The sequence below is a fragment of the Marisediminicola sp. LYQ134 genome, from assembly GCF_046599635.1.
GTDB lineage: Bacteria > Actinomycetota > Actinomycetes > Actinomycetales > Microbacteriaceae > Marisediminicola.
This window is the reverse complement of the sequence record NZ_JBKIWP010000002.1, coordinates 392,055-501,816: the sequence shown is the minus strand read 5'-3', so window position 1 is coordinate 501,816 and position 109,762 is coordinate 392,055. Positions and strand designations below refer to the sequence as shown.

123 protein-coding genes (2 of these 123 only partly in view) are annotated in these 109,762 nt (G+C 65.9%); 58 read left to right on the top strand and 65 right to left on the bottom strand.

Annotated features, from left to right (window positions below; translation table 11 throughout):
- Positions 1-433, bottom strand: the 5' portion of a protein-coding gene (locus ACLHIH_RS10990) for a TetR/AcrR family transcriptional regulator (protein ID WP_411316855.1). 134 nt of this gene lie to the left of the window's left edge; the window shows 433 of its 567 coding nt (coding positions 1-433); the start codon lies at positions 431-433; the stop codon falls past the left edge of the window.
- Between the two features lie 63 nt (positions 434-496).
- Here ACLHIH_RS10990 and ACLHIH_RS10985 point away from each other — a divergent pair, with 63 nt between their 5' ends.
- Positions 497-1,096: a dihydrofolate reductase family protein gene (locus ACLHIH_RS10985; RefSeq protein ID WP_411316854.1), complete on the top strand. Its 600-nt coding sequence runs from the start codon at positions 497-499 to the stop codon at positions 1,094-1,096.
- Between the two features lie 184 nt (positions 1,097-1,280).
- Here the strand turns inward: ACLHIH_RS10985 and ACLHIH_RS10980 are convergent, their stop codons facing one another.
- Complete coding sequence (locus ACLHIH_RS10980; protein WP_411316853.1) at positions 1,281-1,643, bottom strand: GNAT family N-acetyltransferase; 363 nt, start codon at positions 1,641-1,643, stop codon at positions 1,281-1,283.
- Between the two features lie 130 nt (positions 1,644-1,773).
- Here ACLHIH_RS10980 and ACLHIH_RS10975 point away from each other — a divergent pair, with 130 nt between their 5' ends.
- Together ACLHIH_RS10975 and ACLHIH_RS10970 are read left to right on the top strand one after the other, a co-directional pair.
- Positions 1,774-2,448: a hypothetical protein gene (locus ACLHIH_RS10975; protein ID WP_411316852.1), complete on the top strand. Its 675-nt coding sequence runs from the start codon at positions 1,774-1,776 to the stop codon at positions 2,446-2,448.
- Positions 2,449-2,868: 420 nt separating this feature from the next.
- On the top strand, positions 2,869-3,555 hold the full coding sequence (locus ACLHIH_RS10970; RefSeq protein WP_411316851.1) for a hypothetical protein: 687 nt from the start codon (positions 2,869-2,871) through the stop codon (positions 3,553-3,555).
- Between the two features lie 1,155 nt (positions 3,556-4,710).
- On the opposite strand, the gene ACLHIH_RS10965 is transcribed toward ACLHIH_RS10970, so the two are convergent.
- The 3 genes from ACLHIH_RS10965 to ACLHIH_RS10955 all read right to left on the bottom strand — a co-directional run bounded on the left by ACLHIH_RS10965 (position 4,711) and on the right by ACLHIH_RS10955 (position 7,113).
- Entirely contained in the window at positions 4,711-5,712 is a 1,002-nt protein-coding gene (locus ACLHIH_RS10965; RefSeq protein ID WP_411316850.1) for a hypothetical protein, read from the bottom strand.
- Positions 5,713-6,107: 395 nt separating this feature from the next.
- The gene (locus tag ACLHIH_RS10960; RefSeq protein ID WP_411316849.1) at positions 6,108-6,524 is read right to left on the bottom strand and encodes a hypothetical protein; all 417 of its coding nucleotides are present in this window, start codon (positions 6,522-6,524) and stop codon (positions 6,108-6,110) included.
- 13 nt (positions 6,525-6,537) lie between these two features.
- Positions 6,538-7,113 carry an RNA polymerase sigma factor gene (locus ACLHIH_RS10955; protein WP_411316848.1) on the bottom strand — a complete coding sequence of 192 codons (576 nt, stop codon included), beginning with the start codon at positions 7,111-7,113 and terminating at the stop codon, positions 6,538-6,540.
- Positions 7,114-7,451: 338 nt separating this feature from the next.
- Here ACLHIH_RS10955 and ACLHIH_RS10950 point away from each other — a divergent pair, with 338 nt between their 5' ends.
- Positions 7,452-7,772: a hypothetical protein gene (locus tag ACLHIH_RS10950; RefSeq protein WP_411316847.1), complete on the top strand. Its 321-nt coding sequence runs from the start codon at positions 7,452-7,454 to the stop codon at positions 7,770-7,772.
- A 2-nt stretch (positions 7,773-7,774) separates the two neighbouring features.
- On the opposite strand, the gene ACLHIH_RS10945 is transcribed toward ACLHIH_RS10950, so the two are convergent.
- Positions 7,775-8,215 carry a hypothetical protein gene (locus tag ACLHIH_RS10945; protein WP_411316846.1) on the bottom strand — a complete coding sequence of 147 codons (441 nt, stop codon included), beginning with the start codon at positions 8,213-8,215 and terminating at the stop codon, positions 7,775-7,777.
- 97 nt (positions 8,216-8,312) lie between these two features.
- Here ACLHIH_RS10945 and ACLHIH_RS10940 point away from each other — a divergent pair, with 97 nt between their 5' ends.
- Genes ACLHIH_RS10940 through ACLHIH_RS10925 form a run of 4 tightly spaced genes read left to right on the top strand, consistent with a single transcriptional unit; the run spans position 8,313 to position 14,061 of the window.
- A complete protein-coding gene (locus tag ACLHIH_RS10940) occupies positions 8,313-9,047 on the top strand; it encodes a TnsA-like heteromeric transposase endonuclease subunit (protein ID WP_411316845.1) in 735 nt (244 codons plus the stop codon).
- Positions 9,047-11,032: a Mu transposase C-terminal domain-containing protein gene (locus tag ACLHIH_RS10935; RefSeq protein ID WP_411316844.1), complete on the top strand. Its 1,986-nt coding sequence runs from the start codon at positions 9,047-9,049 to the stop codon at positions 11,030-11,032. Before ACLHIH_RS10940 ends, ACLHIH_RS10935 begins: the two co-directional genes overlap by 1 nt.
- A gap of 3 nt (positions 11,033-11,035) precedes the next feature.
- Positions 11,036-12,130 carry a TniB family NTP-binding protein gene (locus ACLHIH_RS10930; RefSeq protein WP_411316843.1) on the top strand — a complete coding sequence of 365 codons (1,095 nt, stop codon included), beginning with the start codon at positions 11,036-11,038 and terminating at the stop codon, positions 12,128-12,130.
- Positions 12,127-14,061: a zinc-ribbon domain-containing protein gene (locus ACLHIH_RS10925; protein WP_411316842.1), complete on the top strand. Its 1,935-nt coding sequence runs from the start codon at positions 12,127-12,129 to the stop codon at positions 14,059-14,061. The genes ACLHIH_RS10930 and ACLHIH_RS10925 overlap by 4 nt, the downstream gene beginning before the upstream one ends.
- Before the next feature lie 482 nt (positions 14,062-14,543).
- On the opposite strand, the gene lepB is transcribed toward ACLHIH_RS10925, so the two are convergent.
- Entirely contained in the window at positions 14,544-15,278 is a 735-nt protein-coding gene (lepB, locus tag ACLHIH_RS10920; protein ID WP_411316841.1) for a signal peptidase I, read from the bottom strand.
- Positions 15,279-15,795: 517 nt separating this feature from the next.
- Between lepB and ACLHIH_RS10915 the strand changes: the two genes are divergently transcribed.
- From ACLHIH_RS10915 to ACLHIH_RS10900, 4 genes are all read left to right on the top strand, one after another.
- Positions 15,796-16,137 carry a hypothetical protein gene (locus tag ACLHIH_RS10915; protein WP_411316840.1) on the top strand — a complete coding sequence of 114 codons (342 nt, stop codon included), beginning with the start codon at positions 15,796-15,798 and terminating at the stop codon, positions 16,135-16,137.
- Between the two features lie 38 nt (positions 16,138-16,175).
- Positions 16,176-16,712 carry an RNA polymerase sigma factor gene (locus tag ACLHIH_RS10910; protein ID WP_411316839.1) on the top strand — a complete coding sequence of 179 codons (537 nt, stop codon included), beginning with the start codon at positions 16,176-16,178 and terminating at the stop codon, positions 16,710-16,712.
- Between the two features lie 74 nt (positions 16,713-16,786).
- On the top strand, positions 16,787-17,173 hold the full coding sequence (locus ACLHIH_RS10905; protein ID WP_411316838.1) for a hypothetical protein: 387 nt from the start codon (positions 16,787-16,789) through the stop codon (positions 17,171-17,173).
- An 84-nt stretch (positions 17,174-17,257) separates the two neighbouring features.
- Positions 17,258-18,202 (top strand): hypothetical protein, encoded by a 945-nt coding sequence (locus ACLHIH_RS10900; RefSeq protein ID WP_411316837.1) that lies wholly within the window; start codon positions 17,258-17,260, stop codon positions 18,200-18,202.
- Between the two features lie 147 nt (positions 18,203-18,349).
- Here ACLHIH_RS10900 and ACLHIH_RS10895 read toward each other — a convergent pair whose 3' ends face one another.
- Positions 18,350-18,586, bottom strand: coding sequence for a hypothetical protein (locus ACLHIH_RS10895; RefSeq protein WP_411316836.1), 237 nt, complete (start codon positions 18,584-18,586; stop codon positions 18,350-18,352).
- A 544-nt stretch (positions 18,587-19,130) separates the two neighbouring features.
- Positions 19,131-19,442, bottom strand: a complete 312-nt coding sequence (locus tag ACLHIH_RS10890) for a hypothetical protein (protein ID WP_411316835.1) — start codon at positions 19,440-19,442, stop codon at positions 19,131-19,133.
- 136 nt (positions 19,443-19,578) lie between these two features.
- Here ACLHIH_RS10890 and ACLHIH_RS10885 point away from each other — a divergent pair, with 136 nt between their 5' ends.
- A complete protein-coding gene (locus ACLHIH_RS10885) occupies positions 19,579-20,034 on the top strand; it encodes a bleomycin resistance protein (protein ID WP_411316834.1) in 456 nt (151 codons plus the stop codon).
- A gap of 8 nt (positions 20,035-20,042) precedes the next feature.
- Here the strand turns inward: ACLHIH_RS10885 and ACLHIH_RS10880 are convergent, their stop codons facing one another.
- Positions 20,043-20,450, bottom strand: coding sequence for an ASCH domain-containing protein (locus ACLHIH_RS10880; protein ID WP_411316833.1), 408 nt, complete (start codon positions 20,448-20,450; stop codon positions 20,043-20,045).
- A 201-nt stretch (positions 20,451-20,651) separates the two neighbouring features.
- Here ACLHIH_RS10880 and ACLHIH_RS10875 point away from each other — a divergent pair, with 201 nt between their 5' ends.
- The 5 genes from ACLHIH_RS10875 to ACLHIH_RS10855 all read left to right on the top strand — a co-directional run bounded on the left by ACLHIH_RS10875 (position 20,652) and on the right by ACLHIH_RS10855 (position 23,753).
- A complete protein-coding gene (locus ACLHIH_RS10875; RefSeq protein ID WP_411316832.1) occupies positions 20,652-21,125 on the top strand; it encodes a MerR family transcriptional regulator in 474 nt (157 codons plus the stop codon).
- Between the two features lie 120 nt (positions 21,126-21,245).
- Positions 21,246-21,722: an ester cyclase gene (locus tag ACLHIH_RS10870; protein WP_411316831.1), complete on the top strand. Its 477-nt coding sequence runs from the start codon at positions 21,246-21,248 to the stop codon at positions 21,720-21,722.
- A gap of 271 nt (positions 21,723-21,993) precedes the next feature.
- Complete coding sequence (locus ACLHIH_RS10865; RefSeq protein WP_411316830.1) at positions 21,994-22,218, top strand: hypothetical protein; 225 nt, start codon at positions 21,994-21,996, stop codon at positions 22,216-22,218.
- A gap of 693 nt (positions 22,219-22,911) precedes the next feature.
- On the top strand, positions 22,912-23,160 hold the full coding sequence (locus ACLHIH_RS10860; RefSeq protein ID WP_411316829.1) for a hypothetical protein: 249 nt from the start codon (positions 22,912-22,914) through the stop codon (positions 23,158-23,160).
- 269 nt (positions 23,161-23,429) lie between these two features.
- Positions 23,430-23,753, top strand: a complete 324-nt coding sequence (locus ACLHIH_RS10855) for a hypothetical protein (RefSeq protein ID WP_411316828.1) — start codon at positions 23,430-23,432, stop codon at positions 23,751-23,753.
- Positions 23,754-24,142: 389 nt separating this feature from the next.
- Here ACLHIH_RS10855 and ACLHIH_RS10850 read toward each other — a convergent pair whose 3' ends face one another.
- A complete protein-coding gene (locus tag ACLHIH_RS10850) occupies positions 24,143-24,466 on the bottom strand; it encodes a hypothetical protein (RefSeq protein ID WP_411316827.1) in 324 nt (107 codons plus the stop codon).
- Between the two features lie 257 nt (positions 24,467-24,723).
- Positions 24,724-25,932, bottom strand: coding sequence for a glycosyltransferase (locus ACLHIH_RS10845; protein ID WP_411316826.1), 1,209 nt, complete (start codon positions 25,930-25,932; stop codon positions 24,724-24,726).
- On the opposite strand from ACLHIH_RS10845, the gene ACLHIH_RS10840 reads away from it, so the two are divergent.
- Genes ACLHIH_RS10840 through ACLHIH_RS10830 form a run of 3 tightly spaced genes read left to right on the top strand, consistent with a single transcriptional unit; the run spans position 25,834 to position 28,743 of the window.
- A complete protein-coding gene (locus ACLHIH_RS10840; protein WP_411316825.1) occupies positions 25,834-26,982 on the top strand; it encodes an NAD-dependent epimerase/dehydratase family protein in 1,149 nt (382 codons plus the stop codon). The genes ACLHIH_RS10845 and ACLHIH_RS10840 overlap by 99 nt on opposite strands.
- The gene (locus tag ACLHIH_RS10835) at positions 26,975-27,736 is read left to right on the top strand and encodes an MBL fold metallo-hydrolase (protein WP_411316824.1); all 762 of its coding nucleotides are present in this window, start codon (positions 26,975-26,977) and stop codon (positions 27,734-27,736) included. The genes ACLHIH_RS10840 and ACLHIH_RS10835 overlap by 8 nt, the downstream gene beginning before the upstream one ends.
- Before the next feature lie 23 nt (positions 27,737-27,759).
- Entirely contained in the window at positions 27,760-28,743 is a 984-nt protein-coding gene (locus tag ACLHIH_RS10830; protein ID WP_411316823.1) for a 3-oxoacyl-[acyl-carrier-protein] synthase III C-terminal domain-containing protein, read from the top strand.
- A 58-nt stretch (positions 28,744-28,801) separates the two neighbouring features.
- Here ACLHIH_RS10830 and ACLHIH_RS10825 read toward each other — a convergent pair whose 3' ends face one another.
- On the bottom strand, positions 28,802-29,170 hold the full coding sequence (locus tag ACLHIH_RS10825; protein ID WP_411316822.1) for a hypothetical protein: 369 nt from the start codon (positions 29,168-29,170) through the stop codon (positions 28,802-28,804).
- 140 nt (positions 29,171-29,310) lie between these two features.
- Between ACLHIH_RS10825 and ACLHIH_RS10820 the strand changes: the two genes are divergently transcribed.
- Both ACLHIH_RS10820 and ACLHIH_RS10815 read left to right on the top strand, forming a co-directional pair.
- Positions 29,311-29,721: a hypothetical protein gene (locus ACLHIH_RS10820; protein WP_411316821.1), complete on the top strand. Its 411-nt coding sequence runs from the start codon at positions 29,311-29,313 to the stop codon at positions 29,719-29,721.
- 172 nt (positions 29,722-29,893) lie between these two features.
- A complete protein-coding gene (locus ACLHIH_RS10815; RefSeq protein WP_411316820.1) occupies positions 29,894-30,232 on the top strand; it encodes an ASCH domain-containing protein in 339 nt (112 codons plus the stop codon).
- Between the two features lie 117 nt (positions 30,233-30,349).
- Here ACLHIH_RS10815 and ACLHIH_RS10810 read toward each other — a convergent pair whose 3' ends face one another.
- Complete coding sequence (locus ACLHIH_RS10810) at positions 30,350-31,234, bottom strand: alpha/beta fold hydrolase (protein WP_411316819.1); 885 nt, start codon at positions 31,232-31,234, stop codon at positions 30,350-30,352.
- Positions 31,235-31,325: 91 nt separating this feature from the next.
- On the opposite strand from ACLHIH_RS10810, the gene ACLHIH_RS10805 reads away from it, so the two are divergent.
- Positions 31,326-31,784 (top strand): MarR family winged helix-turn-helix transcriptional regulator, encoded by a 459-nt coding sequence (locus ACLHIH_RS10805; RefSeq protein WP_411316818.1) that lies wholly within the window; start codon positions 31,326-31,328, stop codon positions 31,782-31,784.
- Positions 31,785-31,831: 47 nt separating this feature from the next.
- Positions 31,832-32,065, top strand: coding sequence for a putative quinol monooxygenase (locus tag ACLHIH_RS10800; RefSeq protein ID WP_411316817.1), 234 nt, complete (start codon positions 31,832-31,834; stop codon positions 32,063-32,065).
- Between the two features lie 23 nt (positions 32,066-32,088).
- On the opposite strand, the gene ACLHIH_RS10795 is transcribed toward ACLHIH_RS10800, so the two are convergent.
- The gene (locus ACLHIH_RS10795; RefSeq protein WP_411316816.1) at positions 32,089-32,631 is read right to left on the bottom strand and encodes a GNAT family N-acetyltransferase; all 543 of its coding nucleotides are present in this window, start codon (positions 32,629-32,631) and stop codon (positions 32,089-32,091) included.
- 566 nt (positions 32,632-33,197) lie between these two features.
- Between ACLHIH_RS10795 and ACLHIH_RS10790 the strand changes: the two genes are divergently transcribed.
- A complete protein-coding gene (locus ACLHIH_RS10790; protein ID WP_411316815.1) occupies positions 33,198-33,512 on the top strand; it encodes a hypothetical protein in 315 nt (104 codons plus the stop codon).
- A gap of 70 nt (positions 33,513-33,582) precedes the next feature.
- Here the strand turns inward: ACLHIH_RS10790 and ACLHIH_RS10785 are convergent, their stop codons facing one another.
- From ACLHIH_RS10785 to ACLHIH_RS10765, 5 genes are all read right to left on the bottom strand, one after another.
- Positions 33,583-34,050, bottom strand: a complete 468-nt coding sequence (locus ACLHIH_RS10785) for a hypothetical protein (protein WP_411316814.1) — start codon at positions 34,048-34,050, stop codon at positions 33,583-33,585.
- Between the two features lie 161 nt (positions 34,051-34,211).
- Positions 34,212-34,574 carry a hypothetical protein gene (locus ACLHIH_RS10780; RefSeq protein ID WP_411316813.1) on the bottom strand — a complete coding sequence of 121 codons (363 nt, stop codon included), beginning with the start codon at positions 34,572-34,574 and terminating at the stop codon, positions 34,212-34,214.
- Positions 34,575-34,633: 59 nt separating this feature from the next.
- Positions 34,634-35,719 (bottom strand): zinc-binding dehydrogenase, encoded by a 1,086-nt coding sequence (locus ACLHIH_RS10775; protein ID WP_411316812.1) that lies wholly within the window; start codon positions 35,717-35,719, stop codon positions 34,634-34,636.
- Between the two features lie 84 nt (positions 35,720-35,803).
- Positions 35,804-36,160, bottom strand: coding sequence for a DMT family transporter (locus tag ACLHIH_RS10770; RefSeq protein WP_411316811.1), 357 nt, complete (start codon positions 36,158-36,160; stop codon positions 35,804-35,806).
- Positions 36,160-36,474, bottom strand: a complete 315-nt coding sequence (locus ACLHIH_RS10765; protein ID WP_411316810.1) for a DMT family transporter — start codon at positions 36,472-36,474, stop codon at positions 36,160-36,162. Before ACLHIH_RS10765 ends, ACLHIH_RS10770 begins: the two co-directional genes overlap by 1 nt.
- Before the next feature lie 91 nt (positions 36,475-36,565).
- Here ACLHIH_RS10765 and ACLHIH_RS10760 point away from each other — a divergent pair, with 91 nt between their 5' ends.
- Complete coding sequence (locus ACLHIH_RS10760) at positions 36,566-37,156, top strand: TetR/AcrR family transcriptional regulator (protein WP_411316809.1); 591 nt, start codon at positions 36,566-36,568, stop codon at positions 37,154-37,156.
- 37 nt (positions 37,157-37,193) lie between these two features.
- On the opposite strand, the gene ACLHIH_RS10755 is transcribed toward ACLHIH_RS10760, so the two are convergent.
- The 5 genes from ACLHIH_RS10755 to ACLHIH_RS10735 all read right to left on the bottom strand — a co-directional run bounded on the left by ACLHIH_RS10755 (position 37,194) and on the right by ACLHIH_RS10735 (position 40,044).
- The gene (locus ACLHIH_RS10755) at positions 37,194-37,655 is read right to left on the bottom strand and encodes an RNA polymerase sigma factor (protein WP_411317287.1); all 462 of its coding nucleotides are present in this window, start codon (positions 37,653-37,655) and stop codon (positions 37,194-37,196) included.
- Between the two features lie 32 nt (positions 37,656-37,687).
- On the bottom strand, positions 37,688-38,236 hold the full coding sequence (locus ACLHIH_RS10750) for a hypothetical protein (RefSeq protein ID WP_411316807.1): 549 nt from the start codon (positions 38,234-38,236) through the stop codon (positions 37,688-37,690).
- 93 nt (positions 38,237-38,329) lie between these two features.
- On the bottom strand, positions 38,330-38,737 hold the full coding sequence (locus ACLHIH_RS10745) for a hypothetical protein (protein WP_411316806.1): 408 nt from the start codon (positions 38,735-38,737) through the stop codon (positions 38,330-38,332).
- A gap of 421 nt (positions 38,738-39,158) precedes the next feature.
- Complete coding sequence (locus ACLHIH_RS10740; RefSeq protein ID WP_411316805.1) at positions 39,159-39,458, bottom strand: hypothetical protein; 300 nt, start codon at positions 39,456-39,458, stop codon at positions 39,159-39,161.
- 112 nt (positions 39,459-39,570) lie between these two features.
- Complete coding sequence (locus tag ACLHIH_RS10735; protein WP_411316803.1) at positions 39,571-40,044, bottom strand: hypothetical protein; 474 nt, start codon at positions 40,042-40,044, stop codon at positions 39,571-39,573.
- A gap of 57 nt (positions 40,045-40,101) precedes the next feature.
- Between ACLHIH_RS10735 and ACLHIH_RS10730 the strand changes: the two genes are divergently transcribed.
- Positions 40,102-40,416: a hypothetical protein gene (locus ACLHIH_RS10730; RefSeq protein ID WP_411316802.1), complete on the top strand. Its 315-nt coding sequence runs from the start codon at positions 40,102-40,104 to the stop codon at positions 40,414-40,416.
- A gap of 35 nt (positions 40,417-40,451) precedes the next feature.
- Here the strand turns inward: ACLHIH_RS10730 and ACLHIH_RS10725 are convergent, their stop codons facing one another.
- The 3 genes from ACLHIH_RS10725 to ACLHIH_RS10715 all read right to left on the bottom strand — a co-directional run bounded on the left by ACLHIH_RS10725 (position 40,452) and on the right by ACLHIH_RS10715 (position 42,898).
- A complete protein-coding gene (locus tag ACLHIH_RS10725) occupies positions 40,452-40,997 on the bottom strand; it encodes a M15 family metallopeptidase (protein WP_411316800.1) in 546 nt (181 codons plus the stop codon).
- A 123-nt stretch (positions 40,998-41,120) separates the two neighbouring features.
- A complete protein-coding gene (locus tag ACLHIH_RS10720) occupies positions 41,121-42,218 on the bottom strand; it encodes a sensor histidine kinase (RefSeq protein ID WP_411316799.1) in 1,098 nt (365 codons plus the stop codon).
- The gene (locus ACLHIH_RS10715; protein ID WP_411316797.1) at positions 42,215-42,898 is read right to left on the bottom strand and encodes a response regulator transcription factor; all 684 of its coding nucleotides are present in this window, start codon (positions 42,896-42,898) and stop codon (positions 42,215-42,217) included. The genes ACLHIH_RS10720 and ACLHIH_RS10715 overlap by 4 nt, the downstream gene beginning before the upstream one ends.
- A gap of 134 nt (positions 42,899-43,032) precedes the next feature.
- Here ACLHIH_RS10715 and ACLHIH_RS10710 point away from each other — a divergent pair, with 134 nt between their 5' ends.
- From ACLHIH_RS10710 to ACLHIH_RS10695, 4 genes are all read left to right on the top strand, one after another.
- A complete protein-coding gene (locus ACLHIH_RS10710) occupies positions 43,033-43,536 on the top strand; it encodes a hypothetical protein (protein WP_411316795.1) in 504 nt (167 codons plus the stop codon).
- Positions 43,537-43,568: 32 nt separating this feature from the next.
- Positions 43,569-44,717, top strand: a complete 1,149-nt coding sequence (locus tag ACLHIH_RS10705; protein ID WP_411316794.1) for a peptidoglycan-binding protein — start codon at positions 43,569-43,571, stop codon at positions 44,715-44,717.
- Positions 44,714-45,460, top strand: a complete 747-nt coding sequence (locus tag ACLHIH_RS10700; protein ID WP_411316793.1) for an ABC transporter ATP-binding protein — start codon at positions 44,714-44,716, stop codon at positions 45,458-45,460. The genes ACLHIH_RS10705 and ACLHIH_RS10700 overlap by 4 nt, the downstream gene beginning before the upstream one ends.
- Positions 45,461-45,615: 155 nt before the next feature.
- Positions 45,616-46,707, top strand: a complete 1,092-nt coding sequence (locus ACLHIH_RS10695; protein WP_411316792.1) for an ABC transporter permease — start codon at positions 45,616-45,618, stop codon at positions 46,705-46,707.
- 72 nt (positions 46,708-46,779) lie between these two features.
- Here the strand turns inward: ACLHIH_RS10695 and ACLHIH_RS10690 are convergent, their stop codons facing one another.
- Positions 46,780-47,826 carry an NAD(P)-dependent alcohol dehydrogenase gene (locus tag ACLHIH_RS10690; RefSeq protein WP_411316791.1) on the bottom strand — a complete coding sequence of 349 codons (1,047 nt, stop codon included), beginning with the start codon at positions 47,824-47,826 and terminating at the stop codon, positions 46,780-46,782.
- Positions 47,827-47,997: 171 nt separating this feature from the next.
- On the opposite strand from ACLHIH_RS10690, the gene ACLHIH_RS10685 reads away from it, so the two are divergent.
- Genes ACLHIH_RS10685 through ACLHIH_RS10670 form a run of 4 tightly spaced genes read left to right on the top strand, consistent with a single transcriptional unit; the run spans position 47,998 to position 50,915 of the window.
- Positions 47,998-48,735 (top strand): DUF998 domain-containing protein, encoded by a 738-nt coding sequence (locus ACLHIH_RS10685; RefSeq protein ID WP_411316790.1) that lies wholly within the window; start codon positions 47,998-48,000, stop codon positions 48,733-48,735.
- Positions 48,732-49,964, top strand: a complete 1,233-nt coding sequence (locus ACLHIH_RS10680) for a sensor histidine kinase (RefSeq protein ID WP_411316789.1) — start codon at positions 48,732-48,734, stop codon at positions 49,962-49,964. Before ACLHIH_RS10685 ends, ACLHIH_RS10680 begins: the two co-directional genes overlap by 4 nt.
- A complete protein-coding gene (locus ACLHIH_RS10675) occupies positions 49,961-50,620 on the top strand; it encodes a response regulator (RefSeq protein ID WP_411316788.1) in 660 nt (219 codons plus the stop codon). Before ACLHIH_RS10680 ends, ACLHIH_RS10675 begins: the two co-directional genes overlap by 4 nt.
- A 16-nt stretch (positions 50,621-50,636) precedes the next feature.
- Positions 50,637-50,915 carry a hypothetical protein gene (locus ACLHIH_RS10670; protein WP_411316787.1) on the top strand — a complete coding sequence of 93 codons (279 nt, stop codon included), beginning with the start codon at positions 50,637-50,639 and terminating at the stop codon, positions 50,913-50,915.
- A gap of 63 nt (positions 50,916-50,978) precedes the next feature.
- Here ACLHIH_RS10670 and ACLHIH_RS10665 read toward each other — a convergent pair whose 3' ends face one another.
- The gene (locus ACLHIH_RS10665) at positions 50,979-51,527 is read right to left on the bottom strand and encodes a TetR family transcriptional regulator (RefSeq protein ID WP_411316786.1); all 549 of its coding nucleotides are present in this window, start codon (positions 51,525-51,527) and stop codon (positions 50,979-50,981) included.
- An 84-nt stretch (positions 51,528-51,611) separates the two neighbouring features.
- On the opposite strand from ACLHIH_RS10665, the gene ACLHIH_RS10660 reads away from it, so the two are divergent.
- Together ACLHIH_RS10660 and ACLHIH_RS10655 are read left to right on the top strand one after the other, a co-directional pair.
- Positions 51,612-52,358: an SDR family NAD(P)-dependent oxidoreductase gene (locus ACLHIH_RS10660; protein ID WP_411316784.1), complete on the top strand. Its 747-nt coding sequence runs from the start codon at positions 51,612-51,614 to the stop codon at positions 52,356-52,358.
- Positions 52,355-52,792, top strand: coding sequence for a nitroreductase/quinone reductase family protein (locus tag ACLHIH_RS10655; protein ID WP_411316783.1), 438 nt, complete (start codon positions 52,355-52,357; stop codon positions 52,790-52,792). Before ACLHIH_RS10660 ends, ACLHIH_RS10655 begins: the two co-directional genes overlap by 4 nt.
- Before the next feature lie 18 nt (positions 52,793-52,810).
- On the opposite strand, the gene ACLHIH_RS10650 is transcribed toward ACLHIH_RS10655, so the two are convergent.
- The gene (locus tag ACLHIH_RS10650; RefSeq protein ID WP_411316782.1) at positions 52,811-53,596 is read right to left on the bottom strand and encodes a coniferyl-alcohol dehydrogenase; all 786 of its coding nucleotides are present in this window, start codon (positions 53,594-53,596) and stop codon (positions 52,811-52,813) included.
- A gap of 215 nt (positions 53,597-53,811) precedes the next feature.
- Here ACLHIH_RS10650 and ACLHIH_RS10645 point away from each other — a divergent pair, with 215 nt between their 5' ends.
- Complete coding sequence (locus ACLHIH_RS10645) at positions 53,812-54,984, top strand: sensor histidine kinase (protein ID WP_411316781.1); 1,173 nt, start codon at positions 53,812-53,814, stop codon at positions 54,982-54,984.
- Positions 54,981-55,640 carry a response regulator gene (locus tag ACLHIH_RS10640; RefSeq protein WP_411316780.1) on the top strand — a complete coding sequence of 220 codons (660 nt, stop codon included), beginning with the start codon at positions 54,981-54,983 and terminating at the stop codon, positions 55,638-55,640. Before ACLHIH_RS10645 ends, ACLHIH_RS10640 begins: the two co-directional genes overlap by 4 nt.
- A gap of 35 nt (positions 55,641-55,675) precedes the next feature.
- Here the strand turns inward: ACLHIH_RS10640 and ACLHIH_RS10635 are convergent, their stop codons facing one another.
- Positions 55,676-56,455: an SDR family NAD(P)-dependent oxidoreductase gene (locus ACLHIH_RS10635; protein ID WP_411316779.1), complete on the bottom strand. Its 780-nt coding sequence runs from the start codon at positions 56,453-56,455 to the stop codon at positions 55,676-55,678.
- Between the two features lie 284 nt (positions 56,456-56,739).
- Between ACLHIH_RS10635 and ACLHIH_RS10630 the strand changes: the two genes are divergently transcribed.
- From ACLHIH_RS10630 to ACLHIH_RS10620, 3 genes are read left to right on the top strand one after another with little or no spacing between them, the layout of a single operon-like run.
- The gene (locus tag ACLHIH_RS10630; protein WP_411316778.1) at positions 56,740-58,092 is read left to right on the top strand and encodes an MFS transporter; all 1,353 of its coding nucleotides are present in this window, start codon (positions 56,740-56,742) and stop codon (positions 58,090-58,092) included.
- 41 nt (positions 58,093-58,133) lie between these two features.
- Positions 58,134-60,593: a glycoside hydrolase family 2 TIM barrel-domain containing protein gene (locus ACLHIH_RS10625; protein WP_411316777.1), complete on the top strand. Its 2,460-nt coding sequence runs from the start codon at positions 58,134-58,136 to the stop codon at positions 60,591-60,593.
- Positions 60,590-62,071 carry a family 43 glycosylhydrolase gene (locus ACLHIH_RS10620; RefSeq protein WP_411316776.1) on the top strand — a complete coding sequence of 494 codons (1,482 nt, stop codon included), beginning with the start codon at positions 60,590-60,592 and terminating at the stop codon, positions 62,069-62,071. Before ACLHIH_RS10625 ends, ACLHIH_RS10620 begins: the two co-directional genes overlap by 4 nt.
- Here the strand turns inward: ACLHIH_RS10620 and ACLHIH_RS10615 are convergent.
- A complete protein-coding gene (locus tag ACLHIH_RS10615; RefSeq protein ID WP_411316775.1) occupies positions 62,068-63,024 on the bottom strand; it encodes a LacI family DNA-binding transcriptional regulator in 957 nt (318 codons plus the stop codon). The two genes, ACLHIH_RS10620 and ACLHIH_RS10615, sit on opposite strands and share 4 nt — an antisense overlap.
- Positions 63,025-63,153: 129 nt before the next feature.
- On the opposite strand from ACLHIH_RS10615, the gene ACLHIH_RS10610 reads away from it, so the two are divergent.
- Both ACLHIH_RS10610 and ACLHIH_RS10605 read left to right on the top strand, forming a co-directional pair.
- Positions 63,154-65,433, top strand: coding sequence for a glycoside hydrolase family 3 N-terminal domain-containing protein (locus ACLHIH_RS10610; protein ID WP_411316773.1), 2,280 nt, complete (start codon positions 63,154-63,156; stop codon positions 65,431-65,433).
- On the top strand, positions 65,430-66,686 hold the full coding sequence (locus ACLHIH_RS10605) for a glycoside hydrolase family 1 protein (RefSeq protein WP_411316772.1): 1,257 nt from the start codon (positions 65,430-65,432) through the stop codon (positions 66,684-66,686). Before ACLHIH_RS10610 ends, ACLHIH_RS10605 begins: the two co-directional genes overlap by 4 nt.
- 18 nt (positions 66,687-66,704) lie before the next feature.
- Here the strand turns inward: ACLHIH_RS10605 and ACLHIH_RS10600 are convergent, their stop codons facing one another.
- Positions 66,705-67,352: a TetR/AcrR family transcriptional regulator gene (locus tag ACLHIH_RS10600; RefSeq protein ID WP_411316770.1), complete on the bottom strand. Its 648-nt coding sequence runs from the start codon at positions 67,350-67,352 to the stop codon at positions 66,705-66,707.
- Positions 67,353-67,418: 66 nt separating this feature from the next.
- Between ACLHIH_RS10600 and ACLHIH_RS10595 the strand changes: the two genes are divergently transcribed.
- On the top strand, positions 67,419-67,904 hold the full coding sequence (locus ACLHIH_RS10595; RefSeq protein ID WP_411316769.1) for a VanZ family protein: 486 nt from the start codon (positions 67,419-67,421) through the stop codon (positions 67,902-67,904).
- A gap of 5 nt (positions 67,905-67,909) precedes the next feature.
- On the opposite strand, the gene ACLHIH_RS10590 is transcribed toward ACLHIH_RS10595, so the two are convergent.
- From ACLHIH_RS10590 to ACLHIH_RS10580, 3 genes are read right to left on the bottom strand one after another with little or no spacing between them, the layout of a single operon-like run.
- The gene (locus ACLHIH_RS10590; protein WP_411316768.1) at positions 67,910-68,332 is read right to left on the bottom strand and encodes a GNAT family N-acetyltransferase; all 423 of its coding nucleotides are present in this window, start codon (positions 68,330-68,332) and stop codon (positions 67,910-67,912) included.
- Positions 68,329-68,862: a cysteine hydrolase family protein gene (locus ACLHIH_RS10585; protein ID WP_411316767.1), complete on the bottom strand. Its 534-nt coding sequence runs from the start codon at positions 68,860-68,862 to the stop codon at positions 68,329-68,331. The genes ACLHIH_RS10590 and ACLHIH_RS10585 overlap by 4 nt, the downstream gene beginning before the upstream one ends.
- Positions 68,863-68,899: 37 nt before the next feature.
- Complete coding sequence (locus tag ACLHIH_RS10580) at positions 68,900-69,487, bottom strand: NAD(P)H-dependent oxidoreductase (RefSeq protein WP_411316766.1); 588 nt, start codon at positions 69,485-69,487, stop codon at positions 68,900-68,902.
- A gap of 87 nt (positions 69,488-69,574) precedes the next feature.
- On the opposite strand from ACLHIH_RS10580, the gene ACLHIH_RS10575 reads away from it, so the two are divergent.
- On the top strand, positions 69,575-70,060 hold the full coding sequence (locus tag ACLHIH_RS10575; protein WP_411316765.1) for a tetratricopeptide repeat protein: 486 nt from the start codon (positions 69,575-69,577) through the stop codon (positions 70,058-70,060).
- 99 nt (positions 70,061-70,159) lie between these two features.
- Here the strand turns inward: ACLHIH_RS10575 and ACLHIH_RS10570 are convergent, their stop codons facing one another.
- From ACLHIH_RS10570 to ACLHIH_RS10550, 5 genes are all read right to left on the bottom strand, one after another.
- The gene (locus ACLHIH_RS10570) at positions 70,160-70,330 is read right to left on the bottom strand and encodes a CsbD family protein (protein WP_411316764.1); all 171 of its coding nucleotides are present in this window, start codon (positions 70,328-70,330) and stop codon (positions 70,160-70,162) included.
- Positions 70,331-70,435: 105 nt separating this feature from the next.
- Positions 70,436-71,782 carry an MFS transporter gene (locus ACLHIH_RS10565; protein WP_411316763.1) on the bottom strand — a complete coding sequence of 449 codons (1,347 nt, stop codon included), beginning with the start codon at positions 71,780-71,782 and terminating at the stop codon, positions 70,436-70,438.
- A gap of 85 nt (positions 71,783-71,867) precedes the next feature.
- Positions 71,868-72,611 carry a FadR/GntR family transcriptional regulator gene (locus ACLHIH_RS10560; protein WP_411316761.1) on the bottom strand — a complete coding sequence of 248 codons (744 nt, stop codon included), beginning with the start codon at positions 72,609-72,611 and terminating at the stop codon, positions 71,868-71,870.
- An 82-nt stretch (positions 72,612-72,693) separates the two neighbouring features.
- Positions 72,694-74,067 carry an NAD(P)H-dependent oxidoreductase gene (locus ACLHIH_RS10555; protein ID WP_411316759.1) on the bottom strand — a complete coding sequence of 458 codons (1,374 nt, stop codon included), beginning with the start codon at positions 74,065-74,067 and terminating at the stop codon, positions 72,694-72,696.
- A 153-nt stretch (positions 74,068-74,220) separates the two neighbouring features.
- On the bottom strand, positions 74,221-74,706 hold the full coding sequence (locus ACLHIH_RS10550; protein WP_411316758.1) for a DoxX family membrane protein: 486 nt from the start codon (positions 74,704-74,706) through the stop codon (positions 74,221-74,223).
- 81 nt (positions 74,707-74,787) lie between these two features.
- Here ACLHIH_RS10550 and ACLHIH_RS10545 point away from each other — a divergent pair, with 81 nt between their 5' ends.
- The gene (locus ACLHIH_RS10545; protein WP_411316757.1) at positions 74,788-75,438 is read left to right on the top strand and encodes a MerR family transcriptional regulator; all 651 of its coding nucleotides are present in this window, start codon (positions 74,788-74,790) and stop codon (positions 75,436-75,438) included.
- A gap of 53 nt (positions 75,439-75,491) precedes the next feature.
- Here ACLHIH_RS10545 and ACLHIH_RS10540 read toward each other — a convergent pair whose 3' ends face one another.
- From ACLHIH_RS10540 to ACLHIH_RS10530, 3 genes are all read right to left on the bottom strand, one after another.
- Positions 75,492-75,947, bottom strand: a complete 456-nt coding sequence (locus ACLHIH_RS10540; RefSeq protein ID WP_411316755.1) for an SRPBCC family protein — start codon at positions 75,945-75,947, stop codon at positions 75,492-75,494.
- A 110-nt stretch (positions 75,948-76,057) separates the two neighbouring features.
- A complete protein-coding gene (locus tag ACLHIH_RS10535) occupies positions 76,058-77,275 on the bottom strand; it encodes an MFS transporter (protein ID WP_411316754.1) in 1,218 nt (405 codons plus the stop codon).
- Positions 77,276-77,532: 257 nt separating this feature from the next.
- Positions 77,533-79,053 (bottom strand): SulP family inorganic anion transporter, encoded by a 1,521-nt coding sequence (locus ACLHIH_RS10530; protein WP_411316753.1) that lies wholly within the window; start codon positions 79,051-79,053, stop codon positions 77,533-77,535.
- Between the two features lie 251 nt (positions 79,054-79,304).
- On the opposite strand from ACLHIH_RS10530, the gene ACLHIH_RS10525 reads away from it, so the two are divergent.
- A complete protein-coding gene (locus ACLHIH_RS10525; protein ID WP_411316752.1) occupies positions 79,305-79,634 on the top strand; it encodes a MerR family transcriptional regulator in 330 nt (109 codons plus the stop codon).
- 188 nt (positions 79,635-79,822) lie between these two features.
- Positions 79,823-80,539 (top strand): class I SAM-dependent methyltransferase, encoded by a 717-nt coding sequence (locus ACLHIH_RS10520; protein ID WP_411316751.1) that lies wholly within the window; start codon positions 79,823-79,825, stop codon positions 80,537-80,539.
- On the opposite strand, the gene ACLHIH_RS10515 is transcribed toward ACLHIH_RS10520, so the two are convergent.
- Positions 80,529-80,858, bottom strand: a complete 330-nt coding sequence (locus ACLHIH_RS10515) for a winged helix-turn-helix transcriptional regulator (RefSeq protein WP_411316749.1) — start codon at positions 80,856-80,858, stop codon at positions 80,529-80,531. The genes ACLHIH_RS10520 and ACLHIH_RS10515 overlap by 11 nt on opposite strands.
- Before the next feature lie 78 nt (positions 80,859-80,936).
- On the opposite strand from ACLHIH_RS10515, the gene ACLHIH_RS10510 reads away from it, so the two are divergent.
- The 3 genes from ACLHIH_RS10510 to ACLHIH_RS10500 all read left to right on the top strand — a co-directional run bounded on the left by ACLHIH_RS10510 (position 80,937) and on the right by ACLHIH_RS10500 (position 84,096).
- Positions 80,937-81,590 carry an FMN-dependent NADH-azoreductase gene (locus ACLHIH_RS10510; protein WP_411316748.1) on the top strand — a complete coding sequence of 218 codons (654 nt, stop codon included), beginning with the start codon at positions 80,937-80,939 and terminating at the stop codon, positions 81,588-81,590.
- Positions 81,591-81,708: 118 nt separating this feature from the next.
- Positions 81,709-82,992 carry an MFS transporter gene (locus tag ACLHIH_RS10505; protein ID WP_411316747.1) on the top strand — a complete coding sequence of 428 codons (1,284 nt, stop codon included), beginning with the start codon at positions 81,709-81,711 and terminating at the stop codon, positions 82,990-82,992.
- Between the two features lie 81 nt (positions 82,993-83,073).
- A complete protein-coding gene (locus tag ACLHIH_RS10500) occupies positions 83,074-84,096 on the top strand; it encodes a LacI family DNA-binding transcriptional regulator (RefSeq protein WP_411317286.1) in 1,023 nt (340 codons plus the stop codon).
- Between the two features lie 60 nt (positions 84,097-84,156).
- Here ACLHIH_RS10500 and ACLHIH_RS10495 read toward each other — a convergent pair whose 3' ends face one another.
- The 3 genes from ACLHIH_RS10495 to ACLHIH_RS10485 form a co-directional block, all read right to left on the bottom strand.
- On the bottom strand, positions 84,157-85,359 hold the full coding sequence (locus ACLHIH_RS10495; protein WP_411316746.1) for a hypothetical protein: 1,203 nt from the start codon (positions 85,357-85,359) through the stop codon (positions 84,157-84,159).
- 74 nt (positions 85,360-85,433) lie between these two features.
- The gene (locus ACLHIH_RS10490) at positions 85,434-88,091 is read right to left on the bottom strand and encodes an alpha/beta hydrolase-fold protein (protein ID WP_411316744.1); all 2,658 of its coding nucleotides are present in this window, start codon (positions 88,089-88,091) and stop codon (positions 85,434-85,436) included.
- 299 nt (positions 88,092-88,390) lie between these two features.
- Positions 88,391-90,520, bottom strand: a complete 2,130-nt coding sequence (locus ACLHIH_RS10485; protein WP_411316742.1) for a hypothetical protein — start codon at positions 90,518-90,520, stop codon at positions 88,391-88,393.
- Positions 90,521-90,597: 77 nt separating this feature from the next.
- On the opposite strand from ACLHIH_RS10485, the gene ACLHIH_RS10480 reads away from it, so the two are divergent.
- On the top strand, positions 90,598-91,788 hold the full coding sequence (locus tag ACLHIH_RS10480; protein WP_411316741.1) for a hypothetical protein: 1,191 nt from the start codon (positions 90,598-90,600) through the stop codon (positions 91,786-91,788).
- Here ACLHIH_RS10480 and ACLHIH_RS10475 read toward each other — a convergent pair.
- The 9 genes from ACLHIH_RS10475 to ACLHIH_RS10435 form a co-directional block, all read right to left on the bottom strand.
- Positions 91,785-93,326, bottom strand: coding sequence for an alpha-N-arabinofuranosidase (locus tag ACLHIH_RS10475; RefSeq protein ID WP_411316740.1), 1,542 nt, complete (start codon positions 93,324-93,326; stop codon positions 91,785-91,787). The two genes, ACLHIH_RS10480 and ACLHIH_RS10475, sit on opposite strands and share 4 nt — an antisense overlap.
- A gap of 58 nt (positions 93,327-93,384) precedes the next feature.
- The gene (locus ACLHIH_RS10470) at positions 93,385-94,314 is read right to left on the bottom strand and encodes a carbohydrate ABC transporter permease (RefSeq protein WP_411316739.1); all 930 of its coding nucleotides are present in this window, start codon (positions 94,312-94,314) and stop codon (positions 93,385-93,387) included.
- Positions 94,314-95,255 (bottom strand): carbohydrate ABC transporter permease, encoded by a 942-nt coding sequence (locus ACLHIH_RS10465; RefSeq protein WP_411316738.1) that lies wholly within the window; start codon positions 95,253-95,255, stop codon positions 94,314-94,316. Before ACLHIH_RS10465 ends, ACLHIH_RS10470 begins: the two co-directional genes overlap by 1 nt.
- A 78-nt stretch (positions 95,256-95,333) precedes the next feature.
- The gene (locus ACLHIH_RS10460) at positions 95,334-96,692 is read right to left on the bottom strand and encodes an ABC transporter substrate-binding protein (protein WP_411316737.1); all 1,359 of its coding nucleotides are present in this window, start codon (positions 96,690-96,692) and stop codon (positions 95,334-95,336) included.
- A 292-nt stretch (positions 96,693-96,984) separates the two neighbouring features.
- Positions 96,985-97,797, bottom strand: a complete 813-nt coding sequence (locus tag ACLHIH_RS10455; RefSeq protein WP_411316736.1) for a formate/nitrite transporter family protein — start codon at positions 97,795-97,797, stop codon at positions 96,985-96,987.
- A 131-nt stretch (positions 97,798-97,928) separates the two neighbouring features.
- The gene (locus tag ACLHIH_RS10450) at positions 97,929-99,893 is read right to left on the bottom strand and encodes a beta-galactosidase (RefSeq protein ID WP_411316734.1); all 1,965 of its coding nucleotides are present in this window, start codon (positions 99,891-99,893) and stop codon (positions 97,929-97,931) included.
- Between the two features lie 97 nt (positions 99,894-99,990).
- Entirely contained in the window at positions 99,991-100,137 is a 147-nt protein-coding gene (locus ACLHIH_RS10445) for a hypothetical protein (protein WP_411316733.1), read from the bottom strand.
- Between the two features lie 47 nt (positions 100,138-100,184).
- Positions 100,185-100,670 (bottom strand): iron chaperone, encoded by a 486-nt coding sequence (locus tag ACLHIH_RS10440; protein WP_411316732.1) that lies wholly within the window; start codon positions 100,668-100,670, stop codon positions 100,185-100,187.
- Positions 100,671-100,731: 61 nt separating this feature from the next.
- The gene (locus tag ACLHIH_RS10435) at positions 100,732-101,943 is read right to left on the bottom strand and encodes an MFS transporter (protein ID WP_411316731.1); all 1,212 of its coding nucleotides are present in this window, start codon (positions 101,941-101,943) and stop codon (positions 100,732-100,734) included.
- Positions 101,944-102,413: 470 nt separating this feature from the next.
- On the opposite strand from ACLHIH_RS10435, the gene ACLHIH_RS10430 reads away from it, so the two are divergent.
- Entirely contained in the window at positions 102,414-102,929 is a 516-nt protein-coding gene (locus tag ACLHIH_RS10430; RefSeq protein WP_411316730.1) for a GNAT family N-acetyltransferase, read from the top strand.
- 10 nt (positions 102,930-102,939) lie between these two features.
- On the opposite strand, the gene ACLHIH_RS10425 is transcribed toward ACLHIH_RS10430, so the two are convergent.
- Positions 102,940-103,587, bottom strand: a complete 648-nt coding sequence (locus ACLHIH_RS10425) for a LuxR C-terminal-related transcriptional regulator (RefSeq protein ID WP_411316729.1) — start codon at positions 103,585-103,587, stop codon at positions 102,940-102,942.
- Positions 103,580-104,752, bottom strand: coding sequence for a PspC domain-containing protein (locus tag ACLHIH_RS10420; protein WP_411316728.1), 1,173 nt, complete (start codon positions 104,750-104,752; stop codon positions 103,580-103,582). Before ACLHIH_RS10420 ends, ACLHIH_RS10425 begins: the two co-directional genes overlap by 8 nt.
- A 114-nt stretch (positions 104,753-104,866) precedes the next feature.
- On the opposite strand from ACLHIH_RS10420, the gene ACLHIH_RS10415 reads away from it, so the two are divergent.
- Positions 104,867-106,507, top strand: a complete 1,641-nt coding sequence (locus ACLHIH_RS10415) for a PspC domain-containing protein (protein ID WP_411316727.1) — start codon at positions 104,867-104,869, stop codon at positions 106,505-106,507.
- The gene (locus ACLHIH_RS10410; RefSeq protein ID WP_411316726.1) at positions 106,500-106,775 is read left to right on the top strand and encodes a hypothetical protein; all 276 of its coding nucleotides are present in this window, start codon (positions 106,500-106,502) and stop codon (positions 106,773-106,775) included. Before ACLHIH_RS10415 ends, ACLHIH_RS10410 begins: the two co-directional genes overlap by 8 nt.
- 166 nt (positions 106,776-106,941) lie before the next feature.
- Here the strand turns inward: ACLHIH_RS10410 and ACLHIH_RS10405 are convergent, their stop codons facing one another.
- From ACLHIH_RS10405 to ACLHIH_RS10390, 4 genes are all read right to left on the bottom strand, one after another.
- Positions 106,942-107,349 carry a VOC family protein gene (locus tag ACLHIH_RS10405; protein WP_411316725.1) on the bottom strand — a complete coding sequence of 136 codons (408 nt, stop codon included), beginning with the start codon at positions 107,347-107,349 and terminating at the stop codon, positions 106,942-106,944.
- Position 107,350: 1 nt separating this feature from the next.
- The gene (locus ACLHIH_RS10400; RefSeq protein ID WP_411316724.1) at positions 107,351-107,713 is read right to left on the bottom strand and encodes a cupin domain-containing protein; all 363 of its coding nucleotides are present in this window, start codon (positions 107,711-107,713) and stop codon (positions 107,351-107,353) included.
- 141 nt (positions 107,714-107,854) lie between these two features.
- Positions 107,855-108,397, bottom strand: a complete 543-nt coding sequence (locus ACLHIH_RS10395) for a hypothetical protein (RefSeq protein WP_411316723.1) — start codon at positions 108,395-108,397, stop codon at positions 107,855-107,857.
- 17 nt (positions 108,398-108,414) lie between these two features.
- Entirely contained in the window at positions 108,415-108,765 is a 351-nt protein-coding gene (locus ACLHIH_RS10390) for a hypothetical protein (protein ID WP_411316722.1), read from the bottom strand.
- Positions 108,766-108,938: 173 nt separating this feature from the next.
- Here ACLHIH_RS10390 and ACLHIH_RS10385 point away from each other — a divergent pair, with 173 nt between their 5' ends.
- Positions 108,939-109,658: an NAD(P)H-hydrate epimerase gene (locus ACLHIH_RS10385; protein ID WP_411316721.1), complete on the top strand. Its 720-nt coding sequence runs from the start codon at positions 108,939-108,941 to the stop codon at positions 109,656-109,658.
- Positions 109,659-109,736: 78 nt separating this feature from the next.
- Here the strand turns inward: ACLHIH_RS10385 and ACLHIH_RS10380 are convergent, their stop codons facing one another.
- Positions 109,737-109,762: the final stretch of a hypothetical protein gene (locus ACLHIH_RS10380; RefSeq protein WP_411316720.1), read on the bottom strand. Its footprint extends 454 nt past the window's final position; the window shows 26 of its 480 coding nt (coding positions 455-480); its start codon lies off the right edge, out of view; its stop codon occupies positions 109,737-109,739.

Below are 109,762 nucleotides of genomic sequence, written 5' to 3'. Positions count from 1 at the left end.
GATCGCCTGGTAGTCCCTGCTGGCGGTGGAAAGCGACGTCGGCATCGAGCCCTGAACGGGCCCAGTGTGCGAGAGCGTCGTGCACTGCTGGTCTGCGGGTGGCTTCCAGGCGCAGCTCGAACAGTGCGATCGCAGCGTCCCGGTCCGACGTCAGCCGGCCGACGAGGGCGTTCATGTAGGAGGCGAAGCCGGCCCTGCCCGCTTCGCCGATGCCGGCCTCCTCGGAGTTGGACGGCGCTAGGCGGATGCCGATGCGTTCCAGGATCGCGGCGATGATCGCTTCGCGGTCCGGGAAGTAGTTTGACGTCGTACCCGTCGGAACCTCAGCGGCCCGGTCGATTGCACGATGAGTGAGTCCGCGCGCGCCCTCTCGAGCAAGGACGGCGACCGCATGGTCGCCGAGTTCGCCACGTCTTGCATCGTTCTTCGCCATTTGACGATCGTAGGGCAACCACTACGGCTGTAGTGCTACGGTCGAAAGACAACGACACTTGTCGTGATTGGAGACCTGATGCGAGAGCTGACTTACTACGTCGCAGCGTCCCTCGACGGCTTCATCGCCGCCACTGACGGCACTTTCGACGCCTTCCTGGCCGAGGGCGACCACATGGAGGCGGTCGTGTCGGACTACGCCGACGCGCTCCCGGCCCATGTGCTGAACGCACTGGGCATTGAACCCCCGCGAACCCGGTTCGACACCGTCATCCAGGGTTGGAACAGCTACTCGGTCGCCCTCGACGTCGGGATCACGAACCCGTACTCCCATCTCGCAGAGTACGTCGCGACCCACCGCACCGACGAGCCCTCTGGTGTCACCTACACGAGCGATGCACTCGCGACCGTCCGCACGCTCAAAGCCCAGCCCGGCCTCGGCATGTACCTCTGCGGAGGAGGCTCCCTTGCAGGGAGCCTCCTGCCCGAGATTGATCGCCTGATCATTAAGAGCAACCCGGTCGTGCTCGGCGCCGGCATCCCGCTCTTCGGCGGGGTGGCTGTCGCCCCCGTCGGGTTTGCTCTGCAGAGTGCGTGGACCTTCGCGTCCGGCGTCACCATTACCGAGTACGCGCGACCGGCGCCCCAGCTCCACGAGGTATGACGCCGCGCTTGGTGGGCGTCCCGTGAAGGGATTCTCTATCGGGTAGGAAGCGTGCGTGCCAGCCCACTGCCCACGTCAGAGAGTCCGTGTCATCTTCAGCTCATCCCCGGAACCGGCTGCGACTTCGAATCCATTCCTCTCGTAGGTGCGTCGGGCGGGCTTATTCTCGGCCATGACCGTCAACTCAAGGTGCGGTGCCCCCCGCGGCTGCTGCCCATGTCACGACGGCATCGGCGAGCAAGGTCGCCACTCCTCTGCCTCGAGCTGCGGGGTCTACCCACATAGAGATGAGTTCTGCGCCGGCACCGCGCCGTGCTGCCGGCGTCCCGGTGACCATGCCGATCGGACTGCCCGTTCCTGAGTCGAGGGCCACAAGGTCGATCGCCCCTGGGATCGAGAGGCGCTTGCGCCAACGACCCTCATCAGCACCGACCCAGTCGGCCAACCGAGAGCCGAAAGCCCCCGGGGCCTCAGTCAGCGCCGCAAGCCTCAAGGAGCGCCAGATTCTCCAGTCGTTGGAAGACACGGTGATCAGTGCGATCGTCATCCGTTTACGTTAGCGACCGGAGCACGATCCCTCACTGGGACTTGGTACCGGTGCGCAGTGCTGGTGTTCGTGCGGGTTGCATGTGACTACCCCGTCGTTCTCTCGATTGTTAGATCGGCATACTGAGGTGGTGCCAATCCCGCCGCATCATGAAGCTGCATTCCTGCGGCTGACCGACGCTGCTCGACGGGTGTTCGGGACGCACCACGTCTCGGTGACCGTGCTCGATCCGGACACGTCTCGCCTGCCGCTCCTGGAGGTCCCCGGCCTCTCGGTCATCGGCGAACAATGGATCGTTGTCGAGTTCGATGGCGGCAGGAGATTAGAGCTCGATTGGGACGAGCTCGGCATCGAACGGGCGCTCAGTTTGCTCGAACGCCGGCAGCGGAGGATAGCTCTCGACAAGTCCGCTCCGGTCGGCCTACCGGGCTGGATCGAATCGCTTGTCGGTACTCGCGGCCGGGTGACCGTCCACGCTCCCGTCGCTGAGTTCGATCTGGAGGTTCGGGTCAATCCCGATCGGGGTTCTGCTCTGCCGATCTGCGTTCTTGTGCGCCACGACGGCAATGTGGTGGTTGAAAGTACTCAGCTCGGGTGGTGGACGTTCGGCGGCGACCTCAACGACGACGGTGAAGCAGCGACAAAGAACCTGATCGAGCAGATAGTGCTCTACGGCGGCAGCATCAGGCGCACATGGCGCGGTATCACCCTGCTCGACGAACACGGTGACTACTTCACCGGGCCGATTCCAGCGTCAAGGCTGCCGCTGCGGCCACAACGAATCCACTTCCGCGCCTACAGCTAGCTCAACATCGCCTTCCATAGGGGGAATTGATGACCGGTCCGAAACGGTCTGAGTTCCTCATCGTCGAAGTGGTGCCCGATAGCCGATCGCTAGGGCGACAGAACTCCAGAACATGATCCGAGAGTGCCGCTCTGAGCGCTCAGCATCAGCTCTCGCCTACTCAGCGATTGCGAGGGTCTTGATCATCGCATCCAGCAGGTCCGTGAGGCGATCGGTCGTCTCCTCCGCAGGATTCGCAGCACGCTGGCGCTCGTAGTGGGCGCGATCGGTCACTGTGCAGCCGCAGCCGCAGCCATCACAGCTGGATCCGACAGGTACTTGCTCGTCCGGTATGCATGCCAGAGACGCCCATTCCCATGCCCCAGGGAAGTGCTGCGACGACAGGACAAGCTGAGACATGGCAGCGGTAGGCTCCGGAGCATGGAGAAATTGCCGAGTTTGCACGATGTGGGCAGCCGGTTCTGGAACAACTTTGGAACGCAGGCTTTTGTCGTGCGATCCTCGAAACGGTCCGATTTCGAGATCGATGGTTTGCTATCCGAGCTCGAGCTCTGGGTTCCAATCGACACCCCGATCTACGTCGGCGACATGGTCGAGCGTGAGGACCCACGCGGCGGGGTCCTTGAGTACGCCGTCACCGACGTGAAGTTCGAAAGAGACCCGTTCGGACACGGCGATGACTATTCGAATGTGATCCTGCGAGACAAGGGCCACGACGACCGCAAATACGGCAGCACCTATAACTTCTCGATCACGGGCGGCAACAATCAGGTGTCGACGGGCGACGGCGCCTCGTTCACTCAGAACATCAACGAGGATGCCGCCGGGTTGATTAATGCCCTGAAGGGGCTTCTTGCTGCCTCTCCACGCGATGCCCTTACCGAAGAACAGCTCGAGGAGCTTGACGATGCGGTCGAAGAAGCTACAGAGCGCGCGGCGTCCACGAGCGAGAGGCCGACGGCGGTGAGACGCTCAGTACTCGCGGTGAAGGGCGTGCTCGAAGGAATCGCGACCTCAACCCAAGCGGGTGCCAACGATGCGGTGAAGGTTTGGGCCAGGGCCGGCGCGACGACGCTGCTCGGTTTCGTCACTGGCGGCTCGAGCTAGACACCGTTGCAGTTCGGAAGATAGGCGCGATGCCTGGGGACGTGCTCGGGAGGTCACCGGGTGGAATAGGAAACCCGATGCCGTGGGCCAGCCAGAAGCGGATCTCGGGACGCCAGATGAGCGTGCTCACGGCTGGCACCTCGGTTAGCGCGTCAGCCTGCTTCTCGTAGGTCTCCGTCACGTCCTGTGTTTCGCCATTGTCCGAACCTCGGGTTATTACTCGATCCAGGTCGCCATCGGTGCCCGTGAGACGATGCCTCAACGGGCAGGCATTCAGGTCGGCCAGCGCGACGGCAGCGAGTGAGGTGTCCGTACATCGCGAGATTGATGCACGTCATCGTGAAAGGAATGAATCAGCCTCCCTAGCTGCGTGCGAAGTACTCGTACCCCTCTTCCCGTGTGGTTTGCTTGGTCAAGATGCAGGTTTCGCGAAGACCACAGAAGGGTGACTGTGTCTCGATCCGCCGAGCGAGCAAACGCCATCTACCTCCGGTACGTAGTTCCCACGGTGGCATTCGTCAGCGTCTTGCTCTGCGTCGGCATGGCTGGTTTCTCTTTCGCTGGGGGCGACGCAAGACAAGGATGGATGCTGCTGGGTTTCGCAGCGTTTGGGATCGTCGGCAATGTGGGCGCTCAGATCGTCTATCGCAAAAGGAAGATGTACGAGGTCAAGTAAAAGGCGGGCAGGCACACGGCCCATCACGGGAGCAAGGCGACACCGCTTACCACGCCGACTCCTGAACGCACCTTTATTTTCACCGTCGGCGATTGGCTAGCCGACAAGCGGGAGCGGCCCACCGGGGTCGAGCAATCCTCTGGCTGGATCTATGGTTGCTCTGGGCTAATCAACTCATCGAATGGAGAAGTCGTGGCGCACTTCAAGCACCCCGGCTATCCGCTCACGATGGGTGTCATTTTGCTCGGGCTTGCAGGAATCATTCTTATTGCGCCCGGTCGCGGCAACACCGCAACCTACGGGGTCCCAAGCCTCCTCGGCCTTCCGCTCTGGGCGTTGGCCATCCCATGCGTTCTCCTCGGTTTGACGATGCTGGTGATGGGTTGGCTCCAGGTGAGGGCCCGGAAGTAACCACTCGACTCAACCGGCCGGTATTGGATCGTCGATTGGACACGAGAGACAGCGTTTACTTCGGTGAGCTACCCAGCAGAGAGACCCGTTGGGCTCGGCGCAAGAATCGAACCGACAGTCGGCCTAATGGTCTTCCCGCCCGATTGAACGACACTCGCCGCTGAAACCTCGGACTTGATGAGGTCGCTTTGGCTCAATGGGTCAAGGGCTGCAATCACGTCTAGGACAGGAAACTCGCGGCGGTCCACGAGGTAGCGAGCGACCTGGCGGGCGGCCGGCCGGGGAAGAGCGACTTCCTTCGGCATGGCAGCATCGGCGGCGATGAAAGCAGCAACGACTTCCCAGGCCATGTAGAACGTCTCTACGAACGCTCCGTCGTAAGGCACCGGACAGATAACGAGGTTGCGTCCCTCGTCCAAACGTACAAAGTCGGACTTGCCTTGAGAAGCTGGCACGAGGCCTACCCGGAGTCCCCGAGCTCCCTTCAAATCGGAGGGATTGATCTTTACGGTGGTCCCAACCCAGCGCTCTGCATTCGAGTTACCTAGGAACAAATCGGCTTTCCAGAGACCCTCAATACTTTGCGGAAGACGCGAACCGGCACCTCGAGTCCGAAAAGCAGATGCAGCAGAAGCAATGTGGCGCTTCAACAACGGCGGCTGACCGACTCTGCCTGTCAGAATTCGCGAGTCCGAAGTCAGCAACTCGGTCGCCGTTTCTATCAACTGTTGGCTACCCGCTTTTTCAACTCCGAACAAAATCGACTCGAGGTGGTCCCCAGGTACTTTGCATAGTTTGAGGGCGTCGGCAACTCGTTCCTGCACGGATGCTTCCCCACGGCGAACCGCATCGTGAACCGCGTACTCGAAACAGATGCCCGTGTCACCGTCACCCGCCCGGTGATTTCGAGCGAGCATCAGGAGTGGCACCTCCTCGTACCCACCGAGTCGATCGGCAATATCCCTCTTCAGTGAGTAGAGAACTCCCCGAAGAATCGGGCCTACGACAGCCGTAATCGCTGAGACTTCGTCGGCGACTGGGTTAAGTTGATGCTCCTCACGGATCTGCATGCGCCCAGCTTAAACGAGCCGTCATTCTTGCCCAGGCATCCGATAGCCGGTCGGCCATCGTGCATTGGTGGCTAGCATCCGAGACGACGGCGCCGTCGTTACTCCGATGCCCGTTTACCCCGCCCGGTGAAACTGCCCGCTAGGGTGCCCTATCTGCAAAGCTTTGCCCTTCGCCGACGCCCGTACGAAGGTGATATACACCTTAAACGCTTCTCGCTCAGCCGAAACTGATCGATGTCGGCGCTGACCCATTGGGGACCGCCTAGTCAGCAGAGGACGGTGACCCCGGCTGTGGTCTCGGGGTCAAGAGATGGGTGATGTCGATCGGTTGAGTGAGTGGCAGTTCGATCGCCTCGGGTCGGACCGTGTCTACGGTCATCGCGTGCCTGACTCGCCTAGGGCAAGCCGATGACGTCAGCGGTCGAAACGCCCGCCTCAGCCGCGACGTCTGCTCGGCAGGTATCAATGTCATCGGCGAAGCTCAGGTTGTCGTATCCAGAAACCGAAAAGTGAATGGTTCTGTCCCAGATCTGTCCGTCGCTTGAATCGGCCAGCCAAACATTCCAGCCTTCGGCTGCCAAGCACGCGTGCACGTCGGCAACATACGGTGCTGCGGCGCCGATCTCGCCCTTCGTCTGAGGCGGCAAAGCCGTCGTCGCGGCACCGATACCGAGCACTCCGACGAGAGCGATTCCGGCGGTGATGCCGATACGGCGGGTGCGCTGTCCGCGTTTCACTTGACTGACAACCGCGCGTTGAACGCGGCCAGCCGCCTCGGCGATATCTGTTTCTGACCATTTTATGTTCGTCATGATGCGAGCTCCTTTAGTTTTCCTGGTCTGGGTGAGCGGCCGTGTCTCGATGAGCACGAAGGAGCTCGCGCAGACGCTGCATGCGTTTGCGGGCGGCGGGCGGTTTGAGACCTAAAGCGTCGGATGCCTCATCGAATGACCGTCCCTCGACAAGACAAAGCTGGACGAGCCGACGATCGGTTGCGGTCAGACCGTCGAGCACTCCGCGGATGGACTCGAGTTCATCTATCGCCTCTCGACTGGCTCGGCTGCGGTCCCAGCCGTGCAGTGCAGGCACGGACTCCAGCGGTTCCGCCTCAGATCGCACCTGTCGTCGATTGCTTGCAAGCGCAACGTGCCGAGTTGTGACCAATAACCAGGGCAGGACAGACCGTTCGGGGTCAAACTCGCCCCGACGTCGCCATGCGATCAGTAGCACCTCTTGTGCGACGTCTTCGGCCTCGGATCGACGAGACACTATGGCCGCTGCATATCGCAGCACCGCCGTCACATGCGTCCTTGTCAACTGTTCGAAAGCAGCCACGTCGCCGCTCCGCAGGCGGGTGACGAGCGCCCGCTCGCCACTCACTCCATTGATTGTCTGTTCCATGTGCACTCCGTCGCCGTTGCCCTCAGTAGTGAAGTGCCTCGAGGGCAGCTGTTTGTGACATCGCGACAGGAAACAGTGTGACAACAGCCGCGCCCACCACGGATGACCGAAATCGATCGTTGTTGAGCGGCCGCAAGAACGAGCTTCCAGGCCCCGACATTCCTCGGCACCGACATGCTCGAAACTCGTAGCCGAAATCAAACTGACCGAAGGCTCGGCATGGGGGTCTTCGAGCAACCGCAATTTGTCGCCGAATCGGCGGTTTCCCGCGGACAGATCTCCCTACGGTGATGAGCCGGAATCGGCGATTTACGCCCTGGGCCCCTGAGGAAAACAACATGAGTGCGCGAAAAGACCAGCCAACCGTCGCGACGGTTCTAACCTCAAGCGGAACGACCTACGTCGTAGACACCGAGCGGATGACGCTCACCCGCATGCGAGCCACGTCGCCCCCATCGAACGGCGTTGAAGCCAGCGAGCTTCGGCGCGACGGCGGGAGAATCAAGATTCAGGAGATCGTCGCGCTGGAGCTGGGCAAGCGGGGGATCTTTGTCCTGGAGCCGCTCGGGCACCCGGAACTCACATTCGCCACCCTCCGCTCGACAACACCGATCGTGAGCATCGAGTGGAACACGACCGAGCAACGCCTCGAAGGGTGAGGTCAGCGATAACTCATGAAGTGCGCTTCCACTTCGCGTTCGAGCCGCTGGCGCGCTTGATCGGCAGCTCCCGCCCGTTCTCTTTCTTCGCGAAGAACGCCGCGATAAAAGTCTTCCTCGCGGATGTCGAACTCGCTCACTTTGCCAAGGAGAAGATCGGCGGCAGCGATGTCCTCGAGGCGCATGATGAGCTGCCCGCGGAGGATTTTCATAGTCCGGTCATACGACGACCCGACACTCTCGGCATACTCCCGACCCGTCATTCCCTCCCCCGCCCTCATCCGAGCTCGGATCCGGAGCGCGTAGCGATGCTGAAGCTCTGCAGCGGCACGCTGCGGGCGTTGCTCATCTGGGATGTCTTCCCGCCAACGCATGTCCTTGGCACGCCCGAACGAGGAAGGCTCAGCCGAAAAATGATGCGGCACGTAACGGGAATCACTCACCCGCAGATCGTACCCAAATCGGCAATATCAGATGCGAAGAATGAGGTTTACGTGCGAAAAAGCACTACACCGAGGCCTGTCCGCACATGAGTCATGTATGAAAACGAAACCGACCTCAAATACCGACATTGCCGCGTCCATAACGTGGCTCGTTGACGGTGAAGCACAGACCGTCATCCGCGCGAACTCCGCTCTCCTGGAGCGCGAGCTTTACCGTGCCGAACCCATCCGCGTCGGCAACCGATATCCGGGACAGCGGAACTATCACGGCACCACCCACTTCTCGAATACCGCCCAGCAAATCTGGCACGAGTCGCTCATGGAACGCACCTTCCTTCTCCACCTCGACTTCCACGAGGACGTCGTCGCGGTCGCAGCGCAGCCCATGGAGATGCGCTTCTCCGACGGCACCAGACACATCCCGGACTACCTCGCTCTGCACTCTGACCACCGCCAGGTCCTTTACAACGTCAAGCCAAAGAAACACATCACCGAGAAATACGAGCGACAGTTCGACAATGCGACGGCCATCTGCGAACAGGTCGGCTGGACCCACGAGGTCGTCAGCGACTTCGACCCGAACCTGGAAAAGAACGTCGCATGGCTCAGCAACTTCCGGCACCACCTGAACAGGCCCGCGCTACCTGCGTGGTCGCAGCTCATGGACTGCCTCGACGACGAGCCCACCATCGCCGCGGCCGCGGAAACGATGACCCTCGCCCCCACCCATTCAGCACGTGCCGCCATTTACCACCTCACCTGGACGGGCGAGCTTGAACTCGACCTCCACACCCCGATTACCGACCGCACCATCGTCCGAAAGGCCCACTGATGCTCACCATCGACCTCACTCAAACCCTTGACCTCACCGACGGCTCCTACCGCGTCACCGGCTCAACCGGGTCGCTCTACCTGCTGCAGGACCTGTCCAATGGACGGACCAAGACCATGCACCTCGCCGACATCACGGGAGCACTAGTCCAGCCGCTCGCCTGGCCGACGAACTCGCCGCGGGAACTCGAACATCTCACCCCGGCCGACCGCAAAGAGGTCGAATGGTGGGCGAACCACATCGAGGAGATGATTTCCGGTGTCCGCCCAGGACACGACACCCCGCGCAACCAATACGACCCCGAAACCACTTCCCAGAACGAGCGCATTGCCTCGAAAGTCGACGAGCTTCGGGCACTGAACGTCCCAGCTTCGCGTGCGGCACTGTTCCGGAAGAAGGGTCTCTATCAGCAGGGAGGGGCGGCGGCGCTCATCGACCGGCGCACCAAGAAAGAGATTGGTCCCCTCGACCAGGCCGACGCCCGACTCATCGAGGCAATCACCACGGTCATCGCGCAACGAGTCAAGAAGTCGACCGTCAAGAACTCCGTCCTCCAGTTCCAAGTGACCGAAGCGCTCGTCGGGAAGTACGGCAAAGAGGCTACCGAGGAGATGCTCCCCTCACGCGCCACCCTGTACCGCTACTTCAGCACCCTCGAACGCGGGAAATACACCACGGAAAAAGCAACAACCCGCCGCTCAGCCGCCAACCGTCCCCAGCGCCAGTTCGGGCACGCACGCCGGATGCTCCCCGGCCAGGAAGTGCAGGTCGACTCGACGCCGATGGACATCCTCGTGTCCGCACCAGGTTTCGATACCCCGGTGCGCCCGATTCTGACAATCATGATTGACGTCGCCACCCGAAGCATCATCGCGGCAACCATCCGCCTCGACGCCGCGCGAGGCATCGACCACGCACTTCTCCTCACGCAAGCTCTCGTCCCGACACAGAATCGTCCCGACCGCAGAGACCACCGCGCGCTCGTCAGCGCTCTGTACCCAGAACACCCACTTCTGCCCGAGGACGTTCGCGCCCACGCGGAAAGCATGCGCCCGTTCATCTTCCCGCGACGCATCATGTCCGACAACGGCAAGGACTACTTGAGCACGGTGTTTCTGTCCGCATGCAAAAAGTTCGGCATCGACCTCACCCACTCGGCCATCCACACGCCCACGGACAAAGCACACGTCGAACGCGCCTTCCAGACCATCAACACGATGTTCCTCCAGCGACTCCCCGGCTACACCGGTGACCACGTCGTCAACCGCGGACACAAGCTCGAGGAGGACGCGCTCCTCAGCATCGACCTGCTCAACGAGCTCCTCGACGACTGGATTGTCTCGGTCTACCAAAACACTCCGCACGACAGCCTTCGCGACCCGTTCGAACCGTCCATCAACTACAGCCCCAACCAGATGTACACCGGCGCCATCCAGTACTCCGGAGCCGTCGCCGTCCCCCTCAGCCGTGACGACTTCATCGACCTGCTGCCCAGCCAATTCCGCACCATCCAGAAAGACGGGGTGCACTTCGGCAACCGCACCTTCGACTCCCCCGCACTGCACCCTCTCCGCCAAACGAACTTCCGTAACACCCGCAAAGACGGGAAGTACGAAATCAAAACGAACCCGTACGACACCACCCACATCTGGGTCCGCTCCCGGGACAACACCTGGATTGAGTGCGGCTGGGTCGAGGTCGAAGCCATCTACGCCCCCCACTTCGCCGACATCGCCAAGGCCACCCGCGAAGCTCGTCGTCGCGAAATCGCCGCCCGACTCGCCGAACGCTCCACCATCGCGCGTCAGCACGCCGCCCTCACCGGCACCCCCTTCCCAGAAGGCACCACTCATCAGGCGGCCGAGCTCACGGAAGTCCCCGAGCAGGACGATTCCGACGCTGCCGCTGACGAAGACACCGCCACCCAGGCAAGCACCACATCCGCCGCCGTCAAGAAGTTTCTTGACTTCACCTTTGAGGACTGACCCATGAGATTCAACGACACCGACCGCGCCGTCGACCCTTCCGGAAGAGAAGCGCTCGAAACCATGCTCGCCACCCGCGCAGCGGCGCCTGCCACCCTCACCCGCTCGAAGTATGCGGCCCTCTCGGCGGACGAGCGCAGCGACTACAACGACGCTCGGGTCGCTTGGCTGTCCGGCGGCATCATCGCTGGAACCCCTTCGCTACACCGAGCGAAGACCACCATCCGCAGCCTCATGTCCCAGAACCTGCGCCGAAACAGCGGACACCTCGGCTTGATGATTAGCGGCGATTCCACCCTCGGGAAGACGTTCATCTCCGAGGCGGTCATGAAGTACACCTACCGCGCCTACGAGAAACAGTTCCCCGACTTCCGAAGCGCCGGACGTGTACCGGTCGTGCGGATTGAGGTCCCTGCCGGATGCACCGGAAAGCTTCTGATGATTGCGTTTGCCCAGTTTTTCGGCATCAGCCATGCACGAAGCGAAACTGCCGACGCCATCCGCCATCGGGTAGTCGACGCGCTGAACGCCGCCCGCACCCAGCTGATTGTCGTGGACGAGCTACACAACCTCACCGCCGCAAATCGCGGCAACGGCGAATCCATCGACATCCTCAAATCGCTCCACAACCAGGTGCCGGCGCTCTTCGTATACCTGGGCATCGACCTCAACCAGGGTGCCCTCCTCGGAGGAACGAGAGGTCAGCAACTCAGCGCACGCTTCTCACAAATCACCCTCCCTCGCTACAACCTCAGCAACACCGACCACATGGACGAATGGCTGTCACTCATCCACGCGTTCGAGAGCGCCCTCCCCCTCCTCGACCACAAGCAGGGGACCCTCACCGACCTGGCCACCTACCTCCACGACCGCACGGGCGGGTCAATCGGGTCGCTCGGGCGCCTCGTGCTCGGGGCAGCCATCGACCTCATCGACGACCCCGACATCCAAGCCGAAGCCCTCACCCGCGAGGTCCTCGACGCACAAATCCTCGACATCAAAGCCGAGGACCACTACGCCACGCGCCCCATCTCCGCCAAGACCACCCAAACCACGAAGACCACGAAGACCACGAAGACCAAAAGGACCCAGTCATGAACACCCACGAGCTCCTCCGCCCCTACCCATTCACCGTGAAGCCCGCGCACCTCGAGACCGCGGCCAGCTACACCGACCGCCTCCTCGCCGCGAACTTCGAGAACGACACCCACCGTCGGCAGCTCGAACGAATCAGCCGCACCGAACTCGCCCATGCTCCGGACAACGAGCGCTGGAACATCGTCCTGGCAGCCAAAGCGGGCCGCGACCTCCACCACGTCCTCACCCCGCACCGCGCACGCCCCATCCACCCCGACGGCACAACATGCTCGTGGTGCGTCACCGGCATCACCGACCGGGTCATGTGCACCCTCTGCGCCAACGGCGAGACGATAGCTCAGCACCCGCACTTCGAGGCGAACATCTGCATCACCCACCGGCGCTGGGTTGGCCCCGGAACCACTGCCACGCAACAAAGCACCGTCAACGACGCCTGCATCCGCGCTGAGCGCCAGTTCCAGCGACTCCGCCGCGAGAACCGAATCGACGCCACCCTCTACAGTCTCCTCACCACCCACATCCAGGATGGCGCAGCGATGTCGGGACCAAACGACACCTACCCGAAGGTCATCGCACTGGCGGCTGCACTCACAAGCGACGCCTTCGGACTCCCCTTCTTCAACCCCGCCCGAACGTTCACCGAAGCTCACTCCACCCTCGAAACCACCATCGCCGACACGCTCGGCGCACCCAATCGCGCGCTCGCGGATGCCCTGTGGTTTCAGCTCCGCCCCAGCGCCCTCAGCCTCCGCGAAAGCATCGCGAACAACACGCACTACGCACTCGCCAGTGCGCACGACCTCCCCATCCACCCGACAGCCGTCAGACGTTTCCGCAACTACTCCGGCGACCTCGAGCCTTTTGAGAACTACCTCGGCGTCGTTCTCGATGAACCGCTGAAACTCACCGACGCCAAGCACCCAGCAGTCAGGCACCATTTCGCACCCTCCACGGCCCCCTCCCCTGTGAGCTTCGCCACCATCTGCGCCAAGGGTCACCGCACCAGCCGCGCCCGGAAGAGCACCTGCGGCGTCTGCAACGGCCGCACCATCCACGCTGGATACAACGACCTCGGCACCAAACGGTCCGATGTCGCAGCGCAATGGCACCCAACCCGAAATGGGAACGTGACCCCCGCCGACGTGTTTCCTGCGTCAAGCACGAAGTACTGGTGGCTATGCCCGGCCCAACAACACTCCTTCCATGCCTCGCCGTCCAACCGCACCTCCGCCAACTCCGGCTGCCCCGTCTGCATCGGACGCATCGTCGAACCCGGACGCACCGACCTCAAGACGCTCTACCCGAAAGTCGCCGCCGAATGGAACTATGAGAAAAACCGCGGGCACAACATCGACACCATCGCACCGGGGTCGAACACCATGCTCTGGTGGAACTGCCCGGCGGGCCACACCTACCGAAAGACGATTGGCAACCGCACCCGAACCCACGTGGCAGGAGAGCCCCGCAACACCGGATGCCATGTTTGCCCGCGCGTCAAGGACCGCCGCCGCACGATTGCCGCCGCACGACCCGACCTCGCGGAGCAGTGGGACCACGCCGAGAACGGCGACCTCACTCCAGAGAACGTGACCATCGGGTCAAGCCGTCAAATCGCATGGCGCTGCCCCGATGGCGACCACCAGTACACCCAGCGCCCCGAGCGCCGCCACAAGGGCTACGGTTGCCCGTTCTGCTCAGGCCAAGCCCATGAAGTCGGAATCAACGACTTCACCACACTCTTCCCTCGACTCGCGTCGGAATGGAACAGGCGCCGTAACGGTGTCATCGAACCTTGCGACCGCATCGCGCGCACACGCAAGGTCTCATGGGAATGTCACTTCGCCTGCCACGTCGTTGACCAGACCACCCAGAACCGCATCAAATCTGCCGGCTGTCCACAGTGCGCTCCCGAAAACCGGGTGGGCTTCTAACCAGAGACTCACCTAAAAAGAAGCGAACAGCACCCGCTGTTCGCTTCTTTTTTGTCATGACGGGGGAAAGTCTCGATTGTTCTGAGACAACGCGGCTCCTTCGCTAGGCGCACACTCCAGCGTTTCCGTGGTCTTGAGATCGACTCGTGGTCTCGATTTGCTCAAGACTGGACAACTAGATGGCACTTGTCTCAAGTTAGTTGGCACCGTTCGGCCCATACAGGGGTAACCCTTCTGGCTGAACCGGAGCCCGCAGCGGCTACCGCAGTTCCCTACACTCGCTCGACTGGCCCAGTTGACTGAGCTGACGCCATTCAGCGACCTGTGCTCGAAAACGCCTAAGTGAGGGTTCCGGCGGTTTTGATTTCGGCCATGAGTTTCGAGCACTTCCGAACACAGGGATTCCGGGCACCTAAACGACGCCCGCCGAAGTGCTCACTAACGATCGTTTCCGGACTGACAGGCGGGCAGCGAAATCACCTTCAGAGTGGGTCGTCCACGCCGGCGAAGGTGTTCTCGAAGTTGTCCAACCACGACCATCGATCGATTGGCCAGCTGATGACGATCGCCCGGCCGACCACGCTGCTGTATGCCACCGTTCCGCCTCCGGGCCCGGTCATGTTGTAGCGGGAATCGCGTGAGTTGTTGCGGTTGTCGCCCATCACCCATAACGAGTCTGTCGGGACCGTCACGTCGAACTCGACCCTGGCTGGCGCGGAAGCTCCTGGAGCAAATTGAATGTAGGGCTCATCAAGCGGAAGCCCGTTCAGGGTCACCTGATCCAGCTCGTTGCAACAGACGACGGTGTCGCCCGGAAGTCCGATCACCCGTTTGACGAGGTGGTTGTTCGTATCCGCGGGGATCAGACCCACGAAGGCCAACGCGCCACTGACGATCCGCTCGAGCGGAGTGCTATCGCCCTCAGGAGAGGGAGGAAGCCACCCGCCGGGGTCTTCAAAGACAACGACGTCGCCTCTCTCGATTGGCACCAGGCCGTGAAGGAGCTGGTTGACGATTACCCGATCGTCAATCATCAGTGTGGGCTCCATGGACCCCGAAGGGATGTAGAAAGAGCGGACCACGAACGTTTTCAGCACGAATGAGATGAGGATGGCAACAAGGAGGATCACGACGACGTCGCGGATGAACGTTCCCACCGACGAACCCCTCGGCGTAGCGTTCGCAGACCCCACGGGTGAAGCTTCATTCAGAGTCATGTGGTCCCTCGATCGTCGTCAGATACCGGACTATAAGTGGATTCTGACTCACATTCGAGCGCCGGGTGACGCTCCACGGCGGCTAACCGAAACTGATCGTTTGTGAACGGGGTCGGCAGACGGGTTGCTTGCAGGCGAGCGCAGCGCGCTGATCGCGGTCACTGGCAACGGACTACCGCCGCAGCTGCATTTCATGAGCATCCTCAGTTAAGGATGAACGCCGGGCGGACATGTACGGAGTATGTGGCCAATAATCATTCCGGGGGGCAGGCATGGATGAGCTCGACGATCTCCTCACAGACGCGCGTCCTCCCAGCGCTGCCGATACCGAGCACGGGAGCAATCTCGCTGTACTTCTCGCCCAGCACATGGGGTGGCCGAAGAGGGCCCCGCAACGCGGCGGAACCACCGCGGCCGAGTCGGCCTGGGCCTGGGCCTGTCGCTGATCCTTGTCGGAGGCGCGGCTGCTGCGGCAGCACCGATCTGGGCGGACTGGGCCCCGTGGGAGCCTGACACCATGATCGAGCGCGAATTCCCGGTGGCTGGTGGTGCTGCCTCCTGCACGGTCCTCGTTCGCGTCATGCCCGACGACGTTACCGCCGGTGCTGATCAAGAAGCACGGTTACGAGAAGCACGAGCCTTCCTGGCTGAGAATGACTGGTCAACGTTAGAAGCAACGACAATCGACAGCATTCCTACGGCGGAGCTCGCGGGCAAGCGCCGACAGGGTGTTTCCGATGAGCTGATACTGACCATGCACGTCAGCGATCAGGTGTTCATCGCGCTCGACACTGCCGGTCACATGGGCGAGGGTGTCAGGCTCGAACAAGCCTCGCGATGCTCTCCGGAACAACTGTGAACCGCATGCGACGACGAGGAACCGCGGACCATAGAACGGTGGCACTGCTGCATGAACGGGTGGCGCCAGATCTCCTCCGCTACCTCGAAAGAGTGGCGGGATCACGAGAAGACGCGGCCGACCTTCTGGCAGAAACCTTCCTCACGGCCTGGCGTCATCGGGACCGCATCCCACCGGACGACGAAGACGCCCGAATGTGGATGTTCGTCACCGCCCGACACGTGTCTAGCAACTGGCGCCGCGGAAACCAGCGCCGAGTGAACCTGTCGAACCTGCTCCGAGATGAACTGGCCACTGCCGCACCACCCCGAGATGAAACCACGCCTGAGGTGTTGGACACGCGGGCCGCCGTTGCCGCCCTTCCCGCGAACTTGCGCGAGATCGTGACGTTGATGCACTGGGACGGCTTCACGGTCCCCGAAGCGGCTCGCATCACTGGAATACGGGAGAGCACTGCGCGCGGACGGTATCAACGAGCCCGTGCGCAACTGCGCGTCGCTCTTGGGCGCTCAGAAGCGGACCCCGTCGAAACACTTAGCCCTCATGACCACAGCAAGCTCAGGAGCACACCATGACTCGTCACTCCCCCTCACGGCAAGCCGTCCGCAGACGGAATGCAAACAGGGCTTCGATAGCGGCGCCACTTCTCGTGGCCCTGCTGCTGACCGGATGCGCCGCCACAAATCAAACAGCCGATGGTGATGAGTCCGCGCCCTCAGCACCAGCGAGTCCGACCCCGAGTCGGGTGGATGCGGACTGGGACCCGGTCGACGAGTCAGGTGTCGGTCCTGCGACTCTCACGATCCCAAGGCCGTCCCCGGATGCGTTCTACCTGATGGCGACTTTCACTTGTTCGAGTGGGGACTTTATGGTGGAGCTGCAAGAAGATCCCCGCGTGTTCATGAGCGGCACCTGCGGCGGCTCTGGTAGTTACCAGATGCCACTGCCCGCCGACATCTCAGCGTTGAACCTCACCGTCAGCATTGACGACGTAACCGGGTTCACTTTCGCCGGCACTTTCATGCCCAAGGCCTAGGGCCACGTCGTCGGTTCGACTTGCGGATAGAACACGAGCCACTCAGGGCGAGATGCCGCAAACGCCCCAATATAAGATCCACTCATGAATCGGCTGGCGAACACGAAGCTGAAGTTGCGCAAGCTGGTTGCCGTTGTGGTCATGGTCGCTGTGCTGACCGGCTGCACCTCGGGCGCCACACCAGCCGCGGGTGACGCGGCATCATTCGTTGAACTCGCACAGGAGCGCCTCGGTAGCTTGGCCGGTGTCGAGGACATCACGGTTTCTCAGTACCCGAGAGACCCCGACGCCGACCCCACCGCTTTAAACGGATTGGACGCGACACTCTGGGGTGTGGAGCTGACGGTCTCGATGGCTGAGACTGCCACCGCCGAGGAGGTAACTGCCGCAGCGGTCGCCGGGGCCAGCTTCTCGACGGACGAGGCGGTCGACGGAAAATGGACCGCCCGGCTTCTCGCGGGTCCGGAGAGGACAGTCCCCGAGGATGACACCTCGTCACGTCGTGCGGTCACCCTGGAAGTTTTCCCCGTCAGCGACCTCCCGCTTGAGGACGTCGTCGAGTCCGCCCTGCGGATCTCAACGTCGCCAGGTGTCGACTCTGTATCGACCTTCCAAGGTCGCACCGCTGTGACCTCCCCCGACGCTGCATCGCTCGCGGTCGCATACGACGGTGTCTCGGCGGAGTCCCTCCTTGCGACGGGGGGCGACTACCGGACCGTCGATGGGCGAGTGCAGCTCACTGTTCTGTCCGAGCAGGTGTCCCCCGCGGTCACTCGCGCGATCATCGCGCAAGCGGCCAGCTATCCGGCCGCGGATGTCGCACTAGTGGCACCACTCGACGGCCCGTCTGCCCCCTCGCTGTTCTTCAACCGAGTTGCTGAAGGTGAGGCCACGGCTATCCTCGCAGCGCTGACTGACCCTGCACTTGCCAGTGAACTGGTCGCGCCATTCACGATTCCCATCGCAATCCGCGCGAACACAGGGGATCAGGGCGGCTTCGTCGGGAACGTGGACCCAGCAGCACCGTGAGCCCCGGCGCTACATAGTCGCGGATACCAGAGCAGGTGGGTGACTTGCTCGCCCGTAAGCGGATCGTCTCACGGGCAGCGCGAAGCGCAGGCGCCAGAATCTTGCAGGATCGAGATGAGTTCGGGCGACTTTGGTACAGACCGGGTGTTATTTCTCGCCGTATTTCAAGTAGCGATACCTTTTCGACAACTTGCTAGCGCGCACCATTGCGTAGACCATGACGGTCACGGTGAAGGCGAGTGCCGCAACCCAGATCATCCAGGCGGTTGTTGATCCGTCACTTTCTATCGCCGAGACGAGAAACGCTCCTTGGACGGAGAAAGACAGCACTGCCGCGACAACGTAACTACGGATGCGGGTTGCCAGGAGCTGTTCTTCAGTCATGGCGGCTGTCGTGTCCGCTAGTCATCCGCTCGCGGGCTTTGTCGACGTCAGTTCCGATTGCTCCCATGAGGAAGTGTCTGCGGACCACATTCACGTTCGATTGTCCGAGTGGTCGTCTGGGTCTCTAACCAGGATCCTCGACTGCGGTGAGTTTTCTCGGCCGAAGTTGACTATCGCGATAATGGCGACGACAAGGGTGCAGGCAGCTCCTATGGGCGTGAACCAATTCGTCGACGCTCCGGAAAAGATCAACCCAAGGCTTGCAATGATGACGAGCGAGGCTGCCACAGCCAGGATCCAACCAACCAAGCGCATCCGTCTTCTCCGTTCGCCAAGCGAATTTGACGATAGCACCGCCCGTATCCCATGGAGCGTTGCTCGATGACTCACTCCGCTGGCCCGAGGGGCGCCTGGCCGGCGGCGTGCACGTTCGGTCTCCATCCGATGGCCAGCCTCCGGGGATTGCAGGTGTCCGTAAACGGATGGCTTACGGGCATCTCCAACGCCCCGCACACTTCACACTGGGACGCGGCCTGGAAACGCGTCAACGTATTTCGAAGAATGACCCGCCCGCGAGAATCCTGTCGACTATCTCGAGGCTCAGGAGTAGGTCCGCTGCGAGAACGTGTCGATGAACACCCCTCGCCGCCGCTTCTCGGATTAGTTGGCTTCGCTCTTCACTTTCATCTTTCACCCGCGTCACGCTGTCAACAAAGGGGTGGATGCGCGCGGCGATTGCTGCAACACCGAGATCGTCCCGAACACCCGTCGGCTCACGGGACATGTCGATCAACCAGTCGTTCTTCAGAGGGGGACCCCCGACGAGCGGGTTCTCGGGCTGCTTCTTTTCATCCACGATGACATCCGTCCCTCGAGGCGCCGTCCCCCGATCCGGCCACGCTACTAGCGACCGGAGCGCTAGGCCGACCTACATAGGTGCCCGTTAGCGAATCCCCTGCGGGACGCTGATTCTCGTCGGCCGGCGGGTCGCCGTGGTCAGTGCGACGATGAAGCCATCCCCTTCTGGCGAACCGACGCTCGTCCCCGAGTTGCTGGTCACCAATCTCGACAGGAGCCTCACCTTCTGGTGTGACCAGTGCGGGTTCACGGTGCGCTACTCGCGCCCTGAGAAGCGATTCGCCTACGTGACCCTCGGGTCTGCGCACGTCATGCTCAAGGAAGCGGGTGCCGGTCGAAACTGGATCACTGGGCCGTTGGATCCGCCACTGGGGCGCGGGATCAACTTGCAGATCACCGTGCCCGACTCTGCGGGTTTTGCGGCGTCACTCGAAGCGGCCGGGGTAGCGCTCTTCATGCAGATAGAGACGAAGTGGTACCGCGTCGATGACAATCAGGAGGCCGGTGTACAGCAATTTGTCGTGACTGATCCCGACGGGTACCTCCTACGATTCCAGTCGCCTTTGGGGCGCAGAGCGATGGTCCGGTAGAGGATCCCTCAGCGGACGACGACGAACCGCTCGATAACCACGAGAGAGTCATCGGTGACCTCGTGACTCGGGCCGAGCTCGAGACGCATCTCGTCGGAGCTCCAGAACGTCATGTGCCCAGCGCGCCAGTCGGCGACGGTTTCGTAACCCTCGCCCTCGGCCAGCGCATGATGCAAACTCACGCTCCGAAGCGGAACGATATCGACAGCCGTGGTCTCGATAACCAACGTCTTCTCGCCAGCCGAGTCGACGGCGACGCCTCTGTGCCCCGGAACGGGAACTGGCTCATCTCCGACTTCGTACTCAACCAACAACGAGCTCGTCGTTGTCTTGGCCCCCGACTCGATGGCGGCTAGCAGCCTGTCGCGGAGAGGGCCCGGGAAGGCGAACTCGATGATGGGCAGGTCGTCGCTCACCCACTGAGTCAAGCACGCTCGGAGCCATCCGCTGCGCCGCAACAGGCCTCCCTTGTTCTGAGGGCCCGTGCGTCCGATAGCCGACCCCCTATCGAGACATGACCAGGAAGTACCGATCGGTAGGCGGGCAGTCTGTTGCTCGGGGTTGTGTTCGCAAAACTCGTGCTCAGGAGGGGGTGGGCGTGAACGTAGCCTGGTCGCATGCCTACAGTCCGCGACCTATTCTCCATCGGGGAAGTCAGTGCGCACACTGGCCTCAGTGTCGACACCCTCCGTTTCTATGAGCGTGAGGGCCTGTTTCCGCCTCCCCAGCGGAGCGCGGGCGGTCGTCGAGGTTTCTCAAAGGCCGACATCGGCTGGATCGGTATCTGTCAGCGTCTGCGCGCCTCCGGGATGCCACTGCCGGAGATCGCCCGGTACGCCGCGATGGTTCGAGCAGGGTCGGGCAACGAGGGTGAGCGCCTAGAGCTGTTGCAGCGTCACGAAGCGCAGGTGCGGGCCCAGATGGCGGTCCTGCAGGACGCACTCGACCTCATCTCCACGAAGGTGGCCGTCTACACCGAGGCTGTGTCGACGGGGACCGCAGGTGGATTGTTCGTCAGCGATGATGCCGATGACGCCTACTTCGCCGCCAGGAGCGAGGCTTCGTCACAGGGGCGCCCACCGACTTCCTAACCTCACGGGTGCTGAGCTTGACCTGGAGTTGACTCCAGGTTCTACGGTTGCGGTACTGGCCATCGAGTGCTCCTGGCGAGCATGGAGAGAAGCCATCGACAACTGACCGTAAGGAAGAACATGTCTGCATTCATCGACCCCAATGACACCCGATATGACGAGCGCTCGCGCGCGCTCGTGCAGGTCGGCCGCGACGCCATCGCCCAGGAGAACCCTGCCGTGCTGCGGGAGTACTTCAGCGAGGACTTCACGTTCCACGGCCCTGGCGTCGATCTCGACTTCGCGGGGCTCGAGGTCTTCTTCGCGCAGATGCGTACGGCATTCAGCGGCTTCTACTGCGAGCGTTACGAGATCGTCTCGTCGGGCTCCCTCGTCGGGTGCCGTACGGAGATGGGCGGCATCTTCGACGGGCCGTTCGAGCCGTCGCCGTTCGGCACGGTCCAACCTCATGGCGGGAAGTTCACGCTGACACTGATCAACATCTTCCGCTACGACGAGACCGGCAAGCTCGCGGAGGAATGGGTGCAGTACGACAACCTCGAGACAATGCGCCAGCTCGGAGTCGAGCTCGCCCCGGTCGGTACGCCCAGAGCCTGAACCACGGGAATGGCGGTCGGCACCACCGCTGGAGGTGCCGTTCCGTGTGTACCGCGCCGCACGCGACCGGACTAGTTCGCGCGGAGCCCTCACTGGGAGCTTCTGAAGTTCGGATGCGTGGGACATGGGTGGCTATTGACCGCGTCCGGGGAGGCATCCGCTGACGGGCACGCGATTCGCGGCGGACGGGCGTTGGATGCTTCATTCTGTGATTAGCGTGTGGTTTGCTGAGCAAAGCGATGGGTAACGCCCTAGCCGAAGGGTTGTGAGGATGACGAACTCAAGTGATCAGTGGGTGGCGATTTACACTCGCTACGTTGTGCCGGCGCTGGGTTTCATCGGCGCGCTAATCTGCCTTTTCCTCGCAGGCTATTTCTTCGCGAACGGTGATCCTGACCGCGGCTGGATGCTGGTTGGGTTCGCAGTTATCGGGGGCGCTGCGATTGTGGTGGGCCAGCTGGTCATCCGAAAACGAGGGATGTACAAGGTCAAATAGGCCCTATGCAAAGCATGCTTCGCGTATCCCAGTAACAAACAAGATTCGTCTACGGCTCACAGTTGAGCCAGCAGACGAAACAACAGCAAGTTGATGGCGTGGTGCGCATCCGGTGTTAAGGCCCGCGCGAGCATCAGCGGTCCTAAGCCTTCTCTGGGGACAGGAGGTCGTGGTCGGCGTTCTCTATCCACCGTCGGCTAACGGACGCCCACGATGCTCAAGTCTCAAGAGCACCCGTAATCGACCCAACATGCATCATCGACTACGGCAGCAGGTGAAACCGTCTGTGCCAAACTTGCGCGCATGAATCGTCCCTTGATGGCTGCAGCCATCACTTTCGCCGTGGCGATCCTAGCGATATGCGTAAGTGCTCTCTACGGAAATGTCACCCGAGAGAGCCTTCTCGCGGTTGAGGCCTCGGAGACATCCGGCGTGGCGGAAGTCATGCTGACAATCGGATACGGCGGACTCAGCCTCGCCGCGCTCAGCGGCGCAAGCATCCTCGTTCTTGGGCCTGTCGTTCTATATCGCTCCAGACGTCGCGCATAGCCCGCCGTCACAGCGACGACGGCCGGTAGGTCATCGGCCCACGGAGCGTAGTCATTCAAGTAATTTGAGTTCCGAGTGCAGGTTGCTGGGAACGCCGGTTGCATTGTGCGACCATCGCACGTGACCATGCGATGGAGAATCATCTTGATCGGCCTCGCGGCATTTTGCGCCGTGGGCTGTGTTCTCTCACTGCGTGCCGGTTCAGGCACGGCACCGCTGTGGGTTCTGCTGTTGTGTCTCACCGCTGTCGTTGGTTTCGGACTGCGTAAGCGCGACACGTCTGAGTCCCCCCGAACCAAAACGGCGGCGATCCTCGCCACGATTTTGATCGTCGTGGGCTCGGTGACTCTTGTGATCGTTGACGACATGCATGTGATCGACAACATCAGGTGAGTCAGCTCAGTGGCCTCGCTGCACCTACGCAAGCATCCGGGCAGGGATCCGCTCAGGGGCGTCATTCGTGACTTTGTTGTGCAGTGAGCGCGACGGACCGCTCGTGGGCTGCTTGCTGCGGACCGGGTTGCGCGGCCTAACGTTGAGCGAATTAAGGGAGGATCGACATTCGGTCACAACGACTTCGCTCGGCCCCGGCAACATACGTCCTGACGTCGATTGCCCTGATCGGTGCTGCCCTGTTCTTCGCAGTGATCGTTGTTTTCAGCATGGCGTCACTCTTCGGTCCGAGCGCGACCCAGTACTGCATTGAATCCAGCGCACTGGCGCGCGAGGGCTCTGGCATCGGTTGGTCGCCAAGTTACTGGCCAATCGGCATCGACTGCACCATCACGTCCCGCGCGGGAGTTGTCGAGGAGATCCTGGCATCCGATTGGGCGGTCACGTCGCTCGCTCTTGTCAGTACATCGCTCTTTGCGATCGGGTGCGTCAGCCTCGTGGCCGCAGTTATTGCCAACCGTCGCGCACCCGCGATCACTTCGAACCATGCCGAATCGAATGAACTCCCTATGTCGAACGAAGCGGGGCGCTAAGTAACGTCGACAGAGTGCCCATTGAGGGATCCCTTGCGGGACGAGTCCGCGCACTTGGCAGGTGACTGATCATCCGATGTGTCAGGGCCGAAACTCGGGTGGCCGCTCTCCCGGCGGTCTATGGGGGGCGCCGGGTGACTGGAATCCACCACTCGAGGCACCGTGGATTGCAGTTCCGATAACCTCGATCGCGCGCGATAGCGCTCTGCCCACGCCCTTTACAAGCCTCAAGCCGAGTCCTGCTTTCTTGGAGTCCATACTTTGATCATCCCCCTCTGGGGTCGAATCGGTTAGGTCTTTCAAACATCGCTCCAGTGACGACATGCCGATCCAGGGCAAGCGGACGGTAGCCGATCCTTCGACGGCGCTGTCGCCCACTGGGACGTGACCTATCTCGCAGTGATTGTGACATCCGCAGCGCTAGCGAAAACGATGAAGTTCACTTCACCCTCGCGCTGCGCGCCCTCTTCGTCCTGGCAGTACGCCGTCGCGGTGTAGCGGCCGGGAAACAGAGACTCGGTGATGCTGCCACCGAGCGGAATCACAGCAGCGTCCTCCGTGAGTCCCTCGCCATTGATGGGTGTGCCAGAAACGATGACGTTGCACATACCTTCGGCACGCTCGAAGTCACCGGTGACGCCGATCGCCACCTTTCTCGCGCCGGAAAATCCAGCAATCGCGATGAAGGATGCGACGGCGAGCAGGACCACCACGACTATCACCGGAGCATATCTTCTCGGCCTCACGGCCATCATGCTAGTCCGATGCATATCGCCCGTTTGGCGAATTCGATACGCAAGCGGCTTGTCCTAGCGTGGCAGTAGCAGTTGGCGCCCGACACCCCTCATTCAGTGCCGGGCTTTTCCGCGCCCAACACAGGCCGTACCGCACTGATCACCATCTCGCACGAGGAAGCCATCGACGACCGCGGAGGCTCGCAGACGGCGTTGGAGGGGAGCGAACTTCGGTCTCAGCGTGCTGGCCGTGAGGCACCACTTGCGGATTCGTACACCTCAACCACCGCGTCGACCCGCTGGACCACCTGGTCACGCCCTCGGATCATCGCCGCGCTGGCGGCGGCGATTGATTCCGGTTGACGCCGGAGTCGTGTGACGAGCGCGGCGATGCCCCCGGCGTCCGGAGTCTCGGTAAGGAAGCCACCACCCGGCGGGAGAACCTCGCCGAGGTCGGGGTCGCAGAAGAGCACGGGGAGACCGGATGCTGCCGCCTCGAGCATCACCATCGGCTGGTTGTCGAAGTCGTACGAACTCGATACCAGCACGTGGCTCGACCGCATGGCCTCGAGCACCTCCTGCTGCGGTACCGACCCGTGTAATACCAGCGGGGAACTCATCCGCTCGATCGACCGCCGTGAGAGACCATCGCCATACACATCCACCGAGACATCGTCGCCGAACGATCGAGCCGCTTCGGCGATCACGGCGGGCCGCTTTTCGGGCGAGAGTCGTCCGACCCACAGGAGACGCAGCGTCTCCGCCGGGCCGAGTCGACGCTCGACCGGCGTGCCGATACGGTCGAGCACGCTCGGTTCGAGCCCGTTCGATATCACCGAGATCTGCGTCTCGACTCCTTGCTCCCTGAGCTTGCGTGCGAAGTGCGCGGAGGGCACGATCACGCGGTCGCTTGCGCGGGACTGCGCGAGCATGAGGCGCCACATGCGTCTCGCCGGCAGGGTGGCGGTGTAGGGCGAGTCGGCCCGAACGCGGAGACCTCGATGGCTGATCTGCTGGGAATGGAGGGCTGCGAGCAGCGGAACAGTGATGGCGGGGACCGGCAGAACACTCGTCGTGTACACATCCACGCGGCCGTGCATCGTGTGGACGACCGGGATGCCCAGATCGCGAGCAGCGCGCACCCCCGCGAGGGCGGCGAACATCTCCGAATGGGTGTGCACCACGTCGATGCGCCGCTTCGCGAACTCCCGCCGCAGCATCGCCGCCGCGCCGCGCGGCGGCCAGGTGAACGGGTAGCCATCGGGTCTGAACACCCCCGAGACGGGAAGCGCGACGATCGACCGGTCGCCGCTCGTGTCGGCTAGCGGGCAGAACACCGTCACCTCATGACCGGCGTGGGCAAGGGCCTCCCGGAGCGACTTCACAGCCGTCTGCACGCCACCGAGCGTGGGCAGGTAGTAGTCGGTTACGAGGGCGATCCGCATGTCCCGAATCTAAGCGACAACGGTCGTAGGATTGGCGCCATGGGGGCAGCATCAGCAGGGGGCGCTGCGCCGAGCGCCGGGTCTCGAGGCGAAACCGCGTTAGTCACTGGTGCAAGCGGGTTCCTCGGCGGATATGTCGTGCGCGACTTGCGCGCACACGGCTACGACGTCATCGCGTCGGGCCGCAATGCCGCTGCGCTGCCCGCGGGGGCGACCTTCGTCGGCGACCTCGACGCCCTCGCGCGGGCGGACCTCGGCCGCACCGTGGATGTGGTCGTGCACTGCGCGGCGCTCTCGTCGCCGTGGGGTCGCTGGAGCGAGTTCGAGCATGCCAACGTCACCGGCACCGCGCGGGTGCTCGAGTTCGCCCGACGCGTCGGGTCACGTCGCCTAGTGCATATCTCCTCGCCCGGTATATACGCCGCCCCCCGCGATCGGGTGGGCATCCGGGAGCACGAGGTCGATCCGCGACATCCGATGAACTTCTACATCCGGTCGAAACTCGAGGCGGAGGCACTGCTGCAGGGTGCTGCGGCAGAGGGCGTGCAGCCGGAGATCGTGATGCTCCGCCCCCGCGGCATCATCGGTCGCGGCGACCCGAGCCTCGTTCCCCGGATCCTTCGTGTGCACGAGCGGTTCGGCATTCCGCTGGTGCACGGCGGACACGGACTCGTCGACCTGACCGCGGTGGAGAATGTCGCGTTGGCGGTGCGGCTCGCGGTCGAGGCACCGGGCGTGCACGGGCAGGCGTTCAACATCACGAACGGGGATCCTCGTCCCTTCGGCGCGGTGCTCGAACAGTTGCTTGCGGGGTTGGGTATCGAGCCACGGTACCGGCGGGTACCGGCGACGGTCGCATACGGGGTCGCGGCACTCCTTGAGGCGGTGTGCGGAGTTCTTCCCGGACATCCCGAGCCGCCCGTCACGCGGTACACCGTCACGACGATCGCCCAATCGCAGACCCTCGATATCTCCCGCGCACGGGATCTGCTCGGCTATCGGCCCGCGGTGACGCTCGACCAGAGCCTTGCAGGGTATGCGGGTGGCTGAGCTCACCTACTTCGCCTGTGGCGAGACCTCCCATGACATGAACCGACTGCTTCGCGGTGCCCGCCCTGAGCGCCGCATCTTTCCGGCGGGAGCGTTTCTGTACAGCTCTGGCGCACGGCGTGTGCTGTTCGACACCGGCTATGCGCCCGAACCGTGGCGCGCAGGAATCGGCGCGTGGGCGTATCGACAACTGTTGCCGCCTCGCATCGACGCTGGCGACACGATCGCGGGGCAGCTCGACCCCGCATCAGTCACACACGTCGTCCTTTCTCACCTGCACCCGGACCACATCGGCGGAATCCGCTTCTTCCCGGACGCCACATTCGTGCTCAGCGACGCGGCGCGCCGCACCCTCGAGCGTCCGCGGCTTCGCGAGGGGGTGTTTCGACGATTACTGCCTGCGTGGTTCGGGTCGGCGACGGTGGTGCCTTCGCCGACGTTCACGCCCGGCCCGTTCGGGCTCCGCACCGCGGATCTGTTCGGTGACGGGTCCTATCTGCTCGTCGACCTGCCCGGCCATGCCCGAGGTCACCTCGGCGCCCTCGTCGAGCAGCGGGTGCTGCTCGCCGGGGACGCGGCCTGGGGCCGCGACCTGCTCGGCGCGGAGCGCCGCATCCGTCTCATTCCGCGCCTGGTCAGTCACGACACAACCGCGCAACGCGAGACCGCGCAGTTGCTCCTGGCCGGGGAGCGTAAAGGGCTGCAACCACTTTTCAGTCACGATCAGCACCCTGCCGGTACGGACCTGCTATGACATCGAAGACAGGAGCCACGAGGATGCTGCACCAGCGAGTGATCGGGCAAAAGCGTCAATTACGGCAATGCCAGCTGGCGGGTTGGGCAACCTACCTTCCGGGCGAGATGGTCACGTTCGGAACTCAGACGCGCTACCGAATCCCGGACGGCATGTCACAGCTCGACATGCTCGCCGCGGCAGCCGAGGACGCCATCCGACGCGCAGGCCTCAAGCCCGACGACATCGACTGCATCATCGCGGCATGCGCAGCCGGCGTGCAGCCGATCCCCTGCACGGCCGCGCTCGTCATGGAGCGCGTCGCCCCCCGTGCCCGCGCTGCCGCGTTCGACATCAACTCGACCTGTACGAGCTTCATCACGGCGGTGGACATAGCGTCGCGGTACCTCGCCGCGGGCGACTACGAGCGGGTGGTCATCGTCTCAGGCGACGTCGGATCCCGCTTTCTCGACGCGGGCCAACCCGAGAGCTTCGAGCTCTTCTCCGACGCCGCCGCCGCCGTCGTGCTGACGCGAGGAGTTGACGGGGATAGCGAGGAAGTCGCGCCCGGAGTGCTCGGGAGCCTGCAGCAGACATGGCCAGAGCACGCACACGACACCGAGCTCCGCGGCGGACTGTCCCTGCATCCGGCCCAGTCCTACGCCGACGGCGACCCGTCGGACTACCTGTTTGCGATGAACGGGCGGCGGGCGCTCCTCGGCATGCTCGGTGTGCTGCCCGACTTCTTCGACCGATTCTTCGACCGCGTCGGACTCAGCCGCGAGGAGGTCGATCTCGTCATCCCGCACCAGGCGAGCAGGGCGCTCAGCATCGCAATGCGCCGAATCGGCATCCCGCAAGACGCCTACGTAGACCGCGTCAGGGAGTTCGGCAACATGGTGTCATCATCGGTGCCTTTTATGCTCGCCACGAGTCTCGACGAGGGACGGATCGGTCACGGTGACACCGTCGTGCTTTGCGGCACCGCCGCGGGCTTGACCGCCAACGCCCTCGCTCTGCGGCTGTAACTAATCGAGCTAGCGTCAACAACCTGCGGAGCCGAGGAGTGATTGAGCTGACGGGGCGCTAAACCGACAATCGGCTTGCGGGATCCGACAGGGCGTAAACCGCGTATCCGCAACTAATCCCGAAAATGACGGTCAGCAACGCGATCGCAGCAAGAGGAACCCAATACGCGAGCAAACGCTGCCTGATTCGGACGATTCCCCACACGGGAGCGACCAGAGCCAGGATGAAACCAGCGAAGAACGGGATGACGATGCTGTAGCCCGTGTCGAGACACTCATGCCCGCCCTCGTAACCCCGGCAGTTTGTTGCGCCAATAGAGATGAACTCGAAGAGTGCGAGAAACCCGACGTAGGTGAGAAACAGTTGGGCGACGAGGAGTGCCACGAAACCGCCGATGTCACGGCGTCGCCTCTCGTCAGTGATCACGCCCCTCGTTTCAGTCATCTGGTCGCCTCACGTTTTGCAGAACTGTCTGAATAGGGCGATCGCTTCTCGAACGAGCCAACCAGAACCAGGGGACGTTGTTGGCACCGTTTGTGGCCCCTGCCTGCACCTAATCTCTGCATATGGAGAGTTCGCCCGAACCGGACGAATATGAGACGTCGGTCATCCGCCTCGAGATCTATCACGTGGACGAGGTCATTTCGTTTCCTGGGCCTGTCGGTTATGAAGAAAGCCGTCTGAGTGCCTCCCTGGTGGCCGGTCTGCGTTGGTGGTCGTTGCGATCCTCTGGGCAAACCAACGAAACGAATTACCAGAGTCCGCCCGGGCTCCCGGACAACCTCGAGGACGCAGGTCGCGTCTTGGCAAGACGAGTGGCCGATGAAGTGGGTGACGACTTCGAAGTGGAATTGTGGACCGACAGTCGACAGAAGAGAGTCCGATCGGGACGTCGCGCGAAGAACCCCGATGCCGCGCAGTTTTTCAGATCGCGGGCCGAAGTCGCTCGGACCGAGTGGGAACAACGAGCCTGGTAGCCACCTTCGGGCCTCTCCCGTGTGCCCCTTGAAGGCTGCACTGAACGCACTCTCGAAACCGCTTCGCGAGCCCGCTTCGCGACATCGACGAGGCACGGGCCAGATCGTGCAGGCTCCACCTCCTCGCCGGCCCCTTCCTTTCTCTTCCATCGAAGTCCGGCAAGGTGGTGGCATGGTCGACACAGCTCCCGACACCATTCACTTCCACCAGAAGCACTACGAAGCAGTGATCAGCGGCGAGAAGCTCACCACCGTCCGGTGGAACGAGTCCGTGGCGGTCGGCACTGCAACGTTCGTCTTCGACGATCACCCGACCGCCGAACCCGTGGCCGGTGCAGTCACTGCCGTGCATCGATACCGTCTCGACACCCTCACCGCAGAACAGGCGCATCAGCCGCCCGGGACCGACATGCAACTCTTCGGGCAACAGCTTCGGGAGAACTACTACCCCGACATGCCGGACGACGCGGTCGTCGATGTTGCTGAACTCACGATCACGCCGTCTCGATAACCGGTCGTCGCACGGGTGGGAATCCGGCAATCTCGGTCGGAGGCGGCACTGCGCGATAACCCACGGTCGGGCGTTTTCGGACAATCGAGATGACGGGCTGCTCCCTGACCTCGACAGTCAGTCCTGCTTGGCCAGGAAGGTCTTGATTGCTTCGGCAAGACGATCCGGTGCTTCCAGAGCGACGTAGTGGCCCACACCTTCGAGAAGAACGCTATCGACGGGGCCCTCCACGACCTGCGCCACAGTTCTTTCGGTGAAGGAACCACCGAACCCACCGACCGCCAGAGCGGGCGTAGCGAGCTTCTGCTCAGCTCGCGCCTGGAAGTCTGCGCCCTCGGAGAGCATCGACTGATAGAGCCCGACAGCGCCCTTCCAGCCGTTGTCGCGGGAGTACGTCCGCGTGAACTCGTCGATGTCCGCAGCGGTGACGGAGTCGGGGTCCGCCGACATGGACGGGAACGCCCACCCGCCGAGGACCTCTTTCTCACGGCCGGTGAAGAGCAGGCCCGCGATGCCGGGAGCGGCGAGGACGCCGATGTGCCACGAGCCACCTTGGGTGACATCGCCGAATCCCTCCAGACCGAAACCCGCGAGTCCCATTTCGGTTGCGATGAGGCTGCGAACATCCTCAGGATGCTCCGAGGCGAGACGGTACGCGGCCCCACCGGCGATGTCCTGGGCAGCGAGGTGAACGGGGCCGACGCCCAGTTCGGCGATGAGGGCATGCAGGTCCTCTGCGGCGTCTGCGCTGGTGAAGCCGTCGGCGGCAGTGGCGGAGTCTCCGAAGCCTCGAAGGTCTAGCGCGAACACGCGGTGCTCGGCGGCGAGCAACGGGATCAGGCGATGGAACGCCCACCAGGTTTCAGGGAACCCGTGCACCAGGAGGATGGGGGAACCGCTCGTGCCGGCCGAGACGTAGTGCAGGGTCGTTCCGTTGACGTCGGCGGCGTGGTGCTGAACCTCGGGGATGGTGGACCCAGGGGCGTCGATGGTGGTGGGCATGGCGTTCTCCTTCGTAGCGACAACCAGGTTGCCTATTGAAGCAGTCGGCAACTAGGTTGTCAAACAAGCCCGGGATGGATAAGTTTAGGGCATGGAGATCAGCAGCGGCACGCAGTTCGCGCAGCTCCTCGTGCGTGCCCTCGACGTCATGGTCGACGAAGTTCTCGTCAGCCTCGAAAGCGCCGGACACCCGGGACTCACGGTGGCGAACGAGTTGGCGATGCAGGCGATCGACCACGGAGCATCCAGCGCCGCAACCCTCGCCCGCGAGACCGGGGTCAGTCGACAGGCCGCGGCGAAGACGATCGGCACGCTTGAAGCGCTGGGGTACGTGACCCGAGACGTCGACCCCACGGACGCCCGCAAAAAACATCTGCGTGTCACCCCGAGAGGGCACACTGCCATCAGCGTCGGGGCAGCGGCTTTCGATCGAATCTTCGATCGTTGGAAGCAGCAAAACGGACCAGCCACCAGCGAGGTGATCGCGGCGCTCGAGACGTTGATCACGGCAGGCCAGCTCAACCGCGCGACACTGACGAGCGCGCGATAGACAGCGTGCGCCTGACGGGCCAACTCGTTTGCGCGTCAGTCGGCGAGGTGAGACTCGTCGCGGACCAACTGCCGACCCATCTGGCGCTGACTCGAGCGGAGCCCGGATGCATCCTCTTCGACGTCACACAGACGGCCGACCCACTGACTTGGCAGGTGGAGGAACTCTTCGAAGACGAGGCGGCGTTCACAGCTCACCAAGACCGGGTCGCGAACAGCGAGTGGGGGCGGGTCACAGCGATGATCGAGCGCCGCTATTCCGTCGAAGGCTTGTCGGGGTGACCGTCCTCCGTCGCGCTGCACCGTCATTCGTGAAGGAGCGTTTGGTAGAGGTTGTGGTCCTGCCAGTGGCCCGCGATCTTGAGGTATCGAGGGGCCATCCCGATCTGTTCAAAGTCTGCATTGAGAAGCACCCGCTGAGAACGGTGGTTGCTCAGCAGCGTGCTCGCTTCGATCCGGTGCAGACCGAGGTCGTCGCGGGCCAGCTGGACGATTGCTTTGACGGCAGCGGTGGCGAGCCCTTTGCCCCCGTACTGTCCGTCTACCCAGTACCCCAGCGCTGCGCTCTGGAACGAACCTCGCACGATCCCCGCGAGATTGAACCGACCAACAACAGTCCCGCCATCGAACAGTCCGAGCGAGTACCCGCTGCCCTCCGAGCTCGACGCGATCCGCGCTGCTATGTCTCTCGACTGCGCATCCTCGGTGAAGAAGTTCTTCTCCCGACTCGGCTCCCATGGCGCGAGGTGGGCACGGTTACGCGCATACGCCGCTGCTACCTCCTTCGCATCGTCAAGAGCGAGAGGCCGCATGTCGACCCGGTTCGTCAGGGCGATCGCAGTGAACACTGGTCCACTTTAATCGCGGGCGCAGCCAGCGTTGGGCGAGGCCCCCCTGCAGACGGATGACTCGGCTTGCACAGCGCGGGTCACCAGTCAGCGGCATCGACCAAGCCGTCAAATAATGGAGCATGCCCCGTTTTCCGATTAACCGATCCGTAAATATCGGGAGCACATTGCCCGCGGAAGAGTCAGCGCGTCGCGTCTCGGCCTACATGCGGCGCCTGGGCAACCGGCGCCCTGCGAATCCGGGGCTCGATGGAGAGGGAGAGATCGGCTCCCGGTTCGCCTACCGACTGCTCGGAGCAACCCCATGGGGCGTCGCGCGACTGCCCATTCGTTGCTCCTGGACCGCCGCCTCTGCGGCAGGTGGTAGCAGCCTGAGGCTCGAGATGACGAGCAACGAGGGCGCGGCACTGTTCGCCACGACCTACCATGAACACGCTTTCAACGTTCGGTTCGCCGAGATCACGGACGACTTGCATGCACAGCTGGCCTGAGCTTCGAAGTCAGAGCTCATCCTCATCACATGGGGCGAGCGGATCGCCAAGCGCTGAAGAGATGGAGGAGTCGGGATGGCTGTTGCCGGGTTGATCATCGTCGCTGTCGCCCTGGTTCTGGCGGCCCGAGCAGGGCTGGTCGAGACGCGCATCGCGGGCAATCAGACCATCCCGCTGTGGATAAACCGCGTCGGCTACAAGAAACCCTGGGCGAGCGTGTGGCCCCTGGGAACGGCGATAGCCGTGCACGCCGTCGGGACGTTCTTCTGTCTGGCCGCGTGGGGGTCGATCGCGATGTTCATCACACCGCTGGTGTTCGTGCCCCCGTTCATCGTCATTGCGCTGCACAACAGGTCCGCACGGGCGGACGCCAGCGCGCCCACCGGATAGGCGGAGTTGGACGGTCTGACCCAGAGGCGGCCGTTTGCAGCGCGCGTCCTTCTATCGTCTCGGTCGCTCTTCATTCGTGTTCGCTGCGTCGGACCTGGCTCCACAGATCACCCAGTGTCGCTCTCTCGCCGCGAATCGATGAGCCGGCTCTCCGCAACTCTGGTTCCTCCGCCTCGGTGGCCGCGACTTTTCTCAGAAAATTGTGCGGGGCCAAGCCGGTGACATTACCGAAGGGAACGGTGAGGAGTAGCTCGACAGGCGCGTTCGGGTGTCGCGAAATAAGCTCGCGCGCCTGATCATCGTTGGCACCCTGGTAAAGCACCGATACGACTTCCTGTGATGTCGCGTCATTGATGGCCAAGTCTGTTCTCGTATCGGCCGATCCCTGGGTCGCGAGGATGCGCGCCACATCGTCGGCGAGGTCCTCCCGACACGCCACCTGATGAACCTCGACGGGTGTTCCGTTCAGGGCGAACCAACGGAGCACCTCCTCGGGCACCGGCTGATCCCGCAGTTTTTCGCGATACTCATCGTGCATCAGGAGTTGCCGGCGAGGCGCCAGCGCCGCCGCTGGCCGGAGATCAAATTTCTTGCTTCAGTCATTCGGCCACCTTGGCGGAAGCCCATCGGACAGACGCACACTTGAGTCCGGACGAGTTGGTTCGCCGAAGTCATCAATGCGCCTCGTGAGCGGTGCGGCTAACCGATGAGCCCAGCCTCGCGACGGTGCCTGAAGATTCCGTAGGCGGTGAGGCCCAATCCCCCATAGAGAGGGACGGTGCCGAGGTCCCGAAATCGCGTCTCACGCGGCACGCCTGCTGCCACGTAGTAGGCACACTCGATGCCCAACGGGACGAGCGAATACCGATAGGTCGGCGCCGTTCCATTCGACACGTCGCCAGTCGCTCCGTAGACGTCGAACCCGAGATCCACGCAGTAGTCGGACGGTCGATTGCCAACCGCAAACAACCCGATGAAAGCGATAGCGGACGTCAGAAGAACGACACCGCAGGCGATAAGCGCGAGCGTGACTTTCGACTCCCGCGATCTGTTCTTCGTCACGTCTCCCCGGTCCCCGGTCGGACGGCAGTCGCGTGCCCACGCGACGTGCTCGTCACTGCTCAGTCTGCATCCGGCGCCGATGAAGGAACCACCACGACGTTGCCGACCCGGTCGGCGCCGCGGAAGCGTTCCTGCGCCGCCGCGATGTCGGCGAGCGGAAATGTGGCGGCGAGGAGGGGCCGGATCTCGTCGCGCTCGACATACGAGACGACATCCGCGAACACGGTGTCGTTCCACGTGGTGGTGCCGACGAGGCGCAGATCGTTGAGATAGAGGGTGCGGAGGTCGAGCTCGACCGTGGGTCCGGCGATGGCACCGGAGGTGACGTAGGTTCCGCGTTGGCGGAGGGAGCCGAGAGCGCCGCCGAATCCGGGGCCCGCGACGTTGTCGAAGACGATGTCGACTCGGTCACCGCCCAGGGCCCCCTGCAGGTCGGCATTGCGGTCGACGACGTGCGACGCACCCAGAGAACGCATCGCGTCGTGTTTGCGGGCGCTCGCGACGGCGATGACCTCTGCGCCGCGTCGGCGGGCCAACTGGAGCACTGCGGAGCCGACCCCGCCCGACGCGCCGGTCACCAGCACCCGATCGCCCGGCCCGAGGCCGCTGCGCTGCACCATGTTCTCGGCGGTGCCGTACGCGCACGGGATGGTCGCCACCTCGGCGTCGGACCAGTCGGAGAGCAGGGGGAATACCTCGGTCGCCGGGACGACCACATACTCGGCGAACGCGCCGTCGCAATCGGTTCCGAGCCAGCGCGGTTGCTGCTGGTCGACCCCGGTCATGCAGGATCGGATGAGTGCGCGCCGCCCGATGGGAGCGTCGACCACGTCGCCACCCGCGGCAACCACGATGCCGCAGCAGTCAGCCCCCTGGATCAGCGGAAACGTCGTCGCCCCGTTGTAGCCACCGGGCGCACTGGCGGGCGGCGGAGCCCCCTGACCCGCCGACACAGCGCCTGGAGAGTCATACCACCCGACCCGGGTGTTGATGTCGGTGTTGTTGATTCCCGCGGCGAGCACCCGCAGCAGCACGTCACGGGGGCCGACCGAAGGAACCGGAACCTCCCGGAGCTGCAACTGCTCCGGCCCGCCGACACCCATCGTCACCACCGCGGTCATCGTCTCGGGCAGCGCGTCGGTCATGCGTACATCCTCTCGTCCGCTTCTGAATCGACGAGGACATTCGGGCTCGGGTCTCCTTTTCGGGCCCGGCGGGCGGTGACGGGCTCAGTGGGCGGTGAGCTCGTCGTCAGCGGTGGGCACCGGGGTCGACTTGAGGAGTTTCAGCGCGATGACGGAACCGACGATCCCGGCGAGGAACAGCACGCGCAGCACGGTGACCGGTTCACCCCCCGTGAGCATGCTGTAGGTGACGGTGAACGCCGCCCCGAGCCCGGCCCAGATCGCGTAGGCGGTGCTGATCGGGATGTGGCGCGTGGCGTAGCCGAGGGTGGCCATCGACGCGGCCAGGGTCACGAGAAACACGATGGAGGGCATGAGGACGGTCAGTCCCTCGCTCTGGCCGAGCGCGGTCGCCCACACTGCTTCGAGCACGGCGCTGACGAGAAGGACGATCCACGGCATCAGCTGACCGCCTTCAGTCCGATGACCGATCCGATGAGCACGGCGAGCACGAGCCCGCGGGCCACGGTCATCTTCTCCTGCTTGCGGATGACGGCGATCAGCACCGTCAGCACGGCGCCGATGCCGACCCACACTGCGTAAGCCGTGCCGACCGGAATGTCGTTCATCGCCAACGCCAGGCCGATCATACTCAGCACGAGCGCGACCACGAACAGGATTGTCGGCCCCCGCCTCGTGAAATTCTTCGACGCCCCGAGAGCGGACGCCCAGACGGCCTCCAGCACCCCCGCGACCACTAGCAGCACCCACGCCATGATGTCCGTCCTCGTCTCCGCCGACCATATCCGTACGGTCGTGCGATTACAGTTCTAGCACACATCCGCACAGTTGTGCCACTATGGATGCATGCCCCGCACCATGGATGCCGACGAACGGCACCGCATCGTGTCCGAAGCCGCCTGGCGGGTGCTCGTGCGGGATGGCCCGGCCGAGCTGTCTGTGCGAAAGGTCGCCGCCGAGGCGGGCCTTCCGCCCTCATCGCTTCGCTACACGTTCCCGACGCAAGCGAGCGTGCGGGAGGCGGCCGTCGGCCTTCTCATACAGCGGCTCGCGAAAAGGGTCGAACGAGCGGCGTCGGCGGAACGAAGGCGCGACAGTGCGCGCGCGATCCTGCTCGAACTGCTCCCTCTCGACGAGGAGCGCCGAGCCGAGATGGAAGTGACGGTCGCCTTTCTCACCCTCGCGATGACCGACCCCTCCCTGCGCGAGGCCTACGAGCGCACCCACGAGGCCGTGCGCGACGTCTGCGCCCAGGCCCTCGCGCACCTCGGCGCTCACGCGGACCGGATCGACCTCACGCACGCCGTCATCGACGGCCTGGCCTTCCACCTCCTCGGGCGAAAGACCGGCAGCGATACCTCCGCGGCGGTCGCGGCTCTCGACACCCACCTCGACCTGATCGAACCGACGACCGGCGTCACTCGCTCTGCTCTTTGACTCGCTGTTGTCGACGGTGGCGGCGAAGGAGCCGTCGTCACCGCGACACCGGGGCGAGCGTCTCGCGAAGTGCCTCCCTCGCCCGCTGATACCGGCCCCGCGCGGTCGACGGGGGTATCCCGAGCAGGTTCGCGGCGTCGGTGATCGAGAACCCGTCCCAGTGCACGAGCCGCACGAGCTCAGCCAGATCCGCTTCGAGGCTCTCGATCGCATCCCGGATCTCGATCCCGGTGTCTGCGGGAGGGGCGCTCCGCATCGACAGAGTGCTGCGCAGCTTCGCGGCGAGATTGGACCTCCGCACCTGAGTGCGCTGCGCGTGCAGCAACACGTTTCGGGCGATCCCGAACAGCCACATGCGCGCCTCGTCGGGGGTCACTGGCAGCGTGTCGACGCGCGTCCACGCGACCGTCATGACCTCCGCGGTGGCGTCGGCGGCGTCTTCCCGATCGAGCCTGCGGAGGAAGAAGCGCAGAAGGTCGGCCGAGGAGTCCCGCAGCACCGCCGTCAAGCGATGACTGTTGTCGCTCGACCTCACGAGCAGTTGCCCTCGCCGCCGATGCCCGACCACTTCGTGTCGAGATCGTTCGCGATCAGGGCCTCCTCTATCCGGAGGTGCACCGCCCACCACAGCCCTGTCTCATAGGCGTGATCATCTGTGGCCGTGTCCCCCTCAACTCCCACGTGGGCCGCACCCGCCGCCACTTCTCGATCGTCGAACTCCACTCCCGCGAGAGCGTCTCGAATGACCTCGTTGACGTCGTCGACATCCTCGCGCGCTCCCCGCACGTCTCCGACTCGGATCTCGCACTCGGCACCGCTGGGCAGCTCGTAGGTCGTGGCGTAGAGCGCATCGGTCTGCGCCCAGGGTGACCACACTCCGGTCGCGGCCGCGGCGGCCATCGCCCCTCCTCCGAGCAGCATCGCCGCAAAAGCACCCGCGGCGACGGGCCGCGCATATCGACTTCGCCGGCGCGGGGCCGATTGGTCGGCCAGGTCGGCGACCATCCGCTGCTCCGTGGCCGTGAGATCGCCGGCAGGGTCGCTCTTGCGAAGGAGCTCATCGAGTTCGTCTGCGTGCATCTGTTTCTCCGATCGTGGAATGCTCTCACCACGTACATTCCCGGGAGTCGGCGAAACGTCCGGCTGGTCAGCGAACCGCCTCGGCCCCCTCCATCAGTCGACCGCAGCGAAGACGACGACCGACGACGTGGTCTCGTCGAGCACGAACTGCAGCGCGGTTCCCGACGGAAACTGCGCCACGAACGCTTCCGGCATATCGTCGGTGACTCGCATCTCGACCGAGGCGGGGAATGGGCCCGCGCCGCAACCGTAGGAAACGGGCCCGCTGTACGAGGTATCCGTCGCGTCGTCCACATCCTGGGCGCGAGCCACAAAGAGGCACGCGTCGTCACCTCCGGGCGAAAACAGTGAAGAAACCGCCGATATCACCACGAGACCGTGCAGCTCTGAATACCCTTGCGCACCGTCCGCGCCCGTCAAGAAAGCGGCGGTATCCGATTGCTCGAGGGGGCTTTCTGCCAATCGAGCCACCAGCTCGGCACCATCGACAGGCGGGCTCACGTCGAGTCTCGGCGCGACCGCTGACGCGATCGCCGCACTGATTGCTATCGCGCCGACGAGCGAGATGCCCCACCAGAGGTTGAGGCGCCGTCGCGAACCCGCCGAAGTCGACTTCTCGGCGACGGCGCGCGACGGCGCCCCGTCATCCACATGGTCCTCTGTCGCCGGGACTACGGATGCATCGATAGATGCGTCTTCGGTCGCTGGTGCGACCTGCTCGGGGAGCGGAGCGTTCGGGCCGGAGTGCGCGGCTTCGAGCTCGCGCAAGCGGCGGACCGCATCCGCGTCTTCGTGAATATCCGCGTGCGGTCCATAGGCGCGGCCGCGAAGTACCCGGAGCTCGTCAACCGCATCGTGAGTCATTCCCTCATTGTGAGGGAGCCCGACCCGCGAACCGAGGACGGAAATGCTTCAGCTGGGGCTACGGATGCGCGGGTGGTTCTTTCTTGTTGTCTTCGATGTAGACGCGGATCACCACCAAGGAACCAAGCAGAACCGCAATGACGATCCACGTCGTTCGAATCCAGCCCGCCGGGAGAATAAGCACGGGGGCGACCAGAACAGTGCCGACAGCCGCGCCGACGAGCTGGATCTTGATCAGCCGATCGGACCAGTGGCCGGACCCGCGCCAGCGGCCCCCTGAGGATGGCGGTCCGCTGCCACCCGTGTCGTCTTCGTCGTCTTCGGCACCTTCGCTATCGCGACGAGGAGGGAGCGTCATGTCGGCATCCTGTCACGGACCCCCGCCACCCCGGTCGGAGCGATATCCCCCCGACGGGTCGCAGTCGCGAGGTCTCGAGCGGCGATCATTGTCGCGGGCTAGCACCGCCGCGTCAGTCGCAGGGCCAAGACTCTCCGAATGCCTCGACGACTTTCTGGATGGCTTCGTCACGACCCCACACGGTGGCGGCCGAACACTCCGTCGTGTTCGCCTGCGCCGCGACCAAGCCATAGTCGCCGACATCGATCCAGGAGTGTTTGCGCGGGTCGACCGACGACTCCGTGCCTGCGGCCGAGACCCCCTCCTCGATCGACATCTGCGTTCCGTCGGGGAACACGAGCGTCGATCCGACGGGCCTGCAACCCGGAGGGTCGACCGCGTCCAGTTCTTCAACCGGGATCAGACGGATCTCGGGGCACGGAGCATGTGTGGTTTCCGACGCATCGAGCCATAAGACCTCCGCCGTCTGACAGCCGGTGAGACCCAGGAGCGTGAGCGCGGTCGCAGTGACGACAAGAAGACGCGACGCGCGGGATGCCCGCACATCGCCCGGCCGACGAACCATGCCGCGAAGCGCGATAGCCATGCGATGAGCAACCCACACGCACCGCAGAAGCAAGCGCCCATCCGCGACAATGGCAGGATGACCGGGCACCGTGAGTCCCCCGCGGCAACCACGCGGCGACGCCGAGTGCCGATCGTCGCCGCCGCGCTGATCACAGCCGCCACCCTCAGCCCCATCGTGCCCCTCGTGCTGAGTTCACTCGGCCGGCAGGGGACGATCGGACTCTGGTTCGTCACCCCCGCCGTGCTGTGCGCGATCGGGGGCGTCGCGGCGCTGCTCGATCGTTCGGTCGAGCGCGGCACACGCATCGGGTGGGCCGTCGTCGCGGTCTCACTCGGGGTCGTTGTCGTTCCCGTGTGGTGGTTCCTGCTGGTCCTGTTGCTCGGTCCCTGAAGCGATCACCGGCCGCGGCGCCGCCTGCAGCCAGGTCAGGCGTAGCTCGCGTCCGGCACCTGCGGCGGGCACTCGCCCCCGGGAGCTGTTGCCAACTCGAAGTGCCACATCTCGTTCGCATAGATCTGGCAGAGCCCATAGTCGGCCCCGTGTTGACTGAGCCAGCTGTTGGCGTCGGTGTACCCGATGTCCACCGCTTGCCCCCGCACATGCGCTGAGGTCGTCGCAGAGGCGACCCAGTGGCTCGCTTCGTGCTCGCTGCCGTACAGCTGAACCGCGTCGTCGAACAGTGCCTGCTGGTAACGCTCACTGCGCCATCCACTCGTGACGACGAAGTCTAAACCGTCGGCGAGCGCATCGGTCGCGGCGGCCTCCATCGCATCGCGGAGCTCGGGCTCGAGTCGGTCAATCGCGGGAAGGCCCTCGGCGAATGGAGAGACCGAGTCACCCAACCTGATGTAGCCGTCGTCGTCGCCGAGCGATCCGAGGTCCACGGTTCGCGTGGCCCCGAAGCCGTGCGCGCCCCCGTCCTGACTGGCGGGGAACCGCGCGGAGACAAGCACGACGGCCGCGATGGTCACGGCCACTAGCACCGCGATAGTCACGAGAAGAGCGCGCATGGCGCGGGGCGGGGAGGGTTTGATGTAGGTCGAACGCATGTGATCAGCCCATCAAGACCGGTGTTGCGGGAGCGTTTGCCGTTCCTAAGACGCCGACGATATGTCGGGCGCGCTGAACCGCACGCGCGCGACGAGACCCCCGAGGCGACGCGCTTCGAGAGTGAGCTCGGCGCCGTGCACGAGAGCAATGCGAGCGACTATCGACAGACCCAACCCGGCGCCCCGCGTGTGCCCAGCGAACTCGCCGATCGCTGCAACCCGGCCCGGGCCGCGGACGAACGGTTCCGTCATGGTGGCGAGCAGCTCGTCGGAGAGAGTCGGCCCGGTGTTCTCGACGACGACCTCGACCACGCCTTCATCCGTCGTCGTCGTGGTGAGGTCGACTCGCCCGTTCACGACGTTGTGACGGATTCCGTTGAGCACGAGGTTGCTGATCAGCTGCCGCACGAGAACGGCACGGCCATCGAGCGAGCCCTCGCCCAGCTTCGCGTGCAGCTCCACCCCGGTTGACTCGGCGAGCGGCCGCAGCTCGTCCACTACCGCCATGGCCACTTCGGCGATGTCGACAGGCTCGCGCTCGAGTTGGTCGTGCGCGTCGAGCGCCGCCAGAGCCAGCAGCGCTTCGACGATCTCGATACCGCGCCGGTTCGTCTCGTCGAGCCTGCGAACCAGCTCGCCGACGTCTTGGCCAGCGGGGTCGGCCATCGCCACATCGAGGATCGACCTCGTGATGGCGTGCGGGGTGCGCAGTTCATGTGACGCGTTGGCCGAGAACCTGCGCTGCTCGTCGAACGACTGCTGTAGACGCTCGAGCATCGAATCGAAAGTGTCGGCGAGCAGACGGAACTCGTCGTTCGGTCCGTCGAGTTCGACGCGCTGGTCGAGAGTCCCTGCGGCCACCTCGCGAGCCACGGCGTTGATGCGCCGGAGCGGTCGCAGGATGTAACCGGCCAGCAGCCAGCCGCCGGCCAACCCCACAACGGCGAGCGCGGCGAGCACCTGCCAGACGCGAGGCGCGAGGGTCTCGATGAGATCGGACCGGTTCGGCACGAACATGCCCGCGCTCGTGATCGTCTCGTCTGGAACGAAGCGCAGCAGGTAGAACAGCAGCGCGACCATCGCGGCACCCGCGATGAGAAGAAACCCCGCGTAGCTCAGGGTCAGCCGGAGGCGGACGCTCACCGCGGGCCGTCGTCGGGCGCCGGGCTCGAGATGCAATAGCCGACCCCGGGGAGAGTTCGCACGAGCCAGGGGTCACCCAGACGCTTGCGCAGCGACGAGATCGTGATGCGCACCGCGTTCGTGAACGGGTCGGCGTTCTCGTCCCACGCCCGTTCGAGCAGTGTCTCGGCGCTGACCACGCCGCCGTCGGCAGCCATCAACACCTCGAGGACCGCGAACTCCTTGCGGGTGAGCGCGACGTACCGGCCGTCGCGGTACACCTCGCGACGGAACGGATCGAGGCGGAGACCCGCGATCTCGAGCGTGGGTGGCGCGCCATCCGCTGGTCGACGGGCCACGGCGCGCAACCGCATGACGAGCTCGCGCAGCTCGAACGGCTTCGTGATGTAGTCGTCGGCACCGAGCTCGAAACCGCGTACCTTCTCGTCGAGATGGTCGGCGGCCGTGACCATGAGGATGCGCACGCCGAGCCCGTCTCGGATGACGCTGCGCGCGACGTCATCACCCGACATCCCCGGGAGGTCGCGGTCGAGCAGAACGGCGTCGTACTCGTTGACGCTCAAGTATTCGAGGGCGGTCTCACCGTCGGGCACGACGTCGGCGGCGATCGCCTCGAGCCTCAGACCATCACGCACGGCCTCGGCGAGATAACGCTCGTCTTCCACGATCAATACCCGCATACGGGCATCGTACGCAGACCGACATATCGCGCCCGTATGCAGATCTGCCAACGCTCTGGCAACACCCGACTCGATGAAGTGGGAATCCGCGGCATCAGCTGCGGCACCGACTCCGATCGATTCGAAGGATCACCATGCCCACCTCGTTCCGTCACCGCCGAACCACCCTCTTCGCCCTGCTTGCGACGCCAGCTCTGATGCTGGCCCTCGCCGGCTGCTCGTCCGACACGACCGCTGCTCCGACGGACCAGGGCCCCTCCGACAACTCGTCGGAGTCAGCCCCCGGCCCCCTCTCGGGCGACGACTACACCGCGGCGTATCACGAGTACGACCTCAAGCTCGCGGAGTGCTTTCGCGATCAGGGCCTCGATATAGCCGACCCTCCGGCAGACGGCTATCTCGAAGCCGACGGACCCGAGTTCCAGGAGGCATTCCCGACGTGCAGCGCTGAGGTCGGCCCACCACCGGTGCGCGAGATCACCGCCGACGAGCGCGTCGACGCACTGGGGAAGAACCTCGACCGTGCGAGCTGCCTGCGCGAGAAGGGCTACGACATCGTCGAGCCGACCCTCGAGGACCCCGGCTTCATCCCGGCCGAGGTGACAACCGAAGACTTCAACGCGTGCCACGTCGACTGACGCCTCGCGACGGACCGTTCAGAGAAACGAAAATGACTAAGCGACTGCGTAACAGCCCTGTGCTCTCCGCCCAACTCGGCGACCGACGGTCGCACCCCGGCCGAAAGGTGCTCGCGGTGGCGGTGGCGGTGGCGATCGGCGCCGGCCTCCTGATCTGGACGCAAGGGACGTCCACCCCGTCTTCGCCGCCCAGCGGCACGCCACCCCTCGCGACCGAGCCGATCACGAGCGGCGATGTCGTCGCGACCACGAATGCGAAGGGCACGCTACAGTACGCGGGCAGCGCCAGCATGCTCGCGGGCCCGGAGGGAGTGGTGACCGCGCTGCCCGCGGCGGGTTCGGTCGTAGCGCCAGGCGGAGAGCTCTATCGCGTCAACAACGCTCCCGTACTGCTGCTCCTCGGGGATCTGCCCGCGTGGCGCGACTTCGAGGCCGGCATGACCGACGGGGTCGATGTGTGGCAGCTCGAAGACAACCTCCGCACGCTGGGACTCTTCCCCGCCACCCCCGACACGACATTCACTTGGGAGACGGCCGCGTCGGTGAGAGCGTGGCAGAAGGCACTCGGGGTCGAGCAGACGGGGAGTCTCGAGCGCGCGGTGGTGCACTTCGCGCGCGAAGGCATCCGCGTTTCCCAACTCACTGCCAGCATCGGCGCCCAAGTGACCCCGGGCAGTGAGCTCTACGAGTCCACATCGACCAGCAGAATCGTCGACCTGGGGCTGCGCTTGAGCGACCAGCAACTCGCAGTCGTCGGTGCCTCGATCGCGATCGCCCTGCCCGACGGCACAGAGACGCCCGGCGTCATTACAACGGTTGGTCAACCGACCGAGCAGGTGGATGAATCCGGCGCGACCGAAAACCCCGCAGCGACCTTCGTCATCCCCGTGTCCATAACTCTCGACGACCCGGCAGCGGCCGAGCAGTTCGCCCGCGCGAGTGTCACCGCTCGCTTTTCGAGCACGCTCGGTGAAGACGTTCTCACGGCCCCGGTCGAGGCGCTGGTGGCGATCGACTCCGGTTCGTTCGCCGTCGAGGTCGCGCGTAGCGCTGGATCCGGGTCGGGCTCCGCCGTGACCGAGCGCGTTCCGGTGACTCTCGGCGCCTTCTCCTCCGGCCGCGTGGTGGTGTCCGGCCCGGGAATCGAGAGCGGCACACTCGTTGTGGTCCCGACATCATGAGCGCGTCCATACGTCTCGACCAGGTGACCCGCACCTATGGGTCTCCCCCGGTGCACGCCCTCGTCGGAGTCTCGCTGACGATCGATGCCGAAGAGTTCGTCGCCATCGTCGGCCCAAGCGGGTCAGGCAAGTCGACGCTGCTCAATGTGCTCGGGACCCTCGACCGGCCGACGACCGGAAAAGCGTTCATCGACGGCCACGACGTCTCGCAGTTGAAGGACGCAGCCCTCTCGGCACTCCGTGCTCACCGAATCGGCTTCGTCTTCCAGCAGTTCCATCTGAGGGAGGGCACCGACGCACTCGACAACGTCGCCGATGGGCTGCTCTACACCGGGACGCCGCGGCGGCAGCGCCGCGCTCAGGCTCGAGAAGCTCTTGAGCGAGTGGGGCTCGGGCACCGACTCGACCACCTGCCCAACCAACTGTCTGGCGGCGAGCGGCAGAGGGTCGCCATCGCCCGAGCGGTTGCCGGTGAGCCTCCTCTCATTCTGGCCGACGAACCCACCGGCAATCTCGACTCAGAATCGGGCAGAGGAATCGTGCAACTACTACATGACCTCAACCGCGACGGAACAACCGTGGTGGTCATCACTCACGACGCCGCGCTCGCCGAACGGCTGCCCCGCCGCATCCACATCTCCGACGGGGCTGTCGTGTCCGACAGCGGCAGGGCCCGGCCGGACTCCCCTGGAGTGCCGGCCGGGCCGATCCCTGCCAGTACTCGGAAAGCGAGCACGACATGACCGACCGCACACACCCGATGGCATCCTCTGCCGCACCGCCTTCTGCCCCGCAGCATGACGACGTCGTTCGCCGGTCACGCATTCGGCTGAGCGACCTCGTCTATGTCGGATCTTCCGGCCTTCGAGCCCGGCCGCTCCGGGCGATTCTGTCAGCATTGGGCATCGCGATCGGCATCGCCGCGATGGTCGCCGTGGTCGGCAGTTCGGCCTCCAGCCGCGCACTGCTCGACGAGCAACTGGCTTCGCTCGGCACCAATCTCCTGACCGCCACGGTGGCCGAGGCAAACGGTGTGGGCGAGCAGCCCCCTCTTCCTGCGGATGCCGCGGCTCGCGTCGAGCGGATTCCCGGCGTGGTCGGTTCCGCAGCCACCGCCGACCTCCCTCTCGGTGTGTACCGCAATGCGCTCGTCGACCCGAACCGGTCGGGTGGGCTGACCGTCACCGCGACGGACCCTGACCTGCTGGATGTGGTCGGCGCTACTGTGCGCGCGGGCAGGTGGTTCAATGCGGCAACGGCGACACTGCCGACTACCGTGCTCGGGTCGACCGCGGCGGATCGCCTGGGTGTTCGAGAACCCGGCGTCGAGGTGTGGATCGACGGGCAGAGCTCGACCGTCATCGGGGTGCTGGACCCGGTGCCCCTCGCGCCCGAGCTCGACTTGGCGGCACTCGTGGGCATTCCCGTCGCACTCGACGAGTATGCACACCCCGGAAATCCGACCCGACTGTATGAGCGTTCGGCCGACGACGCGGTTCTCGCGGTGCGCGACCTCATGGCGCCGTCGCTGCAGCCCGCATCACCGGGATCGGTGGCGGTCTCTCGACCGTCGGACGCTCTTGCAGCGACCAACGCCGTCGATCAGGCATTCACCGGCCTGCTTCTGGCCCTCGGCTCGATCGCGCTCATCGTCGGCGGCATTGGGGTGGCGAACACGATGATCATCTCGGTGCTCGAGCGGCGTCGGGAGATCGGTCTGCGTCGGGCGATCGGAGCCACCCGTCGGCACATCTGGGTGCAGTTCCTCACCGAGGCCGTGCTTCTGTCTGTGTTGGGAGGGGTCGCCGGAGCCGCCATCGGCAGCGGTGTGACAGCCATCATTGCAACGGCAAACGGGTGGACACCCGTGGTGCCGCTGTGGGTCCTCGTCGGGGGCCTCGCCGCGACTACGGCGATTGGAGCGATCGCCGGCCTCTACCCTGCCGTTCGAGCCGCGAGGACTGCGCCGTCGGTCGCGCTCAGTGCGTGAGAGCAACGTCCTCGCGCTCAGACGACGAGGCGCCCAACGCGAACGTCGGGCGCTTCGTCGTGCATGTGGTGGTTACGCGAGCGTCGCGGTGTCGATGACGAAGCGGTAGCGGACATCCGAGCTGAGCACTCGCTCGTAGGCGTCGTTGATGTCGTCGGCGCTGATGAGCTCGGTCTCGGGCAAGATGCCGTGCTCGGCACAGAAGTCGAGCATCTCCTGCGTCTCGCGGATGCCGCCGATGGCGGAACCCGCCCAGCTGCGACGCCCCGGGATGAGTGCGAACGCGGGCACCGCGAGAGGCTCCGACGGGGCACCCACGTTCACGAGGGTGCCGTCGACCTTGAGGAGGCCGAGGTAGGCGCCCATGTCGACCTTCGCCGAGACGGTGTTGATGATGAGGTCGAACGAGTTCGCGAGCTCGGTGAAGGTTTCCGCATCCTTGGTCGCGTAGTGAGCCTTGGCTCCGAAACGAAGCGAGTCCTCCTTCTTCGAGGTCGTCTGCGAGAGAACGGTGACGTCGGCACCGAGGGCCGCAGCGATCTTCACACCCATGTGGCCGAGACCACCGAGGCCGACGATGGCGACCTTGGTGTCGGGGCCAGCCTGCCAGTGGTGCAGCGGCGAGTAGAGCGTGATGCCGGCGCAGAGCAGCGGCGCGACCTTCTCGAAGTCGAGGCTCTCGGGCACGCGGAGCACGAAGTCCTCGGTGACGACGACGGCCTGCGAATATCCGCCCTGCGTGATGGTGCCGTCGGCCGGGTCGACGCCCGTGTAGGTTCCGACGTTGCCCTCGGCGCAGTACTGCTCGTCGCCGCGGAGGCAGTACTCGCACTTTCGGCACGAGTTGACCATGCAGCCCACGCCGACGCGGTCGCCGACCTTGTGCTTGGTGACCTCGGACCCGACCTCGGCGACAGTTCCGACGATCTCGTGGCCGACGACCTGCGGGTACTGGATGTCGCCCCACTCGCCGCGCACGGTGTGGATGTCGGAGTGGCAGATGCCGGCGTAGGCGATGTCGATCATGACGTCGTGCGGGCCGACATCGCGGCGCTCGATGGTGGTCTTGACGAGGGGTTCGGTCGCGGACGGTGCCGCGTAGGCGTTGACGGTGCGCATGGTTCTCCTGAGAACGTTCGGGCGAGGGGGAAGCGGGGGCTTTGGCGATGGTAGATGGGGTTGTCTGTCAGGCGTGTGTGAGCACCGCGCGTAGCACCGTGGTACCACCCGGTGATAGGGATCGTCCCGGGGCCTGACGCGCCGCATTCCCGTTATTTCTAGCGTGGATTCATGCTCAGTGAACACGTCCGAAACAGTTCGATGCAGGGTCGTGCTGCCACCGCAGGCAGCGCCTTAGTCGTTCTCGCCTTGGCCGTCATTTGGTCGGCACGATCGACCGTGAACCGATCGCTGTATGTCAGCGAACTCGGTGCCGACGGAGAACCCACGGCCGGCTGGTTTGCTTTCGCGTTGTTCCTGCTCGTCGTCGGCGCAGCGTCGATCGCGTGGGCTGGCCGCGACATCCGCTCGACCGCACCTCTTCTCCGACGATGGACACCGTCTGCGTCGCTCGGTATCGCCGCGGCGTTCTTCTATCTCGCGTCACGCGTGCCGTGCACCTCCGGTTGCCCCCTGCCGCTCGGCGACACGTTCACCCTCCAAGATCTGGTGCACACGCTCGCCGCCGTTCTCGCGTTCGCCATGGCGTGCGTGGCGATGCTTCAAGCGTCGTGCGCCGTCGGGTTCCCCAGACTGCGGCGCATGTCGCTCGGAGCCGCGATCTCCGTCGCGCTCATCGCCTCGACGGGCGGGATGCTCTCGCTACTGAGGTTCGGCACCGACATCGGCGGCATGCTCGAACTCGTCGCCACCACCATCGCGATCGCCTGGCTCGCGGTCTACGGGGGATCGATTGCGCGTAGCCGACTCCCGCACGGGGCCTCCCCCGGCCCCGACACGTCGGCACGGCGGCCGATAGAGTCCCCCCATGTTCCCGCGCTCGGAGTTCAGGCTGGGCGGCAGCGATGAGTGAGAGTCGGGTGACGTCGCACTCGTCGCCTGGGCCGACGCGCCAGCTTCTCACCGACAGGCCGTGGTGGGTCGACTCGGCTCTCGCCTCGGCCTACTGGATCTACGGTGTCTTCGGCGTCTTCATCGAGTCGCTAGCAACAGGTGTTTCTCGGCCCGCCGCACAGGTCGTCGTCTCGCTCATCGTCATCACGATCGCGAGCGCGGCCGTTCTGCTGAGGCGGTCCAGGCCGTGGTCGCTGTTGATCGTGCAGTGGGCTGCCGCCCTCGCGCTGCTCCTCGTCGACAGCGGGCTCGACCCCATCGGGGTTTCGATCGCCCTCTACGCTCTGGCCGTCTACCGCGCGAATGCGAGCGCCTGGATCGGCTTCGCCGCGTCGGTCGCGGCCTGCGGCATCGTCGTCGCAGTGTCACTCATCGTCGATACCGGTCCGGTGGGCATCGGCCCCGCGTTCATCGCGATAACGCTCATCGCCACGCTTCTGGGCGCCAACACCGGCAATCGACGCCGCTACGTGTCTGCGCTCATCGACCGCGCCGAACGCTTGGAGGTCGAACGCGACCAGCAGGCTCTCATCGCCGCCGCCGCCGAGCGTGCTCGCATCACGCGGGAGATGCACGACGTGGTGGCGCACAGTATCTCGATCATGGTCGCGCTGTCGGACGGAGCCGATGCGCTCGCGACCAAGGAGCCGGAGCGCTCGAGGGATGCCGTGCGCGAGACGAGCGTGATCGGTCGGCGTGCACTCGCCGACATGCGCGCGCTCCTCAGCAGAGGCTCGGGCACAGGAATGGACGCGGGGTCGGAGTCGTCTGCACCGCTCGACCCTCAGCCGGGGGCATCCGACCTGCATCAGCTGATTTCGACGTTCCGCTCCGCCGGCTTGCCCGTCGACCTCGAGGTCGTCGGGCGCACGCCGGACTCGGCCGCTCTGCAGACCGCGACCTACAGAATCGTGCAGGAAGCCCTCACGAATGCGCTGCGCTATGCGGCGAAGGCGCGTCGCGTGGTCGCCCACATCGATCATCGCGCTGGTGTCACGACGGTTTCCGTCACCGACGACGGGCAGACGGGCGCCGAGCCCACGACATCTGTGGGCACCGGCAACGGTTTAATCGGCATGCGCGAGCGGGCTGCGATCTTCGGCGGCACCATGGTGGCGGGCCCGCTCCCGGCAGGAGGGTGGGCCGTCGAGGTCACCCTGCCGGACCCGGGAGCGAACGGATGAACGCGCGCGACATCCGAGTGCTCATCGTCGACGACCAGGAGCTGTTGCGTCGAGGAATGCGCATGGTGCTCGACGCCGAACCCGACGTGAGTGTCGTGGGCGAAGCCGCGACCGGATACGAAGCGGTCGAGGCGGTCGAGCGACTGAGCCCGGACGTCGTGCTGATGGATGTGCGCATGCCCGGCCTCGACGGCATCGAAGCGACCCGCCGCGTGGTGCGCACCTCCCCCCAGAGTCGCGTCATCATCCTCACGACCTTCGACCTGGACGACTACGCCTTCGGCGGCTTGCGCGCCGGAGCGAGCGGCTTTCTCATCAAGAGCACCCCACCGAACGAGCTCGTCAACGCCATCCGGTCGGTGGCGGCGGGAGACGCCCTGATCTCGCCGCGCGTCACCCGATCGATGCTCGACCTCTTCGTCGCGCAACTGCCCCGAGGCGCGGCGACCAGGCCGTCAGGTATCGACAGCCTGACGGAACGGGAGCGCGACGTTTTCCTGGCGATCGCGCAGGGTCTCACCAACCACGAGATCGCGGCGCGCTTCACCGTGTCCGAGTCGACGGTCAAGACTCACGTCGGGCGCGTTCTGCAGAAGCTCGACCTGCGCGACCGGGTGCAAGCGGTGATCGCCGCATACGAGTGGGGGTTCGTCTAGCCGACAGAATGGGGGCATGGAGCCCGCCTCGAACCACCTCGTCGCCGACCTCGAGGAGCCGTCGGGCACACGTGCCCGGCGCATGATCCGCCGGACGTGGGCCCTGCTCCGCGCGGTGTGGGGTGACGTCGACGTCGACGCCGACCTCGTGGTGCGCCGCCGCGCGAGTGGAGCCGAGGTTATCCGCACTCCCGCGGACGTCGGCGACCCGCACTATCTCCTCGAGACTGTTCGGCGCGATCTCGAAACCAAGTCAGTCGACGAGTTCGTGCGCGAGTGGCGCCTGGTCGACTGAGGGAGACTGCGCCGGTCAACGTGGCCTACGAGGAAGCGGCGAGGCCAGGAGTCCCACCGCGGCTCAGGCCCGAGTCTGCAGCATCCGCTCGACGGCCGTGACGACCGCGTGGCGACGAGCCTCCACTCCCGGCCCCTCTTCGAGACCCGTGAGGCCCCCCGGCGAGAGCTGCCAGGCCTGCGCGATCGCGTAGATGAAGACCAGCACGTCGATGGCCGACAGTGGGCTGGCAGCCGCCGTCGCTACGGCGAGCGTCTTGTTGCGATAGATCTCGCGCGGCTCGGCTGTGGCCTCGGGGCGCTCGAGTTGGGCCCACATGCTCAGCCGGAGCACTTCGGGAAAGCGCTCGTGGTGGTCGAAGACATCCCCCGCCCAGCCCGCGAGGTCGTCGGGGCGCGGGGGGACATTGTCGGCCATCCGCCGCAGCGCCTCGGCGAGGGTCGCATCGAAGAGGCCGCTCTTGCCGCCGTAGTACGCGTAGATCATGCGCACGTTGCTCTGCGCCTGGGCGGCGATGCGCTCGACGCGTCCGCCGGCGAAACCGTGGGCAGCGAACTCGACGGTCGCTGCGGCGAGGATGCGCTCTTTCGTGGCTTCAGCGTCGCGGGCCATAGGTCTCCTTCGTGGTGCAGTTGACGACGGCTAGGGCGGATGGCTAGTTTATAAGTAAGCGTTCATTTACTTATTGGAGACAGCATGCCCCGAATCGCCCTCATCACCGGAGCCAATCGCGGCCTCGGTCGAGCCACCGCTCTCGCTCTGGCCCGAAACGGACTCAGGATCGTCGTCGCCTCGCGGGGCGACGCGAGCGACGTCGTGCACCAGATCGTCGACGCGGGCGGAGACGCCATAGCGATTCGATTGGATGTCGCAGACCTCACCTCAATCGAGGCGGCACGCGTCGCGGCGCTCGCGAGCATCGCGCAGAAGTGGAACGCCACCACCATCGACGTGCTCGTCAACAACGCCGGGGTCGGGCTGTTCGCGCCGCTCGGCGACATCTCGGCCGAGAGCTTCGACACCACCTTCGGCGTCAACGTGCGTGGGCCGCTTTTCGTCACGCAAGCCTTCCTGCCGCACCTGTCGGAGGGGGCGTGCATCGTCAACGTGTCGAGTTCGCTCAGCAGACACGTCAGCCCGGCGACATCCGTCTACGCGGCATCGAAGAAGGCACTCGAAGCACTCACCCGCAGCCTCGCGCTCGAACTCGGCCCACGCGGCATCCGGGTCAACTCGATCGCCCCCGGGCCGACCGCGACCGACTTCAACGGCGGAGCCATGCGCGACAGCGACGCCATGCGCGAGGCACTGTCGGGGCAGACCGCTCTCGGGCGAGTGGGCGAGGCGGATGAGATCGCCGACGCGATCCTCGCCCTGGTCTCGCCCGGGCTCCGCTGGGCGACCGGAGAGCGCCTCGAGGTCTCCGGCGGTGTGCTGCTGTGACCGAGAAAGCGTCGGCCGCAGATGAGCGCATTCGGCGAGCGCTCGCCATCACCCCGTCGTCGTCGGCATCCGCTCGCACCGTCGACATCACGACCGTCGGCGCCAAGACCGGGCGAGGGCGTCGCATCGAGATCTGGTTCTACCGCGTCGACGACGAGATCTACCTGACCACTCAGCCGGCGAGCCGCAGCTGGTATGCGAACCTCCTGCAGAACCCGCAGTTCACCTTCCACCTCAAGAACGCGGTGCGCGCAGACCTCCCGGCGATGGCGCAACCCGTCGTCGATCGAGACGCGCGCCGCCGCGTATTCGAATCGGTCATCGTCGACCTCAATCAGCCGAGGCACCGTGCGTACATCGCGCAGCCCGTCGAACCGCTCGAGGAATGGATGGCGCGCAGCCCCCTCATGCACGTCACCTTCCTGCTGAGCTGATCGCGCTCATCGAGACGGTCACGAGCCCGACGTAGCGAACAGGGCACTGTAGCCCCCGTCCACCGCGAGGTCGGCACCGTTGACATACGAGGCTGCCGAGCTGTTGAGGAAGAGGAGGGGGGCCGCCTGCTCGTCGACAGTCGATGGTCGACCGCTCGGCCGCAGGCTCCCCGCAAGCATCTCGGGTGGGAATGCCTGCTGCGCGGCTTCCAGCAATGGCGTCTGAACCACTCCCGGGCTCACGAGGTTGCTCCTGATTCCGCGGGTGACGAGCTCGCCGGCGAGCGCGAGGGCCCACACGGTGAGCGCTTCTTTGCTGAACGGGTAGCCGTGGCCCGCCTCGTCGACGTTCGCTTCGTACCAGGCGACACCCTCGTCGAAGCCGTCGGTCTCGACGAACCCCCTGAGGAGATCGACGCGATTGCGCCACCCCGCCGCGTTGCTCGACGACACGCTCACGATCGCGGAGCCCGAGGGCATCAGGGGAACGATCATCTCGGTCAGAAGGCGGGGCCCGAGAAAGTTCACCCTGACGATCTCGAGGGAGGAAAGCGTGGGCGGTGCGCCCGCGCAGTTGAAGAGCGCATCGATCGGTGCCTGGATGTCGCGCACCGCGGCCTCGATCGACTCCGGCGACGCCAGATCCACCTCGTGAAATTGCGCCACCGGCTCGGTCGGCTCGCGCCTGCTCAAGCCGATGACTTCGGCTCCTAGCGCGCCGAGCATCTTCGCCGTGGCCGCGCCCACTCCCGACGAGCATCCGGTCACGACGACGCGCTTGCCTGTGTAGTCAGTCGAGTTCACTGTGTCTCCTTGTCATGTAACCGGTGATCGATACTATTGACGCGCGTCAATGAATGGTGCCACACGCTCGTCGAGAGTCGGATACGCACCGGCGACCGCATCCGTCGAGACCACATTGACGCACGGCACGTCGACTGCCATCGCCCGGACGCACGAGACCGGGCTACTGCGCTAGCAGTACGACCGCCGCGACCCCTCGAGGAAGGATGGGCCAGATGTTCCTCCGCGAACTCCTCCGCGCCCCCGCCCCCGGGCTCCCGGTCGCGATAGCCCCGCGGCGCGCCGCGCTCATCACGGTCACACTCATCGCGCTGAGCGGCTGGATCAACGTGGCGATCCCGCTTCTCGGGGCCGGTGATCTCGTCGGGGCCGCGAGCCCACTGCTCGGCATCGCGGGGGCGATCCTGTCGTTCCGCTCGTGGCGAGTGGGCCTGGTGCTGTCTGCCCTGGCCCCTGTTCTGGCTTCGGCGGCCGGGAGGGACCCCGCCGGCACAGGCATCCTGTGCATCTTCACCGCACTCCTGCTCGCCCTGCGCGGCGCCTCGCCCCTGCTCGTCGGCGGGGTCGTGACTCTCGCCAACCTCATCGCCGCTCTGTCGCACTACGGCTTGACCGAGGCTGCGGGGCGATGGCCCTCCGTGGTCGTGCTCGGCGCTGCTCTCACCGCCGCGATCGGGGCTGCCGTGCGTTCGCGAGCCGAGGTGAGAGACGGCCAGGAGCAGCACGAGCGCGACGTGAGGTGGAATCAGCACCTCACGGTGCAGAACGCGGTCGCCGAGGAGCGCATTCGCATCGCCCGCGACCTCCACGACAGCATCGGCCACGGCATCGCGGTCATCAGCATGCACGTCGGCACCGCCGAGATGACGGCACAGACGACCGACGTCGAAACGCAAGAGTCACTGCGCGCAGCGCGCACGGCTATCAAGTCCGTTCTCGAGGAGACCCAACACACGCTCCAGATGCTCCGCGTGCCGAGCGACGCGTCATCATTCGGTCCCATCACCGGTCCGCACGCTCTGACCGAGATGATCGAGAGCTTCCAGACCGCCGGACTTCGCGTGCACTGCCGGATCGACGAGCCCCTCGTCACCGTTCCCGATCGGATCCGCGCCGCAGTCTTCCGGATCGCGCAGGAGATGCTGACCAACGCGCAGCGCCACGCCGCCGGCGAGGTGACACTGCGCATTCAGCACACGGGCGATGTCGTGACGATCACCAGCAGGAACGCGGTAGGGCGCGCGGAGGCTGCCGGAGGAGGTCACGGCCTCGTGGGGATGCGCGAACGAGCGGAGTCCCTCGGCGGGAGCCTCTCGCTCCGATCGACCGACGACGTCTTCGAAGTCACGGCGACGATCCTGGTTCCGCACGCGGAGGTCGAGTCGTGATCCGGATCATGATCGTCGAGGATCAGGACATCGTTCGCACCGGCCTCGCAACCATCCTCGGATCTCCCGAAGATTTCGACGTCGTAGCGCAGCATTCCGACGGGCTCGCCGCCCTCGCGAACCTCACTTGCGCCCGCCCGGACGTCGTGATCATGGACATCCAGATGCCGGGGGTCGACGGTGTCGAAGTGACCAGACGGATGATGGCGATGTCGGTCGACTGGAGTTTTCGCATTCTCGTCTTGACGACGTTCGAGAGAGACGACAACGTCGTCAACGCTCTGCGCGCGGGCGCTGAAGGCTTTCTGGGCAAGGGAGCCGCGCCGACGGAGATCATCGATGCGGTCCGCTCCGTCGCTGCCGGGGGCCACGCCCTCTCGGTGACCGCGCTCGAAACGGTGATCGGGCACGTGGCCCACGAGCGACGAGCGCCCGCAGATCCCGACATGGTGCACCGCTTCGACGCCCTCACCGCCCGGGAGCGCCAAGTCGTCGAGGCCCTCGTGCACGGCCTCGACGGCGACGCGATCGCCCGCCGATTCTTCGTCTCGCCCTTCACCGTCAAGACGCACCTGAATCGATCGATGACGAAGGTCGGCGCTCGGGACCGCGCGCAACTGGTCACCTTCGCAGTGCGTGCCGGAATCCACCCGTGAGCGTCGCCCGCGACGAGGCACGCGACGCGCGCGATTCACGCCGAGATGAGCGCTCCCCCGTCGGCGTGCAGATTCTGTCCGGTGATCCAGTGACTGTCGTCTGACGCGAGAAAGACGATCACCGGGGCGACGTCGGCGAACGCGTCGCCCGCGCGGCCGAAGGGGTTCGCCACGAACGCCTTGCGAACGTGCTCCTGCACCGCGGGCTCGAGCGTCGCGAGCCCCTCCGACACGTTCTCGGTCATCCCGTTGGGACACACCGTGTTGACCCGGATGTTGTGAACGCCCCATTCTCGCGCGACCACGCGGGAGAGCCCCCGAACCGCTTCCTTCGACGCCGCGTACGGGGCGTAGAACGCGTCACCCGCGATGGCGGCCTCGGAGGCGAAGTTGATGATCGAGGCGCCGGCGCCCGGCTTGTCTCGCATGTGCGCAAAGCACAGCTTCATGAGATGCCAGTAGGCGTAGACCGAGCTCCGCATCTCGATGTCGAGATGCTCGATCGTCTTCTCGAGGAACGGGGCGGGGATGGTGATCGTGTGGGCGTTGTTGACTAGCACGTCGATCGTGCCGAACCGCTCCGCCGTCGCGCCCACGAACGAGGCGAGGCTGTCGTAGTCGGTGATGTCAACCGTCATCGCGAGAACCTCCGCTCCGCGCTCTTCGCACAGGCGTCTCGTTTCGGCCAGCTTCTCCTCGCTGCGCGCGCAGATGGCGAGCGCGGCTCCCTCGTCGGCCATTCGCAGCGCTTGCTGCTTGCCCAGGCCGCTCGAGCATCCGGTGATCAGAACGACCTTGCCGTCGAGTTTTCCCATGGTGTCCGTGCCTTCTTCTCTGGTTCGTATTCGTGGTTGTGGTTCAAGGCTCACCGGCGCGACGACCGGTGTCGTCATCCCGACGGAGTCGCCTCGTTACTGCGATCGCAGTACGCGGCGCACCTCGACCCCGAGCGAGAGCGCCACGAGAAACCTCCCGTTGACACGCGACAATGCGCCGTGTTCTACTCGTTGTCACGCGTCAACGAGCCGAATCGCCGGCGCGGAGGTTCCAGGCCCTCCATTCGAAGAAGAAGCCCTGGTCGGATGACGAAGGAGTCCCCATGTCTGACAACCCCAGCGCGCCCATGGTGCCCGGTGCATCGATCTCTCCCGCGCAGCAAGCGCTCGCAGCAGAGACCAAAGCCGAACACACCGCGACCGGCACGATCCGCACCCCCGTGAAGCCGAAATACATCGTCTTCCTGCTGCTCGGGATGCTCGGCGCATACGTCGCGCTCGTCGCGCCGATCGGCTTCTCGCTCTCACTCCGCGTGCAAGAACTCGCGCCCGCCAACGTCGAGGTTCTCGGCTACATCATCGGTATCGGAGCGATCGTGACGACCATCACCGGGCCGCTCATCGGTCTGTGGAGCGACCGGACCCGTTCGCGCCTGGGGCGTCGTCGGCAGTTCGCGCTCGGAGGCGCGGTGCTCGGCTTCCTGGGTCTCGTCGTCATCGCCGCCGCCGGAAACGTGCCCGTCGTGCTCATCGGATGGGTCTTCGCCGCCATGGGATGGACGGCCTCGATGAACTCGCTGCTGCAGTCCCAGGCAGACCGACTGCCCGAATCGCAGTACGGCCGTGTCGCCGGTCTGACCGGCTTCGTTCAGATGGCCGCGCCGGTGTTGGGAGTGGGTCTCGCCAGTGCGTTCGTCGGCAACAACTTTCTCGTGTTCCTCGTGCCCGGAGGGGTGGGGCTCGTGCTGCTCTTCCTCTGGTTCCTTCTGGTGCCCGAGCGTGACACCCGTCAGGCCGAGTTCAGCGAGCGGCTGAGCACCCGCAACGTGCTGCGCAGCATGGTCTTCAACCCGCGCCAGTACCCCGACTTCGCGTGGAACTGGCTGGCGCGACTGCTCTTCATGACGGGCGTGACCTTTTCCACCACCTTCACCTCGCTGTTCTTCGCGTCACGCTTGAGCGAAGGCGGGCAGGTCGCCGACATCGGCGGCGTCATCGTCGTCATCTCGCTCGTGAGCCTCGTCGTCACGGGTGTCGGAGCTCTCGCGGGCGGATTCCTGTCTGACAGGCTCGGTCGTCGCAAGATCTTCGTTCTCGCGTCGGGAATCGTCTACACCGTTGGTGCCCTCACGCTCGCGTTCGGCGGCAGCAACTTCGGGATTCTCATCGCCGGCTCGGCCATGACCGGGCTCGCGCTCGGCGTGTTCTCCTCGGTGGATCAGGCCCTCGTGCTCACGGTGCTGCCGGAGAAAGAGAGCGCTGCGGGTCGTTTTCTCGGAATCAACGGGTACTCGACGTCGATCGCGCAAGCCGTCGCCCCGCTCATCGCCGCACCGCTCATCCTCATCGGGGTCACCGGCGACGACAGAAACTACGGGCTGCTCTTTCTCGTGGCCGCGGTGTGCACCATCACCGCCGGGATCATCGTGCAGTGGAAAGTGCGCAGCGTGCGTTAAGCCCGCCGACCACCCGCCACAATCCCCTTGGAGTCGAACAGATGACGAAGACGCTTTTCACCGACGACTGGACGTTTCACCGCGAGGGCGACGTGGAGGGCGTTCCCGTGCGCCTGCCCCACGACGCCATGATCGGCGAGCCCCGCGTCGCGCAGGGAGGCACAGACAACCACGGCGGGTTCTTTCCCGGCGGTGTCTACGTCTACCGGAAGCGGTGGACCGCCCCGCAGGATGTCGTGGAGCGCGAGTACTTCGTCGAGTTCGAGGGGGTCTTCGGCGAGTGTCACGTCGTCGTCGACGGCGTCCGGGTGGGCGGCAGCACCAGCCCCTACCGCGCCTTCCGGCTTCCGCTCGGCGTTCTGACCCCCGGTTCCGCAAGCCTCATCGAGGTGCATGTCGATAACAGCGCGGTGCCGAACAGTCGGTGGTACACGGGCTCGGGGATCTACCGACCGGTGTGGCTCGACTCCGTCGGTGCGGCGGCGATCGCGCAAGACGGCATCAGCATCGTGACGACGTCGGTCGACGGCGGGCCCCGGCACTCTGACGCATCAGTCGACGTGTCCGTCCGCGTGCGCGGGGCGTTGCCGCCGACCGCCCAGGTCGTCACAGAGTTCTCGTTCGACGGTCAGCTCGTCGCACGCCGGAAGAGCGGGGTGCAGGGCGGCATCGCCGCACTCGATGTGCCCGTTCCGTCGGCCCACCTCTGGTCTGCCGACCGACCCGCTCTCTATGACGTGCGCGTCTCCCTCGTCGTCGACGGAGTCGAGCTCGACTCGCGGAGCGTGCGCTCGGGTATCCGCACCATCGGTGTGGACGCGCGGAACGGACTCCGCGTGAACGGGCGGCACGTGCTCTTACGAGGAACAGCGGTGCACCACGACAACGGTCCGCTGGGGGCGGCGACCTTCGCCGCCGCAGAGCGGCGCCGCGCGCGCCTGTTGAAGGAGGCGGGATACAACGCCATCCGGAGCGCCCACAATCCTCTCTCCCGCGCCTTCCTCGATGCGTGCGACGAGATCGGTTTGTATGTCATGGACGAACTCTCCGACGTCTGGTTCGGCAGGAAGACACCTCACGACGGCGCTCCGCTGTTCCGCGGAGAATGGCGGGCGGATGCCGCGGCCATGATCCAGGAGGATCGCAATCGGCCCTCCGTCATCATGTACTCGATCGGCAACGAGATCGCGGAAGCGGCGGTCGACGCAGGCGTCGACCTCGCCGAAGAGATCACCTCGTTCTTCACCGAGCTCGACCCCACCCGCCCGACGACGATCGCCGTCAACCCGCTCTTGGCGATGATGTCGGCGCGAGCGAAACCCAGCGACGATCACGAGGAGAAGCCCCTCGAGCGCACTCCGGCGACGAGCACCGCGGCCAACATGCTCACGGCGAAGCTCGGTCGCATGATGGTTCTCGCCTCCACCCTTCCCGCCGCCGACAAGGCCACGCGTGCCGTGTTCGACCGCGTGGATATCGCGGGATACAACTACGGATTCGCGAGTTACGCGCGCGCCAGGCGCCGATACCCCGACCGCGTCATCGTCGGAACCGAGTCGATGCACGGCGACCTGCCGGCGATCTGGAAGCGGGTCACCTCGGTTGCCGGTGTGATCGGTGACTTCAGCTGGACGGGCTGGGACTACCTCGGCGAGGTCGGCCTCGGGTACTGGACCTACGGTTCGGAGCCCGGCGGAATCGCCAAACCCTTTCCGGGTGTTCTCGCGGGCTGCGGGGCGTTCGACATCACTGGCTCCGCCGGCGCCACCGTTCTTCTCGCCCAGGCGGTGTGGGGCATCACCGCGAAACCGGGGATCGCCGTGCGCTCCTTGGACCGAGCGGGGCAGCGCGCGAACAAGACACCGTGGCTGGCGACGGACGCGGTGCAGAGCTGGTCGTGGCGAGGGCACTCGGGCGTCGCCGAGGTCGAGGTCTACTCCGGCGACGATCACGTGGAGCTCCTGATCAACGGGCGCTCCCTCGGCCGCCGAACGGCCGGCCCGAAACGCGGCTACCTCGCACGATTCCGCGTGCCCTATGAGCCCGGCGAGTTGGTCGCGATCGGCTACCGGCGAGGCGTCGAATCGGGTCGCAGTTCACTTCGTTCCGCGGCACCGGCCCGCGTGCGCCTTCGCGCGGAGACCGACGAACTCCACGGGCCCGACGACTTGGCCTATGTTTGGGTCGAACTCGCCGACGACGACGGGATCGTCGAAGTCGGGGCGGAGGACCGGGTGACCGTGAGCGTCTCCGGCGCGGGGACTCTCGCCGCCGTCGGAAGCGCGACACCGTCCACCTCCGAGAGCCTCGTCGCCTCGACCCGGACGACCTATCGCGGTCGTGCCATTGCCATCGTCCGCGGCGCGAACGAGAGTGGTGATGTCGTCATCACTGTCACATCCGAGAGACACGGTGAGACCGCGATGACCATTCATTCCCTCGGCGCCGAACCCACCGCTGCGCCAGTCGGGGCCACGAACACCGAGGAGACGTCACTGTGACTCCGACCGAACCGATTCTCGCCGGGTTCTACCCGGACCCGTCGATCTGCCGGGTCGGTGAGACCTACTACCTGATCACCTCGAGCTTCGAGTACCTGCCCGGCATCCCGATCCACACGAGCACAGACCTCGTGGAGTGGCATTTCGTCGCAAACGCCTTGACGCGCACGGGCCAGATCGCGGAGCACGGCGGGTATCCGAGCGCGGGTATCTTCGCTCCCACGATCCGCCACCACGCTGGTCGGTTCTGGATCATCGGCACGGATGTCAACGGCATTCCCCTCGGGCAGGGACACTTTCTCATCCACGCCACCGATGCCGCCGGACCGTGGTCGGATCCGGTCTACATCTCCGGGGCGATGGGGATCGACCCCGACATCGCGTGGGATCGGGAAGGCACTGCCCACGTCACGTGGTGTTCACTCAACCCCGACGAGCCGAGCATCCTGTCGGCACCCGTCGATACCGAGACGGGCGCATTCATCGCACCACCCCGGCAGCTGTGGCAAGGCACCGGGCTGTCTTTCCCCGAGGGCCCCCACCTGTATCAGATCGACGACTGGTGGTACCTGCTTCTCGCCGAGGGCGGCACCGAGCGCGGCCACGCCGTGACGATCGCTCGCTCTCCTAGCCTCGACGACCCGTTCGACGCAGCGCCGAGCAACCCCATTCTGAGCCACAGGAGCCTGCCTCACGAGGTGCAGAACACCGGGCACGCCGACCTCGTCGAGCTGCCCGACGGCACGTGGGCCGCCGTGCATCTGGGCGTGCGACCTCGCGGTCAGACACCGGGCTTCCATGTGAACGGGCGGGAGTCGTTCGTGGTCGGCATCGACTGGGTCGACGGTTGGCCCGTTCCGGACGAGACGCGGTTCACTGTTCCTCCCACAGACCGTTCGTTCACCGACCGATTCGACGCAACCGCTCTGCACGGCCGATGGCTGGGGGTCGGGCGTTTCCCTGAGACGTTCGCTCGGCCTGCACCCGAGGGCGGTCTCGTCATCGACGCCGAGAGTCGTCCCGGGCGAGCGATGCTGGCGGCGCGCGCCACCGACGCGGTGTGGGCGGCGTCGACTCGATTCGACGCCGCGACGGGGGTCGGCAGATTTCTCGTGCGGATCGACGATACGCACTGGTACGGACTCACCTACGACGGCAGCACTGTGGAGGCGACGATCGCCATCGGTCCGATCGAGCACAGCGTCGGGCAGTGGAGCGTCTCGCCTGGCAGCGTTCCGACCCTCCTGATGCGCGCTAAGGCGCCGCGCCCTCTGCCCCACGGTGCGACATCGGAACCGGACCTCGTCGAGCTCGCGCTCGAGTCGGAGGGCACGGAGCACAGTTTCGGCGAGTTCGACGGGCGCTATCTCTCCACGGAAGTTGCGGGCGGGTTCACCGGACGCGTCTTCGGAGTGCAAGCTCTCAGCGGTCGGATCCGCGTGGATGAGATCCGATACGCAGCCGAGACCTCGCTCTAGGCGCTGGCCCGCTCGACGATCTCGACCCGCACGTCGACGTCGATCGGGGCGTCGTCGGACTTGTCGAGACCGCGGAGGAGTGAACGCAAAGACGCCGCGAGCACCTCTGACGCGTCGTAACCGACCGTGGTCAGGGGCGGGATCGTGAGCCTCGAGAGCGGCGTGTTGTCCATGCCGATCAGGGCGAGGTCCTCCGGCACCGACCACCCGCGTTGCGTGGCGGCGTAGAGCAGGGCCGTGGCGACATCGTCGTTGTAGCACGCAACAGCGAAGCCCCGCTCCCCGAGATCGTCGAGCGCGGCGGCAGCGGACTCGGGCGTCACCCCGAGGTGGAGCACCCGCGGATCGGGAACACCGCGCCGACGGCACTCGTCGGCGAACTCGAGCTCCCGAGGTGTGCCGAAGGGGTCGGTGCGCTCGTCTTGCAGGTGCGCGTAGGCGAGCTTGCGGTATCCCTTGTCGATGAGGTGACGCGCTTGGATGGCGCCGATCTGTGCATTGACGTCGGCCCCGGACCTCGCGTCGGGTTGGATGACCTCGACGCCGCGCTTTTTGAGCGCGCTCTTCTGACCCTCGGGCATCCCGGTGAGAGTCAGCACCGCTCGAGGTTTCAACCCGGTGGCGAGTCGAGCGAGAGACTCGACGCTGTCTTCGGAGAGCCGGAGAAGGAGAGTCAGCCCGCGCTCGGCGAGCGCCGACGTGAGTGCTCCGTAGATGTCTTGCAGATTGCCGCCGAACGTCGTGTTGGGAACCAACACGATGACGAGGTCGCTCGACCCCCGCGCGAGGGTGCGGCCCGCGGCAGACGGGTGGTAACCGAGTTCGGCGACAGCGTCGGCGACCCGAGCGCGCGTCTCCTCGGTGAACAATTCCTCATGCCCGTTGAGTATCTGGCTGACGGTCGACCGCGATACGCCCGCTCGGTCGGCGACGTCTTGACTGCGAGGGATCATGCGGTGTTCGCTCCTGGGGTCGATGCGCTACCAGGTTAACCGGGATTGACGCGCGTCATCGGTCGAGCCATACTATTGACGCGCGACAATGCGATGACAACGACGTTCGCACACGGACAAAGGATCCCGATGACCGACCTTCCCTATCAGGACGCCTCGCTGCCCACCGCCGCGCGCGTCGACGACCTGCTCGCACGAATGACGATCGAAGAGAAGGCGGGGCAACTGACCCAGTACTTCTGCTTCGGCGAAGTGCCGGAGGGCCTCGACGTCGAGGCTCTGCCCGTCGAGCACCAGGCGTTCCTCCGTCAACCGCAGATGGTGGAGGCCGCTGCGGCACGAGGCGGCGTCGGATCTCTGCTCTTCATCAAAGACGCCGCCGTCGCCAACCGCTACCAGCGGAAGGTCATCGACGGAAGCCGCCACGGCATCCCGCTCATCTTCGGCTTCGACGTGATCCACGGGCTGCGCACGGTGTTCCCCGTGCCACTCGCACAGACGGCATCGTGGGACCCGGCGCTCATCGAGGCGGCGCAGCGGGTGGCCGCACGCGAGGCGCGGGCATCCGGCATCCACTGGACTTTCGCCCCCATGATCGACATCGCCCGCGACCCGCGATGGGGGCGCATCGTCGAGAGCATCGGCGAGGACCCGCACCTCGGTTCCGCGGTCGCCGCCGCGCAAGTGCGCGGCTTCCAGGGCGACTTGAGCCACGAGAACGTGCTCGCGGGCCCCAAGCACTTCGCCGGGTACGGAGCCGCTCGCGGGGGGCGCGACTACGACGACGCCGAAGTGTCGGATTCCGAACTCCGGAACGTGTACCTGCCGCCCTTCGCTGCGGCCATCGAGGCCGGCGCACAGAACATCATGAGCGCCTACATGGACCTCAACGGTGTTCCCGCGAGCGGCAACGCCTGGCTGTTGACCGAGGTGCTGCGCGAGGAACTCGGCTTCACGGGTTTCGTGGTCTCCGACGCCAACGCGGTGAAGTCTCTGGAGGTCCAACACTTCGCGGCAGACGCCACCGACGCCGCAGCGCGGGCGATCGATGCCGGGCTCGACATGGAGATGGCGGTGATGGATCCCGCCTTCGACGCCATTCCCGCAGCGGTGAAGAGCGGCGCGCTCTCGGAGAGTCGGGTCGACTCGGCCGTGCGCCGCGTGCTGTCTGCGAAGTTCCGCCTCGGCCTGTTCGAGAACCCTTTCGCAGACGAGGACACCGCGGAGTCCATCCTCGTCGACCCTGCTCACCGCGAGCTCGCGCAGACATCGGCCGAACGCTCGGCTGTGATGCTCAAGAACGACGGAACACTGCCGATCGCCGGGCCCGCCTCGATCGCTGTGATCGGCCAGCTGGCCGACAGCAAACGGGACACGCTCGGCCCGTGGGTGTTCGGTCACGTCACCGACGAGACGGTGAGCATCCTCGATGGCCTGCGGTCGCGGGTCGGCCCAGACGCCCGTGTCGATTATGCCCCCGGGGTCGGAATCCCCGACCGCATCTTCCCCTCGCCGTTCGACGCTCAGGATCCGGATCCGGGCGGGCAGGCGATCGGGGTGACCGACGATGACGACGCGGCGATCGAACACGCCGTCACCGTGGCGGCGGCGGCCGACGTCGCCGTCGTGGTGGTCGGCGAGCGACAGAACCAGATCGGCGAAACCGCCTCCCGCTCGACACTCGACCTCGCGGGCCGCCAGCTGGAGCTCGTGCAGAGGGTCGTCGAGACCGGCACGCCCGTGGTGGTGGTTCTGATGTCCGGCCGACCGCTCGACGTGCGGTGGATCGATAAGCACGCGTCAGCGATCGTGCAGGCGTGGTACCCCGGCACGCGCGGCGGTGACGCGATCGCGCGCCTCCTCTTCGGAGATGTCTCGCCCGCCGGACGACTCCCGTTCACGTGGCCCCGCCACGTCGGTCAGGTGCCGCTCATCTACTCGCACCTCCGCACCTTCGCGCCGGAGAACCAAGACAAGCGGTACTGGAACGAGCAATCGATTCCTCTCTACCCGTTCGGATACGGCCTGAGCTACGCATCATTCGACTACTCGAACCTGAGGCTCGAGAACGAGACGATCACCGTCGGCGGGAGCGTGGTGGTGTCGGTCGATGTCACCAACACGTCGGAGTTCGATGCCGATGAGGTCGTTCAGCTCTACATCCATCAGCGCTACGGCACCTCGTCGCGGCCTGTGCGCGAGCTCAAGGGGTTCAGTCGTGTCGCGATCGCCGGCGGAGAGACCACGACCGTGACCTTCGAACTCGGTCCCGCCGAGCTCGGCTACTGGAGCGCGGCCACCAGAACCCGCGTGCAGGATGCCACCGTGCTCGACCTCTGGGTGGGCGGCGACTCGACGGCGCCCCTGTCTACGGTCCTCACCGTCGTTGCGAACGGAGCATCCGCATGACCACCACGCCATCCGCCTTTCCGACGGGGTTCTTGTGGGGAGCGTCGTCGGCACCCCATCAGAACGAGGGTGACAACACCAACAGCGACATGTGGGCGCTCGAGCAACTCGAGGGGTCGCCATTCCGCGAGCCCAGCGCCAAGGGGGTCGACGCCTACAACCGGTGGCAAGAAGACATCGACTTGGTCGTCTCGCTCGGGTTCACGGCGTTCCGGTTCGGGATCGAGTGGGCGCGAGTCGAGCCGGAGCAGGGCGTCATCGACCCGGACGCTCTCGCGCACTATCGACGGATCATCGATTACTGCCTCTCTCAGGGAGTCGACCCGGTCATCACGCTGCATCACTTCTCCAGCCCGCTCTGGTTCGCCCAAGCGGGGGGCTGGGGAGCGCCCGAAGCCACCGACCGTTTCGGTGCTTACGTCTCGGCCGTGACACCGATCCTCGAGGGGGTCACCTGGGTCGCGACCATCAACGAGCCGAACATCTTCGCGGTCATGCACCAGATGTCGATCCCCCTGCAGTACCCGGACCCCACCGCCGTGTTCGCGCAGTTGGCGGAGGCCCACGGTGTCTCTGACTCGGATGCCGGGCTCAACGCCTTCTCGATGCCCGCGCCGACGGAAGAAGCGGCGCGGATCATGCTCGCGGCCCACGAGCGCGCTCGAGCCATTCTGCACGAGAAGACGAGCGTGAAGGTCGGCTGGACGGTAGCCATCCAGGGGCTCGTTGCCCGCGAGGGTTACGAAGACCGGCTCGACCACTACCGCCGAATCTGGGAAGACATCTACCTCGAGGCGTCACGAGACGACGACTGGGTGGGCGTGCAGTCGTATACGAGCCAGCTCGTCGGACCGAACGGCCTCGAGGGAGCCCCGGCGGGCTCCGAAGTCACCCAGGTGGGGTGGGCGTATCGACCCGACGCGCTCGAGATGGCCCTCAGACGCACGTGGGAGGTCACGGGGGGAACTCCCATGCTCGTCACAGAGAACGGGATCGCCACGACCGACGACACCCGTCGGATCGACTACACCACGGGGGCGCTCGAGGGGCTGGCGCGCGCTGTCGCAGATGGGCTCGACATCCGCGGTTACCTGCACTGGACCTTCATCGACAACTTCGAGTGGGTGCACGGATACGACATCACCTTCGGTCTCGTCGCCGTCGACCGCACGACCTTCGAGCGCAGCCCGAAGCCGAGCGCCTACTGGCTTGGCGAGGTCGCGCGCAGCAACGGCGCGACGATCGCGCACTGAACGGGCGGCGCGAAGACCTCAGCGCGTGACGTGGTCAGCGTCTCCGTTCGGTAGCGGGTTGCTCAAGGCGTTGATGATGAATTGGGCGACCGCGTCAGCCCGGGCCATGCCGATGGGCTGGCCGGGATCGCCGTGGCGCAGCGCCACCTGCATCACACCGACCATGAGTGCGCGCGTCAGGCCGGGGTCGGTCAGAGGAGCGAACTCGCCGACCTCGACACCGGCCTGCACCACGTCGACGATGGTGTCGCCGATCAGGTCGCGAGCAGGGATGACCGCATCGGTCAGCCGCTCTTGCCCGATGGTTCGTTCTATCGACTGCATCGCGAGAAACGCTCTGGTGCTCTGCGCGAAATCGACCAGGAGAACCGTGACGATCTCGCGAAGGCGCTGAGAAGGCGCGAGGGAGGAGTCCGTCGCGCCGCGACTCGAGACCGCGTCATACACGTCCGCACTCCCGCGCGTGGCCGTCGCGACCAGAAGGGTGAGCGTGTCGGGTGCGTAGTTGTAGACGGCGGTGCGGGCGACACCCGACCGCTCGGACACGTCGCGCATCGAAATGGATTCGAAGGGGCGCTCGAGGATGAGAGCGTCCATCGCATCGAGCAGTTCGTTCCAGACATGAGCCTTGTGCTCGGCGATCGTTCCGGAGCTGATCTTGGGCATTGCTACTCCTCTCTCACTCGTTCGGATGTATTTGACATCACGTCAAATACATAATTACATTATGTCATGAAAGCACACAAGACGGATGTCGCACTGCAGGCGAGAACGAAGACGGCGGTCATCGCCCTCGGAGCGCTTTACGTCGGCGCCGTGCTCTGGGTGACGCTTCGGCCTGTTCCTTTCGCGACGGAGGGCGCCGAACCGCGGCTGAGCATTCTCAACCCGGAGGCGTGGACGAGCGCGTCGTCGTGGACCGACGGGAGACCCCTCGAGGTCGCGCTCAACGTGCTGATGTTCATCCCCGTCGGCGTGGTGACAGGACTCCTGTGCCGCGGTTCGGCTCGCTTGACGCTCCCGCTGGCACTGACCCTGGCGATCGAGCTGGCGCAGATTCCGCTGGATCGCATCTCGCACCCTCGCGACCTTCTCGCCAACGCGATCGGCGGACTACTCGGCGTCGCCCTGGCGACTCGTTCTCGACCGTGGCGGCGAGAACGAATGCAGACCTCGCGGCGCTCCACGCTCGGATTCGGGACGCACAGCCCGGACTGAGACGGTCAGTTCGTGACGAGGTGCATGCCGGTGCGCGCCGGTGCCACGTCGACGAAGCCGCGAGACTCGTAGAGTCGTCGGCCCGGAGGGTCTGCCGTGAGGGTGACGTAGGCGCCCGCCGGAACCTCGGCGTGAATCTGCTCGAGAAGCGAGTCGAGGATGACCGAACCGATGCCGCGACCCTGGTGCTCGGGGAGCGTAGCCATGTCGGCCACGAGGAAGTACCAGGCGCCGTCGCCCACGAGACGCCCCATTCCGACGACGCCACCCGAGGCGTCGACCACGTGTCGGAACGCCCACGACCCGGTGATCGCGGCGGAGCCCTGCTCGGCGGTCTTGACCGAGAGCCCGCTCTCCCGTCGCAGCCGCACGTAGTCGTCCGTCGAGGGCGCACCGTCGACGAGGCGATACCCCGCCGCGAGCGTCACAGCGTCACCTCCGCATGCGTGGCGACACCGAACTGTCGACCCGGGTAGCGGAGCCCCCGGAAGTACATGTTCGTGTGGGCGACGATCTGCTGCGCGGAGATGGTCGTGCCGTCGTGCTCAGCGTCGACCGTCGTGTGGGCGTCGGACACGAGCGTGACGTCGAACCCCCGAGCCGCGGCCGCCTGCGTGGTCGTGCGGATGCAGAAATCGCTCTGCGCCCCGGCGACGACGAGGCGGGTCACCTCGCGCTCGGCGAGCACCTCGGTGCGGTCGGTGTCGGCGAACGAGTCGCGGTAGGTCTTGCGCACGAGCGACTCGTCGGGCCGCCGTTGCAGTGGAGGCGCAAGCATCCACCCCTCGCTTTCTTCAGGGAAGTGCGCGTGGTCCTGCACCCAGATGACGGGCACGTCGTTCTCGCGAGCGCGATCGACGAGTGCCGCGGTGCGGTTCACGACCCCGGAAGCGTCGACACAGTCGGCCACGACTCCGACCTGCAGGTCGATCACGAGCAGCGCTGTTGAGGAGGGCATACAGGGATCCTCGCACTCCGAGCCGGCCGGCGAGACCTCAGCCCCGGATGGCGCGGGCGACCGTGTCGACGGCGCTGTCGACGAGCGCCCGGCGGGCTGCATCGTCATCTCGCTCAGACTCGTAGACGAAGACAGAAGAGCCGCGATTCGCGCCGCAATAGTCGACGATGCCGTGCTCGATCTGCTTGCGGATGGCCTGCTCGTAGCCGTGTCGCTCATAGGTCTCGGCGGCGTCACCGGCGACGAAGAGGAGGTGAACCGTGAGCCGACCCAGCTTGCGGCGGGTTCCCTCGGTGGGTTCGATCTCGAAAGCCCACCCGTTGATGAACACGCGGTCGACCCAGCCTTTCAGGAGCGCCGGCATCGACCACCAGTAGACAGGGAAGACCAAGACGACATGGTCGGCCTCATCGAGGCGGCGCTGTTCGCGGGCGACGTCGGCAGGGAGTTCCCCGTCGCCGCGATACCTGTCACGGTCGGCCGGGCCGAAACGCGGATCGAAGCCCTCCGCGGCGAGGTCGGCCACGGCCACCGCGCTCTGCCCCAGCGCGGTCTCGAGTTGTCGGGCGATGCTCGCGGTGAGCGAATCCTGGTCGGGGTGGGCGGTGACGATGAGGGTGTTCACACTGACACTCAAGGCGCCGGGGCCCGCCGCCTATTCCGCAGCGCCCACCACCGCTCGGCATCGTCGCGCGGGCAATAGCCTGGATCGATGAGCTCCGACGACTGGCAACACCGCGTTGACGCGCTGTGGGCTGACGACACCATGGACGACCAGCAGCGGGTCATCCGAATGCGGGCCCTCGCGGATGACGCACCGCACCCTGCCCTCGCCGAGTTCGAGCTCGGCGGCGCACTCGACTCCGCCGGACGCGAAGCCGAAGCACATGTGCACTACGCCGCCGCAACCGCAGCCGGACTCGACACGGTGGACACCGACCGAGCGGCACGGATGATCGTGCAGCACGCGTCGACGCTGCGCAACCTCGGCAGAATCGACGAGGCGATCGCGATGCTCAGTGCGGCACCCGAGCACCCCGCGACCGGGGCCGCCCCGCGAGTCTTTCTCGCTCTCGCCCTGCACAGCGCGGGTCGTCACGACGAGGCGCTCCGCGTGGCGATCGAGGCCATCGAGCCGACCCTCCCGCGCTACAACCGTTCCGTGCGCGCCTACGCGGAGGCGCTCACCGCGCGCTGAGCCGCCTCGAGCCCGACGCCGGTGATACGGCACACGTCTGCGACAACGACGAAGGCGACACCCCCGAGGGGACGCCGCCTTCGCGCTGATCGAAGCGGTCTACTTGAAGGCGTCTTTGACGTCTTCGCCGGCCTTCTTGACGGAGGCCGCAGACTGGTCCTTCTGGCCTTCGGCCTTCAGGTCTTCGTCGTTGCGGTGTTCGCCGACGGCTTCCTTCACCTTGCCGGTGAGATCCTGTGCGGCGTTCTTGATCTTGTCATCGAGTCCCATAATTACCTCCTTTGGCGGACATGTGCGACAGACACTATTCCTCGAAGCAGCGAGGAGCGAGGAGACGGGTTCCGCCCTTTCGCAACGCGGCTTAAGGGGCGAACGTCACCCCTTGAACGTGCCGGCGATGATCGCTTCGGTCTCGGCGCGCTGCTTCTTCCCCCAGGTCTCGCGGGTTAGGAGAGCACCCACGAGTCCGATGACTCCGCAGCCCATGTAGACGAGCGCGACGCCGCCGAACCCGAGCGGCACGGCCACCGCGGCCGCGATAAGAGGAATGAACCCGGAGATCGCCGCCGAGAATTGGTATCCGAGCGACGCTCCCGAGGTGCGGGTGCTCGTGGGGAACAGTTCGGAAAACCACGCACCCTGAGTTCCCGCGAGCATGTCGTGGATGATCGTCAGGCCGAAGATGTAGGCGAACACGATCAGTGCCGCGCTCCCCGTGTTGACGAGCCCGAATAGCGGGAACCCGAAAGCGATGAGGAGGACGGTCCCGACGATGTAGACGGGCTTGCGCCCCACCCTGTCACCGAGCGCACCCCAGAGAATTGTCGCCCCCACTCCGAGCGCCGCGGCGATCACCAAACCGGTCAGGGCGACAGCGCGGTCGGCTATCGGCTCCTCCCCCGCACTGATGTAGGAGATCAAATAGGTGACGATCACGTAGAACCCGCCGGATTCGGCCAGTCGCAGGGAGATGGTGCGCAAAACGTTGCGCCAGTCGCTCTTGAGCACCGAGATGATCGGGTTCTTCTCGAGCTCCCCCGCCGCTTTGGCTTCTTCAAACTCAGGCGATTCGCTCACCTTCAGACGAATGACGATGCCCGCGACGATGAGCACGGCGCTGAGGAGGAAAGGCAGTCGCCAAGCCAACTCGCTGTCGAGCCCGACCGTGGCCAGGAAGACCAGGTTGGCGAGCAGGAGGCCGAGTGGAACTCCCGCCTGGGGGATACCCGTGTAGCGCCCGCGCTGCTTCCACGGCGCGTGCTCGAAGGTCATGAGGATCGCCCCACCCCACTCGGCACCGAACGCGAGCCCCTGGATGATGCGAATGGCCGTGAGCAGGATGGGCGCCAGCACTCCCACCTGGCTGTACGTCGGCAGTACACCGATCAGTACTGTCGCGAACCCCATGATGAGGAGAGCACCCACTAGCACCGGTTTGCGCCCGTACTTGTCGCCGAGGTACCCGCCGATGATCCCCCCAAGCGGTCGCATCGCGAACCCAATTCCGAAGGTGAGGAATCCGAGCAACACCCCGACCACGGGGTCGTCGGCGTTGAAGAAGGCATCACCGAAGTAGAGCGCGGCAGCGGTGCCGTATGCCAAGAAGTCGTAGTTCTCGATCGTCGTGCCGACGGCACTTCCGATCGCCGTCTTGCGCTTGTCGGGGGAACCGTTGCGCGCACGTTCCGCCAGCTGGCGGTCGGCCACGGGGTGGGTTGTCATGATTTATCTCCTTTGATAATTGGCGAGTTTCGCCCGCAGGGGTGGCACGCCGTCGAAGGAGTCCCGGGTTCGCCCGGGCCGGAAATCAGTGCCCGGGGTAGGTTCCTCCGACGTTGCCGATCTTGTAGAAGTCGTGAATGTGTTCGCTGACGAGTCGAGCGGCGCCTGCGGCGTCTTTGTCGGTGATGGCCTGCAGGATGCCTCGATGCTCCTGCCGCACGGTCACGGCCGTGCGTCGCCAGTCATCGAGCCGGTCGTATGCCTCGATCATCTGTCGGTGGATGGCGACCCTCAGTGAGCCCATGAGATGAGCGGTGAGGGTGTTCCCGGTGGATTCCGCGATCGTGACGTGGAAGGCGGTGTCGAGGCGGTTGAATTCGTGGGCCTCGATGCCGGGTGCCTCCATGTCGTCGAGGATGCTTGCCAGCCGGGTGTGGTCGATGTCGGTCGATCTATAGGCCGCCTCCGAGCACGACCATGTCTCGAGCGCCACCCGAGTGTCGAGCACGTCGGTCGAGTCGAAGTGTCCGAGAGCGAGTTGCAGCTTGAGCAGGTTGACAAACCCGGGCCCCGGCGCACTGAGCAGCACAGCGCCGCCATCCACCCCGCCCCCGCGACGGATATCCACCACTCCGAGCGCCTCGAGCACCCGGAGCGATTCGCGCAGCGACGGACGTGACACACCCAGCAGCAGTGCCAGATCGCGTTCGCTCGGCAAACGGTCGCCGGCCTTCAGGCGTCCGTCGAGGATGCGCTCCTCGATCTGTGACATGACCTGTTCGTAGGTACGAACCCGTTGAACGGGCTGCCACCCTTCGGCTGTCGTCACGTTCGATGCACCCCTGAGCCTGATGTTCACGGGGACGCGCCGCCCCGGTTGCGATCATTCTAGGTTCCACGACGGGCGGCGCTCAGGCGGAGACCGCGGCGGCAGAGGAGTGCTCGGCACGGAATTCGTTTTCGAGTTCACGGCGGAACTGCACCGCGAGCTGGCTTTCGTCGAGCTCGACGTCGTTCCACGACACGGTCGTGTCTTTCGGAACGTCACGAATGAGTCGCGCTCCGTGCGCGAGCCCGAGAGGCAACGCCTCGCGTTCGAGCGAGAGGTGTGCTGGGGCGAGTTTGCCGAAGACCGTGTAGCCGCCTTCGCCGTCGAGGGTGTCTCCGGCGCGAAGCGCTTTCTTGGTCGTGGTCACGACATCGCCCCGGAAGCCGGTGGGGCTTCCCGTCGCCTCGTTGCGCAGCACGGCGGCCGCGATGCTGACATTCAGTTCGAGCCCGATCATGTGGTACGGCCGGTACAGAGATCCATAGCGACCCGTGTCGTCGGTGTGCACTCCGTATTCGGCGAAGCACTGGACCGCGTAATCGGTGGTCGCTTCGAAGGTGACGTAGACGCCCCATCGGAGGTTGTCGGGCACCTCGGTGCCGTCGCGGTACATGCTCGACGCGATTTCGACGGTGCCCCGTCGCGTGAGGCTTCCGCCGGCGAGGCGGTTCTCGCGAAAGACTGTCGGAAGGTCCGCCTTGCTCGCCGCGGGGAAGAGCAGGCCTTCCTCCTGGGGGATCAGGCCTGTGCCGTTCGCCACCGCGGCCATCTCGATCGCGGATTTGGTGCCGTCGAGAAACGAGTTGAACATCTTGGGGTTGTAGTCGCCCGATTCGAGTTGCTCGGCGGTGAAGCCGTAGTAGTCCCACACCGTGTCGGGGGTGGAGTAGTTGTACTCGGGCAGGTACTTGGTTCCCTTGCCCGCCGCAACCACATCGAAGCCGACGGTGCGGCACCAGTCGACGAGCTCGCAGATCAGGGCCGGCTGATCGCCGTAGGCCATCGCATAGACGACACCGGCTGCTTCGGCGCGGCGCTGCAGCAGCGGGCCGACCATGCAATCCGCTTCGACGTTGACCATGACCACGTGCTTGCCGTTGTCGATCGCCCGGACCGCGTGATACGTGCCGATGAGCGGGTTGCCGGTGATCTCTAGGATGACCTCGACTTCGGAGCGAGCGATCAACTCGTCTGCGCTTTCGGTCACGAACGTGCTGCCGGTTCGCACTGCTTCGTCGAATGAGCCAGCCGCATACCGCTCCTCCGGCCACCCGGTGCGCTGAAGGGCTCCGCGCGCTTTCGGAATGTCGATGTCGGCGACACCGACGACATGGATGCCTGCCGAGCCGAGCGCCTGGGTGAGGAACATCGAACTGAATTTGCCGGCGCCGATCACACCGACGCGAATCGGCCCGGCGAGCTCTCGCCGAGCTTCCAGCAGTGAGAACAGGTTCATCGAACTACTCCCTTGTAGGTCCAATTGGCCTGATGGTCAGACCATGTAACCAAGAGAATGACGAAGGACGAGCGGTTTGTCAAGAGTCCGCCGACAGAGGCAGCGCAGAGAGGGGCCAGGAGCCGCAAGGCAACACCGACCCCCTGCCGCCCGTCACATCGAAGTGGCAGCGGCAACTCTCGGTCGCCTCGCGCGCGGCATCGCCGTGACGGCGAGCGCCGTGGTGGCCGCGAGGTAGATCACTTGGATGATCGTGCGCGGCACGAGGGTCTGCGACCACGCGAGGTCGGTCGACGTGAGGGCGAGGCTGACGTTCGCCGGGAACATCGCCACGAGAAGCAGGGAGAGCCCGATCGCAGCCCACGGAGTGAGGCGGCGCGACGCCATAGCTCCGGCGGCGGCGAGCTCGAGCAGCCCCGTGATGGTGACGATGACCTCGGGCAGCGGCAGGGCAGCGGGGACCATCGCGATCATCGCGTCGCGCATGCCCACGAAGTGGCTGACTCCCGACACGAGGAACATCGCGGCGACACCGATGCGCAGCGAGACGACGACATCCGCCCGACGATGCGGACCACGTAGCGCGGTCACAACGAGAGCGGCACCGGATGCTGCGGCGAGAACTATGAGGGGAACCACGAGCCACCTTCGATCAATTGGATATCTACAGTATCCAGTATTGGGTAGCGGTAGTATCTAATGCAAGCGGAAAGGCGATGGATGCGTATCTCAGAACTCTCGGCGGCGAGCGGCGTCTCTATCCCGACACTCAAGTTCTACTTGCGGGAGGGCATGCTCGAGCGAGGCGACGTGACCTCGCCGACCCGGGCCGACTACGGCTCAGAGCATCTCGAGCGGGTCGCGCTGATCGGCGCACTGACCTCCGTGCGGGGGTTGCCGATCGCCAGAGTGCAGCAGATCCTCGCGATCGTCGATGGCGCACACGACGACCCGGTCGACGCCATGGGCCGTGCGGTCGCCGCCCTGCCGCCCTACGACAACGAGTCGCAATCGGATGACGTCTCCGACGCGCTCGACGCTACCGCTGCCGAGTTTCCCCGAGCCCAGCATGCGGCCCGCGCACTGGGCTTCGCTTTCGACCCCGCGTATCCGGCGACCCGCCAACTCGAGGCGGCACTCGAGGGGCTCGACAACGCGGGCCTGCCATGGAATCCCGACGTCGCGCGGCGATACCGTGACGCGCTCGTCCCCCTGGCTGAAGAGGAGCTCGCGCCGATGAACACCATGACGCCTCACGAATCAGTGAGCTACGCCGTTCTCGGCACGGCGCTATACGAGCCGGTCATTCTCGCCATCCGGCGGCTGGCCCACCGAGATCGGGTCGTCGACCACCCGACAGGCCAGGCCTGACTCGGGTTTACTGATCCGACCGGAGACCGACCGGAACCGCGATGTCGTCGAGTCTAGGAAGCGAGAGCGGGGACGAGCGTGCGCGCGGCGCGGGCCTCGACGCGTCGCTTGAGCGCCTGGTTGAACGCGGCGTATCCGCCCTCGTTGTGGTTCTTGGCGAAGAAGCCCTCGAACGGCCGCGTGAGCGACCCCGAGAAGGTCTCGGTGTTGTGCAGGCGAGTCGAGCCGCCAGCCAGGCGCTCGAGGGTGAAGTTGTGCTCGCCGAGAAACAGGCCCGCCGTGAGGATCTTCGCCGACCACTGCAGTTCGCGGCCCGCGGTCACCGCCGTGACGGTCGAGGAGAACCAGAAACCGGGCATGCGCATCTTCAGCGCCGAACCGAGCTCGGGCTCACCGTCGATACGCGAGAAGTTGCTCCACTCGCCGTACCCGGAGAAGTCGGAGAGCACCTCCCAGACCTCCTCGGGGGTAGCTGCGATGTCGATCGTGGTGGCGAGGACGATGCTCATGGTCGTATCCGTTCGATGGGTGAAGCGGAGGAGATGGAGTGCACTCGGTGAGTACGAAGCTAGTCTGCATCGCCAATTAGCTAATGTCAATAGCTTTGCGAATCGACGGACTAGCCGCCAGCACTCGTCGCTCCGCGCGATGGCGGCTTCACGAAGATCGCGAGAACCGCAACCGCGATCGGGAGGGCAGACAGCACGACCGCGGGGAGTATGAAACTGCCACTGATGTCGACGCCGAGGGACAGGGCGATCGGCCCCACCGCGGTGGAGGCGAGGTTTATCGCCGTGGCGACCCCTCGGATCGTGCCGATGTGAGCTGTGCCGTAGTACCGCACGTAGGCAGCGGCCTCCATCCCGCGCAAGCTTCCTCCCGCCGCACCCAGCACGAGGCCGTAGAGCAGCGCCGTCGCGCCAGGGGCGACGACAGGCAGGAGCAACAACGAACCGGCGAGGGTGAGCATCGAGAAGATCACGAACAGCTTGGGGCTGATTCGATCGATGAAGACACCGACGAGAAGGGTCGCGGCGATACCCGTGGCGGTCTGTGGCAGGAAATTGGCTGCGGCCTCGAACGGGCTGAGTCCTTGCTCGCCGAGGATCGCGATCTGGTGGAACGCCAGTGCGGTACCGAGCATCCCCGACACCGCCAATGACGCGGCGATGACCCAGAACATGCCGGTGCGCATCGCCTCGCTCAAGGTCCACGACTCGCGCTGAATCACGATCTGCGCGGTGCTCGGATCTTCGAACTCGTGGGGGCGCCGGCTGCGGCCCGGCAGAATGAAAGCGAGAGGAATCACCACAGCGGCGACGACGAGTGCCTCCCAGCGCCAGGCCGAATGGATTCCGACGACGGAGATGAGCCGCTCCAAGCCGACCGGGGCGAGCGATATGCCGGCCGAACCGATGGCGCTCGTGACACCGAGAGCAAGTCCGCGGTGGCGGGAGATCGACCGAGCGACGGCCGTGGTTGCGGCGAGACTCAAGGCGCCCTGGCCGAGCATCCGCACCCCGACGAAGCCCCCGGTCAGCCCCCAGATGTCGCTCGCGAAACTGAGCGCGAGAAGCACACTCGCGAACACCACACCGATCGCGGCGGTGACCACTCGTGCGCCGAAGCGGTCGAGCGCCCGACCCACGAATGGCTGCGCCGCAGCCCCCACGATCGTGCCGGCGAAGTAGCTCGCTGAGATCTCCGTGCGCGAGATGCCGAGCTCCGAGATGAGCGGGTCGGTGAAGACCGACAGCCCCGCGGTCTGGCCCGGCGCCGTCATCACAGAGATGGCACCGGCCGCGGCGACCAGGAGAGCCCACGGCGCCCACCTCATCGAAGCGCGCCCACCCCTCTCGGCAGGTCCGGTGTCAGAGGTGACCACTGTTGTTGCGTCCTTCCCGTCGCGTCCCTCGGTGACCGAGGGGAGCGGGAGAGGATGTCGAGCTCCGCGCCATCATCGACCGTATCCCGGTACCCCGAGACGGATTACCCCTCGAGGGCGGCCGGCGACGTGCGCCGGCCGGCGCGCGTCGATGTCGGCGCGGTAGCCACTCTCGGTTGACGGGATTTGAGGGCCGGGGACAACCGGGGTCAGTGCCCGCCGCCGAGGTTGCCGACGAGGCGCGTGTGCAGTGAGGTGCTCGCCTCATTCATTCCGACGATCACGACGCGCTTGCCGAGGTGGTCGTACTTGGTCGTGATCGCGTCGAGCGCGGCCACCGTCGATGCATCCCAGATGTGCGACGCCGACACGTCGATGACGACACGCTCGGGGTCGTCGGTGTACTCGAACTGCGTCGTGAGGTCGTTGCTGGAGGCGAAGAACAGGGCTCCGTCGACCGTGTAGACGGCAGTCGGCACGGCCTCACCCTCGGGCACGGTGCGCGTGACCGTGACGAGGTGCGCGACCCGACGCGCGAACGCGACCATCGCGATGATCACCCCGATGACGACGCCGATCGCGAGGTTGTGAGTCACGACGATTGCGATGACCGTGGCGACCATGACGGTCGTCTCGCTCTTGGGCATCCGCTTGAGCGTCGAGAGACGGATGCTGTGCCAATCGAAGGTCAGCACCGAGACGATGATCATCACGGCGACCAACGCGGCCATCGGCACGACGGCGAGGAGATCACCGGTTCCGATCACCAACACCATGAGAAAGACCCCGGCGAGGAAGGTCGAGATGCGCGTGCGCGCCCCGGACGCTTTGACGTTGATCATCGTCTGGCCGATCAGAGCGCAGCCGCCCATTCCGCCGAAGAACCCCGAGACGATGTTCGCCGTCCCCTGCCCGAAGGCCTCCTGGGTCTTGCGCGAGTGGGTGTCGGTGATCTCGTCGACGAGCTTGGCCGCCATGAGGGACTCGAGGATGCCGACGAGCGCCATGCCGAGCGCATACGGCGCGATGATCGTGAACGTCTCGAGAGTGAGGGGCACGTTCGGGAAGAAGAGCGTCGGGAGGCTTCTGGGCAACTCTCCCTGATCACCGATCGTCGGAACCGTGATCGACACCGTGACGGTGATGACCGTGAGCACGACGATGGCCACGAGCGGCGCGGGAACGACCTTCGTGATGCGCGGCATCACGACCATGATGATGATCCCGAATGCGACGAGCGGGTAGACGAGGAACGGCACCCCGAGCAGCTGCGGCAGCTGCGAGGTGAAGATGAGGATCGCGAGCGCGTTGACGAAGCCGACCATGACGCTCCGCGGAATGAAGCGCATGAGCTTCGCGACTCCGGCCGCGGCGAGGATGAGCTGGAAGACTCCCGCGAGGATGACCGTCGCGATGAAGTACTCGAGGCCGTATTCGCGAGCCACAGGCGCGATGACGAGAGCGATCGCGCCCGTCGCGCCGGTGATCATCGCGGGCCGACCACCGATGAACGAGATGACGATCGCCATCACGAAGGTCGAGAACAAACCGACCCTCGGGTCGACGCCCGCGATGATCGAGAACGCGATCGCCTCGGGGATGAGCGCGAGGGCGACGACGAGGCCCGCGAGCACCTCCTTGATGAGGATGCGCGGGGTGCGGAGGGCAGTGAGAACCGACGGATCGGGTTTGTAGCGACTGGGCGGATCGGGCGTGGTGGTGAGGGCCATGGATATCTCCAGGTTGGGGCGCTCGAAGCGAGAAGCCGGGTGGGTGAATTGTGAAGCGCCCCATCGCGCATCCGATCCCGCACGAGAGCGGCGATCGGCGGGTTGTCGAATCGAGATCACTCCGCATCGACGTTCGCGACTCTACCCTAACGTAAGGGTAGAGTGTCAAGGGAAACGAGAGGAGGCACATGTCGACCGAAGCGTCCGAAATCATGACCATGCAGATCGGCGAGCTCGCAGAGAGAACGTCGATGTCGCTTCGCACAATCCGTCACTACGACGACGTCGGACTGTTGAAACCGTCCGGTCGATCCGAGGGCGGTTTCCGCCTCTACACGCAGCACGACCTGGAACAACTCCTGCTCATACGTCGCATGAAGCCCCTGGGCTTCACTCTCGATGAGATGGCCGAGCTCGTGCGCATCATCAGTGATCTGCACGGGGGCGCCCCCGGCTCCGACAGCCCAGAATTGCGTTCCGAGCTGAAGAATTTCATCCACCAGGTCACCGAGCGTCGCGCCAAGCTCGAGGACTATCTGGTGAGGGCAGACGAGTTGCTCGAGCTCCTGGTACACCAGTGAGCGAGTTGCACGAGACCGCGGTCGCGGAGCACTATCCCGCACCATTCGAAGCCCAGTAGCTGACGTCGCGCGTCTCGCCGCCGTTTCGCACTTGACGGTCTCGAGTGTGGTTGACGCCCACCGAGCCCCGTCCCGACACCGAAACAGCCGACCCCTCGTCACGATTCGACGACACAAAGGACTTCCGCATGAATACGAACGTTTCTCGCTGGACCGCCGCCCTACCGTCACTGAAGACGGGTCCCTCATTCTCAGTCGGCCAGCTCGCCGTGAAGCACCTCAGCGGCGTGCTGCGGTGGCTCAACGAACGCATCTTCTTTCCCATCCGCCGCCGATACCTCGTGAATCTCCTCACGCCCCGGCTGATCGGAAAGACATCGGTGCTCGACCTCGGGTCATCCGACGGAGGCCTGGCTGCGTCGATCCGCGACCGCCTCGCATCGGATGGACACATCGTCGAGTTCACTGGAGCCGATGTGCGCCGCCAGCCCGTCGTGCGCATCCCCACCGTCTCCTACCAGGGTGATCGCCTGCCGTTCGACGACGATTCGTTCGACAGCGTGCTGCTCATCGACGTTCTCCATCACACCGACGACCCCGAGGTCGTGCTCCGCGAGGCGGCTCGGGTTTCGCGAGGGTCGGTGATCGTGAAGGACCACTACTACGAGAACGAGGCGCAACACCGCCGCCTCCAGCGATCCGACTACATCGGAAACGCTCCCTACGGCATCCGGTTGCCCTACAACTACCTCTCGCTCGACTCCTGGACGCCGTTCCTCACCGTTCAGTGCGGGATGAGCATCAGGGCAAGTCATCGCTTTCGCTTCAACAAGCTCGATGACTGCCCGCACATCCTCTTCGAGCTGGGGATGGTCCGCAGCGCCCCCGCACGTCTCATTCGCTGAGGTTCGCCGACGCCCACGCGCCGAGCTGATCGAGGATCGGCACGAGCCCGCGACCACTCTCGGTGAGGGCGTACGACACCGTCACGGGAGGGCCGTTCTCGACCGTTCGCGCGACGAGCCCCACATGAGCGAGCTCGCCGAGCCGATCGGAGAGCACGGTGTCACTGATGCCACCGACCGATCGCCGCAGTGTCGCGAACGAAGCGCTCCCCGACCCGAGAGTGGCGATGATCATGCCGTTCCAGCGCTTGCCGAGAACGCTGAACGCGAGCGTGACCGAAGCATCGCAGAGGTGGATGCGTTCGTCGGATTCGGCCATCGCCCCAGTCTACCCGGTGCTACGCTGCACGTAGTCGCTACGGAAAACCTAGCGACTACGTAAAACGAAAGGGCTCTCATGTCACTGTTCCGCCTGGATGCCAGCATTCTGCCCGCGACTTCCGCCAGTCACGCACTCGCCGACATCGTCGAGGCGGAGTGGACGACAGCGCACCCAGACTCGGTCGTCACCCGCCGCGACGTCGCCCGCGATCCCGTGCCGGCCACCGCGTGGGCCGACGCCGTCACCGGCGGTTTCGTCGACGAAACGCAGCGGTCTGAGTCGCAAGTGGCCGCGCGCGCCCTCGCGACATCCTTCGCCGACGAGCTCATCGGCGCCGAAGCACTGCTCTTTGCCGTGCCCCTCTACAACTACGGCGTCTCGCAGCACTTCAAGACCTGGTTCGACCTCGCCTACACGGATTCGCGCATCGACCCCACCGGCACCGCACTGCAGGGCAAGCCCGCGACCCTCGTCACCGTGCTCGGCGGCAACTACGCGCCCGGCACACCGAAAGAGGGGTGGGATCACTCGACCGCCTGGTTGCGCCGCGTGCTCGAAGACGTCTGGGGCCTCGACCTCCGCGTCGTTCAGCGACCGTTCACGCTCGTCGGCGTGAACCCCGCGCTCGATGCCTTCGCCGACATCGCGCGCGAGCTGAAAGAGTCGGCCGAGGATGCAGCGCGCACCCACGGTCGCGACGTGGCCGCGTCGCGCGGCAGCGCCGCCTGAGCGGGTCTCGCGCGGGGAGCCGCCGTCTCGCGCAAGGCTCGGCTCCCCTACACTGATCCGACGCCGCAGCGTCGCGATCTCGACCCCGGGTCGCTCCCCTCCGATGACGCGAACTCCCATGACCTCACAGCCTCCCCACGATCGCCAGCCCGGCGCGGAGATCCGCCGCGCCCGCGTCGCTGTCGCGCTGCTCTTCTTGACCAACGGCGCGCTCTTCGCGAACTTCTTGCCGCGGTACCCCGAGGTCATGCGCAACCTCGACCTCACCAACACCGCGTTCGGGCTCGCCGTCGCCGCTTTTCCTCTCGGCGCGCTCGTGGCCGGCCTGAGCGCCGGATACCTCGTGGGCCGGTTCCGGTCGTCGAGGGTCGCGGTCGCATCCACCCTGGTCACGGCGGTCGGCATCCTCCTCGCCGGGTCGGGGTCGGCGTGGATCACGCTCGCCCTCGGCATGGCCCTCGCCGGCGCCATGGATTCGATCACGGATGTCGCGCAGAACTCCCACGGACTGCGCGTGCAGCGGCTCTTCCGCCGCTCGATCCTCAACTCCTTCCACGCCATCTGGAGTGTCGGCGCCGTGCTGGGCGGCGTGCTCGGAGCGGGAGCCGCCCAAGTGGGCATCCCCATCCCCCTGCACCTCGCGATCTCCGGGGTGATCTTCGGCGGCATCGCGGTGGTCGCCTACCGCTTTCTCCTGCCCGGCCCCGAACCCGCGGATGTCGCGACCGAGGCCCCCGCGACGGCAGCATCCGACTCCCCCTCGGCAACCTCCCCCGCAGCAACCTCCCCCGCGGCCACTCCGCGACGCCGCGCCGGGATGCTCAAATACGCGATCCTCGCCGCGCTCGTCGTCATCGCGTCTGCCGGGGCGATCGTCGAAGACTCGGGCGCCTCGTGGTCGGCGATCTACCTGTCGGGGTCGCTCGGCGCGTCGGCGTTCGTCGCGGGGATCGGTTTCGTCGCTCTGCAGGGCATGCAGTTCGTTGGGCGCATCTTCGGCGACCGCCTCGTCGACCGGTTCGGTCAGCGCGCGGTCGCGCGAACGGGAGGCGTCACGGTGCTCGTCGGCATGGGGCTCGCCCTCGGGTTTCCGTCGACCGTCGGCACGATCGTGGGTTTCGGTCTCGCCGGGCTCGGTGTCGCGACCCTCATCCCCGCCGCGATGCAGGCCGCAGACGAGCTCGACGGTTTCCGCCCCGGCACGGCCCTGACCCTCGTGAGCTGGCTGCTCCGTGTCGGCTTCCTCATCTCGCCCCCGATCGTCGGCGCGATCGCCGACGCCGGGTCGCTGCGCCTCGGTCTCATGATCGTGCCGCTCGTCGGCTTGCTCGTCGTGATCTTCGCGCGGGTTCTGCCGCCGAGTGACGCCGTCGCTGAACGCAGACGTGGCAAACTGACCTGACGAAACGGTTCTCGTCTGGGGCTGAATCGAAGCTGCCGCTGCGGCGATCGACCCGGGAGGGAGCAGGTCATGGGCTCGACCATGCACGACGTGGCACGCATCGCAGGCGTCTCGGTGAAGACGGTCTCCAATGTGATCAACCACCACCCTCACGTGCGCACCTTCACGCGCGACCGAGTGCTCGCCGCGATCGACCAGCTCGACTATCGCCCCAACCTGTCTGCTCGCGGCCTCCGGTCCGGTCGCACGGGCATCATCGGGCTCGCCCTTCCGGCACTCAAGGAGAACTACTTCGCCGAACTCGCCGACGCCGTCATCCGAGCGGCCGAACGCCGCGGGCTCGGCGTCGTCGTGGAGCAGACGAGCGGCGACCGCAACAGCGAGCTGCTCGCGGTGTCGGGGGCGGCTCGCCCGAGCTTTCTCGACGGCCTGCTCTTCAGCCCCATCAGTCTCGGCCAGAGCGACGTCGACGCCCTCGAGACCCCGCTGCCGATCGTGCTGCTCGGGGAGCGCATATTCAACGGGCCGACCGACCACGTGGCGATGCACAACACGAGCGCCGCGCATGCGGCCGTGAAGCACCTCCTCGACATCGGACGCACGCGCATCGCCCTCATCGGCGCCGGCGACCCCGACAGCACCGAGGCCGGCTCGGCGAGCCTGCGAGTGCGCGGGTACCGCCAGGCGCTCGAACACGCAGGGCTTCCCTACGACACCGAGCTGGTGCGCCGAGCCTCACACTGGAATCGCGCGACCGGGGCCGAGGCCGCGCAGGGGCTGCTCGACGACCGCGTGCGTTTCGACGCCGTGTTCGCCCTCAACGACACCCTCGGCCTCGGGGCCCTCCGCGCGCTCGGTGCGGCGGGAGTCGACATGCCCTCGGATGTCGCGCTCATCGGGTTCGACAACATCGACGAGTCGCGATACTCGGTGCCCTCGATGTCGACGGTCGACCCGGGTCGCGACGAGATCGCCCAGACCGCCGTCGACCTGCTCATCGAGCGCATCGGCGAGAAGGAGACCTCCGTGCCGCCGCGCACGATCAAACCCGAGTTCCGGATCGTGCGGCGCGAATCGACGGGGTTCGTCGACGCGACGGACTGATGCGGTCGAGCGGGGCGTAATCGACCGTGCCGCGCACGGCCCGCCACGCACAGCCCGCCGTCACCGCCGGGTCGGCGACACGGCGGGGCGCTCGGTGGTCGCCGGCGGGTCGCCCGAAACGGCGGCATCGTCGTCTGCAGGTGACTCGCCGTCACCCGGCGACTCCGCGGCAGCGGGTGACTCCGCAGCCGCCGACGCCGTGGCTGCTGCCACAGCGGCGTCGATCCGCTGTTGCACGCGGTCGCGCGACCCGCGCCGCACCCGCACGATGACGACCACCGCTCCGACGACGAGCACGATGAGCGCGAGTTGCGACCACGGGATCGTCCAGACCGTGAACGACGTGAGGGAGTCGGCGAGCGGTTCGGTGACCTCGTCTTGACCGACGGCGATGGGGGTCGCCGCGACGCTTCCCCACATGAACACGGTCGGCCACACGCTCACACGCTGGGAGGCGGTAGCGCTCGTTCCCGGGAGGATCTCCCGCACCTCGGTGGATGTGGTCGCACCGGCGAGACCCGCGGGCCCCGCCAACGCCGCTTCGGCGTTCGCACCCAGACGGATGTTGCCGTCGTTCGCGAGGGCGTAGTCGATGGTCACGTGACCGGGGGCGAACGGGTTCCACGACGGCTCGTAGGTCGCCGAGACCGCCTGCGGTTCGAGGCTCGGCGCGATGTCGCCGGCCACGCGCACGTGCGCGCGAACGCCGACTCTTGAGGCGATCTGCACACTCGAGTCGTCGCCGGGCACGAACTCGGCGACGATGCCGGCCGGGTGGTCACCCGGGGTGGCATTCTCGGGAGCACCCACCGTCACCGAGACGGCCCGGGATGACGCGGCCGGCACCTCGACGACGGTGCGGCCGCTCTCATCCGCCTTCGCACCCCGGACCTCGAGCTCGATCCAGGTGCCACTGTCGACAGCGGCGTCACCCGACACGACCGTGAAGTTGCCGTCGTCACCGATGGCGCCGTCGCTCGCGAAGAGCGCGAACGACGCGGCTCGGTCGCCGAAATTGGTGAGAACGAGACCGTCGGTCACCGCGGCACCGGGGTCGATGGTGTGGCGCAGCGACACGCGCCCGTCGGCCTCAGCCCCCTCGGCGGGGCGGAGCGCCCACGTGGTCTGTTCGACGGCTGACGCGGCGGCGGGCGGCGCAGCGGCCCATGCCGCCGTCGGGCCGAGAGAGAGGGTGCCGCAGAGAAGGAAGGCGCCGGTCACGACGAGAGCTCGCGCGGCACGGCGGGGGGAGATGTGATTCATGATCCTCGAGAGAGTGACTGAAGCGCGGTCGGCCGGAGGTGTCTCCGACTGACCGCGCTCGTTCGAGTTCCCGCCTAGTCGACGGGGAACAGGGAGATGGTCAACAGCCCGGTGTAGGTGCCGGGCTGGGTTCCGACCGGAACCTCCAGCTCGAGCTCCGCCCCGAGAACTGCCGACCCGAATCGACCCTCGGCATCTGCCGAGGCGAGCGTTCCGGGCGTTTCGAGCCCCGGACCACCGTCGAGCACCGTGTCGACCGGCGACCCGGCGACGAGACCCGGTCGCGGCGTGAGCACGTCGGGCGTCCACCCGAAGTGATCGGCCGTGAGCGTCTGCCCCGTCGAGGTGAACGAGTCGGCGTGACCCGACACAGCCCACCCGCCGACTCCCGCCTGCTGAGCCGTGCGCGAATCAGACACGGTCACCTCGGGCAGCTGTCCGGTCATCCGAAGACGGTCTCCCGCGTTCTCCGGCTCCGACAGCGCGACGCCGTCACCGTAGTCCGCGATCGTCATGGCGAGAACGCCGTTCTCGGCCTCAGGAATCTCGGCCTCGATCGGGATGCCCTCGCTCGTGTCTCCCTTGAACAACCGGGGAAGGAAGTCGATGAGCGACTTCTGCCACACGTCCCAGCTGTGCGGACCCGGGATGATCGGAGCGAACTCGTGATCGATCCCCCGATCCTCGAGAGCGGCGATGAGGCTGAGCGTGTTCTGGTAGGTGAAGTCCTGAATGTCACCCGTGTAGATGCGCATGAGCTCGGTGCCCTCGTTGATGGCCTCGATGTCGGCGCCGGCCGGCGGTGCGCCGAAAGCCGACATCGCCCCGATGTAGCCGAACTCTCCCGGGTGAGCCCACAGCGTGCTCAGGGTGTGACCCGAGCCCATCGAGAGTCCCGCGAGAGCGCGCTGCTTCGGGTCGGAGCTGACGTTGTACTGCGTCTCGGCTGCCGGAACGATCCGCGTGAGCAGTTCGTTCGGGAAGTCGACCCCGTTGCCGTTGCCCATCACCACGACCATGGGAAGGATGTTTCCCTTGAGGTAGTGATTGTCGAGGATCTGGGCTGCTCGCCCGACCTCCACCCAGTCGGTCCACGTCTGTCCGCCACCGTGCTGGAGGTAGAAGACGGGGTAGGCCTCGGCGCGATCCGCGTCGTAGCCCGGAGGCGTCCAGACGTAGGCCGACCGCTCCTGCTCGTTCGCGGTGCTCGTGTAGGGCAGGACCTCGACCGCGCCCCTTGACTCGGGAGCGACGTCGCCGGCGTACTCCCCGCGGATGCCGTCGCCGGCCACGAAGAACGTGCTCCAGTTGGGCTCCGAGAGAACCGACGTCGGATTGCCGGTGTCTTTGTGATCGACACCCTCGACGACGAACTTGTAGTAGTACGAACCACCCTCGAACGGCACGGTGAGGCGCCAACGACCGTCGGACTGCTTCGTCATCGGGATTCGCGGCCAGCTGCCCGCCGGGCCGAAGTTGCCCCACACCGTGACGTGGTTGGCGTCGGCGAACTCGGTGCCGGTCTCGAACGTGACGACACCGTTCTCGTCGATCCAGGGGGTCGGTGCCGTGCCCGGAGCGGGGAGCGAGTGGCTCTCGAGAGGCAAGTGCCCCTCGCTCGGCCCGGTGTCGGACGGCGAGGCGAACACGCGCGACGCGAAGTCGTGCAGGCTCTTCTGCCAGGTGTCCCACGTTCCCCCGGTCTCAGGGTCCGATCCGTCGGACTGGAACTCCACTCCCGCGGCCGTGAACTTGTTCGCGAGCGCGACGGTCCGGTTGTAGGCCGGGTCTGTCACGTTGCCCGTGTAGACGCGCACGAGGTCGGTCGCCTCGTTGATCTGCGCCGCCTTCGTGGCGTTGACCGTGCTCACGAGGCTGCCCGAGAACGAGCCGACCTTCGAGAACTCGCCCGTGTCGGTGAGCAGGAGGTTGAGCGCCTGGCTGGCACCGCGACCGATTCCGGCGATCGCCTGATTCGACGGGTCGTCGGAGATATTGAACTCGGCGCGGGCCGACGGGAGGATGTTGTCGAGCACTTCGGCGCGGGCATCCGCCGTGTCTCCATCCCCCATCACCACGACCATGGGTTCGAGGTCGCCTTCGACCGCGAGGTTGTCGAGGATCTGAGCGGCCCGACCCAGCTCTGTCCACTCGCTGTAGCTCTGGCCCGCGTCGGGCAGGAGGTACAGCACGGGGTAGGGTTCAGCGCGGTCGGCGTCGTAGCTCGGCGGTGTCCACACGAGGGCGGAGCGTTCCTCTTCGGCGACGGTGCTGTCGTAGGTCAGCGTCTCGAGCTGCCCTCCCGCGGGCACGTCGGCGAGCCATTCGGCGCCGGGGCCCGGAACGAACAGCGTGTTCCACGCGGGCTTCGACGTGACCCCCTGGGGGCTGTCGGGGTTGCGGAACCCCACGGCGTCTTGGTTCCAGGCCGGTCGCGCCGAGTACTGGTAGTAGTACAGGCCCGGATCGAGCGGGCCGATCGTCGACGACCAGTTGCCGCCGCTCGCTCCCATATTGAGGGTCGACCAGGTCTTGCCCGGGCCGAAGTTGCCTTCGACCGCGACGACGGCGGGGTCGACACCCGTCGCGGGCTGGATGGCGGCGTCGGGCACCGTGAACCGGTAGACGTCGGCCACGGGGTTCGGTGGAACCGAGATCCACGGGTCGGTGCCTGCGGCGACGGCGTTCTGCGCCGCCAGGATCGAACCGGCACCGACGGCGGCGACGGTCACTGCCGCAAGCCACCTCCGCCCCGGTCTGCGTCGACGGACAGGCCGTCTTGACTGAGTTTCTTTCACCGTCTGTTTCCTCTCACTGTGCACGTCTCTGTGCATGAAGATTCGGCGTCAACGCGGGGGTGTGCTGGCGCCTAGTGGTGAACCGCGACGGTGCGACTTCGGGGGGCCGATTTACAACGTCGTAAATCCATCTCACGGACAGGATGGGTGACGCAGACGGCACCTGTCAAGACGCAGTTTCGGCGAACGCCTCGGCAGGGTCGACGGCGGGCCTCCGAGAAAACGAGCGGCAGTCAGTCGAATTCGACGATCGCGTAGGGCCCGAGCTGGGAGATCTCGACCCGCACACGGCCCGCAATCGTGCGCACGGGAACGACCTCGCTCGCGCGCCCCGGATGATGCACCGTGGCACCGCGCACCTCGAAGGGCACGTCGATGTCGACGCTCACTAGATCGGCCACGACCGTTCGCTCGACCCCCTCGTCGTAGTCGTAATTCACCACGTGGAGAGCGCCCGCCGCTCCCCCCGAGCACTGGATGCTCACGGCGCCGCGCACGAGGCCCGTAGCGACCACTTGCGAGCCCTCCGGCACGAGCGCATCCGCACTCGTCGAGTCGGCGACGGTCGTGCGCGCGTGCTCGCGGATGGGCGTCACGTCGACGCCACTCTGGCCGCCGAACTCCCCCTGGCCACCGAGCTCCCCGAAGAGAGTGACGGAGCCGCCGCCGTCGAGATAGCCCACGATCGCCGCGACCTGTCGGCTCGTGAGCGACCCGCACCCGGGCAGCACGATGCGCGAGTATCGCGCGAGGGCCCCGGCGGTCGCGTCGTCGTCGCGATGCACCCCGTCGTGGAACATCACGACGTCGAGCGGGTGACGAGCGAGACCGAGGGAGTTCACCGCGCGCAAGAACGGGATCGCGCGCGGCGACGTCTCGCCGACGGCGGGGTAGACATCCTCCGCGCTCGAGTTGAGCATCTGGTACGTCGTCTCGAGAAAGTTGCTGTCGGTGCTGTAGACGACTCCGAGGGCGTTGTGCGTCTCGGGCGAGAACAACCGCTCGTTGTCGGCGAGGAAGTTCTGGATCTCGAGCGTCTCGTCGTGCGGCGCCCAGACGGCGTCTTCGATCTTCGACCCCATCCACGCGCCGTAGGGCACCGACATCGTGACCCCGAGGGCCGCGGCCTCGTACATCATGACGCGGTAGCGGTCGATCGCAGCGCCCCGGTTGAGCTTCGCGAGAAGCTCGGGCATGACTCCGCCGTAGGGGTTGGTCGACACGCACACCGGTTTGCCCCCACCGAACCCCGCGATGTACCGCATCCACCCCGGCTGCTCGTAGAGCGTGTGACGCTGCTCGGGCACGAGAACGTCGACCATCGCCGCGAGAGGGTCGTGCCACGGCGCCCCGTCGAAGAGGTTCGACGACACGAGCACCGTGCGCCCGACACTCGCGGCGTATTCCCGCACATAGGAGGAGAGCTCGGCGAAGTTCGCCGCCTGGCGTCCCTGCAAGAACCTCACGTAGTGCCGGGCCATGACTTTCTCGTCGCCGTCGGCCTTGAGCCTCACGGTTTCGACGCCGCGCCCGAGGAGCCACCGACCGTAGTGGAATGCCACCGGGTCGCCGACGCTCTCGGGCACCTGTCCCGGAGCGAGACCGGCGAGGTAGTCGCGAAACCCCGCGACGTTGTCGTAGCTGAAGGAGCCGCCATAGCCGAGCGCGCCGAGCGGACTGTCGGGCTCGTCGAACTGGATGCCGTCGACGCCCGCGTCGATCTGGATGCGCACGATGGCTTTGAGATATTCGCGCCAGACCGGGTTGTTGAGGTCCATGAAGTGGCACTCGTGCTCACGACCGGGCACCTCGAGCCAGCCCGCGTGATGCGGAACCCCGTGGATGTCTTGCGAACAGCACTCCTCGAACAGATCGGTCACCGTCTCGCCGCGCGAATTGACGAGGCCGTCGGGAAAGTACTTCTCGAACGGTGCCCAGAGCTTCGGATACCGATTCTGCGTGAACTCGCGGAGGCCGAGCCACCCGCGCTTTCCGACGCCGCGGAGCTCGTTCATCGCGAGGATCTCCGACTCATCGTCGGAGAGCTCGACGGGAAACTCCCACCCCTGGGTCGAGAAGATGACGCCGAACGCCTTCACCCCGCGCTGGCGGAGTTCGTCGGCGAACTCGGAGTCCTTGAGAAACCCGTATTGCCGGAGTCTGGCCGGAACCGGAGCGTGCGCTTCGTCGTCGAGATAGGGAAGGGAGATCGAGCCGCCGCCGAGAGAGGGCCACGTGGTGATCGTCGCTCGGTAGTCGGCGAAGTCCTTCGCCATCTTGAGCCGCCGCGGCGGAAGGCTCGGGTGGTAGTTGTGGCCGCGAGCGAACCACCCCTGCGCGTAGATTCCTCGCTCCATCGGCATCGTCGCCCCCTAAGGTAATCGTTGTAATACTACGCGTGACAGGGAGACGAGCGACGGAGCTCGTCGGAGGGAGTTTCATGACCCGCACCACTCGAGACCTCGTCGAACGGGAACTGCGTGAGAGCGCGGGCATCCTCCGGCTCGAGCCCGCCTGGGTCGCACGCGACTGGCTCCCGCCCGGCCGCCGGCTCGGCCTGCCCGCAGACGCCTACGACGTCGGGGTTCGCGGTTTCATCTGCGAGCGCTGGCTCGCCTCGACGACGAGAGCCGACAACGCCGTCGGCCCCGACGACGAGGGGATCAGCACGATCCGCACGGCAGCGGGAGCACGGATCAGCCTCGCCGACGCGGTCGCCGCGGCACCCGACCTGCTCATGGGCGCCGCGTACGCCGAGACCCACGCGGGCCTCGGGCGGCTCGCCAAGATCTTCGACTTCGCCGAGCGAATCCCGCAGCACATCCACCCTCCCCTCGAGTTCGCCGCGCGTGCCGGCCGCAACTCCAAAGACGAGGCCTACTACTTTCCGTCGGGAGTCGACCTCGGCCCCCACCCCGAAACCTTCCTCGGCATCCACCCCTCCCTCGACCGCGATCGACTGTGGGATGAATTCACGGCGGTGCTCCGCGACTGGAACGACGACCGCATCCTGCGCTACTCCCCCGCCTACCTCCAGGTGCCCGAGGAGGGCTTCTTCATCCCGTCGGGAGTGCTCCACGCGCCGGGAACCGCGCTGACGATCGAGCTTCAGGAGGACTCCGACACGCTCGCGATGCTCCAAGCTCTCAACGCGGGCGCCATCATCGACAAGCACCTCCTCATGAAAGATGTGAGCGACGACGATCGGGCCTCCCACGGCGACACCGCACCCCTGCACTGGATCGACTGGCACGAGAACAGCGATCCCTACTTCTACGACAACCACCGCCTCGTTCCGCAGGTGTTCCGCGACGAGGGGGGCGCGACCGAGGCATGGATCTTCTACGGCTCCGACAAGTTCTGCGGCAAACGCCTCGTGATCGAGCCCGGCGCGAGCTACCGGAGCGCCGAGAAGGGCGTCTTCAGCGTGTTCGTCTGGTCGGGCACCGGAACCGTCGGCGGAGTCGAGGTCGTCGGCCTGAGCCACGACCGCGACGAGCTCCTCGTGTCGCACGATCGAGCGACGGACGACCTGCTCTACGTCAACACGGGCGACACCCCTCTCGTGATCCTCAAGATGTTCGGTCCCGACATCTGCTCCGACGCGCCGCTGCTCGCGCGACGCCGCTAGCCGAGCGAGACGGCAGTCCAGGAGACCGCCGGCAGCGTGATCGTGAGCACGCTGCCGGCGGTCGACGCCGACGGGTTCCGGGACGGGCGCACGCGATCCGGGTCCTCCCGGGTGTTGCGCGCGGAGATGTCGTCGTCTGCCATCGTCTGCGCGTCGAGCACCGTGGTCGTTCCGAGGGCGGCGAGGTCGATCGTCACGGTGATGTCGTCGGACTGCGACCGGTTGACGAGAAACACCGCGCTTCGCCCGGCATCGGCGTCGTGGGTCGCGACCGCGTCGACGAGCGCGACACTGCCGTGCTCGTCGGTCTCGTAGTGGTCGCTCTCGACGCGCACGTCGAGGGCGACCCCGTGCGCGAGAGCGGAGGTGAGCGCGAACGGGTAGAACGTCGTCTGCCGCCAGGCGGCCCCACCCGGCTCCGTCGTGATGGGCGCGATCACGTTGACGAGCATCGACATCGAGGCGGAGGTGACCCGGTCGGCGTGGCGCAGCAGCGAGATGAGCAGACCGCCCACCACGACGGCATCCGCGACCGAGTAGACGTCCTCCGCGAGCCTCGGTGTCTCGGGCCAATCGTTCCCTTCGATCTCGTCGGTGCGATAGAACCGGTCGGCCTGTCGGGGGAAGCTACGCAGGTTGTCTCCGAGATACCAGACGTTCCACTCGTCGAACGAGATGTTGAGCGTCTTGTCGCTGCGCTTGAGCGCCTTGACATAGTCGGCGGTCGCGATGACGGTGTCGAGGTAGCGATCCATCTTGACTCCGCACGCGAGGAACGACCCGAGGTCGCCGGCCTTCTCCTCGTAGTACCCGTGACACGAGATGTAGTCGACGTCGTCGTAGGTGTACTCGAGCACCGTGCGGTCCCACTCGGGAAAGGTCGCCATCGTCGGGTGCGACGACCCGGAAGCGACCAGTTCGACCTCGGGGTCGAGCTGACGCAGGGCTTTCGCCGTTCGGGACGCCTTCTTCGCGTAGTCGTCGGCCGGGGAGTGACCGAGCTGCCACGGGCCGTCCATCTCGTTGCCGAGGTACCACATCCTGATTCCGAAGGCGTCGGTGCGGCCGTTGGCGATGCGCTGCTCCGAGACCGTCGACCCCTTCTCGATGTTGGCGTACTCGAGCACCTCGAGGGCGTCGGCCGTGTCGGCCGTGCCGAGATTGACGGCATACATGAGCTCGCTTCCGACCTTCTCCGTCCAGCTCGCGAACTCGTGCAACCCGACCTGGTTCGTCTCGATCGACCGCCACGCGAGGTTCAACCGGCGCGGGCGCTGCTCTCGGGGTCCGATGCCGTCTTTCCACTGGAAGCCCGAGACGAAGTTGCCGCCCGGATACCGGATCGCCGAGACGCCCAACTCTCTGACGAGGTCGATGACATCGCGGCGGAAGCCCTCGTCGTCGGCCGTCGGATGGCCCGGCTCGTAGATGCCCGTGTACACCGCGCGCCCCATGTGCTCGATGAACGAGCCGAAGAGGCGGCGATTGATGGCGCCGACGACGAACTGCGGGTCGATGTTCACGCGAGCGTTGGTCATGGTCGCCTTCCGTCGTCGGGATGCTGGATCATTCGCATCACTCTCAGGCCGCTCTCGGTCACTTGAGGCTGCCGAGCGACAGCCCACCCTGCCAGTACCGCTGCAGGAGGAGGAAGGCGATGATGAGCGGAATCACCGACACGAGAGCGCCGCTCGTCACGAGGTTCCAGATGAGGCTCGCCGACGTCGCCGAGTTCGACTGCACCTGCCAGTAGTTGAGACCGACGGTCACGGGGAGCAGGGTCTGGTCGGTGAGCATCGCGAGCGGGAGGAAGTAGTTGTTCCACCCGCCGACGATCGACAGCAGCAGCACCGTGACGATCGCGGGGCGCATGAGCGGCAGCGCGATCGTCACGAACGTGCGGATCTCACCGGAGCCGTCGACGCGCGCGGCGTCGAGCAGCTCGTCGGGGATCGCATCCTGAATGTAGACGCGCATGAGGTAGACGCCGAACGGGCTCAGGAGCGAGGGCAGGATGACCGCCCAGATCGTGTTCGTGAGACCCAGGTTGTTGAAGAGCACGTAGGTCGGGATGACGAGCGCCGTGAGCGGCACCATGACCGAGGCGAGGAGCGTGAGGAACGCGACCTGGCGCCCGCGGAAGCGGTATTTCGCGAAGGCGTATCCCGCGAGAACCGCGAGCACGGTCGCGCCGACACCCCCGGCGAATGCGTAGAGGAACGAGTTGCCCAACCACTGCACGTAGATGCCGTTGTTGTAGGTGAGCAGTTCGGCGATGTTGTCGAAGAGGGCGAAATCGTCGTCGAACCAGAGCGGACCGCCGGTGCCGGCGAAGAGACCGCTCGTGGTCTTGGTGCCGGCCACGATGAGCCACCACAGGGGCAGGATGAAGTAGAGCGCCGCGATGGCCAGGAGCAGGTGCATCCCGACGGCTTTCTTCGGTTTGGGCTGCGAGCTCGCGCGCTTCTTGCGTGGTCGGGACTCGGTGATGGCTTCGTCGACGAGGGGGGCGGGTGAGGTGGTCATTATCGAAGTCCGCTCTTCTTGCGAGTGGCGATCAGGAAGATGATCGAGGCGAGGAACACCATGAGTCCGAGCGCGAACGAGATCGCCGACGCGTAGTTGAACTGCTGGTAGGAGAACGCCAGGTTGTAGGCGTAGAGGTTCGGCGTGTACGAGGCGTCGATGGCGTTGCCCGCGAGCGGAGCGAGCACCTGGGGTTCGGTGAAGAACTGCAGCGTGCCGATGAGCGAGAACACGATGGTGAGAACGAGCGAGGACGCCACGATCGGCACCTTGATCTGCCGGGCGATCTGCCACTTCGACGCGCCGTCCATGCGGGCGGCCTCGTAGAGGGTGGGATCGATGGACTGCAGCGACGCGTAGATGATGATCATGTAGTAGCCGGTCCACTGCCACGTGACGATGTTGGTGAGCGACCCGAAGATCGTGTCTCGACTGAGCAGGTCGGGAGCGGGGAGGCTCAGCATCTCGAAGAACCCGACGAGGGGGCCGAACGAGGGGCTGTAGAGGAAGCCCCACATGAGGGCGCCGATGACGCCGGGGATGGCGTACGGCACGAAGATCATGAGCCTCGTGAACGAGGAGAAGCGCGTGCGCACGTCGTCGAGGATGAGGGCGAAGATGAGCGCGAGGCCGATCTGGATGGGAACGAACACGACGGCGAAGGCCGCGACTCTGCCCATGCCCGAGAGGAAGCGTTCGTCGTTGAAGGCCCTCACGTAGTTCGTCAGTCCTGCGAACTGTTCGCCACCCGCGAGGGTGTTGGTGTGGAGGCTCATCCAGAACGCGTACGCGAGGGGGAGCACGAGGAAGACGAGGAAGACGGCGGCGAACGGGGCGAGGAACAACCACCCGAATCGGGCGTTCTTCTGGTTGAGGCTCGCGCCCTTCTTCTTGCTCTTATCGGGTGAACGCGGGGGTGCGTCGAGCTGCGTGGTGGTCATGGATCACTTCCTTGGGATGCAGATGAACACAGAGGAGGATGCGGGCGAGGGCTCGGCCCCCGCCCGCATCGGACTAACTCACTTCAGGGTGAAACCCTGCTCACCGGCATACGTCTCGAGAGACTCCTGCAGGCCGTCGGCGGCTTCGTCGGCCGTCATCTCGCCGGCGATCGCCTCCGAGAGCAGTCGCTGCATCTCGTCGTAGTAGAACTGCGTGAACGGCGAGTAGGTGACTCCGTCGTAGTCGAGCGCAGCGGGGGAGAAGATCTCCTGGTTGATCTGCTGTCCCCCGTAGAAGTCGTACTCGCGACCCTGGAAGTAGTCCGACTCGATCATGTCGGGCTGCGCGAGGAACACGCCACCGACCTCGACCGCGAGCTCCTTGTTCTCCTGCGGCTCGTACAGTTCGGCGGCCACTCGCGTCGCGAGCTCGGGGTCTTCGGCCTGAGTCGTCACCGCGAGGGTGCTTCCGCCCCAGTTGACCTGCACGGGGTTGGCGGCGTCCCACTGCGGGATCGGCGCCGCACGCCACACGGCGTCGGGGTCGGCGTCTTCGAACGACGGGATGTGGATGTTGTACCAGACCGGGTAGACGGCCGTCGCGTACTCCCCCGTGCCGAGCTTGGTGTTGAACTCGGGAGTCCACGCCTGATCGGTGCCCACGAGGCCGCGGTCGACGAGGTCGATCCAGTAGTCGAAGACCTGCTTGCTCGCGTCGTCGTTGGCGTTGATGCCGATCTCGGTGAGGTTGGCGCTGTCGAAGTCGAACGGCGCGGCACCGGCCTGGTCGAGGAACGCGAGGTGCTGGCCCTGACCGTTCGGCGCGAAGTTGCCGATCTTGACCGCACCGTCGGTCGCGGCATCCAACTCCTCCGCGGCCTGAGCGTATTCGTCCCACGTGGTCGGGATGGCGATGTCGTTGGCCTCGAAGAGGTCTTCGCGGTACCACATGCCTACGGGACCGAGGTCGACGGGCACGGCGTAGACGCCGTCACCGCTCGAGACGTCGCGCCACGCGCCGGGGGTGTAGTTGGACTCGTACTCGTCGATTCCGTATTCGGCCATGTCGACGAGGCCGTCTTGGATCACGAAGCTGTTGAGCCAGTCGTACTCGATCTGCAGCATGTCGGGGGCACCGGAGTTCGACTGGATGGTCGTCGCGAGCTTGCTGTAGACGTCGCCGCCCTGACCCGCGTTGGTCCAGCAGATCTGCACGTCGTCGTGGCTCGAGTTGAAGTTGTCGATGGTCTCCGCGCTGTCTTCGAGCCAGGCCCAGTAGGTGACGATGGGCACGTCGTCGACCATGATGTCGTTGCTGCAGTTCGTGTCGCTCGCGCCGGCGCCTCCGCCGCTGCCGCCACCACTCGAGCATCCGACGAGACCGGCGGCGACGACGGTCGTCAATCCTGCTGCCAGCAGAGTTCTTTTCGTGAGCATGAGATTCGCTGTTCCTTTCGCGGTGCAGAGACACCGTTGTCTGTGGCCGCGAGGGCGGCCGCTGTTGCTGCGAGGGATAGTGCGTGGCGCCGATTCTCCGAACTCACACCCCGACTCCAACGCTGGAACCCGGATGCCTGCTGCGTTCTCGAAGCGTCTTTCCAACGTTGGAATTCTGCTTCAAAAAAAAGGGCGTTGGCATCACGTTAGAGCGAATTGTTCGGTTTGACAACATTTCGGCGATGACTCATCACGGCGGCTCGCCCGGTCGTCTCGCCCCTCTCGGCCCCGCTCAGCCGCGCTCGGCATCCGCCTTCTGCTGGAAGAGCTCTTTCGTGCGCAGCAACCGCAGGGCCGTCACGAGAACGAGGCCACCGATCATGTTGAAGAGCAGGGTGTAGCCGAACCAGGCGAGCCAGTCGAGGAAGCTGATCGACGCTCCCGACTGGATGGCGCCGAAGATGAGGAGGGAATCGAGGATCGAGTGGAACAGCTGCAACCCCGCCAGCAGGAATCCCCCAATGACTGTCGCGACGATCTTGGCGACCTCGGAATCGGTGCCTTGCTGCATGCGCGTCATGAGGGTGATCGTGCTGCCGCCGAGGATAGCGAGCACGATGCTCTGCAAGCCGAACGGGGCATCGGTGAAGTGTCTGGCCGACTCGACGAGGGTGTCGTGCCACTGCGGAAACGCTTGAACGACGAGCCACATGAAGACCCAGCCCCCGGCGAGGTTCATCACGAGCGTGCCACCCCACAGCTTGACGAGCTGGCCGACCGTGCCCTCGCGCGCGACGACCGCCGCCACGGGCATCAAGAAGTTCTCGGTGAACAACTCGCTGTGCGCGAGCATGAGGGCGACGAGCCCGATGCTGAACGCGAGACCCGCGAGCAGGTGATCGCCGGTCTGATCGAGCACGGCGAGATAGGCCATGACACCGAGGCCGACCTCGAGCCCACCGAAGAACCCCGTGATGAGTATTCCCCGCCACGTGCGCTGCAAGCGCTCGGCACCCTCGGTGATGGTGTTGTCGAACGACTCCGCAAGCTCGTCTTCGACGGGGTCGTCGCGATCGCCGAGTTCGCGGCGTCGCGCGTCGGTCACGGGGTCACTCGTCGGGTGCGCATCCCCTCACTGTCTGCCGGTCGGCGAATATGCGCAACGGCTCGACAAACGTCTCGCGGGCGGGGAGTGTGTCAGGGATCGACCCCCGTTTAGCGCAGGCATTGGACGCATCAGCTCATGACGACGACCGTGCCGCCTGCCGGTACCTCCACCGAGGCGTCGTGGCGCGACCCCGAGATGAGGTCTGTTCCGCCTTGGCGCACCGTCAACGAGTGCGCCGTGTGGTTGATGGCGAAGAGGAACGAGGTGTCGGGTCCGACCCTGCGCACGAGCTCGAGGCCAGCGTCCGCGTCGGCGATCACGGGCAACTCGGCGAGCTCGGCGAGCTCGTCGACGAAATGCAGCATCGCTGCATCGTTGAGGCGCGTCGCGAGGTATGTGGCCGTGCCCGACCCCGCGGTCGCACGCGTAATGGCGGGGACATCGGCCATCTCACCTGAGCGGTATGCCGTGAGCGCGGTCGCCCCGCGGAGCTCGAGCGATTCTGTCCACAGGTCGGCGACCCATCCGTTGTCGAGCTCGACCGTCTCGTGCTCGACGAGGGGAAAGAACTCATCCGTCCGAATCTTGAGCAGGTCGCGGAAAGCACCGGGATACCCTCCCTGCCGAACCCGATTCGTGTCGTCGACGATTCCCGAAAAGTACGAGACGACAACGTGCCCACCTCCTTGGGCGAATTCGGCGATGCGGTCGGCGGCTGCGTTCGACACGACATAGAGCGTCGGCAGGACGACGAGAGCGTATTCGCTCAAATCGGCGGTTGAAGGCACGACATCGACCGCGATGTGACGCGCGGTGAACGCGCGATGCATTCGCTTCGGCAGATCCTGGGGCGCCACCAGGTCTGACGGCATCCGACCGAACGAGAGCGCGGAAGCGGAGTCGTGATCGAACAGGATCGCGACGCGTGCGGGCTGAACACGCGACCCGACCACGGGCGCTAAACGCTTCATGGTGGCGCCGAGCGCCTCGACCTCGCGAAAGATCTTCGAGTCGGCACCGGCGTGGGGAACGACGCCGGAGTGGAACTGCTCGGCACCGGCCGTTGACATCCGCCACTGGAAGAAGAGCGCGCCGTCGGCACCCCGGGCGATGTGAGCGAGGCTATTGCGGGCCAGCTCCCCCGGCGGTTTCGCGCGGTTGATCGATTGCCAGTTGACCGCGCTCGTCGAATGCTCCATAAGCAACCACGGGTCGCCCTTCGCGATTCCGCGAGTGCGATCGGCACTGAACGACAGCTCGGCGTGACGGAACGGATCGGCCGACATCGTGTAATGGTCGTTCGCCACGACGTCGACCTCCTCCGCCCACCGGGCGTAGTCATCGACCTGTGTGTAGCTCATGATCATGAAATTCGTGGTGACCGGGATATCGGGGGTCACCTCGCGAAGCACATCCCTCTCGGCGACGTAATGCTCGAGCAGCGCGTCAGACGAGAACCGCTCGAAGTCGAGCAGCAGACCGGGGTTGTGGCCGCCCCGGGCGAAGCGTGGCGGCTCGATCTGGGCGAATGAGGCGTAGTGGTGTCCCCAGAACGCCGAGCCCCATGAGTCGTTGACGGCATCGACCGTCGTGTACCTCGCCTCGAGCCAGCGTCTCCACGCGACGGCGGTCTCGTCACTATGGCAGCGCGCGTTTTCATTACCGAGCTCATTACTCACGTGCCAGAGCCTGAGTGCGGGGTGCTCTCCGTACCGCTCCGCGAGCGCCCGGACCATCCGGAGTGCATAGCGTCGGAACGTCGCGGAGCTCGGCGACCATGCCAGACGACCGCCCTGGCTCGTGCGCACCCCGCGCTCGTCGACAGTTGCGATCTCGGGATGTGCCCGCAGCAGCCAGATGGGCGGAGCAGCAGTCGGTGTCGCGAGGTTCACGCCGATCCCACCCTCATGCAGCAGATCGAGGATGCGATCGAGCCAGCCCCACTCGAAGACACCGTCAGCCACCTCGAGAAGCCCCCAGGAGAAAACGCCGAGGTTGACGGAGTTGACACCGGCTCGCCGCATTAGCGCGACATCATCCGTCCAGACATCCTCGGACCATTGCTCCGGGCTGTAGTCGCCTCCGAATGCCATCCCATCGGATATCCAGGGGAAGGATCGTCCGCTCGGCTGATCATTCGCGCGGGAGATAAAGTCGGCCATTCTGGTGTCCTTCGTGGTCGTAGGGGTTCTACCGCGTCAAGCGGTTTGCCATCTTACGGATGCTGTCGCCCGACGCCGACGGGGCCGACCACGTCACGACTGCCACGTCACCGCCGGGCTCCGCGCCCGCGGTCACCTCCACGTCGTCGAACTCGACGAGAGCGCATCCCGTCATTCGCTCTCATACGAGCGACCTCTCCTGTCTCGGTGGATGACCGGCGCTCAGCCGGCAGCCTTGGTGACGAGCTCGCGCAACTGCGCCTCGACGGCGTCGGTCACCTCGAGCACGGCGAACGACGTGGGCCAGAAGACGCCCTCGTCGAGGAGGGCTTCTTCGTTGAACCCGATGGATCCGTAGCGCGTGTCGAACTTCGACTTCGGTTGGAAGAAGACCACGACCTTGCCGTCGCGGGCGTACGACGGGAAGCCGTACCAGGTCTTGGGGTCGAGGTGCGGCGCCACCTCCGTGACGATGGCGTGCAACCGCTCGGCGATGGCCCGATCCGACCCCTCGAGCCCCTCGATGGCGTCGACGCACGCCTGGGCTTCGCGCTGCTTCTTCGCCGACCCGGTGCCGCCCTTTGCCTGCTCGCGCAGTTCGGCCGCGCGCTGTTTCATCGCGGCGAGCTCGACATCGCTGAACCCCGACTCGGTGTTTGCGGTGTCGTCTGCCTGGGTGGTGTCGCTGGTTTTCTCATTCGATGCCATCGGGCGCGCTCCTTCGTGATGTCGGGCCGTCACTAGTGAAGCGTGGCCCGGTCTCGCGCCGCTAGCAAGATCTGCGCAACAGAAGCGGCGCACACGACACGATGATGACGGCAGCGCCGAGTCCCGTGAGCGCGAGCGCAGATCCGGCGCTCGTCACCTCCGTCAACGCGCCGTATGCGACAGCGCCCAATGCGGCACCGAGGTTGACGGTCGTGTTGATCCAGCTACTGGCCTCCGTGCGCACGCGATTGTCGGTGCGCTCATCGGCTACGAGGTAACCGGCGATGAGCAGCGGGGCGAGGCAGAGTCCGCTGAGCGTGAACCCGACAAGGGCCGCCAGCGATCCGCCGATGACGCCCGCCGCGACCGTGACACAAACGAGCGCTACCGTGCCGACGAGCAACTGCCGCGTGAGGGATGTTCGCAACCGAAGTCTCCCGTAGACGAGCCCGCCGAGGGCGCTCGCGCCCGCGAACGCCGCGAGCAGCACCCCGGCGAACAGCGTGCTCGACTCCTCAGCGGCTGTTGCAGGCGCCGCGAGTTCGATCGCGCCAAGCACGACGCCCGGGGCGAGCATCGTGACCACGACGAGAAGGAAGCCGCGCGACCGCAGCGGGCCCACGAGCGGCGGGGTGGCCGAGTCGGCCTTGAGCCCCGAGCCACACCGCGCTGAGCCGCGCTCGGCTCGGGACCTCGGGCTCGTCACGAAGAGGACACCCGCGACTGCGACGCACGCTCCCGAAACCGCGAGAGCCGCGAAGGGGTTCACGGCGACTACCAGCGCTGCGGCCAGAAGCGGTCCGAGAGCGAAGGTGAGCTCCTCGGCGACCGCGTCGAGACTGAACGCGCGCGTGCGCCATCCACCCGCCGGCAGCGCCGTCGACCAGAGCACTCGCATAGTTGCGCCGAACGGGGGCGAGGTCGCGCCGGCGAGCGCGCTCACTCCGAAGAGGAGGGGTAGAAAATGATCCGTGCTGAGTCTCACAGGGAAATGCCCGTTCGCACCGTTCTCGACCACTGCGAGCAGCCCGAGCGCGACAAGGGTGACGGCATGCGTGAGGCCGAGAACGAGCATCATGGCCGTCTGCCCGCGGCGGTCGATGAGACGTGCGCGCACCGGTGTGGCCAGCACGTTGGCCACCCCGAGAATCGCTGTCGCTGCCCCCGCCACGGCGAACGAGCCAATGCTCTGCTCGAGCAGCAGGACCAGCGCAAGACCGGAGGTCGCGAGCGACAGTCGCCCGAGGATGCTCGGCGCGAATGCCCGGAGCATTCCCGGAGCTCGCGCCACAGCCCGATAGGTCGGGGGCTGCTCTGGTGGTTGTCGGGCGGATATGGATCGATCAGACATCGTGGGCTCCGAAAGGTAGCGTCTCGACACTCGCGTCAGACGAGCGGAGGACAAAGACCAGCAGGGTCAGCGCGCTACGATGGCGCGCTCGAGCCCGCCCGGGCCGGTGCTGGGAGCTGCGAGGGGCGGGTCGCAGGACCTTAGATAAACGCGACGATGAAACTGAACATCCCTCTCAGCCTAGGTGCCCGCGCAGAGGCGAGCTCAGAGGCAACCACCGGCGGGGCCGTCGGACGCGTGCAATTTTCGCGATCGCCGTCGCAAACGGTGGTCCAGTGTTGGTCGAAACAGCGTTTTGCGACCACGATGCGGCCTCAACCCGCACCGCCCCCCTCCCACCCGCGCGCACCTCGCGACACTCGACTTCCCCCGGGGCCCACTACGGTGTCGTCGTGCCCCTCGCTGACGTCACCATCCGCACCACCACCGAAGACGATTGGCCGCGCGTGCGCGAACTGCGCGTCGAGAACGCGACCGACAACCCGGTCTCCTACGGCGCGACCCTCGAGACGACTCTCGCCATGACTGAGGACGACTGGCGGATGCGCGCCCGCCGAGGCCAGGCCGATGACGCGACCAGCATCGTGGCCATCGAGACAGCCACGGGGCGGTGGATCGGCATGATGAGCGCGCAGACCGGCGATCACGACGGGCCCGAGCTCATCCTCACCGGGGTCTATGTCACGCCCGACTTCCGCGGTCGCGAGCGCGGTGTCGCCGACGCGCTCCTCGATCGGATCGTGGCGTGGGCGACCGAGCGCGGCGACGTGCTGCGACTGTGGGTCGACGAGAACGGCGCACCCGCGAAACGGTTCTATGAGCGGCACGGTTTCACCCCGACCGGTCGCTCGCGCCCGATCGGCTTCGCCGAGGGCCGCACCCTCGAGATGATGCGGCGGCTGCGCTGAGCGGGTCGCGCTACAGCAGCTTTCGCTCCAACGCCCACGCCGTGAGTTCGTGGCGTGACGAGAGCTGCAGTTTGCGCAGCACCGCCGAGACGTGCGACTCCACGGTCTTCACCGAGATGAACAGGTCGGTCGCGACCTCGCGGTAGGAGTATCCGCGGGCGATGAGGCGCATCACCTCCTGCTCGCGAGCCGAGAGGCGGTCGAGCTCGTCGCTCGTCTCGGCCTGCTCGCCCGCGACGGCACCGAACGCGTCGAGCACGAACCCGGCGAGGCGCGGCGAGAACACGGCGTCTCCCCCGGCCACCGCGGCGACGGCGCGTGAGACCTCCTCGCCCGAGCTGCCCTTGGTGATGTAGCCGCGAGCTCCCGCCCGGATGACCCCGACGACGTCTTCGGCGGAGTCCGAGACACTCAGGGCCAGAAACCGCACCTCGCCGAGCAGAGCACTCGACCGCCGGAGCACTTCGGCGCCCCCGCCGCCCGCCCCGCCCGGGAGGTGCACGTCGAGCAGCACGACGCGCGGCCGATGCTCGGCGATGAGCGTGACCGCCTCATCGACCGTCGCGGCCTCCGCCACGACATTGAGCGACGCGTCGAGGTCGCTGCGCAGACCGGAGCGGAAAATCGAGTGGTCGTCGACGATGAGCACATCAATCACGGGGAGCCTCCAAACGCAAATGTACTTCGGTGCCCGCGCCGCCCGCACCGGGGCGCACCGTGGCCGAACCGCCGGCACGCGACATCCGCCCGATGATCGACTCCCGGATGCCGAGCCGGTCTGCGGGCAGGGCATCGAGGTCGACCCCCGGCCCGCGGTCGCGCACGAACACGTCGGTCGAGCCTGGCAGGGTCTCGAGGTAGACCGAGACGTCGCCGCCCGCGTGCCTCGCCGCGTTGAGCATCGCCTCGCGGGCCGCAGCGAGAAGCGGGGCCGACGCCGGCTCGTCGGAGGCCCCGGCCGAGACGACGTCGATGCGCACCGGAAAGTCGAGTTCGACGGATGCCGCGACCCGCCGCAGCTCGGTCGCGAGGTCGCCCGCGGCGGGTTCCTCCGCGGCGAACAGCCAATCGCGCAGCTCCCGTTCTTGCGCCCGCGCGATGCGCGCGACCTCGCTCGAGGCACCCGCCCGGTTCTGGATGAGGGCGAGAGTCTGCAGCACGGAGTCGTGCAGGTGGGCCGCGATCTCGGCGCGCTGCTCCTCGCGCACACGCGCCGAGCGCTCGAGCATGAGCTCCGTCCAGAGGGTGACGACGCGGGGCGCGGCGATCACGGCGACCGCGAGCACCACGAGGCCGACCCCGAGCACGGCGTTGACCGCGTTGGGGCGGCTCGCGAGCGCCACCGCCCCCGCCACGAACAGCAAGCCCGCCGACGCGATGCGCACGATCGTGCCGTAGCGCGGCGACCGGCCGGGGTCGTGGCGGTCGAAGTAGAGGCTCCATCCGACGGCGGTGCCGGCGGCACCCGTGACGACGAGGAGCGCGAGCGACGCGCGGCCCTCCGCGGCCGCGAACGACTCGAACGCCACGAGCGAGGCGACCGCCGCGACCGCCACGAGCAACGCCGCGACGGGGGCGCGACGCGTCACGGCGGTGTCGTCGACATCCGAGTCCGGGGTCGCGTGGGCCGGCTCGAGGGGAACGAGCGCCCACAGCCAGAGGTAGAGCAACGCTCCGCCGCCACCCGCCACGGTGAGCACGATCATGGCGACACGCACGGCGCGCACCGAGAAACCGAGGTGCATCGACAGCGCCTCGCACACCCCGCCGAGAATGACACGGCGTGGCCGCGCGAGAGGCGGCCGGTGGTGGGGTGTCGTCACCCCGTCATCCAACCAGAGGGCGTCGGCGGCAGCGCACCCCCAGTGAGAAGATCAGGGTGCGATGGGGGTCATCCCCCATGGCCGCCGAGGCTTCATCGCGGCCATCATCGGATCATGGCTACCGACACCCCCGGCGACTCGACCACCGAGACCCCGCCGCCCGCTCCTGACACCCCGCCCCTCGCCGGCACGAACCGCTTCTTCGACTGGATGCGGGGACTCGACCTCCCGCGACGCCCCGGCTGGATCGGCGGGGTATGCGCGGGCATCGCCGAGAGGCTCGGCATCGACCCGATCATCGTGCGCGGCATCGTCGTCGTGCTCGCGGTGCTCGGCGGGCCCGCGCTGCTGCTCTACGCCGCGGCCTGGCTGCTGCTGCCCGACGGCTCGGACAAGATCCACCTCGAGCAGGTGTTCCGCGGTCGCATCGAATCGCCGATCGCCGGAATCGGAACCCTCCTCCTCCTCTCGATGCTCCCCGTGAGCCAGGGCTTCTGGGCCATCGGCTCGGTCTGGCAGGGCGAGCCGTACTGGGGCGACTCGTTCGGCCGAGCCCTCTGGACGATCGTCGTGCTCGGCCTCATCGTGACCCTCATCGTGCTCGTCGCCCGGCGCTCGAGCTCGCAGCCCGGCAACGCTCCGGGGTGGCCGGATGGCACATACAGCGCGCCCCACGACGGCCCGGCGGCCGCGACGCCGACATCCGGCGCGGAGGCATCCTTCGCGACGAGCGCGGCTGCGGGCACGGCAGGTGGCGCAGCCGCGGGCACAGCGCCGACCACGACGGCGGGCACGCCACCCACAGCTCCACCCGCCCCACCGCGCGACGCGTCCGCGGAGGAATTCGCCGCGTGGCGCGAACACCAGGCACTCTTCGCCGCCCAGAACGACGCGTTCCGTCGACAGCAGCAGGCCGAGCGTCACGCGGCCTCGCAAGCCGCGCAGGCTCGGGCTCGCGCCGAACGAGCGGAGCGCGCCGCAGTCGAACGTGCGGAGAACGCCCGCACCCGGTCGAACCCGCTCTTCTCCTTCGTCGTCATCGGCTTGTCTCTCATCGCCGGGGGCCTCAGCTTCATCGCCGTGCGCGCCGGCAGCGACACCGCGTCGGCGGTGCTCCCCGCCCTGAGCGTCACCCTCGCCGTGCTCGCGGTCGGCATCATCATCAACGGGGTGATCGGCAAGCGCTCCGGTGGGGCATCCGGTGTCGCGATCGTGGTGCTCACCTCCCTGATCATCACGGGGCTCGTGCCCGACAACCCGAGGGTGGACGTCGTCGGCCAGATGACCTACACGCCCTCCGCATCTTCCGCGGCCGCGGGCCAGAATCCGAACGACATCGTCGTAGCGGCGGGCGACGTGACCGTCGACCTGCGGGAGTTCTACGCGGATGGCGCGGCGAACGCGCCGTCGCGATTCGGCGCCGACCCCTCAGAAGTGAACCTCGTCATCGGGGCGGGCACGGTCACTGTGCTGCTGCCCGCCGACGAGCGCGCGACGGTCGAGGCGACGGTGCTCGCCGGCGAGATCGAGGCGGCCCCCGGCTCCACCTCCGGCATCGGGAACGGCGCCAGCACCCTCGGGTTCGAAGACCGCGGGGTATTGCGCCACATCTCGACCGCCTACGGGGCCGAACGCACCGCCGACCAGAGCCCCGCAGACCGGTCGATCGACCTCACCGTGACCCTGGGCGCGGGCGAGGTCGTCATCATCCGCGACCTCGACACGACACCGACAGAAGGAAACGGCAATGACTGACCCGCGCACCGCACCCACCCAGCAGTACCCCACCTCGCTCCTCACCTCGGACGCGGCCCCCGAGCGCACGATGCGGGCGGGAACCGTCGTGTGGGGGCTCATCCTCTTCGTCGTCGCCGCCCTCACCTTCGTCGTGACGACCCTCGAACCCGACTTCGTCACGGGCGAAGTGGTGGTCTGGGCCGTCGTCGGGCTCGGCGCGGTGCTCGTCGCCGCGGGCGTGATCGGCGCGATCGCGCGGGCGGCGCGGCGACGCGACGACGACTGAGCGGGGTGGGGGCGGGCGGTGCGGGCGCGGCGGGCGCGCGGCGCGCACGCGCCCGACCCACGCCACATCCGCCGCCCATTTCGGCATCCGCCCGCCATTTCTGGGCGGCGGATGCCGAAACGAGCAGCGAGCGCGCCGGCTCCCGCTCCAGACGCCCCGCCTCGTTTCAGCCGCTGAAAGCACTCGCGAAGTCGGCCGACGGTGCGATCTCCTCGATCACGTCGACGAGGATGCGGTCGGGCCCCTCGACGATGAAGTGCCTCTGGCCGAATGACTCGTCGCGGAGATCGAGGCGGCACGGCAGGCCCGCATCCGTGACGAGACGCGCGTACTCCGCCGTCGCGTCGTCGACCTCGATGTTGAGCAGAACGCCCGAGACGGCTGTGCCGAACCCCGCGGGGATCGTCGGGTGGTCGTGGGAAACGAAGGCGAGCTCATGGGCGTCGCGCCGCAAGCTCACGTACCAGTGGGCCGCGAACGTCTCCACGAACTCGAAATGGATTGTGAAGAACGCGGCAGCCTCGGCCGGGTCGCTCACGGCGAGCACGGGATAGATGCTTCGAACGGTCGACATGTCACTCCTCGGTTGGCGGGGCGCTCGGCATCCGGTCCTCCTGCACCATGCGGGGCGAAGCGTGGATGCACATGATGCGGAGGATGCCGCTGCCGGTGTTGGTGAAGCCGTGCCAGGTGTCGGCCTGCACGACCGCACTGTCGCCCTGGTGTGCGACGACGATGTCATCGCCCAGACGGATCGTGGCCTCCCCCTCGAGCACCGACCAGGTCTCGGTGTAGGGGTGGCGGTGGAGGTCGGGACCCTGCCCGGGGTCGTTGGTGACGAGGAAGAAGCTCACCTCGGAGCCGTGATCCTCGCCCTCGAACCGGAGTGTGCGGGTGCCGGGGACTCGCACGGCGTCGGCCGGGATGACGGCGCTCACCGACGACTCCGGCAGCGTGAATGTGCGCCGATGCTCATCATGCGGGAACGGTACCGAGCGGCACGCGGCGCGTCAACAGGCCGGTGCAACTCACCTCAGCGAGCGTCGCGTTCGCCGATCCGCTCCTCGCCGTATCCAGCGCTAGCCGGTCGCCAGTTGCTCGCGAAGGCCTCGAACCTTCGCTCGACGAACGCGGGCCTCGAGAACGGTCACGATCGCGAGCGCGAACATCAGCCCGGCACCACCCCACAGGAACGGCTCGTATCTCGACGGCTCTCCCGTGGCGGCAATGACGGCGATGAGAATGCTGGCGACCACAAAGAACGCCGCATACAGGCGCGCGAGTATCAGCGACCTCTCTTGTCGTGACAGAAGCAGGTCCCAGGTCTGCGGATCGAGAACATCCGACAGCGTGCGCGTCCTGAGCGCGCCCATCACCGCGGCCGACCCGGCGTGCCCGCCCGCCCGTTTGAGGTTGAAGGCCATGACGCCTCCCATGAAAGCGCCGAAGAAGACGCCCGTCAGCACCCCTTGGACGAGCCCGACGTGGAGGGGCAACGGCTCGATCAGGAGCTGGGAGACGAGCGTGTTGACCACCCCGAAGAACGTTCCGCTGTAGACAGCGGAGAGCGCCACCGACCTTCGCTCATGCGCCGTGAGCCGATGCGCTGGTCGCGTCTTCATGGGAAGAGAATAATTGCTCACTCGAGTGGCCCGCGTGCCGGGGGTGCCCCGCTGTCTCGCCTCGCGTCCAGTTGCTCTCTCAGCGCTCGCAGACCTACGCGCCGGTCGCGGGCGTTTACGAGCAGGAAGACGGCCATGACGAGGAGAAAAATCGCCCCACCCGCTGACATCGCATCACCGGTCCAGAAAACGAGACCCTCGGTGACACCGAAGTAGATCACCACGCCGACGCACAGGAGCGAGGAAATCGGTGCGAACTTCAATGCCGCTTGCTGTTGGACGATCATCGGGTCCCACACGAGCCAGTCGGCATCCTGGGGAAGAGTGCGCCTGAGAACCGCGCGACGGAAGGCGAAGCTGCCCGCCATGAAACCTCCCGGAGGCGTGCTCCGATCTCGTCCCGGCGGGGGTACTCGCTTCTCCGTGGCCACAGGCGAAGAATAATCGCTCTCGGACAGCGGATGACGCGGGCCGGCGCGCCACGCCAGAACCGGTCGATCTCGCTCCACCGGGTGGCCGCAGAGTCAGCAAGCGTGATGGGATGGCGGCCATGACTCGTCACGGTTACACCGCAGCGCAAGTACGCCGAGCCGAGGAGCCATTGCTCGCGGCCGGAATGCCGCTCATGCGCCGGGCAGCGGCCGGGCTCGCCGCCGAGATCCGGGCGACACTCGCCTCGCGCCCGATTCGAGGGGGCGACGACACCGTGCGCATTCTCATGCTCGTCGGCTCGGGGAACAACGGCGGTGACGCCCTTTTCGCTGCGGCGGAGCTCGCCGCGAGCGGCATCGCCGTGACGGCAGTCGCCACAGCAGACGGCGTGCACGCTGAGGCCCTCGAGGCCGCGACGTCGGCGGGGGTCGGGATGCGGCGCGGCGTCAGCGCAGACGAGATCGCGGGCCTCTCGTCGACGAGCGACGTCATCGTCGACGGCATCCTCGGAACGGGAAGCGGCGCCGCAGACAAGGCCGCGCTTCGCGGACGAGCCCGAGACCTCGTCGTCGCTCTTCTGCCCCCGCTCGAGGCACCAGACCGCCCCGCGATCGTCGCCGTCGACCTTCCGAGCGGCGTCTCGCCAGACGACGGTGCCGTGCCGGATTCTGCGGTCCTTCCCGCAGACGTCACGGTCACGTTCGGCGCGATCAAGGCCGGACTGCTCCTCCCGCCCGGATCGCGCTACGCCGGTCGAGTTGTCGTCGTCGACATCGGCCTCGCGCCGAAGCTCGAGGGTGTTGTGCCGGCGATCACCGTCGACGCCTGAATGCTCGCGCAGGACGCCCACGGTCACCGTCCTCGACCGGCGGCCGGTGAGGCGCACCACGCTCAGCTCCACTCCGCTTCAACGGCGCTCGGGAAACCGGTCGA

Bases quoted from the DNA above. Each gene is read 5' to 3' on its own strand.
- ACLHIH_RS10750 (WP_411316807.1), bottom strand. From the start codon at position 38,236: ATGCACGCAGACGAACTCGATGAGCTCCTTCGCAAGAGCGACCCTGCC.
- ACLHIH_RS10465 (WP_411316738.1), bottom strand. From the start codon at position 95,255: ATGACCACCACGCAGCTCGACGCACCCCCGCGTTCACCCGATAAGAGC.
- ACLHIH_RS10965 (WP_411316850.1), bottom strand. From the start codon at position 5,712: ATGCAGATCCGTGAGGAGCATCAACTTAACCCAGTCGCCGACGAAGTC.
- ACLHIH_RS10700 (WP_411316793.1), top strand. From the start codon at position 44,714: ATGAGCGCGTCCATACGTCTCGACCAGGTGACCCGCACCTATGGGTCT.
- ACLHIH_RS10715 (WP_411316797.1), bottom strand. From the start codon at position 42,898: ATGCGGGTATTGATCGTGGAAGACGAGCGTTATCTCGCCGAGGCCGTG.
- ACLHIH_RS10500 (WP_411317286.1), top strand. From the start codon at position 83,074: ATGCACGACGTGGCACGCATCGCAGGCGTCTCGGTGAAGACGGTCTCC.
- ACLHIH_RS10810 (WP_411316819.1), bottom strand. From the start codon at position 31,234: ATGCCCACCACCATCGACGCCCCTGGGTCCACCATCCCCGAGGTTCAG.
- ACLHIH_RS10685 (WP_411316790.1), top strand. From the start codon at position 47,998: ATGCTCAGTGAACACGTCCGAAACAGTTCGATGCAGGGTCGTGCTGCC.
- ACLHIH_RS10450 (WP_411316734.1), bottom strand. From the start codon at position 99,893: ATGGCATTCGGAGGCGACTACAGCCCGGAGCAATGGTCCGAGGATGTC.
- ACLHIH_RS10390 (WP_411316722.1), bottom strand. From the start codon at position 108,765: ATGGCGGGCAGCTTCGCCTTCCGTCGCGCGGTTCTCAGGCGCACTCTT.
- ACLHIH_RS10710 (WP_411316795.1), top strand. From the start codon at position 43,033: ATGCCCACCTCGTTCCGTCACCGCCGAACCACCCTCTTCGCCCTGCTT.
- ACLHIH_RS10575 (WP_411316765.1), top strand. From the start codon at position 69,575: ATGAGCTCCGACGACTGGCAACACCGCGTTGACGCGCTGTGGGCTGAC.
- ACLHIH_RS10815 (WP_411316820.1), top strand. From the start codon at position 29,894: ATGGTCGACACAGCTCCCGACACCATTCACTTCCACCAGAAGCACTAC.
- ACLHIH_RS10900 (WP_411316837.1), top strand. From the start codon at position 17,258: ATGAATCGGCTGGCGAACACGAAGCTGAAGTTGCGCAAGCTGGTTGCC.
- ACLHIH_RS10460 (WP_411316737.1), bottom strand. From the start codon at position 96,692: ATGCTCACGAAAAGAACTCTGCTGGCAGCAGGATTGACGACCGTCGTC.
- ACLHIH_RS10820 (WP_411316821.1), top strand. From the start codon at position 29,311: ATGGAGAGTTCGCCCGAACCGGACGAATATGAGACGTCGGTCATCCGC.
- ACLHIH_RS10520 (WP_411316751.1), top strand. From the start codon at position 79,823: ATGAATACGAACGTTTCTCGCTGGACCGCCGCCCTACCGTCACTGAAG.
- ACLHIH_RS10735 (WP_411316803.1), bottom strand. From the start codon at position 40,044: ATGGCTATCGCGCTTCGCGGCATGGTTCGTCGGCCGGGCGATGTGCGG.
- ACLHIH_RS10470 (WP_411316739.1), bottom strand. From the start codon at position 94,314: ATGACCACCTCACCCGCCCCCCTCGTCGACGAAGCCATCACCGAGTCC.
- ACLHIH_RS10565 (WP_411316763.1), bottom strand. From the start codon at position 71,782: ATGACAACCCACCCCGTGGCCGACCGCCAGCTGGCGGAACGTGCGCGC.
- ACLHIH_RS10790 (WP_411316815.1), top strand. From the start codon at position 33,198: ATGGCTGTTGCCGGGTTGATCATCGTCGCTGTCGCCCTGGTTCTGGCG.
- ACLHIH_RS10875 (WP_411316832.1), top strand. From the start codon at position 20,652: ATGCCTACAGTCCGCGACCTATTCTCCATCGGGGAAGTCAGTGCGCAC.
- ACLHIH_RS10855 (WP_411316828.1), top strand. From the start codon at position 23,430: ATGGCGTCACTCTTCGGTCCGAGCGCGACCCAGTACTGCATTGAATCC.
- ACLHIH_RS10680 (WP_411316789.1), top strand. From the start codon at position 48,732: ATGAGTGAGAGTCGGGTGACGTCGCACTCGTCGCCTGGGCCGACGCGC.
- ACLHIH_RS10935 (WP_411316844.1), top strand. From the start codon at position 9,047: ATGCTCACCATCGACCTCACTCAAACCCTTGACCTCACCGACGGCTCC.
- ACLHIH_RS10495 (WP_411316746.1), bottom strand. From the start codon at position 85,359: ATGAATCACATCTCCCCCCGCCGTGCCGCGCGAGCTCTCGTCGTGACC.
- ACLHIH_RS10510 (WP_411316748.1), top strand. From the start codon at position 80,937: ATGTCACTGTTCCGCCTGGATGCCAGCATTCTGCCCGCGACTTCCGCC.
- ACLHIH_RS10605 (WP_411316772.1), top strand. From the start codon at position 65,430: ATGACCACCACGCCATCCGCCTTTCCGACGGGGTTCTTGTGGGGAGCG.
- ACLHIH_RS10415 (WP_411316727.1), top strand. From the start codon at position 104,867: ATGGCTACCGACACCCCCGGCGACTCGACCACCGAGACCCCGCCGCCC.
- ACLHIH_RS10505 (WP_411316747.1), top strand. From the start codon at position 81,709: ATGACCTCACAGCCTCCCCACGATCGCCAGCCCGGCGCGGAGATCCGC.
- ACLHIH_RS10385 (WP_411316721.1), top strand. From the start codon at position 108,939: ATGGCGGCCATGACTCGTCACGGTTACACCGCAGCGCAAGTACGCCGA.
- lepB (WP_411316841.1), bottom strand. From the start codon at position 15,278: ATGACTCTGAATGAAGCTTCACCCGTGGGGTCTGCGAACGCTACGCCG.
- ACLHIH_RS10960 (WP_411316849.1), bottom strand. From the start codon at position 6,524: ATGACGAACATAAAATGGTCAGAAACAGATATCGCCGAGGCGGCTGGC.
- ACLHIH_RS10730 (WP_411316802.1), top strand. From the start codon at position 40,102: ATGACCGGGCACCGTGAGTCCCCCGCGGCAACCACGCGGCGACGCCGA.
- ACLHIH_RS10600 (WP_411316770.1), bottom strand. From the start codon at position 67,352: ATGCCCAAGATCAGCTCCGGAACGATCGCCGAGCACAAGGCTCATGTC.
- ACLHIH_RS10405 (WP_411316725.1), bottom strand. From the start codon at position 107,349: ATGTCGACCGTTCGAAGCATCTATCCCGTGCTCGCCGTGAGCGACCCG.
- ACLHIH_RS10645 (WP_411316781.1), top strand. From the start codon at position 53,812: ATGTTCCTCCGCGAACTCCTCCGCGCCCCCGCCCCCGGGCTCCCGGTC.
- ACLHIH_RS10675 (WP_411316788.1), top strand. From the start codon at position 49,961: ATGAACGCGCGCGACATCCGAGTGCTCATCGTCGACGACCAGGAGCTG.
- ACLHIH_RS10515 (WP_411316749.1), bottom strand. From the start codon at position 80,858: ATGGCCGAATCCGACGAACGCATCCACCTCTGCGATGCTTCGGTCACG.
- ACLHIH_RS10570 (WP_411316764.1), bottom strand. From the start codon at position 70,330: ATGGGACTCGATGACAAGATCAAGAACGCCGCACAGGATCTCACCGGC.
- ACLHIH_RS10970 (WP_411316851.1), top strand. From the start codon at position 2,869: ATGGAGAAATTGCCGAGTTTGCACGATGTGGGCAGCCGGTTCTGGAAC.
- ACLHIH_RS10545 (WP_411316757.1), top strand. From the start codon at position 74,788: ATGCGTATCTCAGAACTCTCGGCGGCGAGCGGCGTCTCTATCCCGACA.
- ACLHIH_RS10635 (WP_411316779.1), bottom strand. From the start codon at position 56,455: ATGGGAAAACTCGACGGCAAGGTCGTTCTGATCACCGGATGCTCGAGC.
- ACLHIH_RS10865 (WP_411316830.1), top strand. From the start codon at position 21,994: ATGACGAACTCAAGTGATCAGTGGGTGGCGATTTACACTCGCTACGTT.
- ACLHIH_RS10895 (WP_411316836.1), bottom strand. From the start codon at position 18,586: ATGACTGAAGAACAGCTCCTGGCAACCCGCATCCGTAGTTACGTTGTC.
- ACLHIH_RS10670 (WP_411316787.1), top strand. From the start codon at position 50,637: ATGGAGCCCGCCTCGAACCACCTCGTCGCCGACCTCGAGGAGCCGTCG.
- ACLHIH_RS10630 (WP_411316778.1), top strand. From the start codon at position 56,740: ATGTCTGACAACCCCAGCGCGCCCATGGTGCCCGGTGCATCGATCTCT.
- ACLHIH_RS10410 (WP_411316726.1), top strand. From the start codon at position 106,500: ATGACTGACCCGCGCACCGCACCCACCCAGCAGTACCCCACCTCGCTC.
- ACLHIH_RS10955 (WP_411316848.1), bottom strand. From the start codon at position 7,113: ATGGAACAGACAATCAATGGAGTGAGTGGCGAGCGGGCGCTCGTCACC.
- ACLHIH_RS10950 (WP_411316847.1), top strand. From the start codon at position 7,452: ATGAGTGCGCGAAAAGACCAGCCAACCGTCGCGACGGTTCTAACCTCA.
- ACLHIH_RS10480 (WP_411316741.1), top strand. From the start codon at position 90,598: ATGACCCGCACCACTCGAGACCTCGTCGAACGGGAACTGCGTGAGAGC.
- ACLHIH_RS10665 (WP_411316786.1), bottom strand. From the start codon at position 51,527: ATGGCCCGCGACGCTGAAGCCACGAAAGAGCGCATCCTCGCCGCAGCG.
- ACLHIH_RS10660 (WP_411316784.1), top strand. From the start codon at position 51,612: ATGCCCCGAATCGCCCTCATCACCGGAGCCAATCGCGGCCTCGGTCGA.
- ACLHIH_RS10980 (WP_411316853.1), bottom strand. From the start codon at position 1,643: ATGACGATCGCACTGATCACCGTGTCTTCCAACGACTGGAGAATCTGG.
- ACLHIH_RS10925 (WP_411316842.1), top strand. From the start codon at position 12,127: ATGAACACCCACGAGCTCCTCCGCCCCTACCCATTCACCGTGAAGCCC.
- ACLHIH_RS10540 (WP_411316755.1), bottom strand. From the start codon at position 75,947: ATGAGCATCGTCCTCGCCACCACGATCGACATCGCAGCTACCCCCGAG.
- ACLHIH_RS10770 (WP_411316811.1), bottom strand. From the start codon at position 36,160: ATGCCGTGGATCGTCCTTCTCGTCAGCGCCGTGCTCGAAGCAGTGTGG.
- ACLHIH_RS10840 (WP_411316825.1), top strand. From the start codon at position 25,834: ATGACCGGCGTGGGCAAGGGCCTCCCGGAGCGACTTCACAGCCGTCTG.
- ACLHIH_RS10610 (WP_411316773.1), top strand. From the start codon at position 63,154: ATGACCGACCTTCCCTATCAGGACGCCTCGCTGCCCACCGCCGCGCGC.
- ACLHIH_RS10940 (WP_411316845.1), top strand. From the start codon at position 8,313: ATGAAAACGAAACCGACCTCAAATACCGACATTGCCGCGTCCATAACG.
- ACLHIH_RS10525 (WP_411316752.1), top strand. From the start codon at position 79,305: ATGTCGCTTCGCACAATCCGTCACTACGACGACGTCGGACTGTTGAAA.
- ACLHIH_RS10625 (WP_411316777.1), top strand. From the start codon at position 58,134: ATGACGAAGACGCTTTTCACCGACGACTGGACGTTTCACCGCGAGGGC.
- ACLHIH_RS10395 (WP_411316723.1), bottom strand. From the start codon at position 108,397: ATGAAGACGCGACCAGCGCATCGGCTCACGGCGCATGAGCGAAGGTCG.
- ACLHIH_RS10440 (WP_411316732.1), bottom strand. From the start codon at position 100,670: ATGGCATCGAATGAGAAAACCAGCGACACCACCCAGGCAGACGACACC.
- ACLHIH_RS10845 (WP_411316826.1), bottom strand. From the start codon at position 25,932: ATGCGGATCGCCCTCGTAACCGACTACTACCTGCCCACGCTCGGTGGC.
- ACLHIH_RS10870 (WP_411316831.1), top strand. From the start codon at position 21,246: ATGTCTGCATTCATCGACCCCAATGACACCCGATATGACGAGCGCTCG.
- ACLHIH_RS10930 (WP_411316843.1), top strand. From the start codon at position 11,036: ATGAGATTCAACGACACCGACCGCGCCGTCGACCCTTCCGGAAGAGAA.
- ACLHIH_RS10760 (WP_411316809.1), top strand. From the start codon at position 36,566: ATGCCCCGCACCATGGATGCCGACGAACGGCACCGCATCGTGTCCGAA.
- ACLHIH_RS10915 (WP_411316840.1), top strand. From the start codon at position 15,796: ATGATCGAGCGCGAATTCCCGGTGGCTGGTGGTGCTGCCTCCTGCACG.
- ACLHIH_RS10830 (WP_411316823.1), top strand. From the start codon at position 27,760: ATGCTGCACCAGCGAGTGATCGGGCAAAAGCGTCAATTACGGCAATGC.
- ACLHIH_RS10705 (WP_411316794.1), top strand. From the start codon at position 43,569: ATGACTAAGCGACTGCGTAACAGCCCTGTGCTCTCCGCCCAACTCGGC.
- ACLHIH_RS10445 (WP_411316733.1), bottom strand. From the start codon at position 100,137: ATGACGGGATGCGCTCTCGTCGAGTTCGACGACGTGGAGGTGACCGCG.
- ACLHIH_RS10535 (WP_411316754.1), bottom strand. From the start codon at position 77,275: ATGAGGTGGGCGCCGTGGGCTCTCCTGGTCGCCGCGGCCGGTGCCATC.
- ACLHIH_RS10775 (WP_411316812.1), bottom strand. From the start codon at position 35,719: ATGACCGACGCGCTGCCCGAGACGATGACCGCGGTGGTGACGATGGGT.
- ACLHIH_RS10435 (WP_411316731.1), bottom strand. From the start codon at position 101,943: ATGCTCCGGGCATTCGCGCCGAGCATCCTCGGGCGACTGTCGCTCGCG.
- ACLHIH_RS10690 (WP_411316791.1), bottom strand. From the start codon at position 47,826: ATGCGCACCGTCAACGCCTACGCGGCACCGTCCGCGACCGAACCCCTC.
- ACLHIH_RS10585 (WP_411316767.1), bottom strand. From the start codon at position 68,862: ATGCCCTCCTCAACAGCGCTGCTCGTGATCGACCTGCAGGTCGGAGTC.
- ACLHIH_RS10530 (WP_411316753.1), bottom strand. From the start codon at position 79,053: ATGGCCCTCACCACCACGCCCGATCCGCCCAGTCGCTACAAACCCGAT.
- ACLHIH_RS10485 (WP_411316742.1), bottom strand. From the start codon at position 90,520: ATGCCGATGGAGCGAGGAATCTACGCGCAGGGGTGGTTCGCTCGCGGC.
- ACLHIH_RS10785 (WP_411316814.1), bottom strand. From the start codon at position 34,050: ATGCACGATGAGTATCGCGAAAAACTGCGGGATCAGCCGGTGCCCGAG.
- ACLHIH_RS10595 (WP_411316769.1), top strand. From the start codon at position 67,419: ATGAAAGCACACAAGACGGATGTCGCACTGCAGGCGAGAACGAAGACG.
- ACLHIH_RS10615 (WP_411316775.1), bottom strand. From the start codon at position 63,024: ATGATCCCTCGCAGTCAAGACGTCGCCGACCGAGCGGGCGTATCGCGG.
- ACLHIH_RS10555 (WP_411316759.1), bottom strand. From the start codon at position 74,067: ATGAACCTGTTCTCACTGCTGGAAGCTCGGCGAGAGCTCGCCGGGCCG.
- ACLHIH_RS10805 (WP_411316818.1), top strand. From the start codon at position 31,326: ATGGAGATCAGCAGCGGCACGCAGTTCGCGCAGCTCCTCGTGCGTGCC.
- ACLHIH_RS10765 (WP_411316810.1), bottom strand. From the start codon at position 36,474: ATGGCGTGGGTGCTGCTAGTGGTCGCGGGGGTGCTGGAGGCCGTCTGG.
- ACLHIH_RS10475 (WP_411316740.1), bottom strand. From the start codon at position 93,326: ATGACCAACGCTCGCGTGAACATCGACCCGCAGTTCGTCGTCGGCGCC.
- ACLHIH_RS10740 (WP_411316805.1), bottom strand. From the start codon at position 39,458: ATGACGCTCCCTCCTCGTCGCGATAGCGAAGGTGCCGAAGACGACGAA.